Below are 111892 nucleotides of genomic sequence, written 5' to 3'. Positions count from 1 at the left end.
TGAAGCCATTGACGAAGGCGAAGCGCGTTTGCTTGAATTCGGGGTCAGTGATGACGATGCCTTTGCGGTTGGTTTGGCCTGTGGGGGGACCATACGCATTCTTGTCGAACCCATAGGACAAGTCCTGCCCGAACTTATGTTGGCGGAACTGGTTGCCGCTCGGGCCGCTCGAACGCCCGTTGCCTACGAAGTCAACATCGGAACCGGGCGCAGGGCGCTGCGTCGCAACGCTTATGCCGACAGGCTGCGTATGGATCGGTCAGGGTTCGAAGAGGATGGCCAGACCTTTGTCGCAGTACATAACCCACCGCTGAGGTTGCTGGTTGTTGGGGCGGTTCACATCGCGCAGGCTCTGGTACCGATGGCGCGGATTGCGGGCTATGATCCAACCATTATCGACCCGCGTGACGCTTTCGCGTCCAGTGTGCGTTTTCCCGGCGAAACGATCCTGACGGATTGGCCGGATGAAGCCGTTGCGAAGCTGGGACTGGACGCGCGCACCGCTATTGTCCTGCTGACACATGACCCAAAACTCGATGATCCGGCGCTACAAGCCGCGTTGGACGCCGATGTGTTCTATATCGGTGCATTGGGGTCAACACGCACCCATGCCAAGCGCATTGAGCGTATGAAAGCGGCCGGTTTCACCGATGCGCAAATCTCTGGCATTCATGGTCCCATTGGCCTGGATATCGGGGCCGCCGGTCCTTCGGAAATCGCGGTTGCGATACTGGCACAGATAACGGCCGTTCTGCGAGGGAAAGCATGAAATTTGGGCCTGTGCCGGTGTCCCAGGCAGAGGGGGCCATTCTGGCGCATTCGGTTACAGCGGATGGGCGAAAGTTTCGCAAAGGGCTTGAATTGCGCTCGGAACATTTGGCGCAACTGGAAAAGGCTGGTCTAAGCGAGGTCATTGTTGCCCGGCTGGATACCGGTGATTGCCATGAAGATCAGGCGGCACGCAAACTGGCGTCTGCGCTGGCACCTGATCCAGCTTCAGCCAACTTGCGGGTAACCGAGGCATTTACCGGGCGGGTAAATCTTTTGTCCGATGGGCCCGGGGTTGCCGTGCTTGATGTTCGCGCACTTGAAATGTTCAATCTGGTCAATCCGATGATTACCGTTGCGACCGTTCCACAGTACCAGCAAATGGGGGCGAAGGGCATGGTGGCGACCATTAAGGTCATCTCATATGCCGTGCCAGAGGCTGATGTTCAGCGCGCCGCCGGGCTGGCACAAGGAGCTGTGCGTTTGGCGCGGCCAGTTCATCGGACAGCCGGTCTTGTTGTCTCAGAGATACCCGGTGGGCCACCGAACGAAAAGGGGATTGCCGCCATTCGGGGACGGGTCGAGGCATTGGGAATGGAGCTTTCGGAGGTGCAGATTGTTCCGCATCGAACAGATACTTTGACCAGCGCGATTTCTAAGGGGAAGGGCGATCTTCTGATGATATTGACGGGATCGGCCACCTCGGACCCGAACGATGTCGCACCGTCGGCTGTTCGGCAGGCCGGTGGGACGATTGATCGCTTTGGTATGCCGGTTGATCCGGGAAACCTGCTGTTTCTGGGGGACTTGCAGGGCCGACCTGTGATCGGCTTGCCGGGATGCGCCCGCTCTCCGGCGTTGAATGGGGCGGATTGGGTGCTGTCGCGTGTTGCATGCGGCATTGAAACAACAGGTGCAGATATTGCCGGAATGGGTGTTGGCGGATTGCTGAAGGAAATCCCGACCAGACCTCAGCCGCGAGCGAAACGAAACGACTGACCGCCGCCAAGGTCCGCTATATTGCGTATGTACTATTCATATTCTAGGGTTTTCTCATCCTTGGCAACACGCCGGGTCGCCAATACGCGCCGGTGTCCTCCCGCGCTTTCTGAAACTGTTCGACCCTATCCCGGGCAGCTTCGCCCCCTGCATCAAAGAGATGACCGAGCAGGCATTCCAGAACCGCCATCGCGCCAGAAAAGCTTGAAAACGGATGTAATGTGCGGGTGCTGACGCTCAGAACCACATCCGGATTGACGCCGGGGGCAATCACCTCGCTATCCGACAGCAACACAATCTTCATGGCGCGGTCGCGGGCAAAGCGCATCGACTGGATCGTATCTGCGGAATAGGGATGGACCGTGACGGCAAACAAACAATCCTCGGACGTGGCCTCGACCAGGTCGTCGATGGCCGAGCCCATGTGCCGAGGTATCAGCTGTAACCCGGGATGGGCCATGCGGCCGGCGTAGTGAAAATAATAGGCCAGCGCATGGCTGGCCCTTGTGGCGGTCACATAACAGTGACGTGCAGACACCATGTATTCAACGGCACGCTTGGCCAAATTCGGCTCCATCAGACGCAGAGAGCGGGACACAACATTCATCTCATTGCGCGCGAATCTGGCCTGTGCGCCGTGGAAAGGGTCTTGTCCGGGTGATGTGGTTAGCCACCCATGACCTATCCTGTCTTCGCTGTCTGTTGTGAGGGCAAGGCGAAATGGGTGGCGGAAGGCGTCAAAACTGTCGAAACCCATACGCTGTGCCAGTCGAACAAGAACACTGGTGCTGATGCCGATCCGGTCAGCGGTCACCCGGACCGGGTTCAGGCCGAAATCACCGGGATGGTCGATGATATATTTCGCCGCGACTTGCATCTGCGCAGGCATCTCGTCGATCTCGCGCCGAATTTGGCTGGTCAAGGCTGCAAGGGTGGGTGCCATACCAAAAAGAAACATATGTTTTCTTTAGTGTAAATTGAAAACGTCATCCAGCGAATCTAACTGAAGGCAAAGACTTGGGTGGTGCTATGACATCAAAAACAACTGACAGCTTGGACAGGCCCTACATTCTGGTTGCGCCAAACGGCGCCCGGCGGAGCGCGTTGGATCATCCCGCCTTACCGCTCAGGATTGATCAGATCGTCACGTCAGCACGGGATTGTCTTGCTGCGGGTGCGGACGGGTTGCATCTGCATATTCGAGATGCAGACGGACGGCATTCACTGGACGCCGGATTGTACCGGGAAACGCTCGCGGAATTGCAGCGCGAGGTTCCAGAAATGAAGCTACAGATCACGACTGAAGCCGCCGGGCAGTTCGACGTAGCATCGCAACTGGACTGTCTGCGAAAGGTGCGACCTGAATGGGCCTCAATCTCGGTGCGTGAAATCGCCCGCGACCTTAACCTTGCACCCAGGGTCTATGCACAATGCGCGGATCAGGGCACACGGGTTCAGCACATTTTGTATGATGCAGAGGACGCACGATTACTGGACCATTGGCGCGCTCAGGGCATCGTACAGGCGAACCAGACAGACCGTTTGCTTGTTCTGGGGCGATACAGCGATGGACAGCAATCTATGCCAGCCGATCTCGAGGCTTTTCCAAAAAGCCCGGCTCGTTGGATGGTGTGCGCCTTTGGTGCGCAAGAACATGCCTGTCTGGCCGAGGCTGCACGACGCGGTGGTGACGTGCGGGTTGGGTTTGAGAACAGTCTGACGGGGCCGGATGGCAGACCTTGGGCAGATAACGCGGCTTCGGTCGCAGCATTAGTTGAATTGCTTGGAAGGGCAAAGAAATGAGTCATGTTTTCCCACGTCACACGAAATCGGACCTCCCCGTCGCGGTTGGCGGCGATGGCTGTTATCTGATTGATGCAGAGGGCAAGCGATACCTGGATTGCGGTGATGCCGCGGTATCATGTCTGGGTCATTCGAATCAGGCCGTGATCCAAGCGGTACAGCAACAGGTGGAACAGATCGCTTTTGCACATACCGGGTTCATGACATCGGAACCGGCCGAGGCTTTGGCCGAATTGTTGATCCGGCATGCACCGGGGGATCTGGACCGTGTGTATTTTGTTTCGGGCGGGTCGGAGGCGACCGAAGCGGCGATCAAACTGGCGCGCCAATATTTTCTAGAAATCGGACAACCTGAACGCCGTCACGTTATCGCGCGAAAGCAAAGCTATCACGGCAACACTTTGGGGGCTTTGTCCGCAGGGGGTAACGCATGGAGACGGGCACAATTCGCTCCGATGCTGATCGAGATGACCCATATCTCTGCCTGCTACGAATATGCTGAAAAACCGGAAGACGAGAGCAGTTTTGACTACGGCCAGCGTGTGGCGAATGAATTGGAAACTGAAATCCTGCGGCTGGGTCCCGATACGGTCATGGCATTTATGGCCGAACCAGTGGTCGGGGCCACCCTTGGCGCAGTTCCTGCGGTTGAAGGATATTTCAAGCGTATTCGCGAGATTTGCGACCACTATGGTGTGTTGCTGATCTTGGATGAGGTGATGTGCGGTATGGGCCGAACCGGTCACATGTTTGCCTGCGATCATGACGGTATCGAACCGGATATTCTTTGTATTGCCAAGGGGTTGGGGGCTGGATATCAACCAATCGGAGCCATGCTGTGCACCGGTAAAATCTATGACGCGATCCGCGATGGATCAGGGTTTTTCCAGCATGGGCACACCTATGTCGGTCATCCAGTCGCCACAGCCGCCGCATTGGCGGTGGTCCGTGAGTTGACCGAACGGGATTTACCTGCGCGTGCCGGGGTCATGGGCAACAAGCTGCAATCTGCCCTTGAGGCAGCATTCGGACAGCACCCGAACGTGGGAGATATCCGTGGTCGTGGGTTGTTCCGAGGTGTTGAACTGGTCGTTGACCGTGACACCAAGGAACCTTTTGATCCATCACGCGGCATCGCAGGTAAGGTGAAAAAGGCAGCACTGGCTGAAGGGTTGATTTGCTATCCCATGGCAGGCACGCGGGATGGCCGGAACGGCGATCACGTCCTGCTGGCGCCGCCTTTTATCATCGAAGAGGAACAGATAGGCGAACTCGTCAGCAAACTGGAACGCGCCATTTCCGCCGTGCTTTGACATTACCGTGAGCGCACTGTTCGCCCGCAGGTTATTTGTTAGTGTCGCGGGAGAAGTATCTGAAAAGGCGAAATCAATGGCGCTGGATATTTGGCGCAGTTTCCGCGCGCTTCCCCTTTGGGTGCAGATCTGGGTGGCCGTAATATTGGTGCCGGTTAATTTGGTTCCGCTTGCTTTCCTGGATCAGCCGCAGGGGATGCTCATCGCTGTTCTGGCGATTACCGGTATGGCGCTGAACATACCCATCATGGCGGTTGCGCGCGGGATGAGCGGTGCGATGGCTTTGCCGCACATTCTGTGCTGGGTTCCACTGGTTGTCATCGTAACGCTTTTGTTGTTTTCCGATGCGACCCTGAGCATTGCCTTTATCAAGTTTCTTTGGGTGCTTCTGATCGTTGACATAATTTCCTTGCTTTTCGACTTCAGAGATGCGGTCAACTGGTTACGAAGCAGACGCGCGACCTGAACAAAAAAGCCCCTTCGGCAGCGAAGGGGCTTTGATCGTTTCTGTCTTTTAAGCAGATTACTTATGCGGAAGCGGGCCGATCATCATGACCATCTGACGGCCTTCCATCTTCGGCATGTTTTCGATCTTGCCGACCTCTTTGATGTCTTCGGCCACACGTTCCAGCAATTCGCGACCCAGGTTCTGGTGTGCCATTTCACGGCCACGAAAGCGCAGGGTGACTTTGACCTTGTCGCCCTTTTCCAGAAACTTAAAGACGTTCTTCATTTTGACGTCATAGTCATGCGTATCGGTGTTCGGTCGGAACTTGACCTCTTTCACTTCGATGACTTTTTGTTTTTTGCGCGCTTCGTTTTCGCGTTTTTGCGTTTCGTACTTGTACTTGCCGAAATCCATGATCTTGCAGACCGGTGGGTTCGCATTGGGCGAGATTTCGACCAGATCAAGACCTGCATCTGCGGCCATCTGCATGGCTTTGGCGGGATGAACCACCCCGACGTTTTCACCTTCGGCGCCAATCAGGCGAATTTCGGGGGCACGGATCTTATCATTGACGCGCGGGCCGGTGTCTCTCTGTGGCGGCGCGTTGTGAGGTCTGCGAGCTATGGGTTCATTCCTTTGATGATTGCAGAATTTCGAGCCCGGAATTTAAACCGGGCAGAGCCGCACTTCAAGCGGCATAAATACAGGGTAATGCGAAAAAACTTGTTTTCTGCCGGTGTTTTTCGCGTTCAGGGTGGCAAAGCCCTGAACGCAGGGTTGCTTTAGCCGACAAAGGCTTTTTCGATCACGAACTCCTTGGGTTCTGAGTTTGCACCTTCACGCAATCCAAACCCTTCGAGGATTTCCTTGATATCCAGGTTGAAAGCCAACGAACCGCAAACCATTGCACGGTCGGTTTCGGGCTTGATGCCACCGTCAATACCCAAGTCGGAAAACACGGTGCCGTCCTGAAGCAAAGTGGTGATGCGACCCATCTTTGGGCTCTCTTCCCGTGTGGTGGTCGGGTAATAGCGGATCTTGTCGGCAAATCCTTCACCGATCAGTTCGGCCAACAGTTCGTCCTGACGGATGCTGTCGATCAGCTGACGGCCATATTCCAGCTCTGCCACTTCGCGGCAGGTGTGGGTGATGATGACCTCGTCATAGTCCTCATAGGTCTGCGGTTCACGCAGCAGCGAGGCAAAAGGCGCAAAGCCGGTGCCGGTCGCAAAAAACCACAGGCGCTTGCCGGGCAGCAGGGCGTCATGCACCAATGTGCCAACCGGTTTGGGACGCAGGATAATCTGGTCACCCGGTTTGATATGTTGCAATTTCGAGGTCAGCGGGCCGTTCTGAACCTTGATCGAATAAAACTCCAGCTCTTCATCCCACGAGGGCGAGGCGATGGAATAGGCGCGCAGCAACGGCTTGCCGTTGTCACCCAGCAGACCAATCATCACAAACTCGCCCGAACGGAAACGCAGCGAGGCCGGGCGAGACACCTTGAATGAAAACAGGCTGTCGGTCCAGTGTTTGACATCGGTTACAGTTTGCGCGTCCGGCAGGACGGGGATTTTTACGGCGGTTGCTTCGCTCACGGGCTTCATCTCTGTCATCGTTTACCTGCCGGTCTGCTAAACCGACATCTCCGTTTAATCTTTGATCCAAGTCAGGAAAAGGGGACAGATTGCCCCCTTTGCGTCACAGGCTGGCAATCGCGGGATCAGCCGCGCAGGCGGGCCTGATAGTTATTCTCTTTCCAGTTCGCGCGGGCCAGCCACTGATCCTCGGATTGGCGGTCTGCCAGTTCTCCGTCGATCTCGACCTCGTCAAAGCCGCTGCGGCGCGCCATGGCGTATTGATCGGCAAGCACATGCCCTTTGGCGCGCAGCCGGCCTTTGTAGCCCTTCAGGCGCAATGTGCGGGCGATGGTAAATCCGCGACCATCTGCGAAAGACGGGAAGTCTACCCGAACCAGCCTCGTGCCGCCCAACCGGTCAAACAGTTCGTCCGGGTCTGTCTCCGAGCTCACGTCCAGCGCGACCACGTCATTGGCGGCATCATCCAGAGTGACAAAGCCGTCGGTCCAGTCATCGGGCGAAAAGCCCTCATCCGTTACGATTACGTTCATGTTTTCTCTCCGATGCGCATCATCTTGCCATCGACAAAATGGATGCCGCATTCTTCCTTGTTCTGGTCGCGCCACCGTCCGGCGCGGGGGTCTTCGCCCTCTTTGACAGGCGAGGTGCAGGGCGCACAGCCGATCGAAGGGTATCCTTTGGCCACCAGCGGATGCCGGGGCAGGTTGTTTTCTTCCATATAGGCCCGCACATCCTCGGGCGCCCAATGGGCGAGCGGGTTGACCTTGATCCGGCCTGTTCCGTCCTCGACCTCGAAGAATTCCAGCGCAGCGCGCGTGCCTGCCTGAAACCGCTTGCGTCCGGTTATCCAGCCATCGAACCCCACCAGTGCCCTTTGCAGCGGGAAAGTCTTGCGCAGGTTGCAGCACGCGTCCGTGTCGCGCAGGCGCAATGCGCCGTATGGGTCTTCGCGTTCAACCTCTGCATCCTCGGCCCGGATGATGCGAATGTTGGTAAGCCCCAGACGCTCGCTCACCTCCTGCTGGTATTCCAGCGTTTCGGTGAACAGCATTTGCGTGTCCACGAAAAGAACGGGCGTTGCCTTGTTCACCACCGCCGCCATGTGCAACAGAACGACGGATTCCGCACCAAAGCTCGAGACCAGAGCAAGCTCATCGATCTCATCAATTGCTCCATGCATGACATCATGGGCGCTGTGGTGCCGGAACCGGGCATTCAGGTCTTCGACACGTTCAGTCAGTTCGCGTCTGTCCCGGCCCAGTTCCGTCTGGATCAGGTCAAGCGGCATTTGCGCGGGCCTCGGGGTAGAGGGCGTCTTTGAACGGCGCCATGCCCACCCGGCGATATGTTTCCAGGAATGTCTCCTCTGCGCTTGCACGCTGGTTCAGATATGTGTCGACAATGCGCTCTACGGCAGGAACGATTTCGTCATAGGCAAAGCCCGGACCGGTGCGATCACCAATTGCCGCAGTTTCGGTCGCATCGCCACCCAGAGTGATCTGGTAATTTTCCACGCCTGCGCGGTCCAGACCCAGAATGCCGATATGGCCGACATGGTGATGACCACAGGCGTTGATGCAGCCTGAGATCTTGATCTTCAGGTGGCCGATGTCATGCTCGAGCTTCAGGTCCTCGAACCGCGTTGCAATTTCCTGAGCAACCGGGATCGAACGCGCCGTCGCCAGCGCACAATAATCCATGCCGGGGCAGGCGATGATATCGCTGATCAGACCGATATTGGCGGTTGCCAGCTCGTATTCCTTCAGCTTGGCGTGAATTGCAGGCAAGTCCGATTTGTGGACATGCGGCAGGATCACGTTCTGCTCATGGCTGATGCGCAGCTCGTCATAGGCGAACTCTTCGGCCAGATCGGCCATAACGCGCATCTGCTCGGCAGTTGCATCGCCCGGTGTTGCCCCATGCTTCTTGATCGAGATCGTTACAATCGCGTGGTCCGCATTCTTGTGCGGCGCGATGTTGGTGTCGACCCACGAGCGGAAGACCGGATCGTTGGTATAGGCGCTTTCAAACGACGCAACCGAAGCATGGCGGAAGGCAGGCGGTGCAAAGTGGCCCTTGATCTCTTCCAGCAGGTTCATATCCGCGCCTTTGAACTGCGGGCGGACCTTCAGGAAGCGTTCGTTGACCTTGGCGCGGATAGCGTCGATGCCATGCTCGTGCACGGTGATCTTGATACGTGCCTTGTACTTGTTGTCACGGCGACCAATCTGGTTCCAAACTGAAACGGTGGCTTCCAGATAAGCCAGCAGGTCGTCAAAGGCGACAAACTCGGACAATTCCTTGCCGATCATGGGCGTACGGCCAAGGCCACCGCCAACAATGACGCGCGCGCCAAGAACGCCGTCACGCTCAACCAGTTGCAGGCCGATGTCATGCGCCTTGATCACGGCGCGGTCGTTTTCACTGCCAGTGATGGCGATCTTGAATTTGCGCGGCATGAACTGGAATTCCGGGTGGTCGGTCGACCACTGGCGCAGCAATTCGGCGTAAGGGCGGGGATCAGCGACCTCATCCGCGGCGGCACCAGCAAAGTGGTCGGCGGTCACGTTGCGAATGGTGTTGCCCGAAGTCTGGATGGCGTGCATGCCAACCTCGGCCAGCGCGTCCAGCATGTCCGGCACGTCGCTTAGCCTTGGCCAGTTGTACTGGATGTTCTGACGGGTGGTGAAGTGGCCATAGCCTTTGTCCCACTTCTCGGCCAGCAGCGCCAGTTGACGCATCTGTGCACTGTTCAGCGTGCCATAGGGAATGGCGACGCGCAGCATGTAGGCGTGCAGCTGCAGATACAGCCCATTCATCAGGCGCAGCGGCTTGAATTCGTCTTCGGTCAACGAGCCGTCAATGCGGCGTTCCACCTGGGCGCGGAACTGCGCGTTACGTTCTGCCAAAAATGCTGTGTCGAACTCGGAGTAGCGATACATGTCTAGCTGTCCTTGTTTGCAGCCCCGAACCTAGGGGCCTTGAAGGGGAGAGAGATGGCCAGAGGTCAGGCCCGGGGCTGCGGGGAAGTTTCCTGTTTGCCGTGGGCATAGTTGGACGGACCAGTCCGGCGGAAATCTTCCCGAAAATGGGTGGGCTCGGGGCCGTTCTTGCCCGCAACGGCATCGGCCAGATAAGCGCCCACGACTTTATTTGCCTGACGTGCCGCATCCAGCAGGCGCACCTGTGCATGTGCTTCGTCAGTGATCAGTTCCGCTTGCGACAGATCACGCGTCCAACTGTCATCTTCGGTCTGGTAAATGACGTCACCTATCAGCAAATCATTTGCGGTGACGACTTTGGGGGTAAAAGCGCGGGCCATCAGGCAAGCTCCTTGTTGAATTCGGTTACGGCCTGCGTCGCTTCGCGCGGGGCAAGGCCATAGAATGTCAGGGCTGGTCCGTCCATTTCGGCGGTGGCCAGGTCGGCGGGCAGTTGATCCAGTGTGGTGGCCAGAATCCGCTGGTTCGGGCGCGAGGCGTTTTCGACCAGTGTGACTGGAGTAGCGCGATCGGCGCCGTGCATGATCAGGCGACCCTGGATAAAGCGGGCAGATTTCTTGCCCATATAGATCGCAGCAACCGAACCGGCCCGTGCCAGGGCATTCCAGTCATGATCGGCAAAACCTTTCATGTCATGCCCGGTCAGGAACCGCACCGAGGAATTCCGGCCGCGTTGAGTCAGGCTTTGGCCGATACCAGCCACCGCGGCAGAAGCCGCCGTGATACCGGGAACGATCTGCCACGTGATTCCAGCCGCCTCGACGGCCTCGATCTCTTCATCCAGACGGCCAAAGACAGTGGGATCACCGGACTTCAGGCGGACCACGCGGTTACCATTCAGGGCATATTCGACCAAAAGCGCGTCAATATCACTTTGCTTCCAGGAGGGACCGAACCCGGCTTTGCCGACATCAACCAAAGCGGCGCTTTGACCGGCTATGTCCAGAACGGGTTTACTGATAAGGCGGTCATGCAGCACAACATCAGCCTGCTCAAACGCAGTCAGCGCCTTGAGTGTCAGCAACTCGGGGTCGCCCGGACCTGCGCCGACAAAGTCGACATGCCCTTTGGTGCCTGTTGTGCGAACGTCCTGCATCGGATCATCTCGGGTGTGGTTTGACTTGACCCTCAATATAGGAAATATTCCCACCAAAGCGCCATATGGGCGCTCAAATAAGGACAAACGTTCCATCGAAACAAAATTTTGGAACGAAAGCTTCGATGTGGAAGGAATATTGGAATGTCGGTGCGGATAGATGATACGGATCGGAAAATTCTGGCCGAGCTGCAACGTGATGCAGGGCAGTCACTGGACGAAATAGCGGCTCGGGTCGGCAGTTCAAAGACGCCTGTCTGGAATCGTATTCGTAAGCTCAAGAGTGCGGGAATCATTGGTCAGCAAACGGTTTTGCTGGATGCCGAAGCGCTAGGGTTTGAGGCGACTTTCTTTGTTTTGATCCGCACGTCGGAACACGAGGCTGAGTGGCAGCGCAAGTTCCTTAAGGCATTGCGCGAACATCCCGAAGTGCAGGAGGCGCATCGGCTGGCAGGCGACATCGATTATATTCTCAAGGTTCGGGTCAAGAACGCGCGCGCCTATGATCAATTCTACCAGTCTCTGATTTCGGAAGTGCGGGTGCACAACGTGACCGCGCTTTTGTCTATGGAAGAAATCAAGTCCACAACGATGCTTCCCCTCAACGCATTGGTAGAAGGGGCATAGAAGGCAGGTGCTGCCAGCGCCGGATCGATCCGCGCCTTATATAGGTCAGACCTGAACCATTAACCGTTCCAGACCATGGAAGTGATAGCTGTCTGAGTAGGTCGGCGGATCGGCAAGCCGCAGGTTCGGGCAGCTGTTGAACAGAATGGGCAGGGCTATGCGCATTTCCAACCTTGCCAAAGGGGCGCCGACGCAGAAGTGGATGCCTCCACCAAAACTTGTGTTGACCTCAATCGAGCGCGTCGGAACAAACCTTTCGGGTTCATCCCAGACGGTAGGGTCGCGGTTTGCAGCGCCAAGCAAAAGCGCGACCTGATCACCGCGCCTGAACGAATGCCCAAATATGTCAACGTCTTCATACGCATACCGTGTGAACATATGCAAAGGCGGGTCATAGCGCAGGATTTCTTCGATCGTTGCGTCGATCTGGTCCGGTGCCAGAACGTCGGGGCTGGTATGGGTTTGCAACAGGGTTTTCACACCGTTTGCCAGCGAATGCACGGTTGCTTCGTGACCTGCATTCAGCAGCAAGATGCATGTTGCGACCAGCTCGTCGATGGACAGCTTTTCGCCTTCCTCCTCGGCGCTGATAAGCCGGGTGATCAAATCGTCACGCGGATCGTTGCGTCGCTGGTTAATGTATCCCAACAGGAAATCCGTGAACTCCTGAGACGACTTGGCGGCTTTATCCTCGGTCGCCTGTGACCGGTTGGCCTGATACATCGCGACCATGTCATGCGACCACTGCAACAGGTTGGGCGCCATGTCTTCGGGAACGCCCAACAGTCGGCAGATGGTTACCACCGGGACCTGAGTGCAATAAGCACTCAGCAGATCGAAAGGTGTATTCGGAAACGCCTCGACAAGACTGTGGCATAGCGATTCAATGGAAGGCTGCAATGCAGAAATTTCCCGCGACGTGAAAGCGCGCATGACAAGCGCCCTTAGGCGGGTATGCCGCGGGGATTCAGCTTCAAGCAGCGAATGGGCTTCGATAGCCAGCCAGGGGGCCAAATGGGCAGGGCCCTGTGTTGCGCATTCAGGCGGAACTTCCCGCCCAAACCGGCGGTCGCGAAGAAGTGCCCGCACCGCCTGGCAGGACGTCGCAGCAACCATATCGTAGTCGCGCCAATAGAACAGATCACCAGCAGCGCGGGCCTGATCATAGAAAGGGTAGGGGTTCTGAACGAAACCCGGGTCTGTCGGGGATTGCGAGAATGACTTCATGCGACGCACACTTGCCACGAGCCGCGTTGAATGCAAGACCCTGTCTATGCAGAGAGTTTGGATCATTGCCGGTTTTTTGTCCGCTGTCGGGCTGCTGTCAGGTTTTGTTTGGTCTTATGGCTATCGTCAGGCGCTGTCTCAGCTAAGCGACAAGGCCGAAGCCGACCTTGAACTGGCGGCGGATCGGCTCAGCACCCAGATGCAGGTCTACCAGGAACTGGCGGTTCTGATGGCGACACATCCCGCCTTGCACGCGTTGGATACACCGACACAAATACATGACGCGCAAGCGATGTTGCTGGACGTTGCCGACAAGACAGCGGCCGTCAACATGATGTACCTGGATCGCAGCGGTCGGGTTCTGGTCGCCGCACAGCCAGTGGCACAGCGAGACATGTCCGCACATCCAGCGTTCAGGCGCGCCATGCAGGGTGCGGCTGGCACAGCGCATGAGGTAGCTCCGGACAGTGGCGACCGGATATATTCCTATGCCGCTCCGACTTTTGCCGCCTCCGGGCAAGTCGAAGGTGCAGTGATGGTGGTTGCCGATGTCCAGGATATTGAACAAACTTGGCGGGGCAGTACCGAAGCCGTTTTCTTTGTTGATTCTGACGGCGTCGTCTTCATCTCAAACCGGTCGGACTTGCTGTTCTGGAGCCGCGAGGTTGGCCAGTCCGGGCTGACACCGCCAGAGGGTGCCTCGGTGGATTTTGCCGCGACGCGGGTCGGCCAGCATGAATTGTGGCGGCTGAACTGGGGGCGGTATTTGCCACGCGATGCGTTGCACCTAACGCTTGAATTGCCTGTGATCGATATGACCGCCGAGGTTTTGGTGGACGTGGCCCCGGCCCGGCGACTTGCCGGGTTGCAGGCGGCGGCGGTCGCAGCGATCTGCCTGGCGTTTGGCGCGATGCTGTATCTTGCGATGGAACGGCGACGGACGCTGGCGAATGCCAACACGGTTCTGGAAAGCCGGGTGGCGCAGCGTACCCGTGCTTTGACCCAAGCAAACACCGCATTGCGCCGCGAAGTTGCAGAGCGTCAGGAGGCCGAAGCAGCACTGAAAAAAGCGCAGGCAGAGCTGGTGCAGGCAGGTAAGCTCAGCGCGTTGGGGCAGATGTCGGCGGGGATCAGCCACGAACTCAACCAACCGTTGATGGCAATCCAGCAGTTCGCCGACAATGGTACGGCCTTTCTTGAACGCGGCAAAGGCGACAGGGCCAGCGAAAACCTTGGGCGTATTTCGGAAATGGCCGCCCGCATGGCCCGGATCATCAAGAACCTGCGCGCGTTTGCCCGCAACGAAAGCGAACCGATGGGCCGGGTCGATCTGGTGCAGGTTCTGAAAACTGCCGTCGAATTGACCGAAACCCGATTGCGTGACGATGATGTGACGCTGGAATGGGAACCGGGACAGGCTGCGGTTTATGTTTGGGGGGGTGAAGTCCGCTTGGTGCAGGTCTTTGTTAATCTGATCAATAACGCGGCGGATGCGATGCTGGGGAGACCCAAGCGGTACATTTCGATTGTGATGCACGAAGAAGACCGGTTGCGCGTTTCTGTGCAGGATACCGGACCGGGGATCGAAGACCCCGACCGGGTGTTCGAGCCGTTTTATTCGACCAAAAGCGTAGGATCCTCTGAAGGTCTGGGGCTTGGTCTTTCAATATCATATGGTCTTGTTCAAAGCTTTGGGGGTGAAATCCGTGGAGCAAACACGGCTGATGGCGCAGTGTTTACTGTCGAGTTGGAGCCCTATGGAAAAGAAGAGGCAGCATGATGCGCAGGGTTCTCTTGGTCGATGATGACGCGGCTGTTCGCGAGGCATTGGCGCAAACCATTGAACTGGCGGATTATGCACCGACAACAGCCGGTTCTTTTGTGGCGGCCAAGGATCATATTCGGCGGGATTTCCCTGGTGTGATTATTTCGGACATTCGAATGCCTGGGCGGGATGGCTTCCACTTGTTGGCGTATGCTCGGGAAATCGACCCCGAGCTTCCGGTGATCCTTTTGACCGGAGAAGGTGATATCCCAATGGCCGTGGAAGCCATGGGAAAAGGAGCGTTCGATTTTCTCGAGAAACCCTGCGCTGCGTCTGACCTGATGGACGTTCTTGAACGCGCATTCGCAGCCCGCACCCAAGTGTTGGAACAGCGCGCCTTAAAATCCGAACTTGAAAGGGGGGACCCGGCAGCACGTTTGCTTTTTGGTCTGTCTCCGCAAGCCGAAGCGCTGCGGGACCGCGTGCGGACCGTCGCACCGACAGGGGCCGAAGTTCTTGTTACAGGCCCACCGGGCAGCGGCATATCCAAAGTGGCCGAAGTGGTTCACCTGATGTCACCCGCTGGTCAGGGGCCTTTTGTCAAACGTCCGGCTTCAAGTCTAAGCCCCGATGATCTTGCCCGAAGCTGCGGCGATGCCGTGGGTGGTTCCCTGTTTCTGGACGAAGTGTCCGCCATGCCCCAAGCCACGCAGTTTGCGGCGTTGGAGATCATCGAGCGCGGTCCGGGGGGGCGTATTATTGCAGGAACAACCGCCGACCTATCCGCGTTAAGTTCGGAAGGGCGGTTCAACGCTGATCTGTTTTATCGTTTGGATGTAATGCGGGTGCGTGTTCCTTCACTGGCGGAACGCCCCGACGACATTCCGGTCATCTTTCGCCACTATGTGGCGCAAGCGGCCGAGCAGGCAGGCATCGCAATTCCCGAGATTTCGTCTGAACATCTGGCGGCCTTGATGGCCAGCGATTGGCCGGGCAACGCCCGTTCTCTGATGTCAGCAGCAATGCGGTTTGTTCTTGGAATGCCCGAGGAGGTTACGCAGGCAACGGATCTGGGGTTGAGCGAACAGATGGCGCGGGTTGAACGATCCTTGTTGATTGCAGCTTTGGGCCGCCACAATGGAAAAGCGTCAGATGCGGCCAAGGCGCTGAAGCTGCCGCGCAAGACCTTTTACGACAAGCTGGCGCGCTATCAGATTCGTCCCGAGGATTACCGCAGATAAGCAGGAACCGGAATGGCGCATCTGATTCGGATGAACTGATTCGAAATTTGTGCGGAAATCCGCACAAGCCTCTCTGAGAATGTGCGAGTTTTCGCACGGCTCAGAACTGTGAAGTGCAGAACCCGAACCAGCAAAGATGTAACGCCTTGGTATCAAACAGGTAATCAGACATTTCCTGTAATCGCAGTCAAAAGTTGTGTGCTTTACCCTGAGTCGCTTCACTGCACACCATACGGCGCTTACCCAGCGTCGACTGCAAGTTTCAAAGAACTCTGGGAGGATATCAGATGAAGCTTCTGACAACGGCAGCAACTGCGCTTGCTCTGACGGTAACCGCAACGGCTGGTATGGCTGCATGCGATGAAGGCGAAATCGTCGTTAAGTTCGCGCATGTGACGAACACCGACAAACACCCCAAAGGCATCGCGGCCTCGCTGCTGGAACAGCGGGTCAACGATGAAATGAACGGCACGATGTGTGTTGAGGTCTACCCGAACTCGACTCTCTACAACGATGACAAAGTTCTCGAAGCGATGTTGCAGGGCGACGTGCAGCTGGCCGCGCCCTCGCTGTCGAAATTCGAGAAGTTCACCAAACAGTTCCGCCTGTTTGACCTGCCGTTCATGTTCAAGAATGTCGACGCTGTAGACGCGTTCCAGGCCTCGGCCGAGGGGCAGGCGATGAAAGACAGCATGCAGCGTCGTGGCCTGCAAGGTCTGGCGTTCTGGCACAATGGCATGAAGCAGATGTCGGCCAACAAGGCTTTGGTTGATCCGTCGGATGCAAACGGTCTGAAGTTCCGCGTGCAGTCGTCAGATGTGCTGGTGGCACAGATGGAAGCCATCGGTGGTAGCCCGCAGAAAATGGCATTCTCGGAAGTGTATGGCGCGCTGCAACAGGGCGTTGTGGACGGGCAGGAGAACACTTGGTCGAACATCTACGGCAAGAAGTTCTTTGAGGTGCAGGACGGTATCACCGAAACCAACCACGGCATCATCGACTATCTGGTCGTGACATCGGTGGATTGGCTGGACAGTCTTGATCCGGCGGTGCGGGATCAGTTCCTGACTATTCTGGCCGAAGTTACAGAGACCCGGAACAAAGAAGCCTTTGCTGTGAACGAAGCGGCCAAAGCGTCGATCATCGATGCAGGCGGCGTCATCCGTGAACTGACCCCTGAACAGCGTCAGGCCTGGGTCGACGCGATGAAACCGGTTTGGGACAAATTCGCCGGTGACGTGGGTCAGGACAAGATCGACGCGGCACAGGCCATCAACGCCGGGTTCTGATCCGGTCAAAGACCGCGCGTCCGGGGACTGGGGAGTATTCGACGCGCAGGCCGGGCGGGCTGAAATGGCCCGCCCCATTCTCAACTCTCTCTTCAATAAAATGCGGGGACTGAAAGATGTCTGGTGCGAACTCCGGCCAGGGCGGGCTGATCGACCATATCGAAGAAACCCTGATCGCGTTGCTTTTGGGCCTTATGACGGTCGTTACTTTTGCCAACGTGATTGCGCGGTTTGTCTTTAATTCCAATATCCTATGGGCACTTGAGTTGACAGTGTTCACGTTTGGCTGGCTGGTGCTGCTGGGCGCGTCTTACGCAGTCAAGAAACATGCTCATCTGGGCGTGGATGCAATCCTGAACATGCTGGCGCCAGCACCGAGGCGCCTAATGGCGCTGGTCTCGGTTGGATGCTGTCTGGTGTTTTCTCTGCTGATGCTCAAAGGGGCATATGATTATTGGGCCGTCTTTGCAGATCTGCCGCCAACATCGGGCCGCTGGTTCCCTACCGGGTTTGATTTCGGCGCACGCAGCCAGAGTTTCTACGAGGTAGACGACATCCCCATGGTCGCGCCGCTGCGCTTTCTGGAAGACCTGATCAACTATGGCGAGGGGTATGAAAAACTGCCCAAGGTCGTACCTTACCTGGTTCTGCCGGTATCCATGCTGCTGCTCGTGATCCGGTTTACGCAGGTCGCCGTTCAAATTTGGCGTGGTGAGACCGATCGCCTTGTCGCCAGCCACGAAGTCGAGGACGAGATTGAGGAAGTCCGCGCACAACAAGGGGTGCATGACTGATGGACGTTATCCTTCTTTTCTCGATGGTCATCGGCCTGCTGCTGATCGGCGTTCCGATTGCGGTTGCACTTGGCCTCAGCTCGACCCTGTTCCTGCTGATCTATTCCGACAGTTCGCTGGCTTCAGTCGCAGGCACGCTGTTTGAGGCGTTCGAGGGGCATTTCACCCTGTTGGCGATCCCGTTCTTCATTCTCGCCTCGTCCTTCATGACGACGGGCGGTGTGGCGCGCCGGATCATCCGTTTCTCGATTGCTTGCGTAGGGCATCTGCCCGGCGGTCTGGCGATTGCGGGTGTGTTTGCTTGTATGCTGTTTGCCGCGTTGTCAGGATCGTCCCCGGCCACGGTTGTAGCTATCGGGTCGATCGTCATCGCAGGTATGCGCCAGGTTGGGTATTCCAAAGAGTTTGCCGCCGGTGTGATCTGTAACGCGGGTACGCTGGGCATCCTGATCCCACCGTCCATCGTGATGGTTGTGTATGCCGCCGCCGTCGAAGTTTCAGTTGGGCGCATGTTTCTGGCTGGCGTTATTCCCGGTCTGATGGCTGGTTTCATGCTGATGATCACCATTTATGTCATTGCAAAGGTCAAGAACCTGCCCAAGGGTGAATGGAAGGGGTGGGGTGAGGTCTTTACCTCGGCCCGCGAGGCCGGTTGGGGCCTGTTCCTGATCGTTATCATTCTGGGTGGCATTTATGGGGGTATCTTTACCCCGACCGAGGCTGCCGCGGTTGCTGCCGTCTATGCCTTTTTCATCGCCAGTTTCGTCTACAAGGACATGGGGCCGCTGAGTACGGAAGGGGACGCACAGAACCTGCCGCTGCTGAAAAAGCCTTACGCGTTGGTCACGGCGTTCTTTCACCCCGATACCAAGCATACACTGTTCGAGGCGGGCAAGCTGACGGTGACGCTGTTGTTCGTGATCGCCAACGCGCTGATCCTTAAGCATGTTCTGACGGACGAACAGGTGCCGCAGCATATCGCCGAAGCGATGCTGACCGCAGGGCTAGGGCCGGTGGCGTTCCTGATCGTTGTGAACGTGATCCTGCTGATCGGTGGTCAGTTTATGGAGCCGTCGGGCCTGTTGGTGATCGTCGCACCGCTGGTGTTCCCGATTGCCATCGAGTTGGGCATCGATCCGATCCATCTGGGCATCATTATGGTGGTGAACATGGAAATCGGAATGATCACGCCTCCGGTTGGTCTAAACCTGTTCGTAACCTCGGGCGTTGCAGGTATGCCGATGATGAGCGTTGTTAGGGCAGCGCTGCCGTTCCTCGCTGTTCTCTTCGTCTTCCTGATTATGGTGACGTATATACCGTGGATCTCGACATTCCTGCCCAACACTTTCATGGGCCCGGAAATCATAACCAATTAAGTGGTTTGACGATGTACGTAGCCGGGCGGTTTCGACTGCCCGGTTTTTTCGTATCTTGAACCCCGGCATCAAGTGCTTAACTCGGGTTCAGAGGACGACCTCCCCATAATGGGACATCTTTCGGGACGACCCGAACGAATACGAGGTTGTCATATGCCCTGGATCTTTCTTCTTTTTGCTGGCCTGTTGGAAATCGTCTGGGCTGTAGCGATGAAGCAATCGGCTGGTTTCACCCGATTGTGGCCTACGGCCTTGATGGCTCTTTCGATGATCGGGTCTTTCGGCCTGTTGGCGCTGGCGATGCGCGACCTGCCATTAGGCACGGCTTACACCATCTGGACGGGTATCGGGGCAGTGGGGGCGTTCTGTGTCGGCATCCTGTTTCTGGGCGAAGCCCTAAGCCCTGCGCGGATTCTCGCGGCCCTTCTTATCGTGTCAGGTCTTATCTTGATGAAGCTGGCATGAGCCCTTTATTGACCAAGCTATTGCGCTTGGGCAGGGTTCAGGAAACACGGGAAATGGAGACCGGAATGCTGACCGAGACCGACAAGCGCCTGCTACGCGTTGCTTATGACGAGGCCAAAGCCGGGTTTGACGAAGGTGGATGCCCGATCGGGTCAGTTCTGGCGCGGGGTGGCGATATTGTTTCACAAGGGCGTAATCAACGTGTGCAGGGCGGGGATCCGATCGCACATGGCGAAATGGATGCCTTGCGCAAAGCGGGACGTCAGAAAACCTATCGGGATACGGTTCTTTACACGTCGTTGTCACCTTGCATGATGTGCTCGGGCACTATCGTTCAGTTTGGTATCCCGCGTGTGGTGATCGGCGATACCCAGAACTTTGGTGGCAACGAAGACTTCCTGCGCGAACGCGGTGTCGAGGTGGTGATAGCCAACGATCCTGACTGCATCGCACTGATGCAGCGGTTCATCGAAGAAAAGCCAGAGCTTTGGGCCGAAGATATTGCCGAGTAAAGGCGAATCCTAGACGCTCTCCAGCGCCTGAATAATGCCCGTGAAATCCCCGGCCTTCAGGCTGGCGCCACCCACAAGCGCACCATCGACATTTGAAACCGCAAAGATCTCCGCCGCGTTGGAGGGTTTGACCGACCCACCATACAGAAGACGGACAGAGCGGCCCACACCTTCGCCAAAGCGGCGCTCTAGCCGGGCGCGGATGAAGTCGTGAACTTCCCCAATCTCATCAAGCGTCGGAACCTTGCCGGTGCCGATGGCCCAGATCGGCTCATAAGCAATGATCAGGTTCTCGCCGGTTGCCTGATCCGGGATCGACCCCGACATCTGACCGCCGATTATGTCGAGCGTGTTGGCCGCCTCGCGTTGCTCCAGACTTTCGCCTACGCAAATGATCGCTTTTAACCCCGCGTCCATCGCTGCACGGGCCTTGGCGCGTATATCCTCGTCATGCTCTTCATGGTCTACGCGACGTTCGGAATGACCCAGGATGACTGACGTCGCGCCCGCGTCCAGCAGCATCTCGGCGCTGATATCGCCTGTATGCGCGCCCGCGCTTGCCGCGTGACAATCCTGCCCACCAACGGTGACTGCTGACCCGCGTACGGTGTCTGCGGCACGGCTGAGCAATGTTGCCGGAGGGCAGATGAGTATATCGACCGAAGCGTCTGGGTGAGACTTGCACAGTGCTTCAAGCTCGCTCAGCGCAGCACCGGTTCCGTTCATTTTCCAGTTTCCTGCCGCAAGCCTGCGCCGCATACCCGTATCTCCCTGATCATTCGATGATTTAGGATGCGGATAGCATTGTCGACGCGATCTTACAATTCCACGGATCGGGTGGGTTCAAGCGCTATGATCGACAATACGGCGTTCGGTCGGGCCCGTGTCACGGGATTATCCGGCGCAAACTAGGATTGCTGCGTGATGCTTTCATCGAATTTGATGGATTCACCGCAACCGCAGGCGTCGACAACATTCGGATTCTTGAACTTGAAACCTGATTCCAGCAACGACACCTCGTAATCGATTTCAGTCCCGAACAGGAACATCTGCGCCATTGGCGCGATCATGACGCGTGCTCCATCCTGTTCGACAACTTCATCATGCGGATCAGCCTGATCGACATATTCCATGGTGTATTCCATGCCTGCACAGCCGCCTTTCTTGACGCCAATGCGCAAGCCAGCGTGGCCACCCGAGTTCATCAGGCGGGTGATTTGTTCTGCGGCTTTAGGTGTCATGGTCACAGCCTGTTTGCCGGGAATGCCGAACATGTAAGTCTCCGTTGTCGCGCGTTGCGTTTAATTTAGGGCTCAGGAGGTCAAGGCTCAAGACGGTGTGTTATAAAGAGTTTTATCCGGATGAAACAACCCGGCATTCAGAATGGGTTCGCTGAAGATATCCAACTGTGAGACCGTGGAACTGAATGGGTTCAAGTTGGTCAGCCGTTAATTCGGTTTGCTTTGATATACTATCGGAAAGGATATTATTGTGAATGATTTACAGGCGATTGTTAATTCGATCTTGATGCGCGCGGTGCTTACCATTGCAGTTCTTCTGTTTGTTCCGGATGATGCGGCGGCCACCAATGATGGAGAGAGGCATCCGGTAAACTGCGCGACCGCCGAGGGCGATTTGCGCGCCATCGCGGCCGAGAAAAAGCACGCGCAGGACCAACAGTTGGAAAGTGTTGCCGCCATTACTCCTGCCGGGGCACTTTTGGGGTTGGTCACAGGAACGGAACACAAACGGCTGCAAATGCTATCGGGGGACTACATCAATCAACTTGACGCCAGATCTGCGGAGATCAAAAAGACTTGCAATTTGAACTGATTACCCGACGTTTGGTGGTTTGGATAAGAAAAAGGACCGTTCTCGGGCAAGAACGGTCCGTGTTTCGGGGCCGGAACTCGGGGGGGGGGCGGTCAAATCATGTCTGGCCCGAGGCGCGACACTGATTGGTGCCGTCCGCAGGTCTTTTCCCGCATCATTGTGACAGGGACAGCACGAGCAGGTAACAAAAACGCCAATGTTTTGTGACAAATACCCGGGAAACTGTGGCAGGTGCCTACATAAATCCTAGTTCCAGACGCGCTTCGTCTGACATCATTTCCATACCCCAGGGCGGCTCCCAGGTCAGTTCCACGTCAACCTCTTTGACGCCTGCAACAGGCTCGATCGCTTCCATGATCCATCCGGGCATGTCGCCGGCAACAGGGCAACCGGGTGCTGTCAGTGTCATGATCACCTTCACGGCGTTGTCCGTGGAAATGTCGATCGTGTAGATCAGGCCGAGGTCATAGATGTTCACCGGGATTTCCGGATCGTAGACCGTGCGACACGCTTCGACCACGGGCTCGTACAGGGGGTGCTCAATGGTTGACGGCGCAATCAGCGGTGTGCCTTCAAACTGTTCGCTCGGATGAGTCATCTTTGCCTCGGGTCAGTTGCCTGAGCGATTATATAGGGAATAGGAGCAACAGGGTCCAGTAGGGCAGCGGCGCCGATTGGGGCGCCGCGGCAATTTAGTCGTTGATGTCGTGGTTGAAAGTTTTGACCTGACCGTTCGGCAACGCAAACAGTTTCCGCAAAACAAGCCATGCAATCAGTGACATCACTGCAAAGATCAGCGCCAATACATTCAAAGACAGAGCCATTCCGGGTACGGCAAGGATAAGCCCCGTGACTGCGGCTCCGATTGCAAAGCCCAGAAAGATGAAACCGGGCAGGAAAATCTCAAGGATACCCAGCGCCAATGCGGCGGCCAGCCAGATCCACCAGGTCAACCAGAAGGGGTCAGCCATCACTTTCCTCCTTTTAACATTTTGAACGCGTCACCAAAGGCTTCCAGTGCGTTGGCAGGCACAACAATGGTTTGCTTGCCAGTACCGTTTCCAAGCGCGTTCAGGGCTTCAACCTGTTTCAAGGCAACCTGATACTGAGCAGCTTCGATGCCGTTATCCTGAATGGCCTTGGCGACCACACCTGTGGCATAAGCTTCGGCTTCGGCCTGAATGCGCCGCGCCTTGGCGGTTTGTTCCGCCGCATAAAGCTCGGCGTCGGCATGCAGCTCGACTGCGCGCTTCTTGCCCTCGGCTTCTGTCACCTGTGCGCGGCGGGCTCGTTCGGCGTTCAGCTGTTGCAGCATGGCGTCACGGGTGGCCTGATCCAGATTTACGTCCAGAATCTCGGCGCGGGTGACTTCGATACCCCAGTCATCGACAGCTGTTTCAACGCTTTCCTGAATACGCGTGATCAGTTGGGACCGGTTCGACTGAACCTCATCCAGATCCATCTTACCAATCTCGGCGCGAACGATCCCGGCGACAGTGGTGGCAATCGCGCCATCTACGTCGCGAATTCGGTAGACCGTCTTTTCAGGTTCGAGAATACGGTAGAAGACCGATGTATCGATCTGCACCAGAACGTTGTCCTTGGTGATTGCGTCCTGCGTCGCGTTTGGCAGCTGGCGTTCCAGGATCGAGATCTTGTGACGCGCAATGTCCAGTAGCGGGACAATAAAGTTGATGCCGGGGCCAAGCACGGAATGCAGGCGCCCAAACCGTTCAACTACGTATTTTTCGGACTGAGGCACAATCTTGATGCCCTTGAAAATTATAACAATTACCAGCACCGCAGCCAGCAGGTAAATGATGTTTGACGAAAGCAATCCGATGATTTGGTCTTCGGTCATACTGTCCTCTTGTTTTTGTGTACTATAGTATACATGTGGCGATTGAGTCGCCCGATTTCAACTCTGGTATGAGTGGAAAGCAGCCCCATGAAAATGCTCCAATAGTAAAACGCTGTATCGAAAAATAGTGCTGTGACCGCTTTGCATCCCTAATTGTTTGCGGTATCGGGCTTGGATGAAACTGATAATCGATACAGATCCTGGCATCGATGATGCCATGGCAATCGCCTATGCCGCCGCAGCGCCCGAGATCGAGCTGATCGGCCTGACCACCGTGTTCGGAAACACGCATGTTCATCAATCCAGCCGCAATGCCCGGTTCCTGCTTGATAAGCTGGGTCTGGATCTGCCTGTCGCTGAAGGGGCTGCGGTTGCCCTGGGTGCCGATACGCATTCACCCTCCGAACATGTGCATGGTCCCGAAGGATTCGGTGACCTGACTGAAATTCCCGAAATTGGAAGCAACCACGCCCTGCCAGCTGCTGAATTTCTGGTTGATATGGCGCGAACCCACAAGAAAGAGCTGGTGGTGTGCGCCGTGGGCCCCCTGACCAACATCGCCAACGCCATTCGTCTGGATCCGGAATTCGCCGACAATCTGGGGCGTTTGGTGATCATGGGCGGGGCGGTGTACTGCCCTGGTAATATTACAGTACATGCCGAGGCCAACATCTATCATGATGCGATTGCCGCTGAAGAGGTCTTTGCCACACCGCCGGAAACCGTACTGGTCGGCTTGGATGTCACGCTGAAAACGCTCTACGAGACTGCAGATTTCGAAAGCCTGGCAATGCGATCACCTGACATGGGGTCCTTTCTGCGAGATATCTCTCGCTTTTACCTGAAGTTCTACAAGGACGTCGGTGGTCTGGAGGGCTGCGGCCTGCACGATTCGACGGCTGTGATTGCTTGTTCTCATGGTGCTATGTTTGACATGGTCGAAACGGGTCTGCGGGTTGTCACCGAAGGCGACCAGAAGGGTGCGACGCGACCTGATCCGGAACGTCCCGCAGTTCGGGTCTGCCGCGACGTGGATGGGGCAGGGGTTGTTCAACTGTTTACAGACCGTGTTGCCTCGCTACCCTGACGGGTTGCAAAGACCGAACGGATCGGGCAAAGCCTGCCCGGTTCGGCGACCCGAGGCGATGACATGACCCAACAGTTTTCTTTTGATCTGAAAGCCACAGACGGCAAAGCCCGGACCGGTGTGATCAGCACACCGCGCGGCGACGTGCGAACGCCTGCCTTTATGCCGGTTGGCACTGCGGCAACGGTCAAGGCGATGATGCCGGAAAGCGTTCGCGCGACGGGGGCAGACATCCTGCTGGGGAACACCTATCACCTGATGCTGCGTCCGACCGCTGAGCGTATTGATCGACTGGGTGGACTGCACAAGTTCATGAACTGGGATCGGCCCATTCTGACAGATTCCGGCGGATTTCAGGTCATGTCGCTGGCCGGTTTGCGCAAGCTGACTGAAAAGGGCGTAACCTTCAAATCCCATATTGACGGGTCAAAGCACGAATTGACGCCGGAACGGTCGATGGAGATCCAGCGCCTGTTGGGCTCGGATATTGTCATGTGTTTCGATGAATGCCCTGCGCTGCCAGCGGATCGTGACCGCATTGCCGAGTCGATGCGCCTGTCGATGCGTTGGGCCGGACGGTCGCGCGATGCGTTTGGCGATCGTCCGGGGCATGCGCTGTTTGGCATCATGCAGGGTGGGCTGGAAAAAGACCTGCGCGAAGAAAGCGCCGAGGCGTTGAAATCTATCGGTTTCGAAGGCTACGCAGTTGGTGGCCTGGCCGTCGGCGAAGGGCAGGAGGCCATGTTCTCTTGCCTCGATTATGCCCCCGATTTCCTGCCATCGGACAAGCCGCGCTATCTGATGGGCGTTGGCAAACCCGACGATATCGTCGGTGCTGTTGCCCGCGGGATCGACATGATGGACTGTGTGTTGCCCTCGCGGTCCGGGCGTACAGGGCAGGTTTTCACCCGTTACGGTGTGGTGAACATCAAGAATGCCCGTCACGCAGACGATCCGCGGCCGCTGGACGAACGCTGCACTTGCCCGGCTTGTTCGAATTATTCCCGCGCTTACCTGCACCACGTGTTCCGTGCGAATGAGATGATTTCCGGCATGTTGCTGACATGGCATAACCTGCATTATTTTCAGGAGATCATGGCCGGCATGCGCGACGCGATTGCCGCGGGCGCGTTCGAAGTCTGGCAAGCCGATTTCCACGCGCAGCGCGCGCAGGGGGATATCGAACCGCTGTGATGTTTTGCCCCCTCTAAGGCGAAAACGGGCAATTCTGCACAGCAGGGCTGTTTTCTGGCGACTGATCGCGCAAGACCGGGGCGTATTCTACTATTTTGGTGGATATGTTCCCGGCACGCCTTGCAGTCCGCCAAACCTCGGTTCATTCTGATTGGTGATACATGGCGGTAAGGTTGAAAATGGGCGATGAGGCCCCACCTTTATCGTCCAAGACAGGAGACGGACAAATGTTGCCTCGATGAGGGACAAGCGCCGTCTTGCCAATGATAAGGATAGAGCATGCAAGAGCCTCTGAATTCCTCCTACCCCGTCCTGCCGCTGCGCGATATTGTGGTGTTCCCACATATGATCGTGCCGCTTTTCGTAGGCCGTGACAAATCGGTCCGCGCGCTGGAAGAGGTGATGCAGGATGACAAGCAAATTCTATTGTCCAGCCAGATCGATCCCGGCGTTGACGATCCGGATGAAGAAGGCATCTACCGCACCGGCGTTCTGGCAAATGTGCTGCAACTGCTGAAGCTGCCCGATGGCACGGTAAAAGTGCTGGTCGAAGGGCAGGCGCGCGTTCAGATCACCGAGTTTCTGGAGAACGAAGAGTTCTTCGAAGCCCGCGCGGAATACCTGACCGAAATTCCCGGCGACGTCACCACGACCGAAGCACTGTTGCGCACTGTCGCGGACGAGTTCGAGCGTTACGCCAAAGTGCGCAAGAACATCCCCGAAGAGGCACTGACCGCAGTGGGCGATACAACCGAGCCTGCGAAGCTGGCTGACCTTGTGTCGGGGCATCTGGGCATCGAAGTCGAACAAAAGCAGGAGCTTCTGGAAACTCTCAGCGTCAGCGAGCGGCTTGAGAAAGTCTATGGCCTGATGCAGGGCGAGATGTCTGTTCTGCAGGTCGAGAAGAAGATCAAGACCCGCGTCAAATCCCAGATGGAGAAGACGCAGCGTGAATATTATCTGAATGAGCAGATGAAGGCCATTCAGAAGGAACTTGGCGATGGTGAGGACGGCAGCAACGAAGTTGCTGAACTGGAAGCCAAAATCGCCGAGACCAAGCTGTCGAAAGAAGCGCGGGAAAAGGCCGAGGGTGAGCTTAAGAAGCTCAAGAACATGTCGCCCATGTCGGCCGAAGCCACAGTTGTGCGCAACTATCTGGATTGGATTCTTGCTCTGCCTTGGGGCACCAAGTCCCGTGTCAAAAAGGATCTGGGCCGCGCGCAGGAGATTCTGGACGCCGACCATTATGGGCTTGAGAAGGTCAAGGAACGGATCGTTGAATACCTTGCGGTTCAACAGCGCTCGAAAAAGCTGAAAGGGCCGATTCTGTGCCTTGTCGGTCCTCCGGGCGTGGGTAAGACTTCGCTGGGTAAGTCGGTTGCGAAGGCAACCGGGCGCGAGTTCATTCGCATCTCATTGGGTGGTGTTCGCGACGAATCCGAGATCCGGGGCCATCGTCGGACTTATATTGGCTCGATGCCCGGCAAGATCATTCAGGCGTTGAAGAAAGCGAAGACCACGAACCCGCTGATTTTGTTGGATGAAATCGACAAGATGGGACAGGATTTTCGGGGTGACCCTGCATCAGCGATGCTTGAGGTGCTGGACCCCGAACAGAACAACACGTTCATGGACCATTATCTTGAGGTTGAATATGACCTGTCCAACGTGATGTTTCTGACCACGTCGAACAGCTACAACATGCCCGGGCCCCTGCTTGACCGGATGGAGATCATCCCGTTGGCCGGTTACACCGAGGACGAAAAGCGTGAGATCGCCAAGCAGCACCTGATCAGCAAACAGGTCAAGAACCATGGTTTGAAAGCCAAGGAATTCGAACTGACCGATGAGGCGCTGCAAAAGATCATCCGCACCTATACCCGTGAGGCGGGCGTACGGAACCTTGAACGTGAAATCGCCAAGGTTGCGCGCAAGTCGCTGACCAAGATCATCAAGAAGGACGCGGAAACCGTTAAGGTCACACCCGAAAACCTGCAAGATTTCCTGGGTGTGCCGAAATTCCGTTATGGCCTGGCCGAGCAGGACGATCAGGTTGGTGTTGTCACCGGTCTTGCCTGGACGTCAGTGGGTGGCGACCTGTTGCATATCGAAGCGTTGAAACTGCCCGGCAAAGGGCGGATGAAGACGACCGGTAAGCTGGGCGATGTGATGAAGGAATCCATCGACGCCGCTTCGTCCTATGTGCGTTCGATTTCACCTCAGATCGGGGTAAAGCCGCCGCAGTTTGACAAGATCGACATTCACGTTCACGTGCCGGATGGCGCGACACCCAAGGATGGCCCATCGGCTGGTCTGGCCATGGTCACGTCGATTGTCTCGGTTCTGACCGGTATTCCGGTTCGGAAAGACATTGCTATGACCGGCGAAGTCTCACTGCGCGGGAATGCGATGCCGATTGGTGGATTGAAAGAAAAACTGCTGGCCGCGCTGCGTGGTGGGATAAAGACCGTTTTGATCCCGGAAGAGAATGAAAAGGATCTCGCGGATATCCCGGACAACGTCAAAGAAGGGCTGAAGATCATCCCGGTCAAACATGTCTCGGAAGTTCTGGAACATGCTTTGGTGCGTAAACCGGAACCGATCGAATGGGACGAAGCCGCGGAAGAGGCCGCAGCAGCGGCGGCCGCGTCGCCCGGTAATACCGGACCTTCCGCGACCGCGCATTAAGTCTTTGGTAAATCAAAAAAAGGCGAAGCAATAGCTTCGCCTTTTTTGTTGAGGGATGTAGTGAAGACCGCACCATGCAGCGCCAAGACGCTGCATGAAACCAGCGTTTCATTTTGGGCATCGGTGTGATCTGGAAAATGGTGGGTGATAACGGATTTGAACCGCTGACATCTTCGATGTGAACGAAGCGCTCTACCACTGAGCTAATCACCCATGGGACCGGGTGATATCTTTCCCGAAGGTTGGCTGCAAGGGAAATAGAACCCGTGGCATCCGCAAAAAATCGCGCCGTATACAAAATTCTGGAATCTGGCAAAAAACTTGAAAACGCCGCTTGACGCTGCCCGAGCGTAGCCATAATACACCCAAACGTTCAGCAATGAACATGCAGCGGGCGGTTGTAGCTCAGTTGGTTAGAGTACCGGCCTGTCACGCCGGGGGTCGCGGGTTCGAGCCCCGTCAACCGCGCCACCGCTGCCAACCTTGGTCCAGGCAAAAGGCCACGAAAATAGATGCGCGGTTGTAGCTCAGTTGGTTAGAGTACCGGCCTGTCACGCCGGGGGTCGCGGGTTCGAGCCCCGTCAACCGCGCCATTTTCCTCCTCAAACAGATCAACGGTTGCGCCTTTACGGGCACCTTTTCCCAATCCATTGATCATTGAAGGTTCTAATCGGCGAAATTTCGACTGTTCACTAAATGTTCTAACTTTTCTGTTGGAGTCTTGGTCTGGCTCGCCTATCTCTTAACCACTTGTTTGTTGGGGGCCGCATATGGCTGAGCTGAAGAATATCGAGGTGCGCGGCGCGCGCGAACATAACCTCAAAGGTATAGACGTTGATATCCCTCGGGATCAGTTGGTGGTCATCACCGGACTGTCGGGTTCGGGGAAGTCCTCATTAGCGTTTGATACCATCTATGCCGAAGGCCAGCGCCGGTATGTCGAAAGCCTTTCGGCATATGCCCGGCAATTCCTGGATATGATGGAAAAGCCAGATGTCGACCATATAAGCGGCCTGTCTCCGGCGATTTCGATTGAACAAAAGACGACGTCCAAGAACCCGCGTTCAACTGTGGGCACGGTAACTGAAATCTATGACTATCTGCGTCTGCTGTTTGCCCGCGCCGGAACGCCCTACAGCCCAGCCACCGGGCAACCGATTGAGGCGCAGCAAGTGCAGGATATGGTCGACCGGATCATGGCAATGGAAGACGGCACACGCGGCTATCTTCTGGCCCCCATCGTGCGCGACCGGAAGGGTGAGTACAAAAAAGAATTCCTGGAGCTGCGCAAACAGGGTTTCCAACGCGTCAAGGTGGACGGAGAGTTCTACGAACTGGATCAACCGCCTGTATTGGATAAGAAATTCCGTCACGATATCGATGTGGTTGTTGATAGACTGGTTGTACGGGAAGGAATGGAAACGCGCCTGGCCGACAGCCTGCGCACCGCTCTGGACTTGGCGGACGGGATTGCCATTTTGGAAACTGCCCCGCGTGAAGGTGATCCGGAACGCATCACATTCAGCGAGAATTTTGCCTGCCCGGTCAGCGGTTTCACCATTCCCGAAATCGAACCACGCCTGTTTTCGTTCAACGCGCCATTCGGTGCCTGCCCGGATTGTGACGGTCTTGGGGTCGAGTTGTTTTTCGATGAACGCTTGGTGGTGCCGGACCAGACGCTGAAACTCTACGATGGTGCTTTGGCCCCGTGGCGCAAGGGCAAATCACCATATTTCCTGCAAACCATCGAGGCCATCGCGCGCCATTACGAATTTGACAAGAACACGCCCTGGAAAGACCTGCCTAAAAATGTGCAGGAGGTCTTTCTGCGAGGGTCCGGGGATGATGAAATTCTGTTCCGGTACGACGAAGGCGGGCGCGTCTATCAAGTGACCCGCAGTTTTGAAGGCGTGATCCCGAATATGGAACGGCGGTACCGCGAAACTGACAGCGCGTGGATTCGTGAGGAATTTGAACGATATCAAAACAATCGCCCCTGCGGCGCCTGCGAAGGCTACAGGCTGCGGGCCGAAGCGCTGGCGGTAAAGATCGCCGGGCTGCATGTGGGGCAGGTGGTGCAGATGTCGATCCGTGAGGCTCTGGCGTGGATCGAAGATGCGCCCAACCACCTGAGCGCCCAGAAAAACGAAATTGCCCGCGCCATCCTCAAGGAAATTCGCGAGCGACTTGGTTTCCTGAATAACGTTGGTTTGGAATACCTTACGCTGTCCCGTTCAAGCGGAACACTGTCGGGTGGCGAAAGCCAGCGTATTCGTCTGGCCAGTCAGATCGGCTCGGGGCTGACCGGGGTTCTCTATGTGCTGGATGAGCCCTCGATCGGACTGCATCAGCGTGACAATGACAGGCTTCTGGATACGCTCAAGAACCTGAGGGATCAGGGCAATACGGTGATCGTTGTAGAACATGACGAGGAAGCCATCCGTGAAGCTGACTATGTTTTCGACATCGGTCCGGGGGCAGGCGTACATGGCGGGCAGGTGGTCAGTCACGGAACGCCTGCGGAAATCGCGGCAGATGCGGCCTCTATTACCGGGCAGTACCTTGCGGGAACGCGTGAAATCGCGGTTCCGGTGCAGCGCCGTAAAGGCAAAAAGCAGAAAGTCACGGTGGTCAAAGCCACGGGCAACAACTTGAAGAATGTCACAGCCGACTTCCCCTTGGGCAAATTCGTTTGTGTCACCGGTGTGTCGGGCGGGGGTAAATCCACCCTCACGATCGAGACATTGTTCAAAACCGCGTCAATGCGGCTGAACGGGGCGCGTCAGACACCAGCACCCTGTGAAACCATCAAGGGGCTGGAACACCTCGATAAGGTCATCGACATCGACCAGCGCCCCATTGGGCGAACGCCGCGTTCAAACCCGGCGACTTACACCGGGGCCTTCACCCCGATCCGAGATTGGTTTGCCGGCCTGCCTGAGGCTAAGGCACGCGGGTACAAACCCGGTCGCTTCAGCTTTAACGTCAAAGGCGGGCGGTGTGAGGCATGTCAGGGTGACGGTGTCATCAAGATCGAGATGCACTTTCTGCCTGACGTCTACGTGACTTGCGAAACTTGCAAGGGGGCGCGGTATAACCGCGAGACGCTTGAGATCAAGTTCAAGGGCAAATCCATCGCGGATGTGCTTGATATGACAGTGGAAGATGCGCAGGAGTTCTTCAAGGCCGTGCCCTCAATCCGGGACAAGATGGACGCCCTTGCGCGTGTGGGTCTTGGCTATATCAAGGTGGGTCAACAAGCCACGACGTTGTCAGGTGGCGAGGCGCAGCGGGTAAAGCTGTCCAAAGAGCTGTCGAAGCGTTCAACCGGACGAACGCTCTATATTCTCGACGAACCGACAACAGGTCTGCATTTCGAAGATGTGCGCAAGCTGTTGGAAGTGCTGCACGAACTTGTCGATCAAGGAAATACGGTCGTGGTGATTGAACATAATCTGGACGTGGTTAAAACCGCGGATCATATCATCGACATTGGGCCTGAAGGTGGTGATGGCGGTGGCGAAATCGTCGCCACCGGAACACCGGAAGACATAGCCGATGTTGAACGCAGCCACACCGGGCGATACCTGAAGCCGATGCTGAAAGGGGCGCGCGTCGCGGCAGAATAAGTGCCCAGACGCGGCCTCAGTTCAGGATATCTGCGATCGCACCAATCAGGTTCAATACTTTGCGTGTCTCGGGGTCGACCCGGTACACGTAGTCACCTGCACGGACATATGAGTAGTTTCGGTTCAACCCATAGCGATAGGGGTCATTGATCCAGCGGTAATCGTTGGTAATGAAGTCACCATCGCGATAGATTTTCTTTGCCTGACCCGGCGGCACACAGGGAACGGATTTCTTGGCCAGACCCGGAGGGCAATGCCCGGCCTTGTTCTTTGCACCCGCGGCAATCGGGGAAAGGGCCAAAGCCGCCAGAGTTGCCGTCGTCACCAAAAATCTCGTCATGTCGCCTTCCTTTGCGATTTGGCCAGCCGGGGCCTTTTGTTCATGACTGCCTAGATGGTCGCTTGCCCAACATCTGTCAAATCGTTGGGCAAGATGCCGCCAGTTGTCTTAGTCACGTCTGCGCTTTTCGAACCGTGGCAGCATGGCACTGAAATCGCGTCCCTTGCCATCTTCGTTCTCGACAAATTGCTCATAAAGCGCGGTGGCAACCTGACCCATTGGCGTATCTGCATCTGCACTCTCTGCCGCCTGCTGGCTGAGGCGCAGGTCCTTCAGCATCAGCTCGGCCGCGAAACCGGGGGCGTACCCATTGTCCGCAGGGCTTTGCGGGCCGACACCGGGGGCAGGGCAATAGGCGTTCATCGTCCAGCTGTATCCGGACGACGTACTTACCACGTCAAACATCTTTTGCCGGTCCAGACCCAGCTTGTCGGCCAATGCGAAGGCTTCACAGGTTGCAATCATGGTGACACCAAGGATCATGTTATTGCAGATCTTGGCAGCCTGACCGGAACCGGCCTCACCACAGTGAACAGCTTTCTGCCCCATGATGTCGAACAGAGGGGATGCCTTGGCAAACGCGGCTTCTGATCCGCCAGCCATAAAGGTCAGCGTGCCAGCCGCAGCACCACCGATGCCGCCTGAAACCGGCGCGTCTACGGACAACAGTCCGGCGTTGATGGCCTGATCGGCAACTGCACGAGCGCTTTCCACATCAACTGTCGAGCAATCGATCAGCACAGCACCTTGTGCCATTGCGGGAATGATCTGATCGGCAACGGCCCTCAGAATCGCACCGTTTGGCAGCATCGTGATGACAGCATCGGCCGTTGCAACAGCTTCCGAAGCGGTTGCGGCCTGAGTTACCCCTTCAACCGTCACGCCTGCTGTGTCAAAGCCAATAACCTGATGACCGGCTTTTGCAAGATTGGCCGCCATTGGCGCGCCCATGTTTCCCAGTCCGATGAAACCGATTTGCATCTCTTAATCCTCTTCGAAAGTCAGGGCGTCCGCACCCAGTGGCTGCAGCATTTTCGACACGGCCACCAGAGGGACGTTCATGTCAGGAAACTGCCAGTTCGGATTGCGATCCTTGTCGATGATCTGTGCGCGGATGCCTTCCAGAAAATCGCCATGCTCCATCGCGCGGTGGGTGAAACGATACTCCATCTCCAGAGCTCGGCGTATGGTCAGAGAAGGGGAGCGCAGGCGATGAAGAACCTCGATTGTGCAAGCCACGGAAAGCGGTGCGTTTTTCCTCAGCATGCCCAGAGATTTCGCTGAAAACTCACTGTCGTCGCTGCGCAGACTGTTCAGAACGTCGCCAAGGGTTTCACCGGAAAAATGCTGATCGATTTGCGCCTGCAAGTTCGCCAATTCACCATCAGTCGGTGTATCGGCGTGGTCAGCCAACAGTTCAGCGTTTCCAGAGGCTTCGAGCAACTCGATCAGATCGGACCATTGTGATTGCGGGATGAAAAGGTCGGCAAACCCTGCATAGATCGCATCCGCAGGCCCCATCCGATAGCCCGTTGTTCCCAGAAACTCACCCGCGCGTCCAGGTGCAAGGGCCAGCATCAACGAGCCGCCGACATCCGGCACCAGTCCGATGGAGCATTCTGGCATGGCAATCTTTGCGCTTTCTCCCACAACTCGATGGCTGCCATGGCATCCGATGCCAACACCGCCGCCCATCGCGAATCCCTGAAGAAAGCTGATGACCGGTTTTGGATATTCGAAGATCAGGGCATTCAGACGGTATTCGTCACGCCAGAATATCTGACCGTAAGAAAAATCGCCCTTGGTTCCAGTTTCATAAAGTTCAGCAATATCACCGCCCGCGCAGAAGGCCTTTTCCCCTTCGGCGTCCAGGATGATCAGGTCAATCTCATCGTCCTCGCGCCAGTTGCGCAGCGCTGTGTCGATAGCCATGCACATGTCATATGTCATCGCGTTCAGCGCATGAGGACGGGTCAGGGTGATACGCCCGGCACGGCCTGTGGTGCGGATATCGATATCTGACATGGGTGCCTCAGCGATTGGCAAGCAATTGGCGTGATACAATCACACGCATGATCTCGTTCGTGCCTTCCAATATCTGGTGCACACGAAGATCACGCACAAGCTTTTCGATGCCGTAATCCGCAAGATAGCCATAACCGCCATGCAATTGCAGGCACTGGTCCACAACTTTCGATCCAGTCTCGGTAACGAACTTCTTGGCCATGGCGCAGAACTTCGTGGCATCCGGCGCGCCCTGATCCAGCTTCCAGGCTGCCTGCCGAAGGAACGTACGCGCGGCCTGCAATTCGATCTCCATATCCGCTAGACGGAATTGAAGGGCCTGAAACTGGTCGATGGACTGGCCAAAAGCCTTGCGTTCGGACATGTATTGCAGCGTCATATCCAGCCCGGCCTGAGCGGCCCCAAGCGAGCAGGCAGAAATGTTAAGCCGTCCGCCATCCAACCCCATCATCGCATATTTGAATCCGTCACCTTCCGTGCCCACAAGGTTTCCGGCCGGTATCTTGCAATCGTCGAACTGAACTTGCGCGGTGGGTTGGCTTTTCCAGCCCATCTTCTGCTCGAGCGCGCCAAAGCTGAGGCCGGGCGTGCCGTCTTCAACGTAAACGGTCGAAATTCCTTTGGGCCCGTCCTGGCCGGTACGCACCATACAGACGTAAGCGTCGGAATATCCGCCGCCTGAAATGAAGGCCTTTGTTCCGTTCAGCGTATAGCCTTCGTTGGTCCGTTCGGCGCGTGTTTTCAGCGCTGCCGCATCCGATCCAGAACCGGGCTCGGTCAGGCAATAACTCAACACAGTTTTCAAGCTCAGAACATCGGGCATGATGCGCGCCTTGAGGTCATCGTCTGCAAAGTTGTCGAGCATCTTGGCGCACATATTATGGATCGACAGGAACGCCGCGACCGACGGGCAGGCCATCGATAGGGCCTCAAAAACCAGAGTTGCATCCAGACGGGTCAGGTTTGACCCACCGCTGGCCTCGGACACGTAAAGGGCGCCGAAGCCAAGCTCTCCGATTTGGGGCCATAAGGTTTTGGGGATCGTTCCATCAGCCTCCCATTGCCGGGCAAAAGGGGCGATATGTTCCTGACCAAAGGCATGTGCCATGTCGAAAATGGCTGTTTGTTCCTCGCTGAGTGCGAAATCCATGGCGCTCCCTCCCATCGGCAATGAATTGAACAGTTGTTTATTTCTGAATTCTTACAGAAATTTTGCAGGCTCAACAATGGCTCTGGGCAGGGGACTGTTGTCGCCAGTGTCTAAAGATCCGCGTGGAACTCTTCGATCAGGTGGCGCACGACGGCCTTGCCAGGATCTTCCCCGCGCGCGGAAGCCTCGGCATGAACGCGGCGCTGGCGTGTGGCCGAGGTGCCGTTTTCGGCGATCTGCCGCAGGCGGGCCAGTTCCGACATTGTGCCCAGTGCCTCGGCGTCTTCGGCCAGCAATCCCATCAGATCACCGATCAGGTCGGACATGGGTTTGATCGAGCGATCGCCGAAATCGATCAATCCTTCGCCCACACCATATCGCTGCGCGCGCCAGCGGTTTTCACCTATCAGAAAGCGATCATATTGCCGCCAGCGCAAGTTGCGATCTTTCAAGCGGCACAACATTCTGGTCAACGCCTGAACAAGGGCGGCCAGTGAAAGCGTGTGTTCCAACCTTGGCTGGACATCCATAATCCGCGTTTCAAGCGTTGGAAAGCGATGCGAGGGGCGCAGGTCCCACCAGATCTTAGTGGTATCTTCGATGACCCCAAGTTCAATCAAAATACCCGTGGTGCGCTCATATTCGCCCCAGCTTGCAAAGACCGGTGGCAGACCGGTACGTGGCAGATTGTCAAAGACGGTCAGACGGTACGACGACAGGCCCGTATCCTCGCCGTTCCAGAAAGGCGAGGACGTTGACAACGCCAGAAGATGCGGCAGGAAGTAAGACAATTGCGGCATCAGATCAGAACGCAAGGCTCGGTCTTCGACCCCGACATGAACATGCATGCCGCAGATCAACATCCGGCGGGCCACGCCCCCAAGCGCGTGTTGCAGCGCATCATAGCGTTCCTTTCGGGTGTGATGCTGATCCTTCCAGTTCGCAAAAGGGTGGCACGACACGGCTATTGGTGACAGGTTATAATCGGCAGCCCGTTCCGATACACAGGAGCGCAGGCGTTTCAGGTCCTCGCGCGCCGAAGCAACGGTTGCATGCGGGCGGGTGCCGACTTCTATCTGACATTGCAGGAATTCGGGGCTGACCTGTCCTTCGAAATCATTCTGACAGGCTTCCATCAGCGCTTCGGGAGCTTCGGACAATTGGAGGCTGTCGCGGTCTACAAGAAGGTATTCTTCTTCGATCCCGATCGTGAATTCCTGCTGCATGGCGGCCCTCGCGGTAGTTATTTTGATCAGTGAATACGGAAATTTTCTTTTTGCCAAGGGTTTGCCCGGCTTGTCCTTGCAGAGGAACGACTAGCAAAGGTATGGAATAACGCAGCAAAGACCACGGAGCCAGCGACTTGAAACCCAGAAAATTCCCGCAGATCAACGCCGCCCTGGATGAGCTGGGTGTGAAACTGGTCGACAAGGTCGCTGAACAGGATGAGCGCACACGCCTGGAAGCTTTTGAGGCTGCCGGAGGTCTGACGCGCCCCGTCTATGCTTTGTCGCCGGGAATGGATGGGTTTGATATTTCGCAACTGGTCAGTGAATACGCCGCGCATAAGCATGCGCTGGACGCGCTGAAGGATCCTGAGCGCAATCAGACCGGCTATCGTGCTGGAAACGGCTATTACGACAGCCCCGACGCGGATGCCTTGTATCTGATGATCCGACGCTTTCAACCCCGGCGGGTGATTGAGGTTGGATGCGGAAACTCGACCAGAGTAACCCGGCAGGCGGTCATCGATGGCGGGTTTGACACCAACATTACGGCAATTGATCCGTATCCCCGCGCTGACATCGCCCAAGTTGTTGATCGGTTCGAACAAAAACGGCTGGAGGACGCCGACCCGGCGCTGTTTTCAGAGCTGGAAGCCGGCGACATCCTGTTCATCGACTCCAGCCATGTTGTTCGGATGAGCAACGACGTCGCGCACTTGTTCTGCCGCATCATTCCGACACTGAAGCCCGGAGTGGTGATCCATGTGCACGATGTTTTTCTGCCCTACGAATACCCCAAGCGGTTCTTTTATGACTGTCCGGGTTGGGGCGAGCAGTACATGTTGCACGCTTTGCTGCAATCTGGCGCATATTCAATGCTTTGGCCGGGATATTACCTGCAACAGGATCGACCCGATGCCGTCGCCAATTTCCCCTTTTTGGCTGAAGGGCGCGCTCAAAGCATCTGGGTACAGCTAAAAGAAAAATGAATTCAGACTGATCCGGCGTGACGATAGCCCCGTACCCCTTTCCATAACAAGCTGGAGAGGAGAAGACAGCCATGTTTCGTCGTACTTTTATGGGTGCCGCCGCCGCATTTGCATTTGCCATGCCGGTCAAGGCGCAGGCTGCGGATATCGTTGATACCGCTGTAGCGGCCGGATCGTTCAACACGTTGGTTGCCGCAGTTCAAGCTGCAGGTTTGGTAGATACCCTGAAAGGAAAAGGTCCATTCACCGTCTTTGCCCCAACAGACGAAGCGTTTGCCGCTTTACCCGAAGGCACGGTGGAAACGTTGTTGTTGCCGGAGAACAAAGATCAACTCGTGTCAATCCTTACGTACCATGTTGTACCAGCCAAGGTGATGTCCGGCGACATAGCTGGCAAGCGCGCGAAGGTTCTGACTGTACAGGGTGATCGGCTGAGCGTGAATGCCAAAAACGGCGTCAAAGTGAATGACGCCAAGGTCATACAGGCGGATATCGAAGCCAGCAATGGCGTGATCCACGTGGTTGACGCTGTTATCCTGCCGGAATGATGCTCTGCTCCTCAAGAAATCAAAGCCCCGGCGTATGACCGGGGCTTTTGCTTTTCTAAGCTGGTAAATTAGACCAAACGAACCTGTGTGCCGACCTTAACCAGTGGATACAATTCTTCAACGTGTTGGTTATACAGGCCAATGCATCCTGACGAGCTCTGCCGACCGATCTTGCGCGTGTCGTGCGTGCCGTGGACGAGATAAGCAGGCCAGTCCAGATACATGGCGCGCGTTCCCAGCGGGTTGCCTGGATCGCCACCTTCCATCCGAATAGGCAGGTTGGGGTCACGCTCGCGCATCGAGGCGGTCGGTGTCCAGCTTGGAAATTCGGTCTTGCGTACAACTTTTGTGTAGCCGCGTTTTGTAAGCTCTTCGCTCATGGGCACAGAGCTGGGGTACAGCTTATAGGTGCCATCCGGCGCCCAATAGTGAACCGCGCGGCTGGTAATGTCGGCCAACAGGCAGCCAACGCCCAGCTCATCAAAGTGATCCTGCCAGTTTTGTTGCGCGAAGGATGATACATTGCGCCGTACCGGTAACTGTGTGCTGATCGCGTCTTCTGTCTCCGGAAACGCGTCCGTGCTTTGGGCCCGAACAAGGGCGGGGGTCGCCATCAGGGATGCAACGCCCAGCAGGGCGGAACGACGGGTTATTCGGGAGTGGGACAAGGGTGCCTCCGGTAAATTCACTGCTCAATGTGTATTTGGCGGCAAGATATTTCCATTGGTCGCAATTTTCCAGAGTGACGCACCTGAATTTCTTGTGAACGTGGGGAATTTGAACGCTGCTCGGCGGAAAAATGCAAAAACCCGGCCCTGAATAGGGCCGGGTTCCATAGTCATGCAGGCTGAAATCAGTCCATGGCTTTGAAGTTGAACTCGCCACCTTCCTTGATGCCCGACGGCCAGCGTGCGGTTACTGTTTTGGTGCGGGTGTAGAACTTGAAGCTGTCCGGGCCATGCTGGTTCAGATCGCCAAACATGGATTTTTTCCAACCACCAAAAGTGTGATAAGCCAGCGGAACGGGGATCGGAACGTTGATACCCACCATGCCGATATTGATCCGGCTGGCAAAATCGCGCGCTGTGTCACCGTCGCGGGTAAAGATCGCTGTGCCGTTTCCGTATTCGTGGTCCATCGCCAGACCGATCGCCTCTTCGTAGGAACCTGCACGGACAGTCGACAGAACCGGGCCAAAGATCTCCTGTTTGTAGATGTCCATGTCCGGAGTGACGTGGTCAAACAGGTGCGGGCCGACAAAGAAGCCGTCCTCATAACCTTGCAGGCTGAAATCACGGTTATCGACGACCAGCTTTGCGCCTTGCTCGACACCCGAATTGATCAGACCAAGGATACGCTCTTTCGCGGCGGCGGTTACTACAGGGCCCATGTCGACATCGTCACCAGCGGTGTAGGGGCCCACTTTCAGCTTTTCGACGCGCGGTATCAGCTTTTCGATCAGCTTGTCCGCGGTTTCTTCACCAACCGGAACCGCAACAGAGATTGCCATGCAGCGTTCGCCTGCTGCGCCAAACCCGGCACCGACCAGCGCGTCGGCGGCCTGATCCAGATCGGCGTCGGGCATGACGATCATGTGGTTCTTGGCACCACCAAAACACTGGGCGCGTTTGCCGTTTGCGGTGGCACGGCTGTAGATATACTGAGCGATCGGGGTAGACCCTACAAAGCTGACACCCTGAATGATCTCGCTGTCGAGGATCGTATCAACGGCCTCTTTGTCACCATTCACGACCTGGAACACACCCTTGGGCAGACCGGCTTCGATAAACAGTTCGGCCAGCATCAGCGGAACCGAGGGGTCGCGCTCGGACGGTTTCAGAACAACGGCGTTACCGCAGGCCAGTGCAGGACCGACATGCCACAGGGGCATCATCGCAGGGAAGTTAAAGGGCATGATCGAACCCACGACACCCAGCGGCTGGCGCATGGAATACATGTCGATGCCGGGGCCTGCACTGTCGGTAAACTCGCCTTTCAGCATCTGCGGTGCACCGATGCAGTATTCGATCACCTCCAGACCACGCTGCAAGTCGCCCTTGGCATCGGGAATGGTCTTGCCGTGCTCGCGGCTTAGTGCCTCGGCCAGTTTGTCCATGTCGCGGTTCATCAGGCCGACCATTGCCATCATGACACGTGCACGTTTCTGAGGGTTGGTTGCGCCCCATTCCGGCTGGGCAGCGGCTGCGGCCTCAATCGCCGCCGTGGTTTCCGCAGCACTTGCCATCGGGCACTTGTATTGAACCTCGCCCGTTGCCGGGTTGTAGACGTTGTCGAAACGACCGGATGTACCGGCGACCATTTCGCCGTTCAGGAAATGGGTCAGATCTTGCATCAATAACTCCTCCGATAGATTTGTGCGCACAATAGGCTTGCAGAAATCCCGCGAACAGAGGCAATGTCTCAAAAGAGTTTTGCAAAAATGCAAAAGGAAACGGTGTGACTCCAAACTGGGACGATATGCGGATCTTTCTGGCCGTGGCGCGCGAGGAAAGTCTTTCCTCCGCTGGTCGTATCCTGAAAATCGATCCCGCCACCGTGGGGCGACGTGTTGCGCGATTGGAAACGACGCTGGATTCTGCGTTGTTCACCAAGTCGCAGCAGGGCTATGTCCTGACACCGGCAGGGCAGCGCCTGTTGGAGCATGGGTTGCATGCAGAAGAGGCGATGCGCGCAGCGGCCGGAGCCGTGGCGGGATCCACGAAATCACTCAGCGGGCAAATCCGGATCGGCGCGCCAGATGGCAGCGCAAATTACCTGTTGCCCCAGGTCTGCGCCAGGATCAGTGATTCAAACCCGGAACTGGATATTCAGATTCTGGCTCTGCCGAGGGTGATCAACCTGTCCCGTCGCGAGGCCGATATGGCCGTGACTGTCAGCGCGCCAACCGCAGGGCAGCTTTTGGTCAAAAAAGTCAGTGATTACAAATTGCACATGGTCGCGACCGATGAATATCTGAAACGTCACGATCCAATCCACTCGGTCGCTGACCTCAAGGGGCACCGATTGATCGGTTACATTCCCGACATGATCTTTGACCGGGAACTGGATTACCTGAACGATATTGGGGTTGACCGTGTCGCGCTTGCATCGAACTCGGTCTCGGTGCAATTGCGGCAGGTCAGTTTGGGAACTGGCGTTTGCGTGGCACATGACTTTACGTTGCCTTTCCATCAGGGGCTTCGGAAAATCCTGACGGATCAAGTGAGTCTGACGCGCAGTTTCTATCTGGTCCGGCATGAAGGAGATCAGCGCAACGAACGGTTGAACCGCTTTGCCGATGCCCTGACGCGCGGTATTCGCGAGGAAGTGCTTCGATTGGAAGCAGATGCCGGTGCTTGACAGGTCGCCACAATCGCGCAACGCTTTGGAATAAGTGTTATTATTCCGGAGGAATTCTTCATGTTGGTACAGGCTATCCTGACGTCCAAAGCGACAGACGGCGTTGTAACGGTGGCGCCAATGGCGACGGTTTCAGAAGCCTCGAAGATTCTTGCGGAAAAGCGGATCGGGACGGTTGTTGTTTCTGACGATGGCGGAGAAACCGCGATTGGAATTCTGTCTGAACGCGACATCGTCCGCGAGCTTGCCGCCAGCGGTAGTGGCTGTCTCGACCAGCCTGTAAAATCCTACATGACGCAGGACCTGATCACGACGACGCGTCAGGCCTCGGTTCAGGATATCATGGCCCGCATGACAGAAGGGCGCTTTCGCCATATGCCGGTTGTCGAAGACGGTAAACTGATCGGCATCGTCACACTTGGTGACGTGGTAAAGGCCCAGCTGGCCGAACTGGCGATGGAAAAAGATGCCCTGGAAGGCATGATAATGGGGCACTAACAGCAAGGGGTGCCAAAGCAATCACTTGCACCTGCAGCAAAGTTGTGTTTGCTTGCGCAGAAATTTTATTGCGCAGGAGGGCGTGATGCGGGTTGGTTTGTATCCGGGAACCTTTGACCCTATCACCATAGGGCACATCGATATCATTCGCCGGGCGGCTGCATTGGTGGATAAACTTGTCATTGGCGTCGCCATCAACCGGGACAAAGGCCCGTTGTTCTCGCTGGAAGAGCGCGTCGCGATGATCGAGGCCGAATGCGCCGAACTGACCGAACAAACCGGCACTGAAATTATCGCTCATCCCTTCGAAAATCTATTGATCGATTGCGCAAGGGATGTCGGTGCGCAGATCATCGTCCGCGGTTTGCGCGCTGTCGCGGATTTCGAGTATGAATTCCAGATGGTTGGTATGAACCGCGCACTGGACGACTCGATCGAGACTGTTTTTTTGATGGCCGAGGCACGCCATCAGGCGATTGCTTCAAAACTGGTGAAAGAAATTGCCCGTTTGAACGGAGACGTGTCGAAATTCGTCACGCCCCGTGTCAATGCGGCACTGCGTGAGCGGTTAGGCTAGGGCGCCCATCGCGGCGGCCGTATCCAGCATCCGGTTCGAAAAGCCCCATTCGTTGTCATACCAGGCCAACACGCGAACCAGCGTACCGTCGGTGACTTTGGTTTCTGCCAGTGACACCGTCGAGCTGTGCGAGTCGTGGTTGAAATCGACCGAGACCAGAGGACGGCTTTCCGCCGCCAGAACACCGGGAATCTTTGCTGCGGCATCAATGAACAGTTGATTGACCTCATCTTCGGTCGTTGGGCGCGAAACCTCGGCAACCAGATCAACGACTGAAACATTCGGGGTTGGTACCCGGATGGCCTGACCCGTCAATTTGCCCTTGAGTTGCGGCAGTACCAGCCCCACAGCGGCGGCTGCACCGGTTGTGGTAGGGATCATCGACAGGGCTGCGGCGCGCGACAGGTAGGGGTCTTTTCCAACCGTGTCATGCACAGGCTGGCTGGCGGTGTAAGCGTGAACGGTGGTCATGTTGCCATGTTTGATACCAAGACCTGCGTCCAGAGCAGCGGCAACGGGAGAAAGACAATTCGTGGTGCAGGATGCGTTCGAAACGACCAGATCTTCGGCCGTCAACTCGCTGTCGTTGACGCCAAAGACGATGGTTTTCACAACGCCGTCACCCCGTGCAGGGGCTGAGATCAGAACTTTCCGTGAACCGTTTTTGAAGTGACGTTCAGCCGCTTCGCGCGTGCGGAAAACACCGGTGCATTCCAGAACAACGTCGATGTCAGACCAGGGCAGGTCTTCGGGATTACGCTCACTGCTCAGGCGGATCGGGCCGCGCCCCACATCCAGACCGGCGTCTGTAAGCGTGACAGGGGTGGGATAACGGCCATGAACGCTGTCAAATTCGAACAGATGCGCGTTCATGTCGGGCTTGCCCAAGTCGTTGATCGCAACGATCTCAACGTCTGTACGCCCGCTTTCCATCACCGCGCGCAGAACCCCGCGCCCGATCCGTCCAAATCCGTTGATCGCTAGTTTCAGGGTCATGGTTCGCTCCGTACAATATCTCAGCTTTATGAGTTAGCGCTAACAATTACAGATCAAGCGAAATGTCAAGAAAAACCTCTCTCATCGCCAAAAAGCGAGCCAGTCCAGAAAGTCGTACAGCTTCTTACCGAGGAACAACATGTGCTCGGTTCCATACAAGGCTACGTCCAGCATTATGCCCCCAAGCAACAGGACGCCAAGCCAGATAGCGATTTGATTGTTCATGTCGGTTCCGAACGAAAATGCCCGCCCAGATAACCTGAGCGGGCACCAACGTACAAGCGAAGTCCGAAGGGTCAGTTAAGGCGGCCCATGGCGACGGCTACGTCTGCCATGCGAACCGAGAAACCCCACTCGTTGTCATACCAGGCCAGCACGCGCACCATGCGATCATCGACGACACGGGTCTGATCGGGTGCGAAGATCGAGCTTTCTTCGGTGTGGTTGAAATCGGTTGATACCAGCGGTGCGGGCTCATATCCCAGAACGCGCTGCATCGGGCCCTTGGCTGCTTCTTCGACGATTGCGTTGATCTCGGCCACCGAGGTGTCACGCGACGCGCGGAAGGTCAGGTCAACCGCTGAAACGTTCGGGGTAGGGACCCGGATGGCAGACCCGTCCAGACGGCCTTTCAGGTTTGGCAGAACTTCACCCAAAGCTTTGGCAGCACCGGTTGAGGTCGGGATCATCGACATCGCGGCAGCGCGGGCGCGATAGAGGTCACTGTGACGACGGTCCAGCGTGGGCTGGTCGCCGGTATAGGCGTGAATGGTGGTCATGATACCGTGTTCAATGCCGACACCTTCGTCCAGCACCTTGGCCAGCGGGGCTAGGCAGTTGGTGGTGCAAGAGCCGTTCGACACCATGTTGTCGTTCGCGGTCAGGGTGTTGTGGTTCACACCAAAAACGATGGTTTTGTTCACGTTCTTGCCGGGAGCGGACAACAGCACCTTACCTGCACCGCGATCCAGATGTGTTTTGGCCTTGTTGCCGTCATTGAATTTACCGGTGCATTCCAGAACGACGTCACAGCCTTCCCAGTCCAGTTCATTCATATCGTAGGTGGAAAACATCTGCATCGGGCCACGGCCCAGATCCATTGTGTTGCCTTCGATCGAAACTTCGCGCGGGAACCGCCCGTGAACGCTGTCATATTTCAGCAGATGCGCAGAGGTTTCCAATGGGCCGGTTGCGTTGACTTTGATCACTTCGATGTCGTTACGCCCCGACGCGGCGATGTGCGACAGGGTGCAGCGGCCAATACGGCCAAAACCATTGATACCGACCTTGATGGTCATGTGACGTCTCCTGATGCGCTTGCGTTGAGGGCCATATAGCGGCGAAATGGGAATCTCAAAAGGGCAAAAACGGCATATTTTTAAGGTGTTAGCGCAAACCTGCGACGGTTGCGCTAACGCTTGCGCTAGCCGTTGGATCAGGTAGGGTCCAGATGCGGCAGTGATTGGGAAAGGAAACGCAATGAGTGGTCTTTTGGCCTTGTTGGACGATGTGGCCGGGATCGCCAAGGTTGCGGCGACATCGGTGGACGATGTCGTGGCCGCGGCGGGCAAGGCAGGGGCCAAGACGGCCGGTGTGATCATCGACGACGCTGCGGTAACACCAAAATACGTTCAAGGCTTTGCCCCGGCGCGCGAATTGCCGATCATCTGGCGTATCGCGCGCGGTTCGGTTTTCAACAAAATCATACTCCTGTTGCCGGTAGCCTTGCTGCTGGCCAATTTCGCCCCGTGGCTGATCACCCCACTGTTGATGCTGGGTGGATCATATTTGTGTTTTGAAGGTGCCGAGAAGATTTTTCACGTTCTGTTTCCTCATGGAAGTCACGTCATAGAGGAAGACATGAAAAACCGGGATCCGGGCCATCTGGAAGAGCAGAAGGTCAAGGGCGCGATCAAAACTGATTTTATCCTCTCAGCCGAGATTATGACCATTGCACTGGCGGCGATCGAAGCGCCAAACCTTTGGATGCAGGCCGCAACTTTGGCCGTTGTGGGGATTGGCGTGACTGTGGCGGTTTATGGCTCGGTGGCGTTGATCGTGAAGATGGATGATGTTGGGCTTTATCTGGCGAGTAACGCTCCAACGCCTGTTGGTCGTGGCTTGGGTCGCGGTCTGGTCAAGGCAATGCCGGCTGTGATGAAAACCTTGTCGGTCGTCGGAACTGCGGCGATGCTTTGGGTCGGTGGCTCGATTGTCATCCACGGTCTGGAAGTGCTTGGTTTTGGTTGGCTGCAGCATCAGATCTATGACTGGGCCAAAGCGATTGCGTATTCAGCGCCCGAGGACTGGGCCGCTGCGGTGAAATGGCTGGCCAAAGCGACAATGGACGGAGTTCTGGGCCTAGCCTGGGGACTGGTTTTGATCCCAATGGCCACCAAGGTGATCATGCCTTTGTTCGGCAAGTCCAAAGCGCACTGAAAAGAAACGGAAAAGGGCGGCTGAAGCCGCCCTTTGGTTGATTGTTCTGGTATAAGCTTACAGCCCCAACAATTCCTTGACCTTGGCCACGGTTGCTTCGGCGGAGATGCTGAAATGCTTGTATAGCTCACCGGCAGGGGCCGAGGCACCAAAGCTCGACATGCCGATGAACCCGGCTTTGGCTTCGCGGCCACGTTCACCCAGCAACCAACGATCCCAGCCGCCAGCACGAACCGCGGCTTCGATACCAACGCGGACCGGACCTGCCGGAAGGACGCGCTTGCGGTAGGCTTCGTCCTGCTCTGCGAACAGCTCCATGCAGGGCATCGAAACAACACGCGTGCCGATACCTTCGGCCTCGAGCGTCGCTTTGGCTTCCATGGCCAGCGACACTTCGGAACCTGTTGCAATCAGGATCGCCTGACGCTTACCTTCTGCCTCGGCCAGAACGTAAGCACCCTGAGCGGTCAGGTTCTTGGTCTTGTGCTCGGTACGAACCGTTGGAACACCCTGACGGGTCAGCGACAGGACCGAGGGGCTTTCCTTGAAGGTCAGCGCCAGTTCCCATGCCTCGGCCGTTTCAATGGTGTCAGCGGGGCGGAACACAAAAGTGTTGGGGGTTGCACGCGAGATCGCCAGATGTTCAACCGGCTGGTGGGTCGGGCCATCTTCGCCCAGACCGATCGAGTCATGGGTCATCACAAAGACGCTGGGGATCTTCATCAGCGCGGCCAGACGCATGGACGGGCGGGCATAATCTGTGAAGGCCATGAACGTGCCGCCATAGGGACGGATACCACCATGCAGCGCCATACCGTTCATCGCGGCCGCCATGCCGTGTTCACGGATACCGTAATGGATGTAGCGACCCTTGCGGTTTTCCGGTAGGAATACCCCCATATCGGCCGATTTGGTGTTGTTCGATCCGGTCAGGTCCGCCGAACCACCAACGGTTTCGGTCATGATCGGGTTCACAACGTTCAGGACCTTCTCCGACGACGAACGGGTGGCCAGTTTTGGCTGGTCTTCGGACATCTGCTTTTTGAAGGCACGAATGGCGCCAGCCAGTCGCTTGGGGGTCTCGAACGCATAGGCGCGGGTGAACTCAGCCTGCTTACGCTCGGACAGTTGTGCGAAACGCGCTTCCCATTCCGCACGCTCGGCAGCGCCACGCGCACCGATGGCTTCCCATGCGGATTTGACATTGGCAGGCACGTCAAACGCGTCATGCGTCCAGCCATAGGCCTTCTTGGCAGCCTTCAGCTGATCCGGATCGGTCAGCGCACCGTGCCCCTTTGACGTGTCCTGAGCCGCGTGGCCCAAAGCGATGTGGGTTTCGCACGCGATCATGGTCGGCTTGTTCGACTTCTTCGCCTGAACGATGGCCGCGTCGATGGCCTTGGGGTCATGACCGTCGATTTCGATCACATGCCAGCCCGACGCCGCAAAGCGGCGAACCTGATCGGTGCGGTCCGCGATGTCGACGGTGCCGTCGATGGTGATGTTGTTGTTGTCCCAGAAGACGATCAGCTTGCTCAGCTCGTGACGGCCGGCCAGCGTGATTGCCTCCTGGCTTACGCCTTCCATAAGGCAACCGTCGCCCGCGATGACATAGGTATAGTGGTCAACAACCTTCTTGCCATAATGTGCACGCTGGATTTCTTCGGCCATCGCAAAGCCCACGGCGTTCGAGATACCCTGACCCAGCGGGCCGGTCGTGGTCTCAACACCAGCGACCAGAAAGTTTTCGGGGTGGCCTGCGGTTTTTGCGCCCAACTGGCGGAAATTCTTGATCTCCTCCAGCGTCACATCTGCATATCCCGTAAGGTACAGCAGCGAATAGACCAGCATCGAACCATGGCCGGCGGACAGGATGAAGCGGTCGCGATCCGGCCAGTTCGGGGCCGAGGCGTCAAACTTCAGATGCTTTTCGAACAGGACGGTGGCGACATCAGCCATGCCCATGGGCATACCGGAATGTCCGGAGTTTGCAGCGGCGACGGCATCAAGGGTCAATGTGCGGATGGCCGCAGCTTTGTCCCAGTGTTCGGGGTTGGCATTGCGCAGCGCAGTCAGGTCCACGGGCGTTGTTCCTTTGGATAAAAAGCAGATTGCGGGCTCAATACCACTCAGCACTCAAAGTGCAAGCAGAACCGGGGTTTATCCGCTTGGATTGCTTGAAGTGCGCGGCCCAAGTGGTTGAAAGCAAACAGTGGGTATTTTCTGTCGCATTCCGTTAGACTGGCGGCAGGCGGGATTCGATTTTGATTCGGATCGCTTCGCGACAGAATGAACCTTGATAAAGAGGTGACAGGGGCATGAGCCAACTTGAGGAATTACAGCACCGCATTATTGCGGCGATGGACCGTATCGGAGCGGGCGTCGACGCATTGGGCGGTGCGACCGTAGATGCCCGGCCAGATGACGGCCTCCAGGCAGCGCTTGAAGATGAAAAAGTTGCGAACGCGCAGCTTCAGGAACGTCTGAGAACCCTGAAGGAACAGCACGAACAGGAAGTGGACGGGTTGCGTGCCGATCTTGAGGAGTTGCGAACCGCTCCGGCCGATACAGCCGAAACAGACGCTCTGCGATCCGAGCTGGAAGAAGCCCGTGCGAAAATCGCATCGGTCGAAGCCGCGCGCGCTGAATTGGCCGAAGCCAAGGCCGCATTGGACAATAGCACCGAGCTGGAGGCGCTGAAGGCGGAAAACAGCCGTCTAAAGGAAGAACTGTCAGACACTGTCCGCGTCGACGACCTGAGCGCCGAGCTTGAGATGCTGCGCGCTGAACGGACCAGCCACGGCGCTGCAATGTCGCGGCTGGACGACGATCTGCAACGGATGCGCAAGGCAAACGAGCAGTTGCGCACTGCGATAGACGAATTGCGCGCCGCCGCCGCCGAAGGTGTCGCAGATGCCGAGCTGCTGAACCGGGCCACCGTCGCGGAACTGGAAGCAACGCGCGCGGCACAGGCGTCAGACGCCGCCGAAGCGCAGGCCGTTCTTGCAAGGTTGGAACCTCTGCTGTCGCAGGCGAAACTTGTTGAAGGTGAGGTAGAGTAATGCCCGAAGTGACCATTCATATCGGCGGGCGCGGTTTTGACGTATCCTGCCGGGACGGGGAAGAGCCCTTTCTGCACGCTGCTGCCAAAGTGTTGGACGACGAGGCGCAGGTGTTGTCCGATCAGATCGGTCGTATGCCGGAATCCCGCATGTTGCTGATGGCCGGATTGATGCTGGCCGACAAGACTGCGGCGACAGAGGACAAGGTCAAATCGCTCGAAGGGAAACTGGCCGCAGCCGAAGCCGAGCTTCAGGCGCTGCGAAGCGCCCCGGCGCCCGAACCTGAGCGCATCGAAGTGGCCGTGGTTCCGCCATCCGTTACGGATACGCTGGCCGAACTGGCCGCACGGGCCGAAGCACTGGCCGCAGTAGTTGAGGAGAAAAAGGCACGATGAGGTTCCTGCGCAAATTCATCTGTGCGGCGGCGCTGGTTACGCCCGCGACAACAGCATTGGCTGAAATCGATATTCTGTCTGTCACTTTCACCTGCGAGAACGGAATACCGCTGCCTGTCACCTATTTCAACGCGCCGGACAGTACGGGTGCAGCGGCAACCTTGGTGGACAATTCTCTGGTTGTGATGCGTCAGGTCCAAAGCGGGTCTGGTATCCGCTACGAATCCATTGGTGATGGTGGAACCTACATCCTGCGCTCGAAAGGGTGGGACGCGTCCGTAAGCTATTTGGCGGCAGGCGCCGCCGTTGAGCAGGAGATCTACCGGGGTTGTTCCAGCCGTTAGGCTGGATTACGCGTTTGCTTCGCGAATTTTGTCGGCTGCTTCCTTGTTGTAGCCGACGTTGTTTTCGTCGAACAACGCATCCAGTTCGCCCGACAGAGTCATCTCGGTTATGATATCGCAGCCGCCAACAAACTCACCTTTGACGTAAAGCTGGGGCACAGTGGGCCAGTCGGAATAATCCTTGATCCCCTGACGCACCTCTTCATCGGCCAGAACGTTCACATCCGTGTATTCAACGCCCATGTAGTTCAACACGCCAGCCACGCGCGAGGAGAACCCGCATTGCGGCATTTCCTTAGTGCCTTTCATATACAGCACCACATCGTTGGCTTTGACGGTTTGGTCGATCTGGGTCTTAACGTCGGTCATCTTGTTTTTCCTTTTCATCCGCATCTGCGGGGATTGTTCCATCACTGGGCAAACTGGGTGCCCATCCTTCCGTTTCAAGCCGCCGGTGTTCGGCCTGCGCCATTTTCACCGGATCAAGCCCGTATCTCTCAAGGCCGCCCACTTTGCTGAGTTTACCCGGATCTGGACGCATGTCGGCGAGGTTGCGTTTTCTGTTCCGCTTCACATAGGCTTCGATCAGCGCGGCGGCAACTATCAAGGCTGCGATTGCTGATATCCAAACCTGCCATGAACTCATTTTTTGGGAACCATCGCTTTTGCGTAGGCCTGGGGGTCACGTGGGATGACCACGGTGCTTACATGGCCACCCCTGCCTGTACCTGTTGTCGACGTCACCACGCTTGAGTTTTGGCTGGGTGTCGCTCCTTTGGGACGGCGCGTATTGGGTTTTCTCGTCGATCGGCTTCGCAGAAATATTGCCAGCACATAAATTCCGAGAACCGCGACAAAAACGGCGCTCCAAATTGCATATGCCCAAAACGTTGCACTCACTCAGGCACTTTCGTCGTCAACGCCAGTGCGTGCAGCTCTCCATCCGGGCCATCCATCTTGCCCTTCAGGGCCGCATAAACCGCGCGTTGCTGCTGCACCCGGTTTTTGCCGCGAAAGCTTTCGTCCACCACCATGGCGGACATATGAACACCGTCGTTGCCGCCGACCTGAATATCCGCGTCAGGAAAAGCTTCTCGCAGCAGGTGTTCGATTTGATGGGCGCTCATCGGCATGTAGGTAACTCCTGAAGGTCTTTCCAAAGATGTAGAGCGCCTGAACCGGGCGCGCAAGTGCACATGAATGCGCCAAAACGACGAAACCTGCGCTTATTCAGGGCGCAGGTTTCGAGCGAGTTTTATTCAGCCTGATCAGGCGACGGCGTCGGCAAAACTGTTGCGGAAAATGGCCGTCAAGTCTTCCAACGAGGCCTCCGAACCGCCGATCCTGATCGTATCGCCGGTGAAACGGCCAACCGAGACCAGCGGCACACCTGCCTGACCCGCCGCGATCATCAACGCCTCGGCCTGATCAAAGTTGCACGCGACCAGATACCGCGCCTGATCTTCCCCGAACAGGAATTCCGTCGGTGCATCATCCAGGCACACGCCAACCCCGGCGGCCTCGGAAAGTTCGAAGGCCGCCAGCGCAAGGCCGCCATCACTCAGGTCTGTGCAGGCCTTGATCATTCCACGATTGGCGCGAATGAAATCACCGTTGCGTTTTTCAGCGTCCAGATTCACATGCGGCGCGTCGCCATCTTCTCGGTTGAAGACTTCGGCCAGAAGGGCTGACTGACCCAGATGGCCTTTGGTTTCACCGATCACCAAAGCCACGTGACCCTCACGCACCTCGTTGCCGATGATTTCATCGCTGTGGTTCAGCAGCCCGACAGCGCCGATTGTTGGGGTGGGCAGGATCGCCTGACCGTCGGTTTCATTATACAGCGACACGTTGCCGGACACGATCGGCATATCCAGCGCGCCGACTGCGGCGCCGATGCCCTGAATAGCGCCAACAAACTGGCCCATGATTTCGGGCTTTTCCGGGTTGCCGAAGTTCAGGTTGTCGGTGGTAGCCAACGGTTTCGCCCCAACAGCCGTCAGGTTACGGTAGGCTTCGGCCACCGCCTGTTTGCCGCCTTCAACCGGGTTGGCGCGGACGTAGCGCGGGGTCACGTCAGAGGTAAACGCCAGCACCTTGTCGGTGCCGTGCACGCGCACCATACCCGCACCCAGGCCCGGTGTCCGGTTTGTATCCGCCATCACCATCGTGTCGTATTGCTCATAAACCCACTGCTTGCCCGCGTAGTTGGGCGACGATAGCAGGGCGCGCAGGCCGTCAATCGGGTCGATCTGAGGCACTTCAGCCAGTTCTTCGGCTTCGGGCGTCGGCACCCAAGGGCGATCATATTCGGGCGCGGTCGAAGACAGTTTGGACAGGACGAGATCGGCCTTGACCTCACCGTTGTGCATGATCAGGAAGCGGTCTTCGGCAATGGTTTCGCCAACGATTGCGAAATCGAGATCCCATTTTTCGAACACGGCGCGGGCCTCGGCCTCAAGTTCGGGTTTGAGAACCATCAGCATGCGTTCCTGAGATTCGGACAGCATCATTTCATAAGCTGTCATGTTCTCTTCGCGCTGGGGGACGTTTTCCAGATCCAGACGTACGCCCAGACCGCCCTTGTCGCCCATCTCAACCGCGGAACAGGTCAGGCCCGCAGCACCCATGTCTTGAATCGAGATCACGGCACCGGTCTGCATCAGCTCAAGCGTTGCTTCCATCAGGCGTTTCTCGGTGAAGGGATCACCCACCTGAACAGTAGGGCGTTTTTCCTCGATGGTGTCGTCAAATTCGGCCGAGGCCATCGTCGCGCCGCCAACACCGTCGCGTCCGGTCTTGGCACCCAGATAAACCACAGGCATTCCCACGCCCGACGCGGCAGAGTAGAAAATCTTGTCGCTGTCGGCCAAACCGGCGGCAAAGGCGTTCACAAGGCAGTTGCCGTTGTAAGCCGGGTGAAAGCGGACCTCGCCCCCAACGCAAGGCACACCGAAACAGTTGCCATAGCCGCCAATGCCTTCGACCACGCCGTTGACCAGCTGGCGGGTTTTGTGGTGGCCGGGTTCACCGAAGGACAGCGCGTTCATCGAAGCGATCGGGCGGGCACCCATGGTGAACACGTCCCGAAGGATGCCGCCGACACCCGTTGCCGCGCCTTGATAGGGCTCGATGTAAGACGGGTGATTGTGACTTTCCATCTTGAAAACAACGGCCTGACCGTCGCCGATATCCACAACACCGGCATTCTCGCCCGGTCCGCAAATGACCTGAGGCCCTGAGGTCGGAAGAGTGCGCAACCACTTCTTCGACGACTTGTAAGAACAATGTTCGTTCCACATAGCCGAGAAAATGCCAAGCTCGGTAAAGGTCGGTTCACGCCCGATGATCTCGAGGATCATGTCATATTCCTCGGGCTTGAGCCCATGTGCGGCAATCAGATCGGGTGTGATGGCGGGCTCTTGCATCTTCTGTCCTGTGTCCAAGTGGGCCGAGATTGCGCGCCTTGTAGGGCAAGCACGCGCGTGTGGAAAGGGTCAAGTCGGCGCAGGTCGCGTCTTTCAAAGAAAAACGGAACCGGCATCACAGCCGGTTCCGAATAACCGTACAGCAGTCCTGCTGCAAATCGCCGACGTAAACCCCGAAGGTTACGCCGATCCCTGGTCTTTGTTGACCTCGGCAGCAGCTGCGGCGCCAACAGCAGTCTTCTGTTCGGGCGTCAGATGCTCGACCTCTTCCAGCCCGGGAATTGCAACGCGCACCTCGCGGCGGGCAAAGTCGATGCCGTTGGCCTTGAACTCGGCCTTGACCTTGTTGAAGATTTCCTTGCGCAAGGTGAACTGCTTGCCCGGTTTGGCCATGAATTTACCGCGAATGATCATGCCCACATCGTCGAAGTCGAACACACCCTGAGACTTGAAGGGTTGCAGGAAGCCTTCTTTGTGGGTTTCGTCCTCCATCATCTCGGCCCCGATCTTCTTGAAGATTTTCTTGACCTTGTTGGGATCGGTATCGAAGGGCACGGTGAACTTCAGCTTCATAATCACCCAGTCACGGCTGTAATTCGTCAGCTTCTGGATTTCACCATAAGGGATTGTGTGCACAGGCCCCCTGTGATGACGCAGTTGCATTGAACGGATCGAGATTTTTTCGACCGTTCCGGTGGTTCCGCCCACATCGACATATTCGCCGACGCGGAAGGCATCATCGACCAGAAAGAAAACACCACCGACGATATCCGCCACCAGTTTCTGAGCACCAAAGCCGATGGCCAGACCCAGAACACCGGCACCGGCCAGAAGCGGTGTGATGTTGATACCCAGCGCACCCAAGGCCAGCAGGCCAAAGATTACCGAAATTGTGACTTGGGCCGTAATCCGCATCAGCGGCAGAACCGTCGCCAGACGAGAGCCCCCGGCACCGCCGCCTTCACCGCTTGCTTCCTCGTCGACTGCTTCAGCTGCGGTCTGTTCCTTGGCCAGCCTGCGGTTGATCCATAGTGAAACAACCTCGTTCAGGATGTAGCCGACCGCAATGATCAGAAGGAATTCAATGACAGCGCCGCCAACTTCGGCACTGACACCGGCCGAGGCGACATTGCGCAGGTCAAGATGCCACGTGCGGGCGATCATGAAAACCACGACCAAACCCGCAATAACCCGCCCAATCCGGATATAGCTGCGCTTGGCCGCGCGATGAGCGCGTTCGGCCAGCGGGCCTTCTCCTGACATTGGCGGCTGCAAGTGGCGCACCAGCCCGCGGATCAAAGTGTCGAGGGCAGGGGCAATCAGCAACCAGAACATGGTTGTGAAATGCGCACCACCTCCAAGCAATCTGAGCGTCGACGGATCGCGTTGCGCGACCAGGAATTCGACCAGCAGCCAGATTGTCACCGAAACGCCAATGGCGAAGTAGGGATAATAATGCGCAACTTCTTCATCGAATTTTGTGCGGTCCGGGTCTGTTCCCAGCATCATCTGAGACAACCCGTCGCGCGCGGTCCAAGCGATGACGGCGATATAGACATGGATTGCCGCATTCAGCCAGAAGGCGATGCGTGTGTCGTCCCCTGTGATACCATTTAGGGCGTTGAATCGCACAACAAACAGTGTGAACCCGATCAGGATCAACAGCCCGATCAGATTGCGATGCAGATATTTTGCCCAATGGTCGTCAATACTCACCAGCCGATATTTTGGCTTCTCCGGTGCCAGAACAAAACGTGAGGCCGCAGCCCCCAGGCGTGGAATCCAGATCAGATAGAAAACAAACGGAGCGGCATAAGTGAGCTGTTCGGGTGTCAGAAGCCCGCGACCAATCGCGCGAATGACAACATAGAACACGATCAGCCCGGCAATTTCGCGGCAGAACCTGCGGAACAGGTAACTGATGGCGCCCCTGAGATCGGCCTCATCCCCAACTTCGGTCGCTTCATGCCAGCGACGGGTCAGGAAAATGAACAGTTTCTCGGCTATGAAACCCGCAATCAACACAGAAAGAATAAGCCCAAACAGGGTAAGGACGCCGGACGTTCCAAACGTGTCGCTGAAATTGCCAAACGCAGTTATCTGTGCCGTGACAATATTGGGAAGCGTGGTCAGAACATGTGTCCAGGACGAGACCATCTCGGCCCATATCTCACTGATTTCGGTCAGCGGGTCTTCCACGTTCGCCTTCTCGGCAGCCTGCTTTTCGGCGACCGCATCAAGGCGCTCTAACAGAATGGCGCGCACCTGGTCATCTGACATGCGGGCAACCAGACCATCGACCTGCTCAGGTGTTAGATCGTCCGGAATGGTCACTGAAGAAGTTGAGCCGGTATCTTGCGCATAAAGCGGAACCGCCAAAAATAGAGTGCAGACAATCGCCAACATAAGGCGGAATGGGTGGAACATGATTCTCCCTCGAACACGAAATTATCTCGTTTTTTTGGGATCATATGCCTATGCGTGTATTTTTCCCAGAGCTTTCGCTGACTTGATGCAATGCCTAGAGCAAAAAAAAGGCCGAGCAATAAGCTCGGCCGTAGTCCAACAGGGAGGTATGAAGATGATGAGCGTTTCAGCATCACCGCCTTCGAGTGCTCATTTAGGGGTCAGTTTGTAAACGTTCAAGGAAATTAACCCTGAAATGTCCTCATGCCCGCTATGCTATTTGTGCATAGCTAAAGTTTTCCCATCTTTTTCAGTTGTTTGCGCTGTGCGATGATCTCGTCCTGCACAAAGTCGCGGAACGCCCCGACACGTTTGGAGTGTCGGAGTTCTTCAGGATAAGCCAGATAGACCGGCACGTCAGCGGTTTCGACATCCGACAGAACCGGCACAAGATGCGGGAAATCCTGTGTGACGTAATCTGGCAGAACCCCAATGCCGAGATTGTGCAACACTCCCTGAAGGACGCCGAAGTAGTTGTTCACCGTCAACAGGGATGCGGGATTGTAGGTCATAAGATGGCGTACCATGGCCGCGCTGGCGCCCACCTGGGGTGCCGCGGGTGTTTGACAGATCAGCCGGTGATTTTGGATATCCTCCAGAGATTTCAGCATTCCGCCATGGGCTTCGATGTAGTTGTGCGTCGCGTAAAGCGCCATCTGAACCGTCATCAGGCGTTTTCGCACAAGATCTGCCTGGCTGGGTTCCTTCATGCGAATGGCGACATCCGCTTCTCGCATGGGAAGGTCCAGAACACGTTCTTCCAGCATCAGGTCGATGTTCAGATCAGGATATTGTTCATAAAGCTTGGGTAGGCGCGGGGCGAGCCACAGTGTGCCGAACCCAAAGGTCGTCGTGACCCGAAGAACGCCAAAGACCTCTTCTTCACTGTCGCGAATGCGTGCGGCAGCTGCGTCCAGCCGTTTTGACATGGCGGATGTGGCGTCGAACAACAATTCACCCTGTTCGGTGAGAATCAGCCCCCGGGCGTGACGGTGAAAAAGGGTGGCATCCAATGACTCTTCCAGCGCACGGATCTGTCTGCTCACGGCGGATTGAGACAAATTGAGCTTGTCCCCGGCATGTGTGAGGCTGCCCGCATCGGCCACCGCGTGAAATATTCTAAGCTTGTCCCAATCCATCGCCGCAACTTTCGTTATCTTTTCGAACGCCTATATGAAACAGGTAACAAGTTCTACAATCAAAGGCCGAAATCGTTACGGTTCAGTGCATAAAACCTATACAGGTCAGAAATTATGACCTAAAATGCGCTGAGTACATGCACACTGATCTGGCGAGGGGAGACGTCTGATGAGTCAGCCACAGATTACGTTAAACGACCGGTTCGATCTTGAGAAAAGCCCCGTTCTTCTGAACGGAACACAGGCACTTGTCCGGTTGATGCTGATGCAAAAGGCCAGAGACCGGCAGGCGGGACTGAACACTGCGGGGCTGGTGACTGGATATCGTGGCTCGCCACTTGGCGCTGTTGATCAGCAGATGATGCGGGCGCAAAGGCAGTTGTCCCAAAGCGATGTTACGTTTCAATTCGGATTGAACGAAGATCTGGCGGCAACGGCGCTGTGGGGCAGCCAACAGGCCGGCTTGCGCGGCGACGGCAAGTTCGATGGGGTTTTTGGGCTTTGGTACGGCAAGGGGCCGGGCGTAGACCGGTCCGGTGATGTCATGCGCCACGCGAATATGGCCGGAACCGCCAAGCATGGCGGTGTGCTTATGGCGATGGGTGATGACCATACCGGCGAAAGCTCGACCGTGTTGCATCAGTCCGAATGGTCACTGGTAGATATGTATATGCCTGTCGTCAGCCCGGCGGGTGTGCAGGAAATCCTCGACTACGGAATTTACGGCTTTGCGCTCAGCCGTTTTGCTGGGGTTTGGGTTGGGCTAAAGACCATGAAGGACACAATCGAGGTTACCTCGGTTGTGGATGGTCGCCCCGACCGAATGCAGGTCGTCGTACCTGATTTCGATATGCCGGAAGGCGGTTTGAATATCCGCCTTGGGGACACGCCGCACCTGCAAGAAACGCGTGTCATCGACTACAAAAGGTTTGCAGCCGAGACGTTTTCGCATGCCAACAAGCTGGACAGGCGGATATGGGGCAAACCGGGTGCAAAGATCGGGTTTGTTGCGGCGGGCAAGAACTGGCTGGACCTGACCCATGCGCTGTCGCTATTGAATATCAATGAATCCGAAGCCGAACGGCTGGGGATCACGACCTACAAGGTGGGGCAGACCTTCCCGCTGGACATGGTCGGGTTCCACGACTGGGCCGAAGGGCTGGACCTGATCGTGATTGTCGAGGAAAAGCGCAAGCTGATCGAGGTTCAAGTCAAAGAGGCTATCTTTGACGACCGTCGCGGCCGCCGGGTTTATGGGTGGTACAAGGGCGGTGCCGGTACGTTGCACCGCGACGAACTGTTTCCGACCCGTGGCGCGCTCGACCCGATCATGATTGCTGAAAAGCTGGGTGAAATCCTGATCGAAGAAGGGCGTGAAACCGATGGTATTCGGGCCGGGCTGGCCTCTTTGTCCGAGGCGCGCCGGGCCGACAACGCACAGGAAATCGCAACAAGGCTTCCGTATTTCTGCTCGGGCTGTCCGCACAACAGTTCGACCAAAGTCCCGGATGGCAGCCGTGCCTATGCAGGGATCGGTTGTCATTACATGGTTCAGTGGATGGACCGGAATACCACCGGCTTTACCCAGATGGGCGGTGAAGGCGCGAACTGGATCGGTGAGGCCCCGTTTTCGACCACCAAACACGTGTTCCAGAACCTTGGCGATGGCACCTATAACCACTCGGGCGTTCAGGCGATCCGTGCGGCGTTGTCTGCGGGCACGAACATCACCTTTAAGATCCTGTTTAACGATGCCGTCGCCATGACGGGCGGGCAGGAGAATGAAGGCGATCTGACTGCAGAACGGATCGTTGCCGAAGTCAAAGCCATGGGTGTCCGTGAGGTTGCTCTGGTCTATGACGAAAAAGAAGACGTAAACTTCAAGGCTCTGCCGTCGAGTGTTCAGACATTCGAGCGTGCGGAACTGATGCAAGTGCAGGAAAAGTTCCGCGAGATCGAGGGTGTTTCGGTCATCGTTTATGTTCAGACCTGTGCGGCCGAGAAGCGCCGCCGCCGCAAACGCGGCACGTTCCCGGACCCGGACAAGCGTGTGTTTATCAATACCGATGTTTGCGAGGGTTGCGGCGATTGCGGGGTGCAATCGAACTGTGTGTCGATCGTTCCCAAGGAAACAGAACTCGGGCGCAAGCGCGCCATCGATCAGTCAAGCTGCAACAAGGATTATTCCTGCCTGAACGGTTTTTGCCCGTCCTTCGTTACGCTTGAGGGGGCGAAGATCCGCAAAGAGGCAACAACCGAAATCGACTTGCCCGACCTGCCGATGCCGGTGCTGCCCAAGATCAGCGGTACGCATAACGTGGTGATCACGGGTGTCGGGGGAACCGGTGTTGTCACGCTGGGCGCAATTCTTGCACAGGCTGCCCAGATTGACGGCAAAGGCGCGGGCATGATGGAAATGGCGGGCCTGGCGCAGAAAGGCGGCGCGGTACACATCCATTGCCGTCTGGCCAATGCACCCGAAGACATCAGCGCCATCCGTGTCGCAACCGGCGAAGCTCATGCACTGATCGGCGGTGATCTGGTGGTATCCGCTGGAGCCAAAACATTGGGCCTGACGCGCACTGGCCGTACAGGCGCCGTTGTGAACAGCCATGAGACGGTAACAGGCGACTTTACGCGCAATACCGAGTTCCGCATTCCTGCCGACCAGCTGGAACTGGCCCTCCAGGCTCGGTTGAAAGAAGATGTCTCGCTGTTTGACGCGACCGAGTTGGCACGCGCCGTGATGGGCGACTCGATCTATTCCAACATGATGATCTTTGGCGCGGCCTGGCAGCGCGGGTTGTTGCCCGTCAGCCATCAGGCGATCTTTGATGCCATCGAATTGAACGGAACTACGATTGAACGGAACAAGCGTGCGTTTGATATCGGGCGTTGGGCGGTTCTTCATCCGGCAGAGGTACAGTCCATTCTGTCCCCGACCGTGACCGAGATTCCCAAATCGCTGGATCAGAAGATCGATTTCCGCGCAAGCCATCTGACCGACTACCAAGGTGCGCGGCTGGCCAAGCGGTATCGCAAGCTGGTCGACAGTGTTGAGGATGCGGATATCCGCGAAGCGGTGGCAAAAGGCTATCACAAGCTGTTGTCCTACAAGGATGAATACGAAGTCGCGCGCCTTCTTCTGACAAGCCGTGACAAAGCGGCTGCCGAGTTCGATGGCGATTTCAAGATGACATTCCATCTGGCCCCGCCCTTTTTGGGGGGATCGGGCAGCAACGGCAGACCGCGCAAACGTGCTTTCGGGGAGTCGGTCATTGGCCCATTGAAGCTTTTGACCCGGTTGAAGGCGCTGCGCGGTACGCCGCTGGATATATTTGGCTATTCGTCGGAACGCAGGATGGAGCGTGCGTTGATCCGTCAATATGAAAAGGACATGCGCGAAGTTCTGCCGCTTGTGTCGCAGACCACGCGCGATGCGATTGCCGCCCTGGCCCGTTTGCCGCTGGATATCCGTGGATTTGGCCCGGTATTGCGCGAGAACGAGGCCAAAGCAGCCAAGCGGCGCGAGGAGTTGCTGGCCGTCATTCGCGGCGGGGGGGCAGGGTTGCAGACTGCAGCGGAATAAAACGTCACAAGCGTGTCACGATAGCTAGGCAAAATTGTTACTTGCACCTATTTTGCAGGCAACAAACCGGAGACCCATATGCCTTCTCGTCGTCATGCCGTTCGCGACATTTCCTACGCGCATTCCGCCGATACTAAAGGCGGGCGGATGGTTATCAAGCTGATGGAGAACACCACAGGCCGTATGCGCCTGATCAAACGTGCGGACGGGTACGAGAAAGACGTTGCCAATGGGCGCGACTTTTGGGCCGTGATGGTTGAACGTTATGGGCTGACACTGGACGTGGCAGGGGGATCGCTTTCGAATGTTCCGAAAGACGGTCCTCTGATCCTGATTGCCAATCATCCCTACGGAATTCTGGATGGCCTGATGATGGGACATATCCTGTCCGAGACACGGGGTGATTTCCGCATTCTGGCCCATCGGGTGTTTCGCAAGGCCGAAGACCTGAATCGCATCATTCTGCCAATTTCGTTTGATGAAACGAAAGAGGCGATGCAGCTGAACCTTGAGACCCGCAAAACCGCGCTCAGCTATCTGGGCGAAGGCGGGGCGATCGGCATTTTTCCCGGCGGGACGGTCAGCACCGGGGTTAAGCCGTTTTCCCACCCCATGGATCCGGGTTGGCGCGGGTTTACCGCGCGGATGGTGGCCAAATCGAATGCCACAGTTGTCCCGGTTTTCTTTGATGGCCACACGTCTCGTCTGTTTCAGATCGCCAGCCATCTGCACAGTACTTTGCGGATGGGCCTGCTGATCAAAGAGTTCAAGAAACGCGTTGATACACCGGTGAAAGTCGTGATCGGAGAGCCGATACGCCGTGACATTCTGGACCCGCTCAGCAAGGATACGCGCAAGATGATGGATTTCCTGCGCAAAGCCACGTATGAGCTGTCTCCAACGCCGTTGAAGTCTTATGACTACGGCTATGAGTTTGAGGAACGGCATCGCGCCTGAAGGATCTAATGGCAGTAGGTATCTTCGATTCCGGTTTGGGCGGTCTGACCGTCCTGAGTGCCGCGCAGCAACGTCTGCCGGACGTTGATTTCCTGTATTTTGCAGATAGTGCACACGCGCCATACGGTGTGCGTGATGCCGAGGATATCTATCAACTGACCCGCAAGGCGGTTCAGGATCTGTGGTCGCGTGGCTGCAATCTGGTGATTCTGGCCTGCAACACGGCCAGCGCCGCAGCGTTGCGGCGCATGCAGGAAGAGGGCGTGCCCAGCGGCAAACGCGTTCTTGGCGTTTTTGTCCCGTTGATCGAAGCGCTGACCGAACGGCAATGGGGCGACAATTCTCCGCCGCGCGAAGTGGCCGTCAAACATGTGGCGTTGTTTGCAACGCCTGCCACCGTGTCCAGCAGGGCTTTTCAGCGGGAATTGGCATTTCGGGCCATCGGAGTGGATGTCGAGGCACAGGCCTGTGGCGGCGTTGTGGATGCCATAGAAGACGGTGACATGATCCTGGCCGAAGCCTTGGTGCGCAGCCATGTGGATGCGCTGAAACGCAAAATGCCAGAACCTCAGGCTGCTATTCTGGGGTGCACGCATTACCCGTTGATGGCCGAAGCATTCCAGGCGGCGTTGGGTGAAGATGTGCAGGTTTACAGCCAGGGTGCGCTTGTTGCTGACAGTCTGGCGGATTACCTGCAACGTCACCCCAACATGTTGGGCGACGGCCCGAGTGGTTTTCTGACAACTGGCAAACCCAATGTAGTCAGCGACCGGGCGACGCAGTTCCTCCGACGACAAATCACATTCCAGGCTGCCTGACTTAGGTCAAGGACGCAGCCACTTTGCTTCCCTTATTTCAAGGCCGTCACATCGGCGGTCGAAACATGTGACACTCAAGTGAAAGAGGTCTGACATGACCCATAAAATCGCAATTTTGGGCGCTTCGGGCTATACCGGCGCTGAACTGGTGCGGCTGATCGCCGAGCACCCGAACATGGATATCGTCGCGCTGGCCGCCGAACGTAAGGCTGGCATGACCATGGCGCAGGTTTTCCCGCATCTGCGCCACATGGATCTGCCTGATCTGTGCAAAATCTCCGAGATCGACTTTTCGCAGGTTGACCTGTGTTTTTGCGCTTTGCCGCACAAAACCAGTCAGGAAGTGATCCGGGACTTGCCGAAAGATCTGAAAATCATTGACCTGTCTGCCGACTTCCGGCTGGCCGACCCCGACGAGTACGAAAAATGGTACGGCAATCCGCATACCGCGCTAAAACAGCAGGAAGAGGCGATCTATGGTCTGACCGAGTTCTACCGCGAAGACATCAAGGGGGCACGGCTTGTTGCGGGCACCGGGTGCAATGCGGCGACCGGGCAATATGTTCTGCGGCCGCTGATATCTGCCGGGGTCATTGATCTGGACGATATCGTTCTGGACCTGAAATGCGCCGTGTCAGGGGCAGGGCGGTCATTGAAGGAAAACCTGCTGCACGCTGAACTGAGCGAAGGCAGCAACGCCTATTCCGTCGGAGGGACGCACAGGCATCTTGGTGAATTTGATCAGGAGTTTTCGAAACTTGCCGGTCGGGCCGTGCATGTGCAGTTCACGCCCCACCTTATCCCTGCAAACAGGGGTATTCTGGCCACAACCTATGTGAAGGGCGACCCGCACAGCATCTACGAAACGCTTGCCAAAGCCTATGCGGATGAGCCGTTCATCCAGATGCTGCCGATGGGTGAGACCCCTTCGACCCACCATGTGCGGGGGTCGAATTTCTGTCACGTCGGTGTTGTGGCCGATCGGATTGAGCGGCGCGCAATTGTGATTGCGGCGCTGGATAACCTGACAAAAGGTAGCAGTGGGCAAGCCTTGCAGAACGCGAACCTGATGTTAGGTGAAGATGAAACTCTGGGCCTGATGATGGCCCCGCTTTTCCCGTGAGGATGGTATGAAAACGCTCAAGAAACGTCGGCGCGTACAAGTCATTCTGGTGGCAGTTGTTGCCTTGGTGGCGGCAACTGCGTTGATTGGTTGGGCATTGCAGGACGGGATCAACTTTTTCCGCTCGCCCAGCGAGGTGATTGCAGAGCCGCCGAAACCGACCGAAGTGTTTCGGATTGGCGGCTTGGTTGAAGAAGGCTCGATCATTCGCGGACAGGGCGAAACTATTCGTTTTGTTGTAACGGATGGTGGTGAAAGCGTTCCGGTCTCGTTCACAGGTGTCCTGCCTGATCTATTCTCGGAAAATCAGGGGATGATCGGCACAGGCAGTTACGTGAACGGAGTCTTTGAAGCGACTGAAATTCTTGCCAAACACGATGAAACCTACATGCCGAAAGAGGTCATGGACGCTCTGAAAGAGCAAGGTGTCTATAAAGGCGCGGAAGAAAGCTAATAAACCCTCTGGACCTGCTTCGGAGCGTTGCGTGCATGGTGCATGCTGCGCTCCGTTTCGTTTTGAATCGTTAATGTCTGTCGGAAACGGTGTGGCCACCTAACGTTACGAGGGTGGTATGCAAACGGTTCGGCAAATTGCCAAAGAGATTGTGGCCCGTGAAGGGGGCTTTGTTGATGACCCCGACGATCCGGGCGGAGCAACCAAGTTCGGGGTCACGATTCACACCCTGCGCAGGCTGGGTTTGGATCTGACTGGCGACGGTCGGGTTGACGAGGCGGATGTGCGCGCAGTGTCCGCTCGACAAGCGGTCGACATCTTTGTGCAGCACTATTTCGACAAGCCGCACATTGCGGAGCTTCCCGAAACCCTGCATGCTTCGGTTTTCGACATGTATGTGAATGCCGGTGCGCAGGCGGTGAAGATCCTTCAGCGGCTGCTACAGGAAATGGGGTTTAACGTCACCGCCGACGGCGTGATAGGCCCGCAAACCGTGGCGGCCTGCCAAAGCGCGGCGCAGCCAGAGCCCGATGTCCTGCGCGACGCCTACGGGATTGCGCGGCGAAACTACTATTTTCGCCTTGCTGATCAGCGGCCTGCATCCAGAAAATACGCGCGTAGCCGATCAGGCGGCAAAGGTGGCTGGATAAAACGGGCCGAAGAATTTCTTTCGCCGCGTTATCATCTTTCGGACAGCGAATTTACCAGAAGGATCGCGGCATGGGGCTGATTTCAGGTGTGCTGGCGCTTTTGTTTGGTAACGGGCGCAACGTCTTACAGGAAACCGCAGAACTCTATCGTGAAAACACCGAAGCAGGCGCAGTACGCGCCAATGAGATTCAAACTCAGGCCATGGTGCAGTTCGGTAGCGAATTTCAGGCACCTCAGAAGGGTCTTTTTGACCGTGTCATGGACGGCGTGAACAGGTTACCGCGCCCGGCGCTGGCATTGGGAACGCTTGGCTTGTTTGTTGCCGCCATGGTCGACCCAATATGGTTTGCCGCACGGATGCAGGGCATAGCCTTGGTCCCAGAGCCGCTGTGGTGGTTGCTGGGCGTGATCGTATCGTTTTACTTTGGCGCGCGTCACCAAAGTAAAATGCAGGATTTTCAGCGGGATATCCGCTCAACCATGACGCAACTGCCAACGGTCATGAGCAATATCGAGGCCTGGCGCACGATGCAGAGCGACAGCCCGGGAGTTGCTGATCCCGGTCCGGATGCTGTGCTGAACAGCGATGTCATACGTCCCGAGGAAAACCAGGCGCTGAACGATTGGCGAAAGCTTCGCGGTATCTGACCCGCGACACTTTGTGCGTGCAGAACAAGCTAAAGGTCATGGCCCCCGGTTCCGCACCGGCGTATATTCCGGGGCATGATTACAGAGCTTGGCCACTTCACCCTGATCCTCGCGTTCTTTGTCGCAATTGTGCAAAGCGTTGTTCCCCTGATCGGCGCCTCAAAACGCTGGGCCGGCTGGATGGGCTTTGCAGAGCCCGCCGCGATCGTCCAGTTCCTGCTGACAGCGTTTGCATTTGGTGCATTGATCTGGGCGTTTGTAACGTCTGACTTCTCCCTCAGGATTGTGGTCGAGAATAGCCACACAGCAAAGCCGATGCTGTACAAGATCAGCGGAACATGGGGCAACCACGAAGGATCCATGCTGCTGTGGGTGCTGATCGTCACCCTGTTTGGTGCGATGGCAGCCTTCTTTGGCGGCGGCTTGCCACCGACGCTCAAAGCACGTGTTCTGGCCGTTCAATCGGCCATTGCCGTGGCGTTTTTCGGTTTTATCCTGTTAACGTCGAACCCGTTTGACCGGCTGGCCATCGCTCCGTTTGACGGGCGCGACCTGAACCCGCTGCTGCAGGATCCCGGGTTGGCCTTCCATCCGCCGTTTCTGTACCTCGGCTATGTCGGGCTGAGCATGGCATTCAGCTTTGCGATTGCTGCCCTGATTGAAGGGCGTATCGATGCGGCCTGGGGCCGGTGGGTGCGCCCCTGGACGCTGGCGGCCTGGGTTTTCCTGACTATCGGTATCGCGCTGGGGTCCTGGTGGGCCTATTACGAACTCGGCTGGGGCGGTTTCTGGTTCTGGGACCCGGTCGAAAACGCGTCCTTCATGCCCTGGCTGTTGGCGGCGGCGCTGTTGCACTCGGCAATTGTTGTGGAAAAGCGCGAAGCATTGAAAAGTTGGACCATTCTGCTGGCAATCATCGCGTTTGGATTTTCCCTCATCGGTACGTTTATCGTACGATCAGGGCTGCTGACCTCGGTTCACGCCTTTGCCAATGATCCGGAACGCGGTGTGTTCATCCTGATCATTCTGGTCTTCTTCATCGGCGGCGCGCTTACCTTGTTTGCCGCACGCGCGCAAGCGATGGAGGCCAAGGGCGTTTTTGGCATGGTCAGCCGCGAAAGCGCGCTGATCGTGAACAATGTCCTTCTGGCGGTCAGTTGCTTCGTCGTTTTTGTTGGGACGATGTGGCCGATGGTGGCCGAGATGATGCTTGAACGCAGACTTTCGGTTGGGGCACCGTTTTTCAACGCGGCGTTTTCTCCGTTCATGGTTTTGCTGGGGCTTATCCTGCCAATCGGGGCAATGCTGCCGTGGAAACGCGGTCGGCTGGGCAAAACGGCCTGGTCCCTGCGCTATGCCTTTGGTTTGGCGCTGGCGATTGCGCTGTTGGTTTGGGCGATGCAGACCGGTCGCAGCGCGTTAGGACCCGTAGGCTTGTTCCTGGGGGCTTGGATTACATTCGGCGCCGCCATTGATTTGTGGAGCCGGACAGGCCGCAATGGCAGCTTCAAACGTCTGATCCGACTTCCGGGAGCCGATTGGGGTAAGGCAGTTGCCCATACCGGTCTTGGGGTCACGATCTTTGCGATTGCCGGTCTGACCGCGTGGGAGGCGGAAGATATCCGTGTGGCGCAACTGAACCAGCCGTTCGAAGTGGGTCAGTTTACACTGACATTGCAGGACGTGCGACGGGTTCAGGGGCCGAACTATTTTTCAACCACGGCTGATGTTCTGGTCGAAAAGGGCGGTCGCGTCATCGGAACGCTGCATCCCGAGAAACGGGATTATCCCGTTGCACGAATGCCGACGACCGAGGCCGCGATTGACTATCGTTTTCTTGGTGATCTTTACGTCGTCATCGGGGATCAGCAGGCAGATGGCGGCTGGGTCATGCGCACCTATATCAAGCCTTTGGCGAACTGGATCTGGGGTGGATGTATCCTGATGGCGCTCGGTGGTGTCCTTAGCCTGAGCGACAGGCGGTTCCGTGTCGCCGCAGGTGCGCGCAAATCCCCCGCTGGCGGAGTACCCGCAGAATGAAACGCCTTGTATTGATCCTGCTGCTGCTGGCAGCGCCGGTGTTTGCGGTACAACCTGATGAAGTTCTGGACGACCCTGTACTGGAGCAGCGCGCGCGCGACCTGAGTGTTGGGTTGCGATGCCTGGTGTGTCGCAATGAAAGCATTGACGAAAGCAACGCTGAACTGGCACGCGATCTGCGCTTGCTTTTGCGTGAACGCCTGGTTGCGGGTGACAGCGACGAAGAGGCCGTCGCGTTTATCGTTGACCGCTACGGCGAATATGTCTTGCTCAAGCCCACCACCAGCGGCTCGAATCTGCTGTTGTGGCTTGCCGGGCCGATCATGTTGCTGATCGCTGCCGCAGTCGGGTTGAACTTTCTTCGCACACGCGCCAGGGCGCAGGTTTCAGGTGAAACCGAAGCTCTAAGCGCAGAAGAACAGGAACGCCTTCGCCAAATTCTTGAAGACTGACGTTTGGTTCTGCTTTTCCCAACCAGCCCGGACAAGTAAACGTGCTTAAACACGTGGCGCGAAGGAAAAGTCTTCATGAATTACGAAACGGTTCTATTGGACATATCGGACGGTCTGGCGGTTCTGACCCTGAACAGACCGGACAAGATGAACGCGCTGACCACTCGGATGCGGGCAGAGATTACCCACGCGATGAAAGACGCCGCGGTTAAAGCGCGTTGTATCGTTATCACTGGGGCAGGTCCGGCGTTTTGTTCCGGGCAGGATCTGGGCGATGCATCATCGACCGGTAAGATCGATCTGGAACGATCATTGCGCGACGAATACGAGCCGATGCTGGAAACCATCCACAGCTGTCCGGTTCCGACGATCGCTGCTGTAAACGGACCTGCTGCGGGGGCAGGGGCCAACCTTGCGCTGTGTGCGGATGTGGTTATTGCAACGGAGAGTGCGTATTTCCTGCAGGCTTTTGCACGTATCGGCTTGCTGCCCGATGCCGGGGGCACTTGGTTCATGCCGCGTCAGATGGGCTTGGCCAAAGCAATGGGGGCCGCCTTGTTTGCTGACAAGATCAGCGCCCGGCAGGCCGAAGAATGGGGCATGATCTGGGAAGCTGTCCCCGATGATGCGTTTGCCGCACATTGGCACAAAAGGGCAGAATATCTGGCCAAAGGTCCAACCGCCGCCTATGGCGCGATCAAGCGTGCCATCCGCGGGACCTACGAAAACACATTGCAGCAGCAGCTTGCAACCGAGGCGCATCTTCAAGGTGAATGTGGCCGGTCGCGGGATTTTGCAGAAGGTGTGGTGGCGTTCATGGAAAAACGCCCTCCGAAATTCGAAGGGCGTTGATAAGCGTCAGGCGCGGCGACGGCGACGCGTGCGGCGTTCGGGGCCTGCGTCGTCCTCGGTTCCGTCCGAAGCCGACGAGAACGGCCCCAGTGCCTCGGTGATCTGATCCAGTGTCGGGCGCTCGCCGCGCGAAGTGGTATCCAGCGCTTCGCGCATTTTGCGCAGATGATCAGGCATGGTCCCGCAGCACCCGCCGATGATTGTTGCGCCCGAATCCCGTGCCATGGCAGCATACCGACCCATCAGTTCGGGTGTCCCGTCATAATGGATATGGCCATCCACGTATTTCGGGATGCCCGCATTGCCCTTTGAGATCAGCGGACGCTCGGTGCCTTGCGCTGCAAAACCCAGAACCGTGCGCAGGATATCCGACGCGCCGGTTCCACAATTGGCCCCAAAAGCGATCGGTGGGTTTGGCAAGGTTTCGACCAAAAGCGCAAGATCGGCCGAGGTGACACCCATCATCGTGCGCCCGGCCGTGTCAAAGCTCATCGTGCCGCACCAGGGCATGTCGGCCAGCGCAAAGGCCTCGGCTGCCGCGTGGAATTCCTCTGGCGCGCTGATGGTTTCCACCCAAAGAACGTCAACTCCGCCCGCTTTCAAAGCCTCGGCCTGTTCATGGAACATTTCAACCGCGTCGGAATGCGATAGGCTGCCGACCGGTTCCATAATCTCGCCGGTGGGTCCAACCGATCCGGCCACGACAATAGGGCGCCCGGCTTTGTCCGCGATTTCACGTCCAAGTTCTGCGCCGATACGGTTCAGCTCGCCCACGCGGTTCTGCGCATCATGCAGTTTCAGACGCGCCGCAGTGCCTCCAAACGTGTTGGTCAGAAACAGGTCGCTGCCCGCGTCGACGGAACCCTGATACAGCGCCCTGATCTTGTCCGGAGCATCCACATTCCACAGCTCAGGCGCGTCACCTGATTGCAGACCCATGTTAAATAAATTGGTCCCCGTTGCACCGTCCGCAAGGATGGCGTCTTTGGTGTCCAGAAGTTTGCTCAGCGCGTTTGTCATAGGGTTATTCCAGAAAAAGCGTATAAACGCTGCAAAAAAACAGAGACGCCCCGTGTCTCATGACCAGGGCGTCAAATCAATTTCATAAAACTCATGAAGATCATGAATTTTGCATTTCAGGCAATCAGTGCTCGCCTTCCACCATCACCTGTTCTTTGGCTTCAACCAGAAGCTCGGCCATTTTCGAACGGATCGTGGCTTCATCCGCAAGATCACCCAAGTAGGCTTTGACCGCCTCGACAACATCGTCTTCGCCGACATGCTGTAGGTCGGTATGAACCAGTTCCTGGCCGTATTTCCGTGCCTGTTCAACAGTTTCGCCCTTCAGCGCAGACGCCCAGACAGCCATAAAGCGGTTGCGGCGCATCCGAGCGATGAACTGCATCTTTTCGTCATGGGCGAATTTGCTTTCAAACGCGGCTTCACGTTCGTCGAATGTGGTCATTGGTTGGGGACCCCTTGGATTACCGTTTCTCACTGATGATATGACAATAGGACACTCTGGGTGCAAGGTATTTGCGCTGCGTCAAAGGCCCTCGGGGCAGCGAACTTGCGGGAACGCAGGGCTTGCACTATGAGGACGCCAACGTGAAGGGACTCATTCCCTTTCGCCAGTCTGGAAAGGTCGCTTATGGCGCGTCGCAAGAAAATCTACGAAGGCAAGGCCAAAATTCTGTATGAAGGCCCCGAACCGGGCACCATCGTACAGTATTTCAAGGATGACGCCACCGCGTTCAATGCCGAGAAGAAAGACGTGATTGACGGCAAAGGCGTGCTGAACAACCGTTTGTCCGAGTTCTTCATGACCGGGCTGACCCAGATTGGTATTCCGAACCACTTCATCCGGCGCCTGAATATGCGCGAACAGCTGGTGCGCAACTGCGAGATCATTCCACTGGAAGTGATCGTGCGCAATTACGCGGCCGGTTCGATGTCGAAACGTCTTGGCATCGCAGAAGGGACGCAATTGCCACGTCCGATCGTTGAATATTGCTTCAAGGATGATGCTTTGGGCGATCCTCTTGTCACCGAGGAACATATTGCCGCGTTTGGCTGGGCCAGCCAGCAGGACATGGACGACATCCTCAGCCTCGCGCTGCGCGTGAACGATTTCCTGAGCGGCGTGATGCTGGCGGTGGGTATTCGTCTGGTTGACTTCAAGATCGAAATCGGGCGCGTGTTTGAAGGCGACTATCAGCGGCTGGTCGTTGCGGATGAAATCAGCCCGGACAGCTGCCGCCTGTGGGATATCAAGACCGGTCAGAAACTGGACAAGGATGTATTCCGCCGCGATCTGGGCAGTCTGACAGATGCCTATTCCGAGGTCGCCCGAAGACTGGGTGTGCTGCCTGCCAGCAACGTCACCAAGCCGACGCTGATCAACTAAATACCACGCCTTAGAAACGCCGCCCCCTCAGGGCGGCGTTTTGTCTTTGCCAAGTTGTTGGTAGAGCAGGGTGTTTGCGTGTGGCCGGGCCGTTTGATCAGATGACTATTCCGAAGCTTCCAGCTGCCGTGCCAACAAAACTACTCAGGTCCAACTGACGGTGCGGGATCGTCACCTACCTGCGGCAAACTGCGTTTGAAACAGGGTTGTCGAAACCCATCAGGCGCGCTATCCCCCGCGCAACGAAATGGGCCTTGTATGCGGCCCTCAGGTGGAGTTGCCAAAATGAAAGCACGGGTTCATGTGATGCTCAAGAACGGGGTGCTGGACCCGCAGGGCGAAGCAGTACGGCACGCATTGGGTGCAATGGGCTTTGATCAGGTCGAAGGCGTACGTCAGGGCAAAGTCATCGATCTTGAGCTTGCCGATGGCGCAACCGAGGCAGACGTGACCGAGATGTGCGAAAAGCTTTTGGCCAACACCGTCATCGAACGCTACGAGATCGAACTGGTCTGATTGATGCGGGCCGCGCGTCTGATCACCTATCGTCAACCGCTTGAGGTGTCGACGATCCCCGATCCGGTTCCCGCCGAAGACGGTGTTGTGGTGCGAGTGCTGGCCTGCGGTGTGTGCCGGTCCGACTGGCACGCGTGGTCGGGCTCAGACCCGGACGTTGTCCTGCCCATGACACCCGGTCACGAGTTTTGCGGCGAGGTGGTCTCGGTCGGTGCGCGCGTTAAACGGTGGCGTGTTGGGGACCGGGTGATTGCGCCCTTTATCCTTGCCTGTGGGCATTGCCCGGACTGCGCAAAGGGTCATCAGACAATCTGTCCGAACCAGGTCGTGCCCGGCTTTACCTGTGACGGGGCTTTTGCTGAATATGTTGCCGTGGCTCATGCCGATGCCAACCTGACATCCTTGCCCGACAGCATCGCGCCTGAAATCGCCGCCGCATTGGGGTGCCGCGTAACCACGGCGTGGCAGGCGCTTGTTGGCCGGGCGCAGGTGCAGGGTGGTGAGTGGATTGCTGTATTTGGCGGCGGCGGTGTCGGAATATCAACGCTTCTTCTTGGCAAGGCGCTCGGCACGCGTGTTATCGTAGTCGATGTCGCCGAGGACAAGCTGGCCTATGCCAAAACTCTGGGCGCCGACGCGGTGGTCAATGCCGCGACATGTGATGCCCCACAGGCGGTGAAAGACATCACCGGTGGCGGCGCCGATGTTGCGATCGAGGCGCTTGGCGTCGAAGCCACGACCGTTTCCGCCATGCGATCCCTGCGCAAAATGGGGCGCATGGTGCAAATCGGAATGCCCACGGGGGACCATGCACAGATGTCGTTGCCGATGGATGTGCTCTATTCTGGTCAGCTCTCCGTATTTGGCACCCGTGGGATGCCAAGCTGGCGCTATCCGTCGCTGTTGTCGCTGATCGCGGGTCAAGGGGTCGACCTGAGCCCGCTGGTGACCCGGAAAATAACCCTGAACCAGGTAAGCGCCGAGCTTGCCGCTTTTGACCATCCAACGCCTCCGGGTGTTGCGGTTGTCACAGATTTTGTCTCGTAGGAGGGCCCGCCATGCGTGCAGCCGTAATCGTATTCCCCGGATCCAACTGTGACCGAGATCTTGCCGTCGCCTTTGAGCAGGCCGGTTTTCAGGTCGATATGGTCTGGCACAAAGACGCGGCTTTGCCCAAAGGTATTGATATCGTGGGTGTGCCGGGCGGGTTCTCTTACGGAGATTACCTGCGTTGCGGCGCAATCGCGGCGCAATCGCCGATTTGCAAGGCCGTGGTCGAACACACGCAACGTGGCGGTTATGCCGTTGGAATTTGCAACGGTTTTCAGGTTCTGACCGAAACCGGCATTTTGCCGGGCGCCTTGCTGCGTAATGCCGGGCTGAAATACATCTGCAAGACCGTTGGCCTAAGGGTTGAAACCAGCGACAGCGCGTTTACCAGCGGTTACAACGCAGGCGATGTGATCGGTATTCCGATTGCGCACCACGATGGCAACTATTTTGCGGATGACACGACACTGGCCGCTTTGAAAGATCAGGACCGGATCGCGTTCACCTATGCCGAAAACCCGAACGGCTCGGTCGGGGATATCGCCGGGATCCTGTCGGAAAACCGCCGCGTGCTTGGAATGATGCCGCACCCCGAACGCGCAGCAGATCAGGGCCATGGCGGCACAGATGGGGTGGCGTTGTTCCGCGCATTGTCAGGTGTGTTTGAAGCGGCGTGACTTGAGGTCTCGCCCGCCGGGGCGTAACCTTTCGCCATGAACCCCGAAGTTCGATCTGGCTGGTCAAATATGTTGAAACCGTTTCGTGGTGCACCGCTGGGCTGGCGGTTGCGGCTGGCGGTTCTTGTTCTGCTGGTCGCGACAATTGCAACGGTGTGGGTCACGAACCGGCTGTTGACCGACAGGTTCACCGAATCCACGCGCAACCGGGCGGAACTGCGGCTGACGCTGTATTCGGGCAACTTGCTGAGTGAACTGCGCCGCAACTCGATTGTTCCGCAATTGCTTGCCCGCGACCCGACGTTGATTTCGGCATTGCAGTCAGGCGATTACACCCTGTCGACACAGCGCCTTATTTCATTCGTGGAAGAGATTGGCGCGGCCTCACTGGTATTGCTGGACAGCGACGGGCGCACAGTTGCCGCGACCGACCGGAACAGGTTGGGCGAGGGGCACCGGAACACACCCTATTTTGTGGATGCGATCCGCTCGAACGCGACGATATTTTCCGTTATTCCCAAGGATGCAGGCGGATACAGCTTTGTGTATTCGCGCCGGTTGGAGAACGGGGCGGAGTTTCTGGGGGTGATCGTCGTCGAGGTTGACCTGCAGAAGTTCGAACGCGCCTGGGCCGGTATCTCGGATGCAGTGATGGTTACCGACAGCACCGGCAACATCATTCTGTCTACTGAACCCCGGTGGCGCGGGCTGGATGAGAACACGGCGATGCTGCGCCAACCTCCACAAGGTGCGATCCAGCGCGCCATCCGAGCAACAACCGATTGGACCGCGCTGCCGCCTGATGCCTATCTTCAGGGCGAAGCTGTGATGCGGATCGAGACGCGCATTCCGTTCCGCGGCTGGCAGATGACCTCGTTCACGACCTATGCCTCGATCCGGGAAAAGGTGAACAGCGTTCTGGCGCTGGAAATCATGGGGTTTGCGATTCTTCTGGCGCTTGCGTTCTATGCGTTGAGCCGCCGTGCCACGTTGCGCATGACCCTGTTCCAGCGCGAGTCGGCAGAGCTTCGCGCATTGAACGCGCGGCTGCAGCGGGAAATCGCTGAACGTGAACGGGTTGAAAAGACGCTGGATTTGGCAGAACAGACTCTTGCGCAAAGCTCGAAACTGGCTGCCCTGGGCGAGATGTCGGCGGCGGTCAGTCACGAGCTGAACCAGCCACTGGCGGCGATGAAAACCTATCTGGCCGGGGCCCGCCTGTTGCTGCGCCGCAACCGCCCGGAAGAGGCCCTTGCCAGCTTTGGCCGCATCGATGGTCTGATCGAACGGATGGGGGCAATTACCCGGCAGCTCAAGTCTTATGCGCGCAAGGGTGCGGATGCGTTTTCACCAGTAAATCTTGGTGAAGCGCTGGCCTCGTCCCTGTCGATGATGGAGCCGCAATTGCGTCAGCGACACGTGAAGATCACACAGATCGTACCAGAGGAACCCGTGATCGTGATGGGGGACCGAATGCGCATCGAGCAGGTCATGGTCAACCTCTTGCGAAACGCGCTGGACGCCACCAAATCAGTGGCGGAGCCAGATGTGGAAATCATCCTGGCAGCTGGTGACACGGCTGTGCTGACCGTACGCGACAACGGGCACGGAATCGAGGATATCGAAAACCTGTTCGAGCCGTTCTACACAACCAAACAGCCCGGAGACGGTGTTGGTCTGGGGCTTGCCATCTCGTCGGGGATCGTGAACGACCATGGGGGACGGCTGACTGCACGCAACGGCCAATATGGCGGTGCGGTGTTTGAAATGCAGTTGCCTGCACTGGGAAGCGACGGCCTTGAAGCCGCGGAATAACGAGGAATGACTATGGCACAAGCCATGAAAATTGCCATTGTTGACGATGAACAGGACATGCGCCAATCGATCAGCCAGTGGCTCGCTTTGTCCGGCTATGACACGGAAACCTTCGCCAGCGCGGAAGATGCGCTCAAGGTGTTGGGTCCGGATTATCCGGGGATAGTGATTTCGGACATCAAGATGCCCGGAATGGACGGCATTCAGCTTCTCAAAAAGCTGATGGGCGCTGACAGCACCTTGCCCGTGATCATGATCACCGGTCACGGCGATGTTCCGATGGCTGTCGAGGCGATGCGTGTCGGTGCATTCGATTTCCTTGAAAAACCCTTCAACCCCGACCGCATGTCTGAACTGGCCAAACGGGCCAGCAATGCGCGGCGTCTGACGCTGGACAACCGCGCGCTGCGCCGGGAATTGTCCGGCGGCACCCAGATCATGAACAAACTGATCGGTGCCAGCCCGGTTATGGAACGCCTGCGCGAGGATATCCTCGATCTAGGTCAGGCGGATGGCCATGTGCTGATCGACGGAGAGACAGGGACCGGAAAGACGCTTGTCGCACACGCCCTGCATGCGGTTGGAAGCCGTGCCGGCAAGAAATTCGTGCTGGTGTCCTGCGCGGCGCACGAGGAAGACGCGTTGGCCAAACGTCTGTTTGGGCCGATGATGCCTGAAGACGCCCAATTGCCCGCCATCGAAGAGGCGCGGGGCGGAACGCTGGTTCTGGAAGATGTCGAAGCGCTCAACGATTCCCTGCAAGCCAAGCTGCTCAGCGTGATGAACGAGCAGGGCACGCCGGCCGAGACACGCATCGTAGCGATCTCGAACCTGCAAGAGGCGGGAAAAACCTCCGAAGATGTCTTACGGCCGGACCTGTTCTACCGACTGGCCGCCTTGCGCATCACCATGCCGCCCCTGCGCCAGAGGGGCGAGGATATTCTGACCCTGTTTACCCGTCTGAGCGAGCAGTTCGCCGAAGAATACGGCTGCGATGCGCCTCAGGTAAGCGCTCAGGAAGCCGCGCAACTGTTGCAGGCACCCTGGCCGGGGAACGTGCGCCAGTTGATCAACATTGCCGAACGCGCGGTGCTGCAATCGCGCCGTGGGTCCGGAACGATCGCCTCGCTGTTGATGTCGGATCACGAGGAAATGCAGCCGGTCATGACCACTGAAGGCAAGCCGCTGAAGGAATATGTCGAAGCCTTTGAACGGATGCTGATCGATAACACTATGCGGCGGCACAAAGGCTCAATCGCGTCTGTGATGGATGAGCTGTGCCTGCCGCGCCGGACGCTGAATGAAAAGATGGCCAAATACGGCCTCCAGCGGTCGGACTATCTGTAAACTTTGTGGCGGGGGCTCTGCCCCCGTCGCCTTTGGCGACTCCCCCGGGATATTTTTGGCCAGATGAAGGCGATCCCGCACGCCGTCGCAGGGGCGGTGCAGTTTGCCCATTGTCTTTTCCACAGGACTGCTTTTATTGTGTCCGGACGGGCCGGGCCAGTTTTGTGTCCATAAGCCCCGAATCATTGAGTTTCGCTGCTTTGCTGATGGTGATGACGGATTGTTCGCCGCAAAGCAGACCGATTGTGCCTCATTTGGGGCAATGTAGTACCTGAGTCCGACATGTCGGGCGAAAGGAATAATGGGCAGGCTGCGGCTAACGCGCCTGTCGGAGAAGAACCGCGATGACGCGCGCGCAACGATTGAGTGACCGGGCAGGGGGCCACAGCGCCAGACCCTGCCGCGCGCCGTCCAATATCGCCCTGACAAGACACCTCCCCAAATGTGCCTGTCCACCTGGACGGGTCAGGACAACGCGTTTGGCGCGGTGCACCAAGGACACATGGCTAAGAAAATGCTTATCGATGCCACCCACGCGGAGGAAACCCGCGTCGTGGTGGTCGACGGAAACAAGGTCGAGGAGTTCGATTTTGAATCCGAAAACAAGCGCCAGCTTGCTGGCAACATCTATCTTGCAAAAGTAACACGGGTTGAGCCGTCGCTTCAGGCGGCCTTTGTGGATTATGGCGGGAACCGGCACGGCTTCCTGGCGTTCTCGGAAATTCACCCGGACTATTACCAGATCCCCATCGCCGACCGCGAGGCGTTGATGGAGGAAGAGCGCGCTTATGCCGAGGCCATGAAGGCGCGGGATGAGGCCGACGAGGGCAAGCCGAAAAAGCGACGTTCGCGGTCCCGATCGAAGGCCGCGGATCTGAAGTCGGACGATTTGGTCGAAACGATGGAAGTTTCGACCGAGCCGACCGGTATGGAAACCATCGATTTTGACGACAGTGACGAAGCGGACATGGAGGTGCCCGAGGGGACATCGCCAATGGAAGTCGTCGCTGAAACACCTGTTGAGGAGCCTGAGGACAACGAAGCGCCGGAAGCTGTGTCAGATGACACTGCAGAGGAAGCGGCTTCGGAAGACGAGGCTGAGGTTGAAACAGTTGAGTCTTCACAAGACGACGCAGCAGGGGATTCTGATGACGCGGCGGATGCTTCAAGCGCTGACGATGGCGATGAAGCGTCTGAATTGTCTGAAGATGACCAGGACGCAGATGATGGCGACGCGGATGAAGAACACGCTGACGCTGCCGCGAAAGATGACACGATTGAATCCGTGGCCGAGGAAGACGACAGCGAAGACATCCGCCCTCCGCGCAAGCCACGCCCGCGCCGGTACAAGATTCAGGAAGTGATCAAAGTGCGCCAGGTGTTGCTGGTGCAAGTCGTCAAGGAAGAGCGCGGCAACAAAGGGGCGGCCCTGACGACATATCTGTCGCTGGCCGGTCGCTATTGTGTTCTGATGCCAAACACCGCCCGTGGCGGTGGGATCAGCCGCAAGATCACCAACGCGGTTGACCGCAAGAAACTGAAAGAAATCGCCGCGGATATTGATGTGCCCACAGGGGCGGGTTTGATTATCCGGACTGCGGGCGCCAAGCGCACCAAATCGGAAATCAAGCGCGACTATGAATACCTGCAACGCCTGTGGGAGCAGATCCGGGCATTGACCCTGGAATCCATCGCACCTGCGAAGATCTATGAAGAAGGCGATCTGATCAAACGGTCGATCCGGGACCTTTATAACCGCGATATCGATGAGGTTTTGGTCGAGGGCGAAGGCGGATACCGCATCGCCAAAGACTTCATGAAGATGATCATGCCGTCGCACGCCAAGAATGTGAAACGGTACGAGGACGCGCTGCCGCTGTTTGCACGCTATCAGGTGGAAAGCTACCTGGCGGGGATGTTCAACCCGACTGTTCAGCTGAAATCTGGCGGGTATATCGTGATCGGCGTGACCGAAGCGCTGGTGGCAATCGACGTGAACTCGGGCCGGGCCACGAAAGAAGGCTCGATCGAGGAAACGGCGCTGAAAACCAACCTTGAGGCTGCGGAAGAAGTGGCCCGCCAGTTGCGTCTGCGTGACCTTGCCGGTCTGATTGTCATCGATTTCATCGATATGGACGAGCGCAAGAACAATGCGTCCGTTGAAAAGCGTCTGAAGGACAAACTGAAAACCGACCGTGCCCGCATTCAGGTCGGTCGGATTTCAGGTTTTGGCCTGCTCGAGATGAGCCGTCAGAGGCTGCGCCCCGGTATGATCGAGGCGACCACGCAGCCATGCCCGGCATGCCACGGCACCGGCCTGATCCGTTCGGACGACAACATGGCACTGTCGATCCTGCGTCAGATCGAAGAGGAAGGCACCCGCCGCCGCTCACGCGAGGTTCTGGTGCGCTGCCCGGTCAGTATCGCGAACTTCCTGATGAACCAGAAGCGCGAGCATATTGCACAGATCGAATCGCGCTATGGCCTGTCTGTACGGATCGAAGGCGATGTGCATCTGGTCAGCCCGGATTTCTCGATGGAGAAATTCAAGACCGCCAGCCGCATCGTTCCCGAAGCGACAGCACCTGTTGTGTCGGTCGATGCCTCGCTGATGGATCTGGTCGATTCTTCGGAAGATGACGAAACCGAAGAGGATATCGCGCCGACCGAAGATGACACCAAACCCAAGCGCAAGCGCCGCCGTCGTCGTCGCAAGAAGGGCGGGGGCAATGGTGACGCGCCGGAACAGGGCGCGGATGACGGTGAAGGGGCAGAGCAGGAGGATGCCGCAGGCGAATCCGCTGAAACCGAGACCGCCGTCGAGGCAACCGAAGCCGAAGCGACGGAAGAGGAAAAACCCGCCAAACCCAAACGCAAGCGCGCTCCGCGCCGTCGTAAGAAAGATGCGGTGGCAGAAGAGGCTTCGGAACAGACAGAAGCAACTGATGCCGATGCCGGGGCTGATGCACCGACGGTTGAAGAGGCGGCCTCAGACGCTGAATCCGAACCTGCCGAGGCGACTGTCGCCGAGCAAAGCGAAGCCGCTGAGGCCGCTGATGCTGCGCCTGAAGCAACAGAGGTTGCCGAGCAGACTGAGGAAGTCGCCCAAGCTGAAGCGATCGTTGCGGTGGAAGAACCTGAAGTTCAATCTGCCGATGAGCCGGTCGAAGACGCGCCCGTGGAAGAAACACCCGTGGCAGCAGAACCTGAACCGGTGCTTGAAACTGTGGCAGATGAACCTGAGCCAGAATCCGACAGGCCCAAACGGCGCGGATGGTGGTCGTTGGGCAACTGATGAAAGGGCGGGCAGATTTGCCCGCCTTTTTCATATCATTAAGTCAGTCGGATTTTTGGATCAGATAGACCTGATGTTCGCCATCCAAATCCTGAGACAGCAATGTGTGGCCAGCTTCGGCGCAAAAATGCGGGACATCGATGATGGCTGCCGGGTCATCAGCCAGTACACGCAGCACAGAACCTTGCGGCATGGATTTTAGCCGTTTGCGGGCCTTGAGGACGGGCAGGGGGCACAGAAGGCCCAGCGCATCCAGCGTATCTGTAATCTCTGACATGATTTTCGGGATAGGGCGAAGTTGTAATATTGTCCAGATTCTAAGCACGAGGATGTGACTCATTGGCCCCGTGACGGACCGCCATTCATCACTTATGTGCTAAAACATGTTCGGAATAGAAATCATAGACGCGGGGCTGCTGCCCGCCATGTTTGTTGCCCTGCTGGGTGGCCTGATCAGCTTTCTGTCGCCTTGTGTGCTGCCCATCGTGCCGCCCTATCTGGCATATATGAGCGGTGTCACGATCAACGAGATGCAGGATGAGGCCCGCGCCCGGCGCAAGGCAACCATGTCAGCGCTGTTCTTTGTGTTGGGCCTGTCGACGGTTTTCCTGCTGTTGGGTTTCACTGCATCTGCCTTCGGGGCGTTTGTGCTGCAAAATCAGGTACTTTTCGCCAAACTGTCCGGTGCCGTTGTCATTGTCTTTGGTCTGCATTTCCTGAACGTCTTCCGCATCCCCTTTCTGGACCGCGAAGCGCGGATCGAAACCGGTGATTCCGGTGGCTCGGTCTTTGGTGCTTATATTCTTGGATTGGCCTTTGCATTCGGCTGGACGCCCTGTATCGGGCCCCAACTGGGCGCGATCCTGTCCCTTGCGGCATCCGAGGCCTCGGTGGCGCGTGGAACGCTGTTGCTGGGTGTTTATGCGGCTGGATTGGGTATTCCGTTTCTGCTGGCTGCCATGTTCCTCAACCGCTCTATGACGGTGATGAACCGGATCAAGCCCTATATGGGTGTGATCGAAAAGGTCATGGGCGGGCTGCTGCTGTTCGTGGGCATCATGCTGGTGACAGGCCTGTTCACACGCTTTAGCTGGTGGTTGCTGGAAACCTTCCCGGCACTTGCGAATTTCGGCTGAGCGTCTGCCCCCCTTACCTTGACCTAAAGCCTGCGTTAACCTGCGCGGCAGAAGGTAAAGGCATGAGCAGTCAGAGAAATCAGTCACAGGTGCGCAAACGCCGGGTGTTCTACATCCCCGGTTATGACCCGATGCCGCCGCGACGATATCGCGAGCTTTACCGAACCGAGTCGCAAGCGCAGGCCCGGATTTCAGGATATGAGATCACGATTGCCCCTAAGTCCGCAAAAGGTCTGTTCGGCTGGTCCGTGACATCAATGCAGGACGGTGCGTCTGTTGAGACAGAGATCGAAGTACTGGTCTGGTCAGACATCGTGCGCGACAGCATGTCCGCATCGATCCCAGCAACCTATGCGAAGTTGGCGCACACGGCGTGGATATACATTTCGACCGGTGCTTTGTGGCGCCTCATGCGGTTGCGCAAAGGCCCGGTGATTGCGGCGCTCTATCCGGTGGCGATGTTGGTGTCTCAGTTGCTGGTTGCGCTTGCGGTCGTGTGGGCATCTGTGGTTGTGGCCGGCTGGTGGGGCCTGTTTCCGGGTATCGCCGTTGCGGTTGCGCTGATGCTGTGGTTCCGCAAGATCGACAACCGGTTGTTTGCCTACTACCTGATGCATGATTACGCCTATTCCGCACAGTTAAAGGGGGAAACTCCGCTAAAACTGAAGGACAGGCTGGCCGCATTCCGCAAAGCGATTGAAGCCGCGCTGATATCCGGTGTGGATGAGGTTCTGGTGGTGGGCCACAGTTCGGGTGCGCATCTGGGGGTGTCTGTTCTGGCCGACCTGATCCGCGACAGGGCCGTGCCGCAACAGGGGGCAGAGTTGTCGTTCCTCAGCCTGGGGCAGGTGATGCCTATGGTGTCCTTTCTGCCAAATGCGCATGGCCTTCGGTCCGACCTTCAACTCCTGTCTTCCAGTCCGGACATCACGTGGGTCGATGTCTCGGCCCCCGGGGATGGCTGCGCATTTGCGCTGTGTGATCCGGTGGCCGTTACAGGGGTGGCCGGGCCGGACAAACGCTGGCCCCTTGTCCTGTCGGCGGCCTTTACGCAAACTCTGGCGCCTGAACGTTGGAAAGCCCTGCGCTGGCGGTTCTTCCGGCTGCATTTTCAGTACCTTTGCGTATTCGATACGCCGGGTGTTTACGACTATTTCCGAATTACGGCAGGCCCTTTGACGCTGAAACAGCGGTTCCTTGGGCGCACACCTTCGCGCAGCCGGATTGAGACGCCTGTGTCCAAATACACGTCGGTTCGCCCATGAACCCGCCCAAGCCCCAGCCGCGCGCAGACAAGGTTTCCCTATTGCGTTACCTGAAACTGTTTCGTCAGGATCTGCTGTCTGCACAGCCAGCGCGCCTTTATCGCGCGTGGATGGCCGAATTCAGGACACCCTTCTTCCGGTCCTTCCTGGTCAATGAACCGGACCTGATTGACATCGTCCTCAGGAAAAGCCCCGAAGATTTTCCTAAATCGGGCCGGATCAGCGAAGGCCTGCGCCCCTTGCTTGGAAATTCGGTGTTTCTAACCAATGGAGAGACGTGGAAACGTCAGCGACGCATCATTGACCCGGCATTTGAGGGCGGGCGGCTGAAAGACACGTTTCCCGCCATGCTGGCCGCAGCAGACGCTTGTGTTGAGCGGTTGCGCCCCCATGTCGGCAAACAGATCGAAGTCGAAGAACAGACAAGCCACGCCGCAGCAGATGTGATTTTTCGCACCTTGTTTTCGGTGCCGATCGACCACGCCATAGCCAGCAAGGTGTTTGAAAAGTTCCGCAACTACCAGCGCGAACAACCTCTGCTGAACCTTGCAGCTTTCGTTCCGCTGCCCAAATGGATGCCTCGGTTCCACTCCCGGACGACACGGAAAAACGCCGAAGACATTCGTAACCTGATCACTGACCTGACCCATGAGCGGGCAGAGGCGATCAAGGCCGGAACCGCCCCCGATGATCTGGCAACCAAGATCATGACAACCGCTGACCCTGAAACCGGTCAGTTTTTCGGGCCCAAAGAAATGGTTGATCAGGTCGCGATCTTCTTTCTGGCAGGCCATGAAACCAGCGCATCGGCCCTGGCGTGGACATTGTATCTGCTGGCGCTTTATCCCGAATGGCAGGAAAGGATTACTGACGAAGCTGCCGCTCTGGACGACCCGACCTTTGCCTCGGTTTCCAAACTCAAGATCAGCCGCGACGTGTTTCGCGAGGCACTGCGCCTGTACCCACCGGTTCCCATGATGGTGCGAGAGGCCAAGTGCCCACACCAGTTCCGAAACAGAGACGTTCCCAACGGGTCACAAATCGTAATCAGCCCCTGGCACCTGCACCGTCACGAACGGTTATGGGACAATCCCGATGGCTTTGACCCGACCCGCTGGAACAGTGAAAACGGCAAAACATGCCAGCGTAAGGCATATATCCCGTTTTCCGCAGGTCCCCGCGTCTGTACCGGGGCCGGGTTTGCCATGGTCGAAGGGCCGCTGATCCTGTCGATGCTGGTGCGGAATTTCAAATTCGAAACAATCAGCGGCAAAACGCCGGTTCCGGTGGCCCATCTGACCGTTCGATCCAGGGATGGCATATGGTTGCGGCTGGTTGAGCGCTAACAAACTACCATCGGTCCTGACTGTGATGTATGCGGGGGAAGACATCGGAATCATCATTGAACGGGAAAACATTATGGCCAAAGCAGAACAGCGCGCGCAGATGATCAACGGCGCAGGCTTTATCGCGGCATTGGATCAAAGCGGCGGCTCGACCCCGAAAGCTCTGGCGTTGTACGGCGTTGACGCGTCGACCTACGGCTCGGACGCTGAGATGTTCGGCGAAATTCAAAAGATGCGCGCGCGGATCATTCTGGCAAATGACTTCACCAAAGACAAAGTCATCGGTGCGATCCTGTTCGAACGCACCCTTGGTGAAGAGATCGAGGGCCGCAAAGTCGCTGATTACCTCTGGTCGGTCAAAGGAATCGTGCCATTCCTGAAAATCGACAAGGGCCTTGAGGATCAGGCCAACGGTGTTCAGTTGATGAAACCGATCCCCGGTCTGGCCGACACGCTGGCTAAGGCAGAAGGCGTGTTCGGTACCAAAGAACGTTCGGTCATCCACGAGGCCAATGCCGAAGGCATCGCGGCCGTGGTTGCCCAGCAATTCGACGTTGCCCGTGAAGTGACTGACGCCGGAATGGTTCCGATCGTCGAGCCTGAGGTCAACATTCATTCAGAAACCAAGGCTGAGGCCGAGGAGATTCTGAAAGCTGAAATCCTGAAGAACCTCGACCAGCTGGGTGAGGGGCAGGAGGTCATGCTGAAGCTGACGATCCCGACACAGGCAAACCTGTATGACGAACTGGCCGACCATCCGCGTGTTCTGCGCGTTGTCGCGCTGTCAGGCGGGTATTCGACCGAAGAGGCCTGCAACCTGTTGGAACAGAACGGCAAAATGATCGCGTCTTTCTCGCGCGCACTGACCGAAGGTCTGTCGAAACAGCAATCGGACGCCGAATTCAACACCGCTTTGGGCGGCAATATCGACAAGATATTCAAAGCCTCTGTCTGATCCTCAGACAGGTTTCGTGAAAGAGCGGCGCAACTGTGCCGCTTTTTTTCTGCTGATACAGCCTTCGGCATGGTCATTGACCAGCCCCATGGCCTGCATGAACGCAAACACCGTCGTGGGACCAACAAATTTCCAGCCCCGTTTCTTGAGGTCCTTCGACATTGCCACCGACTCGGGCGATGTGGATGTCGATTGTGGCGGCGGCGGGGTTTCCGCCTCATACCGCCAGACAAAAGCCGCCAGCGATCCTTCCGATGCCACCAGTTCCTGCACGCGGCGGGCGTTGTTGATCACCGCCTCGATCTTGCCCCGGTGGCGAATGATCCCATCATTTTGCAGCAGACGTTCAACATCGGCTTCAGAGAACTCGGCCATCTTGTTGAAATCAAACCCGTAAAACGCTTCTCGGAAATTCTCGCGCTTGTTCAGGATCGTGCGCCAGCTAAGACCCGACTGAAAGCTTTCCAGGCACAGTTTCTCGAACAGTCGCTGGTCATCCGAGACCGGAAAGCCCCATTCGGTGTCATGATAGTCAAAAAATTCCGGCGCCGCCTGGCACCAGGAACACCGAGGTTGACCGTCAGGTCCCAATACCGTGTTTCCCATGAGTGTACCCCTTTTGTTCCTTGGGGACGTTACACCCAACAGCCAAGATCTGACAAGCGTTAAACCTTGTCTCGGTACCAGTTCAGAATAAACACGCGAATAGCCGAGGCCAATCCGGTTTCCGGGTCGCGGTCAACATCAATTTGCGCGGCCAGTGCATTGATTGGCTGATCTTTTTCTTTCGCAATGTCGCGAAATGCCCGCCAAAACTCATCTTCAAGCGAGACAGATGTCCGGTGTCCTTTGAGGGTCAATGAACGTTTTATCGGTCGACCGCTCATTCATCCAGCTCGTGATTGTCAAGGTCACGCCTCTGCTTGTCCTGCTGAAGCCTGACGATTGTTTTCTCGGACTTGGTGCGCCCAAAGGCGACGGCATTCTGGTCTGCGCGGGCCTTCTTTTCGGCCCGCGCCTTTTCTTTTCGATACCGGTTCAGGTTGACCGGCTTGCCCATCAGTCTTTCGGGCCGATCATCTGTTCGGGGCGCACAACGGCATCAAAGGTTGCCTCGTCCACAAACCCCAGCGCAATGGCTTCTTCCTTGAGGGTTGTGCCGTTCTTATGCGCGGTCTTGGCGACCGTGGTGGCGTTGTCATAGCCGATGGTCGGGGCCAGCGCCGTCACCAGCATCAGCGATTCCTTCATCAGCTTGTCGATGCGCGGCTCATTGGCCTTGATGCCCAGCAACATCCGCTCGGTAAAGCTGTCGGCAGCGTCGCCCAACAACTGGATGGATTGCAACAGGTTGTAGGACATCATCGGATTATAGACGTTCAGCTCGAAATGGCCCTGACTGCCTGCAAAATTCATCGCGGCGTTGTTGCCCATCACATGCGCCGCAACCTGTGTCAGCGCCTCGGCCTGGGTCGGGTTCACCTTGCCGGGCATGATGGACGAGCCGGGCTCGTTCTCGGGCAGGATCAGTTCGCCAAGCCCCGAACGTGGGCCAGAGCCCAGGAAACGGATGTCGTTGGCGATTTTATAGCAGCTGCCCGCGATGGTCGCCAAAGCCCCGGACATAAAGACCATGGCGTCATGGGCGGCCAGCGCTTCGAACTTGTTCGGCGCAGTCACGAAGGGCAAGCCGGTGATCTGCGCCATATGGCCTGCAACCGCTTCGCCCCAACCGTTTTGGGTGTTCAGGCCGGTGCCGACGGCGGTGCCGCCCTGCGCCAGTTCGTAGATGCCGGGCAGCGCTGCGTGAACGCGTGCAATCCCCTGACGGATCTGGTGGGCATAACCGCTGAATTCCTGCCCCAGTGTCAGAGGCGTTGCATCCTGCGTATGAGTCCGGCCGATCTTGATGATGTCCTTGAACTCATCAGCTTTCTGCTCAAGACCAGAGGCCAGCTTTTCAAGCCCGGGCAGAAGGACGTCACGAACACTCATCGCTGTGGCGATGTGCATCGCGGTGGGAAAGGTGTCATTCGACGACTGACCCATGTTGCAGTGATCGTTCGGATGCACGGGGTCTTTTGAACCGATGACACCGCCCAGAATTTCGATGGCGCGGTTCGCGATGACCTCGTTCGAGTTCATGTTCGACTGGGTGCCGGAACCCGTCTGCCAGACGACCAGCGGAAAGTTGTCGTCAAACTTGCCTTCGATCACCTCACCCGCGGCCTGAATGATGGCATCGGCAATCCTGGCATCCAGTTTTCCGGTCGCCTTGTTCTCCATCGCGCAGGCTTGCTTGATCACGCCCAGCGCACGCACAATGGCAATGGGTTGTTTCTCCCAACCGATCGGGAAGTTCATGATCGAACGCTGCGTTTGCGCGCCCCAATACTTGTCGACAGGAACCTCGAGCGGGCCAAAGCTGTCGGATTCGGTGCGGGTCTGAGACATCTGTCACTCCGTCTGGTATGCTGTTGTATGCCGTTTAGCCGCAGCCAAGCTGTGACGCAATCGGCCAGTTGCGCGCACCTTAAACCCAAGGGCGTCAAAGGTATAGGCGCGGGGTGCGTCACTTTTATTGTTATCGTCGGGGAATGTGCCATTGTGCGCGGCCCCCTCTCAGCTACAATAGGTTCGTAGCCGCCTTGGAGGACAAGATGTCGAATTTCCATCGCATTACGCTTGAAAAAGCGATCGTGTTATTTGCTGTCTGTGCTTTGTGGCTGTCTGTTCTGGGCGCATCTGCGCGCGCCGCGGACATTACCCCGTTCCTGGGGGATTATGTGGGCTCGGCAAATGTCGTGGATGCGGACGGAACCTCAACCCCGCGGGATATGAGCGTTTCCATTTTCGAGACCAAAAACGGGTTCAACGTCAGCTGGCAAACCACGACCTACAAGCTGGACGGGCGGGTAAAAGAACAGCAGTTTTCCATCGACTTCGTGCCCTCGGACCGCCCGGATGTATTTTCGGCCGCAATGAAACGCAACGTGTTCGGTCATGAGGTTCCGCTGGATCCGATGAAAGGTGAACCCTTCGTCTGGGGGCGTATCGAAGGCGAAACGCTGACGGTGTTTTCGTTGTTCATTGACGTTGACGGCGGATATGAATTGCAGCAGTTCGACCGAACCCTGGCCGAAGACGGGCTGAACCTGTCATTCTCGCGCTTCATAGACGGTCAGAAATCCCGATCTGTCGAAACATTTCTGATGAAACGCTGAACCCCGCGCAGGGCGGGGCTCAAAGGCTTATTTGCGGAAGCTGTCCAGCGACACGACATCGGCGTCGTGATGCGCCTGTTCTTCCTCTTCGACTTCGATCAAGTCCTCTGCAACATAATCGTCCTCATCTTCGTCGTCCGGGCTTTCGAACCGCAGTCCAAATTCCACCGATGGATCGACAAAGGTCTTGATCGCGCCATAGGGGATGTAAAGCGGTTCCGGCGCGTCTCCGAAATTAAGGGTAATGGCGAATCCGTTCTCTCCGACCTCGAGGTTTTCAAACCAGTGTTGCATGACGATTGTCATTTCTTCCGGATACCGGTCGCGCAGCCAATCGGCGATATCCACGCCATCTTCGCGTGTGTCGAAGGTAATGAAAAAGTGATGCGCTCCGGGCAGACCGGATTTCGATACATCCGTCAGCACAGTCTTGATAAGCCCGCGCATGGCGGTGTGCATCAGATTGCCATAGTCGATGCCTTGCGACATGTGTCATCCTCAAAAGTGGTTAAGCTCAGCATAGGGGTTTTGTTCGGAAACGAAAGGGCAGGTATGATCGGATTGATCAGATATTATGCGCAACCAGCCCTGCCAGTGACATCAGAACCAACACTGTTCCGATCCCCAATTTTAGTCGAAATATCAATATGCCAGCGATAAAGGTTAATGCAAGAGCCGGAATGTTCAGCGAAGACACTTGGGGCACGGGTATTGCCGCCGGACCCAAATTCATGTCTGGCACCGATTCGAAAAGAACATTCAGGGCAAACCACACGGAAAGGTTGAGAATCACTCCGACAACAGCGGCGGTGATACCGTGAAGGGCGGCAGACAGGCGGGGACGTGTGGCCAGACGGTCAAGGTAAGGGGCCGTCAGGAAAATCCACAAAAAGCAGGGCACAAACGTTGCCCATAGCGCAACAGCGCCCGCAGCAAGCGCCAGTGAGAACCCACCGTTGATCTGTCCCGCCAGCATGGCGACAAACTGTGTAACCAGTATCAATGGCCCGGGGGTGGTTTCTGCGAGACCCAATCCGTCAATCATCTGGTCTGCACTGATCCAGTGATACTGATCCACAACCGTTTGCGACATATAGGCCAGAACGGCATAGGCGCCGCCAAAGGTCACAACAGCCAGACGGGCAAAGAACCACCCCAGATCGCTGAGCAATTGATGGCCGCTGAGTGTTAACGCAACAAGCGGCCCCAGCCAAAGCGGCAACCAGACCGCTATCGTCCGGGCCGAACGGGCAAAGTTCGGCGTGTCCTGAACATCGGTTGCCCCAATGGATCCATTATAACGCAAATACCCCCACAGGGCCGCGATCAGAATGATCAGCGGGAAGGGCAGGTTGAACAGAAAGATTGACAGAAACGACAGGCCTGCGATGACACGATGTTCCATATCCGTCAGCGCCTTACCTGACAGCTTGCGCAGGGCTTGCAGGACGATCACGATGACGGTCGCCTTGATGCCGGTAAATGCGGATTGCACCAGTGGAATGTCGCCGTATGCTGAATAAAGCGCGACCAGAACAGTAATGACAAACGCCCCTGGCAAAACGAACAGGCTGCCCGCAATCAACCCGCCCGCGACACCGCGCAAGCGCCAGCCTGCGTAGGTAGCCAATTGCATTGCCTCGGGACCGGGCAGCAACATGCACAAGGAAAGCGCGCGCAGATAGGTCTGTTCATCCAGCCAGGGCCTGCGCTCGACCAGCTCCTGATGCATCAACGAGATCTGGGCAGCCGGGCCCCCAAATGACAACAGGCCGATCCGTCCGAATACCTTGAAAAGGTCCAGTGCCGTAGGTCTCATGCGCCATGACCCGATGGCCAGTCATGCTTTTCATCAAACCCGTCGCGTGCCCAGCGGAACAGGGCATCATAAAGGTGCAACCCGGCTTCAAGCTGAGCATGATCATCGCGATACTGGCGGGACAAACCGACCGAGAACGCCAGCAACCCAGCGGCTTCCGGGGCCAGATCATGCTGGTCGGTATCTGCAGCGCGAATGATCCGGGCCATACGCTCAAGCGCCTCGGTTCGCAGGTCAAATGCCCGGATCATCGTGTCAAATGTGCAGCCGCTGTCCTGATGCGTCCAAAATGTATCCGGAACGTCAAAGGGGGTGGCACCAAAGTGATCAACGACTCCCTGAACTTCTTCCGACGCGACGAAAAGGAACCGTGCATTGCGATCGACAAACCGGCGGATCAGCCAGGGGCAGGCGATGCGGTCAATTTTGGGTCTTTGGCGCGTAACCCACAATGTGCTGCCATTAACGCGCGCCGGTAATACCGACTGGGGGATCAACGGCGCCTCACGCTGTTCGTGCCACCCTTCAAACCCACCTTCCAGATGTTCGGCGTTTTTGCCCGCCCCTCGTAGCCAGGACGCTACCCCCTGACTGAGCTTTTTGCCCTTGTGGCAGATTATTACACAAGGGTCGTTACCAATCAGACGACTCATCGCGTCGATTTCCGTGTGCGGACAGCGAATTGATCCCGGAATCAGCCGCGGATCCTTACTGAAATCCGCATCAGTGCGTATATCGATCAGAACAGGCGCCTGAGGCGTTCCGATTAACCGGCTCAATTGGGTCGGTGTAATGGCGTTAAGAGCAGCCATAGCATGTCTCCTTTAGTCATTCGGATCCATGCGAAGCTTGGGCTGACGCCTCACGGGGTGTTCGCAAGCTGACCCCCTGAGTCAGTGCTACCGCGCAAGAACATAGGGGGTCAAGATTGCGGTTTGAACCGTCAGGACCAGTCGAGCCGCTGACCGGTCATGCACACGGGAAGGGTATCGGCGGGAAACTGACCCATCTCTTCAAAAAACGAGATGAAATCGAAATGATTATACGCTTCGACCATCTTATTGTCTTTGAACCGGGCCATGACCTGACCGGTCACCTCCAAAGGGGCACCGTTATCGGCCCGGCACGTCTGCACATGCAGGATTGCGGATACCCAATCGCCATTCTCGATGATCTTGGGCAAATCCACCTTGATATCCCCCAGGACATGGCGAAATGCCGTGACGAGATCCCGAAAATCGTCTGCACCCACCTGCATTTCGGGGATCAGCCCCTCGGCCATGGTTTCGGGCGCAAAGAACTGATCGATCGCCTCGGTGTTTCCGTTTTCCCAAACCTCAGAATACCAGGATCTGAGTATCTCTGAATTCGTCATCCCAACGCTCCTGTCCAACTGCGAACACGATGGCAAAAAGGAATGAACAAACTCTGAATCTGCGCAAAGGCGGCATAAATCTCAGACATATTGGGGGGAAGTGCAGGTTTCTGTTGCCAGGTACCTGCGAACCCCGCCTTACGCGGCTAGGCGCAAGGACTTAAGTTTCGGTCTTGTTACTGCTTACGCAGCAACTGCAACCGGAGCACGATTGTCGTTTGCAATTGTACTGTTTTCGCCGGTAACGGTGGCAGACAGCCGAGACAAAGCTTACCCCTTTAGACGTTCGTCGATCCTGTTTCGGCCCCGTGATCCTCAAACGAAGGATTTTGGTGGAGCCGCCGGGTACCGCCCCCGGGTCCGATCCGCTTATTACGAGCGCGTTTATGTCCATAGTCCCGAAGGACACCTCATATATAGGTGAGGTCAGCGACGGATGCAAACCTGGATTGCACATCTTTGTTAGCTTTAATTACAGATCGTTACGCGGCCCTATTGAAGTTGGCGGCGATCAACCATGTCGCCAGAACCAGTTCGATTCCTCCAAAAGTCGCTGCCTTCAAAAAAGGCGGGTTATCTAGCGCCAGTGACAGGAAGCGGCCCAGTGCGGCACCCGCATAGACTATGCCCAGCATTGTGTAGGCCATCGGAGCATTCAGCCAGATGACAGCAATGCCCGAGACCACAAACAGCCCTCCGACCGAAGCGCGCAGCTCGCTCAGACCCATGGTGCTGTTGGTAGGTGCAAGATCCAGCGCGTTGGCGGTATGAACTGGCGCCAGAAAGCCGAACAGGCCAAAACCGATTGTCAGCAACGCGGCAATGACATTCAGGGTCGTGATCATCCGGGCCTCATTGAATTGTAATATCAGCACCTGAGGATAGTGTGTTGCGGCCCAAAGGAAAGCGATTAAACCGCCGACCACAGCCCCAAAAGACCAACTAAAACAAGGCTGAGCGCCCAGATGAGTTCAAGGTTGAACCAGCTGCGGGACAGGAAACGCAGCCCCAGCCAACGATAAACAGCGAAGGCCAGAAACCCTCCGCCCAGAACCATGGCGGCGGTATGCAAGGCCGCGACCCCCAGAACCAGCAGACCGTTTGTTGTCATGATTTTGGAGATCGCCTGATGACCGGCATCCAGTTCATCCAGCTGGCACAGACCAAGATAGATCGGAACCAGCATAAGGGCGGCCCCGTGGGCAAGCGCCACGAGAAACGACCACAGCGCCAGTTTGCTGGGCGGTATGCGCGACAGAAAACGGGGATGACGGCGGGTGATCGCAATGTATAGCCCCATCGCGATGACAATCAACGCAGCCCCGATGCGGATTTCCCGTTGATAGTCGACCAGAACGGCCATCAACGCAAAAGGCAGAAGGACACCCAGCATGGCAATGAAATGTCCACCTGCCAAAGCTGCCAGCGCGCGCCAGAGGGCGGATTGGCGCTGCTCCATCAGGGCCGAGGAAACCGCCAGCGGCCATCCCATCCCGGGGTTCAGCCCGTGATACGCGCCGCTCAGAACAACGGCCAGCCAAAGGCCAGCCGTTGATGTCATCAGAATCTCCAATTCAGACCGAGGGGTAACAGAAACTGTCGGTTGAACAATCTCCACCCTCCAGCCGGATTTGGTGGCTGCGATATCCTTTGGGGAAATCAACCCAGAATTTCGGGTCCAAAACCAGCCCGCCATTCTCACCGACATCCGCCTTGACCATGGCCGCGCCGCCTTCTTCGGGATAGAACTGATCGTCCCACGTGGAATAAAGTGAATTGGTCCAATAAACGCGTTTACCATCGCGGCTGATCTCGACCATTTGTGGCCCATAGCCAAAGGTCTGTCCGTTCGGATGTTTGGTCTTTTTGACAATACCTCCGATTTCAACTTTCCCGGCAAGGGTCGGGTTCATCGGATCGGATACATCATATTGATGCATGTCGCCGGTGCCCCAGCAAGCGACATAAAGGTATTTGTCATCCAGGCTCAGGTCGATATCGGTGACCAGTGGCGGTACAGCGGCAAACCCCTTCAGAAGTTCAGGAAGATCATCTGGATCAGCGGGTTGTGGGTCGATGGTGATCGTTTTCTTGGCTTCGAACGTGCCATCTTCATTGCGCCACCACGTAAAGATTGCGCCTTGCAGGTTGGTGGTATCGACGACAACACCACAGAACCCGTATTGTTTGACCGGGTCATGCGCGGGCCGGATTTCCAGCGCCATCTGGTGGTTTTCGCCCAGATCGATGGTTTGGATATTGGTCCGGTTGCGCAGGTTCCAGAAATGGATGCGGTGACCGTATTTGTTCGAAAGCAGATCCTCGGCCACCAGCCCGTTTTCAAATTGCGGGGGAAGGCCCCATTCGGAACTGACCATGTAATCGCGCGGCAGATTCCACCAGAAATCATAGTGCTTGTCCTGCACGCCGCGCTCGATCTCATAGCGCCCGATGATCTCGAAGGTTTCACAATCCATGATGAAAATACCCGGAGGGCCATCCGTGCCGTCCTCACCGCCGCCGCCCAGCGTGCTCACATAGATGCCTTCCGGCCCGCAATGGATCGTGTGTGGTCGTGAATACCCTGTTTTGTCAAAGACTTCCTCGGGTTCGATGATCTTGTGAATCTTCGCCTCAAGCGGGTTCTTTACATCGATGATGTATATCCGGCTGGAACGGATACCGGGGATGATCAGATAGCGACGTTCCAGAAACGCATGACCGCTGAGCGGTGACAGTGACGACGAACAGGCATTCCAACCAAAATGGTGAAACTCGTCGCCTTTTTCGGGCATGATCACCTGATGCACGATTTTCCCGAAATCGGCCGAGGTTGGATCGACATTCACTACTGCCAGCCCGTCGGGTTGCGAAAAATCGGGGCTGAGCATCAGCGTAAAAGCAAGCGTTTCTGCGGGGCCCTCCATCGCCAGCTTGGCCGAAGGATAAAAGGTTGGGTCCGGTCTTTTGTTCATAACGTCCTCCCGTAAATCATTGTCATTCAATTCTTATTGAGAGTTCCGGTCTTGATGCCGGATGACATTCTGCCTGCTCGACCTCTGCCTTTAAAGTATGTTTCCGTTTAAGCCTTCAGGCCGGTTTACGTTTGCGTTCAGCCACATCGTGGGCCAGCTGCTGTGTGTAATGTTCCAGATCGACCAGCGTGGCGTCGACGGTATCTGCGTCTCTGGCCTCAAGCGCGTCTGCAATTCTGGTGTGCAATGCGATGATTTCTTCGCGCGAACGTGCCGTGAAGGTAATCATGTTCATCAAAGGCTGCATCGCCTCGACCGCGCCAGCCAGTTGATAGGACAGGACCGGGTTGTCGGCCCCGTCCACCAAGGCCCTGTGGAAGGTGACGTCTGATGCACAAAACGCCTCATCCGTCAGACCGGGCTGGGACTGGCGAAAGATTTCCGCCCGCATCGTGGCAAGCTGATCCGCTGTTCGTCTCTGGGCAGACAGGGGGGCACAGGCCCGCTCCAGCGCATAGCGGGCCTCGCAGGCCGTATCAAAGCTGACAGCGTTCATCGACAGCAGCAGGGTCGAGGTCGTGATCTGCTGCGAATAGGCATCTTCGAAACTCAGACGGTTTACGAACGCACCTCCGGTTGCGCCACGCTGTGTGCGGATCAGGGATTGCGCCGCCAGTCGTTTCAAAGCCTCACGCACCGTTGGGCGCGAAACTTGAAATTGCTCGGAAAGTTCCGCTTCCGAGGGCAGGCGTGCATCCACGATCAACTCGCCTGAGACAATCGCGTCCCGGATGGCATGTGCAATCTGGGCAGACAGGTCGGCGGTTTTCCGAGGCGCGGTTTTCATGTTCAGAAGACCCTGAGCAAATTTTTATTTGTCTGACATTTAAAAGTCTGACATTTGAAAAGCAAGAGAGTTGAGTCGGGAGGCCGAAGTGAGTCGTACTTGGCTGCGCAGCGGAATGTGGCTGGGCTTTTATGTCCTGATCCTGTGGGCATGGTGGGTCATGTTCGCGATGGGCCGCGACATGGATCTTGACCTGATCGGTCGTCCGGGGCCCATGGGGCAGGCGATGGCCGCGATGGACCCGCGCATGGACATGTACATGCCCATGGCCGAGTTTGGCACGCTGTTCTGGATGTGGGCGATCATGATGGCCGCCATGATGCTGCCGACGCTTGTGCCAACCCTGCGCAGTTATGACGACCTGATCCGCAGCGCCAATGGCACCCGTGCCGGGTGGCTGGGTGTGCTTGCAGGGTATTCCTTGGTTTGGGTCGGGTTTGCGGCTGTGATCGCGGGAACGCAACTGGCTTTGCTGTTTGGTGGCGTGATCGACATGCTAGGCATTGCCAGATCCGGCTGGGTTGCGGGCGGGTTGATGATAGCGGTTGGCGCGTTTCAGTTCTCGCGCGCCAAAGAGGTCTGCCATGGCGTGTGCCACGCCCCGATGACCTATTTCCTGGGCCATTGGAAAACCGGATTTGCGGGCGGTGTTCGCATGGGGCTGGGCCTTGGTGCCTTCTGCGTCGGATGCTGCTGGGGTTTCATGGCGCTGGGTTTTGTGGGCGGCGTCATGAGCCTGTTGTGGATGGGTCTTGCGACCCTGTTCATGGTTTTGGAAAAACTTCCCCAGATCGGGCATGCTGTAACCCGACCGGTGGGAGTTGCATTGATTGCGGGCGGTCTTTTCCTGCTCGTCTACCCTATTAGCTACGGAGGATAAGCCAATGGCTAAGAACAGAAAACCAGATGCCGACCGGTTGCCCGTCAGCCAGCGTATCGACAGCCGTATGCCTAATCCCAAACGGCGCGAGATGAGCCCGACGGACTGGGCCATCAAGGGGGAGTTGATCCTGAACTGCTCGTGCGATGTGTTCTGTCCCTGCGTCGTTTCACTGGGCGCGCACCCTCCGACCGAAGGGCATTGTCATGCCTGGATGGGTATTATCGTTGATGAGGGCCATTACGAGGGCGAGGACCTGTCGGGTCTGAATGTCGGCCTGCTGGTCGATATTCCCGGCCGGATGGGTGAAGGCCAGTGGAAAGTGGCGGCTTACGTAGATGAACGCGCCAGCGGCAAAGCCTATAACGGGCTGCTGCAAATCTTCAGCGGGCAGGCGGGCGGCACCACCGGTCTGTTCACCATGCTCGTCAGTGAAATCATCGGGGCCGAACGGGCGCCGGTTCAGATCGAGCGTGACGGCACCAAACGTCGCATCATGATAGGTCGCAAGATTCAGGGTGAGATCGAGATGCTGGCAGGCAAAGACCCCGAGCATCCCGTGATGGTTTCAAACTCAAAATACTGGATGGGTCCTGACATCATCGTGGCGCGTGGCACCAAGTCGAAAGTGCGCGACTACGGGCGCGTTTGGGATTTTGGCGGCAAGTCGGCTGAAATCTGTCCGATTGATTGGCACGGGCCCAAGTGATGATCACAGGCGCGTTTGCGCAAGATGTGGCGCGCTAGAAACACTGGCAAAACTCGCAGTTGGCCGCGTTTCTGCAATAGTTGTCGCATCAGGAACTGACCTGTTTATCGGGCCAATCACCTGTTGCTTAATCGTAAAAGAGATCGATGTCACAATGCCTTACAAAAACTATGTGATCCATTTCTTCAACCATCAGACCCACCACCGGGGTCAAATGCGCAAGATGCTGACCGAAGTTGGGTCGCAAGCGCCCGTCAGCGATATCGTCTTTATGCCCAAGGAGGTTTGAATGCCGCAGATTTCCGCCTCTCGCCGCTTGCGGCGCACACCGTTTTCAGATGGGGTCGAGGCCGCAGGGGTCAAGGGGTACACGGTTTATAATCGTATGCTGTTGCCCACGGTCTTCGAAAGCGTCGAAGCCGATTACCGGCATCTGAAATCCCATGTGCAGGTCTGGGATGTCGCGTGCGAGCGGCAGATCGAGCTGCGCGGACCGGACGCCGCGCGCCTGATGCAGATGCTGACCCCGCGCGATTTGCGGGGAATGCTGCCGGGGCAATGTTTCTATGTCCCCATCGTGGATGAAACCGGCGGTATGCTGAATGACCCGGTTGCGGTAAAACTGTCCGAAGACCGCTGGTGGATTTCAATCGCTGACAGCGATCTGTTGTTGTGGGTCAAGGGAATCGCCGTTGGATATCGTCTGGATGTGCTGGTGGACGAACCGGATGTGTCACCTCTTGCTGTTCAGGGTCCCAAAGCTGACGATCTGATGGCGCGTGTCTTTGGCGACCGGGTGCGCGACATCCGGTTCTTCAAATTCGATATGTTCCAGTTTGAAGGTCGCGATCTGGCTGTGGCGCGATCCGGTTATTCCAAACAGGGCGGGTTCGAGATTTATGTGGAAGGCAGCGATATCGGCATGCCCCTGTGGAACGCTCTGTTTGCGGCAGGGGAAGATTTGCAGGTGCGCGCCGGATGCCCGAACCTGATCGAACGGATTGAAGGCGGTCTGCTGTCCTATGGCAATGACATGACCGACGACAACACCCCGCATGAGTGCGGTCTGGGCAAGTTCTGCAACACACATACCGCGATTGGCTGTATCGGCAGGGACGCGTTGCTGCGTGTGGCCAAGGAGGGGCCCGTTCAGCAAATCCGCCCCATCGCCATTGCGGGCGATCCGGTGCCTGGCTGCGACCGTCCATGGGACCTTTACGGCGACGGCAAGCGTGTGGGGCAGGTGACCTCGGCCGCGTGGTCACCCGATTTCAACACCAACGTAGCCATTGGCATGGTACGCCTGAGCCATTGGGATGCGGGAACGGAGCTGGACGTGGAAACGCCAGATGGGATGCGCCGCGCGACCGTGCAGTCGCATTTCTGGATTTAAAGGGGGGTTTTGGGGGCGCTGCCCCCGTCGCTGCGCGACTCCCCCGGGATATTTGGGGCCAGGTGAAGCAGCGGGCCGGTTACAGAAACACGAAAGGAATTGAGAGATGTTCAATGCACTTGTGATGGACAAGGACGAAGAAAGCGGTTTGGCGAGCGCGTCGGTCAGGCAGCTTACGCTGGATGATTTGCCGCATGGCGACGTCACGGTCGCGGTTGAATATTCCACAGTGAACTACAAGGATGGTTTGTGTCTGTCCCCCAAAGGGGGCGGTTTGGTGCGGGCGTATCCGCATGTTCCCGGAATTGATTATGCCGGTACCGTCGAGGCATCGACCGATGCGCGTTACAAGCCGGGTGACAAGGTTGTTCTGACCGGGTGGCGGGTAGGCGAGGCGCATTGGGGTGGATATTCGCAGAAAGCCAGTGCCAAGGCGGACTGGCTTGTGCCTCTGCCGGATGGGCTCGATGCCCGGCAGGCGATGGCCGTAGGCACCGCCGGGTTTACCGCGATGCTGGCCGTGATGGCGCTGGAGGATCACGGGCTGACCCCCGATCGCGGCCCGGTTCTGGTAACCGGGGCGGCCGGTGGTGTTGGGTCGGTGGCGACTGCCATTCTGGGCCATCTCGGGTATGAAGTGGCGGCCGTGACCGGGCGACCTGAAACCGGGGATTATCTGGAATCGCTGGGCGCAACGACAATAGTGCCCCGCGATGAGCTGAATGAGACAACCAAGCGCCCGCTGGAAAGTGAAACCTGGGCGGGCTGCGTGGATGCCGTGGGCGGTGCGATGCTGGCGCGTGTGCTTGGGCAAATGAAATACGGCTGTTCGGTCGCGGCCGTGGGTCTGGCGGGTGGCGCGGCGCTGCCTGCAACGGTGATTCCCTTCCTGTTGCGCGGTGTGAACCTTCTTGGCATCGACAGTGTGATGCAGCCTTATGAAAACCGGGTTCGTGCCTGGAAAAGGATTGCCACCGACCTGCCGATGGACAAGCTTGAGTCGATGGTTCAACCAGCGGCCTTGTCCGACCTTCCGCAACTGGGTGCCGATATCCTGAAAGGGCAGGTCAAAGGGCGCGTTGTTGTCGATGTGAATGCCTGAGCGCAGTTGACAGCCTAAACCCGATACGACGCCGTGTCGGGTTTTGCGCAGGCGCGTTTGGTACAAAATGATCGCAACACCTCTGGCCATTGGTACAAAACCGCCTCATGATTGCTATACATCCCAAATGTGATGGCGTAAGACCCATCCAAAGAGTACCTGAATACGGGGAGTGAGCAGCATGTCTGACGACTTCGAACTGGACACCGATGACCTGAAACGCCGTATGGATGGCGCAATGGCCAATCTGAGAACCGAATTTGCCTCGCTGAGAACCGGGCGCGCCTCGGCCTCGATGCTGGAACCTGTCATGGTCGACGCGTATGGCTCGATGACACCGATCAACCAGGTGGGCACCGTCAACGTGCCAGAGCCGCGCATGGTCACTATAAATGTGTGGGATAAGTCATTGGTAGGAAAGGTTGAAAAGGCCATTCGCGAAAGCGGATTGGGCATCAACCCACAGCTGAACGGCACAATCATAATGCTGCCGATTCCCGAGTTGAACGAAGAGCGTCGCCGTGAACTGGGCAAGGTCGCTGGCCAATATGCGGAAAGCGCCCGGATCGCGATCCGCAATGTGCGCCGGGACGGCATGGATCAGATCAAGAAGGCAAAAGCGGATGGTATGTCTGAAGACGACCAGAAGCTTTGGGAAAGCGAAGTGCAGGATCTCACGGATGCGATGATCAAGGCGGTCGATGCGGCGCTTGAAACCAAGCAAACTGAAATCATGCAGGTCTGATCTGGTCTGATGCCGAAAGATCCCCAAACCGATCCGGTCTGCGGCCCGCGCCATGTCGCTATCATCATGGATGGCAATGGCCGTTGGGCGCAGGCGCGTGGTCGCCCCAGGTTGTTTGGGCACCATGCCGGTGCGCGGCGTGTTCGCGAGGTTGTCGAGGCCTGCCCGCATCTGGGGATCAAGTATCTGACAGTGTTTGCATTCTCGACCGAGAACTGGAAACGAACGCAGGTTGAGGTAGCCGGGTTGATGAGCCTGTTTCGGCGCTACATCATCAAGGAGACACGGACCCTGGCGGACAATGGCATCCGGGTTCGGTTCATAGGTGATCGGGTACGGTTGGATTCGAAACTGATCGAATTGATGGATTCACTGGAAGAGGAAACCAAGGACAACGACCTTGTTCATCTGACGGTCGCCCTGAACTATGGCGGTCGGGACGAGGTGGCGCGCGCCACCAAACGTCTCGCGCGGGATGTGGCCGACGGGCGGCTTAAACCCGAGGATGTGGATGAAGAAACGTTACCTAAGTACCTGGACACGCGCGTTCTTCCGGATCCTGACCTTGTCATTCGCACCAGTGGAGAAGCACGGATTTCGAACTTTCTGCTGTGGCAGTCCGCCTATTCCGAGTACGAATTCATAGATACCTTGTGGCCGGATTTCACTGCCGCAGAACTCGAAAGGCTTTGTCGCAACTATGGGGCCAGAGAGCGTCGGTACGGGGCGGTTCTGGCATGAGTGATGGCCGGTGGTCTGATCTGACGAGCCGGGTCCTTTCTGCCGCCGTTCTGGTTGCAATAGGGGCCATCGAAGTCTGGCTTGGCGGTCTCTGGTTCGAGGTCTTCATTGCGGCTGCTTGTGGCCTGATGACCTGGGAACTGGTTCGGATGATTGACCCTGAAAGCCAGGGTGTGGCCGTCCAGTTGGGCGTTCTCACTGCGTTTGCCGTTATCCTCAGCTACCACCTGCCAGCGCTGTACACGCTCCCGGTCGTGCTTGCGCCGGCTTTGGTGGGTATGGGACAGATCAGCCGCTCGAAACCCCTGTACGGAATGTTCGCGGTCTGGATTGTTGCGGCTGGTCTGGGTTTCATTTCCATTCGCGAAAACTCGGGTTTTGGCTGGATGGTCTGGCTGATCGCGGTGGTGGTTGCCACCGATGTGGCGGGCTATTTTGTGGGTAAAATGGTCGGTGGACCCAAGTTCTGGCCAAAGGTCAGCCCCAAGAAAACATGGTCGGGAACGGCAGGCGGATGGGCTGCCGCGGCCTGTGTCGGTATCGTCTTCGCAAGCCACGCGGGTTTCGGGTTTGCCTTTGTTGTTGTTTCCGTTCTCGCATCAATGGCCAGTCAGGCGGGTGACATAATCGAAAGCGCGATCAAACGTAAATTCGGGGTCAAGGACAGTTCAAATCTGATCCCCGGCCATGGCGGCTTTCTGGATCGGTTCGACGGCATGATGGGGGCTGCGGTGTTTGTTCTGATCGCAGGGCTTTTGTACACGCCGGGTGAGATGTAATGCGACGGATTTCCGTTCTTGGGGCCACGGGTTCGATCGGGCAAAACACGCTTGATCTGATTTCGCGTAAACCCGAAGACTATGATGTGGTGGCCCTTACAGGCGGCGTAAATATTCGACAACTTGCCGATGACGCTCGTCGGTTGCGCGCCGATCTAGCTGTCACGGCACACGAAGACAGGTTGGAGGATTTGCGTGCCGCACTGGCCGGAAGTGGGGTCGAAGCGGCGGCCGGGCCGCGTGCGATCGCCGAGGCCGCAGCGCGCCCGGCGGACTGGGTCATGTCAGCCATCGTCGGAGCAGCGGGCCTTGCGCCTGGGATCGAAGCCCTGAAACAAGGAACAACACTGGCCTTGGCCAACAAGGAAACATTGGTCTGCGCAGGATCATTGGTTCTGGACACTGCAAAAAACCATGGCGCGCGTTTGCTTCCTGTCGACAGTGAACATTCGGCGGTGTTTCAGGCATTGGTTGGTGAAGATATCGACGCTGTCGAGAGGGTGATTATCACCGCAAGTGGCGGAGCGTTCCGCGATTGGCCGCTGAAAGATCTGGCAAACGCCACCGTCGAACAAGCGTCCAGCCATCCGAATTGGGATATGGGCCAGCGGATCACGATCGACAGTGCCTCGATGTTCAACAAGGCGCTGGAAGTCATAGAAACAAAAGAATATTTCGGAGTTTCCCCGGATCAGATCGAAGTTTTGGTTCATCCCGAATCCATTGTCCATGCAATGGTCGGGTTTCGGGATGGCGCGATGATGGCACATATGGGCGCCCCCGATATGCGCCACGCCATTGGGTATGCGTTGCACTGGCCCGACAGGCAGGAGCTGCCGGTTCAGCGGCTGGACCTCGCAAAGCTGGGACAGCTGCGCTTTAACGAACCGGATCTGACACGCTATCCAGCCCTGAAACTCGCCTGGGACGTGATGCAGCGTGGTGGGCTGGCTGGCGCAGTATTCAATGCCGCCAAGGAACGCGCGCTGGATCACTTCATTGCGGGCCGGATCGGCTTTCTTGATATGGCGGATACCGTTTCTGCCGTATTGGACAGGTTTGACGCAACGGGTGGCCTTATTGATGCCCCGATGACACTTGATAACGTGCAGCAAACCGACCATCTGGCACGTCAGTGGGTCGATAACACTGTGATGGAACGAGCAGGATAGAAATTTGGACGTACTTTCGCTGATCCCGCAATTCGGCAATCTGCTGTGGACGATTGTTGCCTTTGTTATTGCGCTGTCGGTCATTGTGGCCGTGCATGAATATGGCCATTACATTGTGGGCCGGTGGTCTGGTATCCATGCCGAAGTCTTTTCGCTCGGGTTTGGGCCGGTGCTCTGGAGCCGCAAGGATAAACGCGGAACCAAGTGGCAGATCGCAGTGTTGCCTTTTGGTGGATACGTGAAATTTCTGGGCGATGCCAATGCGGCCTCGGGCAAGGATGAAGAGGCGATGGAAGACATCGCGACCCAAAATCCTGAGGAGTTGCGCCGCACCATGCACGGCGCCCCGCTATGGGCACGGGCAGCAACTGTCGCGGCTGGCCCGGTCTTTAATTTCGCCATGTCCATTCTGGTTTTTGGCCTGATCTTCTGGTCACAGGGCGTGTCGCGCGAACCCCTGACCGTTGGCGCGTTGCAGCCTTTGCCAGGCACCGTGCAGGAATTGCGCGAAGGCGATGTGATTACGGCTATCGCCGGTCGTCCGACACCGGACTATGACGAAGAAGTCGCATGGAAGGAATTCATCGATCAGCTGCCTGTTCAACCGGTTCTGGATTATTCCGTGATCCGCGATGGCCAACCCCTTGAGGTTCAGGCCCCCTGGATGCTTCCGCCGCTGATCCGTCAGGTTGCTCCGCGTAGCGCGGCTATGGATATCCAACTGAAGCAAGGGGATGTCATCACCTCGGTCAATGGTGAACCGATCTTTGCCTTCGAACAGCTAAAGGATCATGTCGAAGGATCGGACGGCCGCGTCTTGCTGCTTGAAGTCTGGCGGGATGGGTCCGAGTTGGAATTTGCCCTGGCGCCCCGGCGCACGGATGAACCGCAGCCTGATGGTGGTTTTGTCACCCATTGGCGCATCGGAATCGTCGGCGGCATGATGCTTGAGCCTGCAACCGTACCGGCTGGTCTTTTCGATTCCCTAAAGGGCGGTGTCATCCAGACTGGACGCATCATCGAAGGGTCCTTATCCGGCATGTGGCACATGGTGACGGGTGCAATCAGCACCTGCAACATCTCGGGGCCAATCGGAATTGCCGAAACCTCGGGGGCGATGGCCAGCCAGGGGGCACAGAATTTTATCTTCTTCATTGCTGTCCTGTCGACGGCGGTCGGGTTGTTGAACCTGTTTCCCATTCCGGCGCTGGATGGCGGACATCTCGTCTTCTACGCCTACGAGGCCATTGCCGGGAAACCGCCCAGCGACCGAGCGATGCGCATACTCATGGGCATTGGAATTTCGATCATTCTGACCCTGATGCTGTTTTCGGTCAGCAACGACCTGTTCTGCTGAATGTGGCGGCTGGAGCAGATTCCAGCCGCATTACCGCCATATTTCAGCGCTACAATATTCCCGTCTAAAGGGAACAGTCATGTCCAAAACGCTGAAAAAATCGTATCAAAGCTTTAGCTTCCTCTTCATGTTGAATTGGGATGTTATGCTGAGTTTTGCCGTTACAGCGTTGGCGATGGCTGGAGCCGCCTATCTGGCGGGAATGTGATTCTCGGGAAAATCGTAGGTCTGTTGTCGCGTGGTCGTCTGCCTGACTGCTTCGATATCGCCTTTTGACAAGCTCATTCAATCCCGTTACTCAGCATTAAAGTCTCAAAATTCTGGGTAGAGCATAAAATGACTGACAGGCGAGACGCAGGCACATCCTGCGGGGGGCATATGCCGACAAACAATATTTTGTGGCAGGCGCTAACGGTTTTTTTCCTTTTTGTTGCGGTAAGTTTACTGGCGTTTCCGCATGCGGCATCGGCGCAAAACTACACAATCAACTCGTTCGATGTTGAAGGGAACCGCCGGATCGAAACCGGAACAATTATCGCTCGGACCGGAATCGAACCGGGCCAGACTGTAACTGCCGGGCAGCTTAACGATGCCTATCAGCGTTTGCTTGACAGTGGTGTATTTGAGACAGTTGAACTGACGCCGCGCGGCACGACTCTGGTCATTCAGGTCCAGGAATATCCAACGATCAACCAGATCAGCATCGAAGGGAACGCTCGCGTCAAAGACGACGTTCTTCTGGACGTGATCTCGTCGCAACCCCGCCGGGTCTTTACGCCACAGGCGGCCGAAGCAGACGCCGACACCATTGCCGAAGTGTATTCCGCCCAGGGTCGCGTCGCGGCAACCGTTATTCCTCGCATTATCCGTCGCAGCGACAACCGGGTTGATCTGGTCTTTGAAGTGGCAGAAGGCACGACCATTGAGGTTGAGCGCGTCAGCTTTGTCGGCAACCGCGCCTATTCGGACCGGAGGCTGCGCCGGGTTCTGGAAACCAAGCAGGCAACCTTCCTGCGGACGTTCTTCCGTAACGACACGTTTATCGGCGACCGCATTGAATTCGACAAACAGGTCATTCGCGATTTCTACCTGTCGCGGGGCTATATCGATTTCCGTGTGAACAGCGCCAACGTTGAATTCACCCGCGAACGGGATGCGTTCTTTCTGGTGATGAACGTCACCGAAGGCCAAAAGTTCTCGTTTGGAAAGATCACGACGGTTAGTGAAATTCCCGGCGTTGATGCAGCGCCTTATCAGGATGTGCTGAAAATAAAACCGGGCGTGACGTATACGCCGACGCTGGTGGAAAACTCGATCGCGCGGCAGGAACGCCTTGGGTTGAAACAGGGTGTAGATTTCCTGCGGGTTGAACCGCGTGTGACGCGCAATGACCGTGATCTTACCCTGGACATTGAATTTGTTCTGACGAAAGGTCCGCGGATTTTTGTTGAACGGATCGATATCGAAGGCAACACCACCACGCTGGACCGTGTGATCCGCCGCCAGTTTGACACTGTAGAAGGTGACCCGTTCAACCCACGTGAAATCCGTCAGGCCGCGGAACGCATCAATGCGCTTGGGTTCTTTGCAGTTGCGGAGGTCGAGCCTCGGGAAGGGTCGTCACCCAGCCAGGTCATTCTGGATGTGGATGTCGAGGAACAGCCTACAGGTTCGCTGAGCCTTGGCGGCAGCTATTCGGTCACAGACGGCTTCGGGATTGCAATCGGCCTGAACGAGGCAAACTTCCTTGGACGTGGTCAGAATCTTGGTGTTTCGATCTCGACGGCACAGGATTCAGAACAGTACACGATTAACTTTACCGAACCCTATTTGCTGGGCCGAAAGCTGCGTTTCGATCTTGGACTGGGACTGTCGGCAACCAATTCCGGCTTTGCCAGCTACGACACGAGCTCGTTGTTCTTCACACCTCAGCTGACCTATGCAATCGGTGAACTGTCCGCTCTTCGTCTGCGCTATGGCTGGGACCGCAGCGAGATGACGCAACAAAGCAATCAGACCAATGGCGCAGTGATCGCATCCGAGATCGCACAAGGCAAACGGACGTCCAGTTCACTGGGACTGTCCTACATTTATGACAGCCGGATTGGTGGTCTGGACCCGAATTCTGGTGTTCTGTTCGAGGTAGGCGTCGACGCGGCAGGCCTTGGCGGTGATAACAAGTATTTCAAAACCACTGCGCGCGGTATCGCTCAAACGCGGGTCTGGAATGAAGAAGTGGTACTACGGGCCACATTGGAGCTGGGTGCGTTGAATTGGAGCGGAAATGACTTCAGCCGCACCGTCGACCGTTTTGTATTGGGGCCTCGTACTTTCCGCGGTTTTGAGCCTGCGGGTCTTGGCCCGCGTGATTTGTCCAATGGTCAGGACGATGCCATCGGCGGCAACTATTACTGGGTCGCGCGTTTTGAAACCGATTTCCCCTTGGGTCTGCCCGAGGAACTGGGCCTGCGGGGCGGTCTGTTCTATGACGTTGGAAACCTTTACAACATCAACGATGTGAACACCGCTGGCGCAAATATCGTTGGTGCAGACGGGTCCATTCGTCACGTAATCGGCATCTCGGTCTTGTGGGAAACGCCGTTTGGACCTTTGCAGTTCAACTTCTCGAAGGCTCTGAAAAAGGAGACGTTCGACAAGGAACAGAACTTTGACCTGACCATTCAGGCCCGGTTCTGATCTGCGATGACGAACAGGTTCTTTACCTTGATACAGGGCCCGCTTTGGGCCCTGTGTGCATTTATGATGCTGTTTCAGGCCCCTTCGGCTGATGCGCAGCAGCTGGGTGTTCCGCAAGCCAGTGTGGTTACATTGTCCGGTGAGCAGCTGTTCAAGAATTCGGCATTCGGGCAACGTGTATTGCGCGAGATCGAAAAAGAAAGCGCAATGCTTGCGGAAGAAAATGAACGGATTGTCGCGGAACTCAGCCGAGAAGAAAAAGACCTGACCGAAAAGCGCGCGACCATGCCAGCAGAGGAGTTTCGCCCGCTGGCCGAAGCGTTCGATGTCAAGGTTCAGTCCCATCGAGACGGACAAAGGGCAAAGCTGGACGCGCTGGCACGTCGTAGCGAGGAAGCGCAGCAAACGTTTTTTGAAATTGTTCGCCCGATCCTTGTTGATTTGCTACGCGAATTCGGGGCCAGCGTGATCATCGAACGCTCCAATGTCGTTGTAAGCACGTCAGATATCACCGAGGCCGCGATAATCCGTGTGAACACGGCAATTGGCGATGGCAGCGGTTTGCAGAAGGACACAAGCGAATAGGTTCGCTTGCCCTTGCGAGGCTGTATTGCTAACCACGCTGAAAAAGAAACATTCAGAACGGGATACCTGAATCATGACAACGGAACCCAAAAGCGCCGATATTCAGTTGATCCAAAGGATCCTGCCGCATCGTTATCCTTTTTTGCTGGTCGACAAGGTGGTGGACATCTCTGGCTATCAATCAGCCCGAGGTATCAAGAACGTCACCATGAACGAGCCGCATTTCCAGGGCCACTTCCCGGGAACACCGATCATGCCGGGTGTTACCATCGTCGAGGCGATGGCGCAGACAGCAGGCGTAATGCTGGGCGTTGGGATGGATGTCATCGACACCGAGTTGCTGATCTATTTCATGAGCATAGACAAGTGCAAATTCCGCAGGAAAGTTGTTCCTGGCGACGTGCTGGAGATGCATGTCGAAACGGTTCGCGGCAAGAAGGGTGGCAAGCTTTTCAAGTTCAGTGGCCGGGCCACTGTTGATGGTGAAGTGGCAGCGGAAGCAGAATTCTCGGCCTATGTCGATTGGGATATGGAAAAAACAACATGAGCGGTATCCACCCCAGCGCGATTATCGAAGACGGGGCGCAGATCGGGCAGGATTGCGTCATCGGTCCTTTCAGCTATGTGGGCGCCAATGTAAAACTGGCTGATCGGGTCGAACTGAAGTCTCATGTCGTTGTGACCGGTGACACATCGATTGGCGAAGACACCGTGATCTTTAATTTTTCGGTGATCGGTGAGATTCCGCAGGACCTGAAATTCGGCGGTGAAAACACGCGCCTTGAAATCGGTCAGCGCAACCGCATTCGCGAGCACGTGACGATCAATACCGGGACCGATGGTGGCGGCGGTGTAACCCGGATCGGGGATGATTGCCTGCTGATGGCAGGCGTTCATGTGGCCCATGACGTGCAGATCGGCAACCGGGTTATCATGGTGAACCACGCAGGGGCAGCTGGTCACTGCATCGTCGAGGATGATGTGATCGTCGGTGGCATTTCGGGCCTGCACCAGTGGGTGCGTGTTGGTCGCGGGGCGATCATCGGTGCGCTCACCATGGTGCCAAAGGACGTCATTCCCTACGGTTTGGTACAAGCCTCCCGGGGTGAGCTTGAAGGTCTGAACCTCGTGGGTCTCAAGCGTAAAGGTGTTTCGCGCGAAGACATCTCGGCATTGCGTGCCGCGTTCATGGAGCTGTCTGAAGGCGATGGAACGTTCATGGATCGCGCCAACCGTCTTGGTCAGGGTAACGACAGCGACTATGTGCAGCGGATCGTTGATTTTGTCACCGGACACAGCGATCGGTCGTTCCTGACACCGAGGAAATAGGAACATGCTTGCGGTGATTGCGGGAACCGGGGCACTGCCGACCGAATTGGTTGCCCAACTGGCGGAACGTCCGCTGATCTGCGCGATGGAAGGGTTCCTGCCGGATGATCTGGTCGCAGATATCGTGTTTCCGCTTGAACAGCTTGGAAGTTTTATCGCCGGGCTTCAGGCAAGGGGCGTGACTGAGATCTGCATGGCCGGCGCAGTTCGGCGCCCGAAGGTTGATCCTAAACGTATTGACGCGGCGACGATGCCATTGGTTCCGGTGATCCAGCAGGCCATGCTGTCGGGTGATGACGGAGCATTGCGGGCTGTCATTGGCCTGTTGGAAGGCGCAGGATTGCGGGTGTGCGCCGCGCATGAAATCGCCCCTGGCCTGTTGCCGCCTTTGGGCTGTCTGACTGATGTGCACCCATCCGAGAGTGATATGGCAGATGCAGACCGCGCTGCCGGAATTCTGCGGGCCATGGGGGCTGTGGATATTGGTCAGGCCTGTGCAGTCTCAAAAGGGCAGGTGTTGGCAATCGAAGGCATCTTTGGAACCGCCTGGATGCTTCAGTCCCTGACACAACGCCCGGATGCGGGGGGCGGCATACTGTTCAAAGGTCCAAAACCCGATCAGGACCGTCGTGCCGACCTGCCCGTCATAGGACCGGATACCATCACGGATGCGGTCGCGGCAGGCTTGTCTGGCATCGTTCTGGAAAAGGGCGGTGTGCTGGTTTTGGAAAAAGAACAGGTCATCGCCGAATGTAACCGTCTTGGGCTGTTCCTGTATATTCGCGAGCGAGCGGTCTGATGCGTGTTTTTCTGGTCGCCGGTGAACCTTCGGGCGACCGGCTGGGCGCCGCGTTGATGGAGGGGCTGAAAACACTGATCCCCGATATTGAATTCGACGGGGTGGGCGGACCTTTGATGGCGGTTCAGGGGCTGACCAGCCGGTTTCCGATGTCGGAACTTTCGGTGATGGGTTTGATCGAGGTTCTGCCGAAGTTTTTCCACCTCAAGCGTCGAATCTCGGAGACCGCGCAAGCAGTGTTGGACACGCGGCCGGACGTTCTGATAACCATCGACAGCCCCGATTTCAGCCTGCGTGTCGCCAAAATCGTCAAAGCCGCCAGTGATATCCGCACCGTGCATTACGTCGCGCCCAGTGTCTGGGCCTGGCGTCCGGGGCGAGCGGATAAAATGGCAAAGGTCATCGACCATGTGCTGGCACTGCTTCCGTTCGAGCCGCCATACATGGAGCGGGCAGGGATGGAGTGTGACTTTGTTGGCCATCCAGTTGCCAGCGAACCGACGGCAACACAGGCTGAGATTGCAGCAATCCGGAGCAGGTACGACCTAGGGGATGCACCAGTCCTGCTGGCTCTGCCCGGATCGCGCCGGGGTGAGATCGAGCGTCTGGCAGACACGTTTGGTGAGGCATTGCGGCTGTTTTTGACGGATCATCCCAGTTATCGCGTCGTAGTTCCAACCGTAGGTGCAACAACTGATCTGGTCAACGATATGACGCAAAACTGGCCGGGCGCACCAATAGTGCTCGACCCGCGCCAAATCGGGGCCGGGCAAGCCACCATCGAAAAACGCGCGGCCTTTGGCACAGCACGTATTGCGCTGGCCGCTTCGGGTACGGTATCTTTGGAACTGGCCGCGCAGAATACACCCATGGTGATCGCCTACAAGCTCAATTGGCTGACCCAGAAAATGGCTGAACGCATGGTCAAGCTGGACACTGTTACATTGGTCAACCTGGTATCTGAAACACGCGCCGTGCCTGAATGCCTGCTGAACGATTGCCAGCCGGACAAGATCGCCAAAGCCCTGCATGATGTGACCAATGCCCCTGACGCTCAGCAACTCGCGATGAACCTGACAATGGAACGGTTGGGGCGCGGAGGAGAAGCACCGGGGTTGAGGGCGGCACGAGCTGTGCTGGACAGAATGCAGATTGAGCATGCTTGATCACACGCTGTTCGCCGCTTCAGCCGGGGTTGCCATGATATCCACCAATCTGGACAATCTGGCCGTCCTACTGGGTTTGATATTGGTGATCGAGCAACGCCGCGCCATCATTGGCTTTGCCGTCGCGCAGACAATTGTTCTGACATTGGCCATGACCGTCGCATTGGGTGTTGACCAGAGCGGCGCACCGTTTTGGATCGGGTTTCTGGGTCTTGTACCACTGGCCTTTGGTTTGCGCGGAATCTGGCGGCAGTTTTTCGGGGCCAATTCTGAAGGAACCGAGGCAAAAGGGGCCGTAACATCGGTGGTTACCCTGTTCCTGAGCCTGTCGATTGACAGTTTCGCGGTCATGACACCGCTATTGGCGGATTCTGCCCCTTCATACCGTGTTGCCGCTTTGATCGGCGCAGCATTGGCTGCTTCAGTTCTGGTCTTTACCGCGGCTTGGGGCGCCCCTCGGGCCAAAAGCCTGGGGCCACGCGTTGCCCGTATGGATCGGATCGCCCCATACATCATGGTCTGCGTCGGGCTCTATATCCTCTTCAATTCGCCCACGGATACCCTGTAACAGGCTTGTTCCGGCGTTCCGTCTCGGGTTTGTGATCCGCGAGCGTCTGTTGCTGCGGAGCGGACTTAAGATATCCTCGCGGAAAAGGAGCTTTCATCATGACCCGCATCCCCCCTTTGGCAGATGCCGAGATGGCAGACGAGACACGCGCGTCACATGCGGCTTTGGGTGCTTATGGCCCGTTCGACAATTGGGCCCGGGTTGCCGCACATTGCCCACCGGTTCTGGAACATGTCGCAGGGATGTTGACGGCGTTGCGGGAACAGCAAACCTTGCCGCGTCGTGCGCTGGAACTGGCCATGGTAACGGTTTCCAAATTGAACGCCTGTGACTACTGCGTCTCGCATCATACTCCGCTGTTGACGGTTGCAGGTCTCAGCCCCGAAGGCGCGGCGCGCCTGCCAGATGTCGAAAACCACCCTGAATTGGACGCGTGCGACAAGGCTGTCGTGCGATACGCCGAGGCGGTAACGACACGTTCAGGTCGCATGCGCGACGCCGAAGTTTTCAACCTGCGGGACTGGTTCAGCGATGCCCAGATTGTCGAGTTAACCTGGCACATCGCATTGTGCGGTGCATTCAACCGGTTCAACGATGCGCTTCAGATCCAGATCGAACCAGAGGTTGAACCGGTTTC

General features: G+C 56.9%; 112 protein-coding genes, 3 tRNA genes, 1 other RNA gene and 1 pseudogene (2 of these 117 cut by a window edge). 70 read left to right on the top strand and 47 right to left on the bottom strand.

What is annotated here, in order from left to right; genetic code table 11:
* A protein-coding gene (locus ACR0DY_RS02560; RefSeq protein WP_480545619.1) for an XdhC family protein crosses the window boundary here: on the top strand, positions 1-769 show its 3' portion. 200 nt of this gene lie to the left of the window's left edge; the window shows 769 of its 969 coding nt (coding positions 201-969); the start codon falls outside the window, past its left edge; its stop codon occupies positions 767-769.
* Positions 766-1767: a molybdopterin-binding protein gene (locus ACR0DY_RS02555; RefSeq protein WP_480545618.1), complete on the top strand. Its 1002-nt coding sequence runs from the start codon at positions 766-768 to the stop codon at positions 1765-1767. Before ACR0DY_RS02560 ends, ACR0DY_RS02555 begins: the two co-directional genes overlap by 4 nt.
* Positions 1768-1810: 43 nt before the next feature.
* Here ACR0DY_RS02555 and ACR0DY_RS02550 read toward each other — a convergent pair whose 3' ends face one another.
* The gene (locus ACR0DY_RS02550; RefSeq protein ID WP_480826335.1) at positions 1811-2725 is read right to left on the bottom strand and encodes a MurR/RpiR family transcriptional regulator; all 915 of its coding nucleotides are present in this window, start codon (positions 2723-2725) and stop codon (positions 1811-1813) included.
* A gap of 71 nt (positions 2726-2796) precedes the next feature.
* On the opposite strand from ACR0DY_RS02550, the gene ACR0DY_RS02545 reads away from it, so the two are divergent.
* From ACR0DY_RS02545 to ACR0DY_RS02535, 3 genes are all read left to right on the top strand, one after another.
* A complete protein-coding gene (locus ACR0DY_RS02545; protein WP_480537750.1) occupies positions 2797-3570 on the top strand; it encodes a beta-keto acid cleavage family enzyme in 774 nt (257 codons plus the stop codon).
* On the top strand, positions 3567-4883 hold the full coding sequence (locus tag ACR0DY_RS02540) for an aspartate aminotransferase family protein (protein WP_480481149.1): 1317 nt from the start codon (positions 3567-3569) through the stop codon (positions 4881-4883). Before ACR0DY_RS02545 ends, ACR0DY_RS02540 begins: the two co-directional genes overlap by 4 nt.
* Positions 4884-4959: 76 nt before the next feature.
* The gene (locus ACR0DY_RS02535; protein ID WP_480481147.1) at positions 4960-5349 is read left to right on the top strand and encodes a hypothetical protein; all 390 of its coding nucleotides are present in this window, start codon (positions 4960-4962) and stop codon (positions 5347-5349) included.
* A gap of 57 nt (positions 5350-5406) precedes the next feature.
* Here the strand turns inward: ACR0DY_RS02535 and infC are convergent, their stop codons facing one another.
* The 7 genes and pseudogenes from infC to cobA all read right to left on the bottom strand — a co-directional run.
* Positions 5407-5868 carry a translation initiation factor IF-3 gene (infC, locus tag ACR0DY_RS02530; RefSeq protein ID WP_480481680.1) on the bottom strand — a complete coding sequence of 154 codons (462 nt, stop codon included), beginning with the start codon at positions 5866-5868 and terminating at the stop codon, positions 5407-5409.
* Between the two features lie 245 nt (positions 5869-6113).
* Positions 6114-6947 carry a ferredoxin--NADP reductase gene (locus ACR0DY_RS02525; protein ID WP_480481146.1) on the bottom strand — a complete coding sequence of 278 codons (834 nt, stop codon included), beginning with the start codon at positions 6945-6947 and terminating at the stop codon, positions 6114-6116.
* Between the two features lie 107 nt (positions 6948-7054).
* Positions 7055-7462, bottom strand: a complete 408-nt coding sequence (locus ACR0DY_RS02520) for a DUF934 domain-containing protein (protein WP_480481144.1) — start codon at positions 7460-7462, stop codon at positions 7055-7057.
* Entirely contained in the window at positions 7459-8220 is a 762-nt protein-coding gene (locus ACR0DY_RS02515; protein WP_267365586.1) for a phosphoadenylyl-sulfate reductase, read from the bottom strand. The genes ACR0DY_RS02520 and ACR0DY_RS02515 overlap by 4 nt, the downstream gene beginning before the upstream one ends.
* Positions 8210-9874 (bottom strand): nitrite/sulfite reductase, encoded by a 1665-nt coding sequence (locus ACR0DY_RS02510; protein ID WP_480897766.1) that lies wholly within the window; start codon positions 9872-9874, stop codon positions 8210-8212. The genes ACR0DY_RS02515 and ACR0DY_RS02510 overlap by 11 nt, the downstream gene beginning before the upstream one ends.
* Positions 9875-9939: 65 nt before the next feature.
* Positions 9940-10254 carry a DUF2849 domain-containing protein gene (locus tag ACR0DY_RS02505; RefSeq protein WP_480485783.1) on the bottom strand — a complete coding sequence of 105 codons (315 nt, stop codon included), beginning with the start codon at positions 10252-10254 and terminating at the stop codon, positions 9940-9942.
* Positions 10254-11000, bottom strand: a pseudogene (gene cobA, locus ACR0DY_RS02500) (uroporphyrinogen-III C-methyltransferase); the annotation flags it as partial. The pseudogene cobA and the gene ACR0DY_RS02505, both read right to left, overlap by 1 nt.
* A 174-nt stretch (positions 11001-11174) precedes the next feature.
* Between cobA and ACR0DY_RS02495 the strand changes: the two are divergent.
* Positions 11175-11657, top strand: coding sequence for an Lrp/AsnC family transcriptional regulator (locus ACR0DY_RS02495; RefSeq protein WP_267365581.1), 483 nt, complete (start codon positions 11175-11177; stop codon positions 11655-11657).
* A 45-nt stretch (positions 11658-11702) separates the two neighbouring features.
* Here ACR0DY_RS02495 and ACR0DY_RS02490 read toward each other — a convergent pair whose 3' ends face one another.
* Positions 11703-12884, bottom strand: coding sequence for a cytochrome P450 (locus tag ACR0DY_RS02490; protein ID WP_480897764.1), 1182 nt, complete (start codon positions 12882-12884; stop codon positions 11703-11705).
* A gap of 46 nt (positions 12885-12930) precedes the next feature.
* Here ACR0DY_RS02490 and ACR0DY_RS02485 point away from each other — a divergent pair, with 46 nt between their 5' ends.
* The 7 genes from ACR0DY_RS02485 to ACR0DY_RS02455 all read left to right on the top strand — a co-directional run bounded on the left by ACR0DY_RS02485 (position 12931) and on the right by ACR0DY_RS02455 (position 20326).
* Positions 12931-14664 (top strand): sensor histidine kinase, encoded by a 1734-nt coding sequence (locus tag ACR0DY_RS02485; RefSeq protein ID WP_480897762.1) that lies wholly within the window; start codon positions 12931-12933, stop codon positions 14662-14664.
* Positions 14661-15890: a sigma-54-dependent transcriptional regulator gene (locus tag ACR0DY_RS02480; RefSeq protein ID WP_480897760.1), complete on the top strand. Its 1230-nt coding sequence runs from the start codon at positions 14661-14663 to the stop codon at positions 15888-15890. Before ACR0DY_RS02485 ends, ACR0DY_RS02480 begins: the two co-directional genes overlap by 4 nt.
* A gap of 287 nt (positions 15891-16177) precedes the next feature.
* Positions 16178-17179, top strand: coding sequence for a DctP family TRAP transporter solute-binding subunit (locus ACR0DY_RS02475; protein WP_209504066.1), 1002 nt, complete (start codon positions 16178-16180; stop codon positions 17177-17179).
* Between the two features lie 116 nt (positions 17180-17295).
* The gene (locus tag ACR0DY_RS02470) at positions 17296-17973 is read left to right on the top strand and encodes a TRAP transporter small permease (protein ID WP_209504065.1); all 678 of its coding nucleotides are present in this window, start codon (positions 17296-17298) and stop codon (positions 17971-17973) included.
* The gene (locus ACR0DY_RS02465; RefSeq protein ID WP_480485777.1) at positions 17973-19349 is read left to right on the top strand and encodes a TRAP transporter large permease; all 1377 of its coding nucleotides are present in this window, start codon (positions 17973-17975) and stop codon (positions 19347-19349) included. Before ACR0DY_RS02470 ends, ACR0DY_RS02465 begins: the two co-directional genes overlap by 1 nt.
* Before the next feature lie 153 nt (positions 19350-19502).
* Positions 19503-19814, top strand: coding sequence for a DMT family transporter (locus ACR0DY_RS02460; RefSeq protein WP_480481130.1), 312 nt, complete (start codon positions 19503-19505; stop codon positions 19812-19814).
* Positions 19811-20326, top strand: a complete 516-nt coding sequence (locus tag ACR0DY_RS02455) for a nucleoside deaminase (RefSeq protein ID WP_267364504.1) — start codon at positions 19811-19813, stop codon at positions 20324-20326. The genes ACR0DY_RS02460 and ACR0DY_RS02455 overlap by 4 nt, the downstream gene beginning before the upstream one ends.
* 9 nt (positions 20327-20335) lie before the next feature.
* Here the strand turns inward: ACR0DY_RS02455 and tpiA are convergent, their stop codons facing one another.
* Both tpiA and ACR0DY_RS02445 read right to left on the bottom strand, forming a co-directional pair.
* Positions 20336-21085: a triose-phosphate isomerase gene (gene tpiA, locus ACR0DY_RS02450; RefSeq protein ID WP_480537770.1), complete on the bottom strand. Its 750-nt coding sequence runs from the start codon at positions 21083-21085 to the stop codon at positions 20336-20338.
* A gap of 149 nt (positions 21086-21234) precedes the next feature.
* Complete coding sequence (locus ACR0DY_RS02445; RefSeq protein WP_480485772.1) at positions 21235-21600, bottom strand: HesB/IscA family protein; 366 nt, start codon at positions 21598-21600, stop codon at positions 21235-21237.
* Positions 21601-21817: 217 nt separating this feature from the next.
* Here ACR0DY_RS02445 and ACR0DY_RS02440 point away from each other — a divergent pair, with 217 nt between their 5' ends.
* On the top strand, positions 21818-22159 hold the full coding sequence (locus tag ACR0DY_RS02440; RefSeq protein ID WP_480537771.1) for a hypothetical protein: 342 nt from the start codon (positions 21818-21820) through the stop codon (positions 22157-22159).
* 235 nt (positions 22160-22394) lie between these two features.
* Here the strand turns inward: ACR0DY_RS02440 and ACR0DY_RS02435 are convergent, their stop codons facing one another.
* The 3 genes from ACR0DY_RS02435 to ACR0DY_RS02425 form a co-directional block, all read right to left on the bottom strand.
* Positions 22395-22757, bottom strand: a complete 363-nt coding sequence (locus ACR0DY_RS02435; protein WP_209504059.1) for an SUF system Fe-S cluster assembly protein — start codon at positions 22755-22757, stop codon at positions 22395-22397.
* Positions 22758-22851: 94 nt separating this feature from the next.
* On the bottom strand, positions 22852-23130 hold the full coding sequence (locus ACR0DY_RS02430; protein WP_267364499.1) for an NfeD family protein: 279 nt from the start codon (positions 23128-23130) through the stop codon (positions 22852-22854).
* A complete protein-coding gene (locus ACR0DY_RS02425) occupies positions 23130-24020 on the bottom strand; it encodes an SPFH domain-containing protein (protein ID WP_480472533.1) in 891 nt (296 codons plus the stop codon). Before ACR0DY_RS02425 ends, ACR0DY_RS02430 begins: the two co-directional genes overlap by 1 nt.
* A gap of 175 nt (positions 24021-24195) precedes the next feature.
* Here ACR0DY_RS02425 and ACR0DY_RS02420 point away from each other — a divergent pair, with 175 nt between their 5' ends.
* The 3 genes from ACR0DY_RS02420 (at position 24196) to lon (ending at position 28989) form a co-directional block, all read left to right on the top strand.
* On the top strand, positions 24196-25107 hold the full coding sequence (locus tag ACR0DY_RS02420; protein ID WP_480537774.1) for a nucleoside hydrolase: 912 nt from the start codon (positions 24196-24198) through the stop codon (positions 25105-25107).
* Between the two features lie 63 nt (positions 25108-25170).
* Positions 25171-26301: a tRNA guanosine(34) transglycosylase Tgt gene (tgt, locus tag ACR0DY_RS02415; protein ID WP_480545616.1), complete on the top strand. Its 1131-nt coding sequence runs from the start codon at positions 25171-25173 to the stop codon at positions 26299-26301.
* Positions 26302-26580: 279 nt separating this feature from the next.
* Positions 26581-28989 carry an endopeptidase La gene (gene lon, locus ACR0DY_RS02410; RefSeq protein WP_480537778.1) on the top strand — a complete coding sequence of 803 codons (2409 nt, stop codon included), beginning with the start codon at positions 26581-26583 and terminating at the stop codon, positions 28987-28989.
* Between the two features lie 138 nt (positions 28990-29127).
* On the opposite strand, the gene ACR0DY_RS02405 is transcribed toward lon, so the two are convergent.
* Positions 29128-29202: transfer RNA gene (locus ACR0DY_RS02405), tRNA-Val, on the bottom strand.
* Between the two features lie 181 nt (positions 29203-29383).
* On the opposite strand from ACR0DY_RS02405, the gene ACR0DY_RS02400 reads away from it, so the two are divergent.
* The 3 genes from ACR0DY_RS02400 to uvrA all read left to right on the top strand — a co-directional run bounded on the left by ACR0DY_RS02400 (position 29384) and on the right by uvrA (position 32618).
* A tRNA-Asp gene (locus tag ACR0DY_RS02400) sits at positions 29384-29460 on the top strand.
* Positions 29461-29505: 45 nt separating this feature from the next.
* A tRNA-Asp gene (locus ACR0DY_RS02395) sits at positions 29506-29582 on the top strand.
* A gap of 177 nt (positions 29583-29759) precedes the next feature.
* Positions 29760-32618 carry an excinuclease ABC subunit UvrA gene (gene uvrA, locus ACR0DY_RS02390; RefSeq protein ID WP_480481120.1) on the top strand — a complete coding sequence of 953 codons (2859 nt, stop codon included), beginning with the start codon at positions 29760-29762 and terminating at the stop codon, positions 32616-32618.
* A gap of 16 nt (positions 32619-32634) precedes the next feature.
* On the opposite strand, the gene ACR0DY_RS02385 is transcribed toward uvrA, so the two are convergent.
* From ACR0DY_RS02385 to ACR0DY_RS02365, 5 genes are all read right to left on the bottom strand, one after another.
* Complete coding sequence (locus ACR0DY_RS02385) at positions 32635-32958, bottom strand: hypothetical protein (RefSeq protein WP_480481119.1); 324 nt, start codon at positions 32956-32958, stop codon at positions 32635-32637.
* 108 nt (positions 32959-33066) lie between these two features.
* A complete protein-coding gene (gene mmsB / locus ACR0DY_RS02380; protein ID WP_480485760.1) occupies positions 33067-33939 on the bottom strand; it encodes a 3-hydroxyisobutyrate dehydrogenase in 873 nt (290 codons plus the stop codon).
* Between the two features lie 3 nt (positions 33940-33942).
* On the bottom strand, positions 33943-34983 hold the full coding sequence (locus ACR0DY_RS02375; RefSeq protein ID WP_480481117.1) for a 3-hydroxyisobutyryl-CoA hydrolase: 1041 nt from the start codon (positions 34981-34983) through the stop codon (positions 33943-33945).
* Between the two features lie 7 nt (positions 34984-34990).
* The gene (locus ACR0DY_RS02370) at positions 34991-36133 is read right to left on the bottom strand and encodes an acyl-CoA dehydrogenase family protein (protein WP_209596109.1); all 1143 of its coding nucleotides are present in this window, start codon (positions 36131-36133) and stop codon (positions 34991-34993) included.
* 110 nt (positions 36134-36243) lie between these two features.
* Positions 36244-37359: a carboxylate-amine ligase gene (locus ACR0DY_RS02365; protein WP_480545614.1), complete on the bottom strand. Its 1116-nt coding sequence runs from the start codon at positions 37357-37359 to the stop codon at positions 36244-36246.
* A 137-nt stretch (positions 37360-37496) separates the two neighbouring features.
* Between ACR0DY_RS02365 and ACR0DY_RS02360 the strand changes: the two genes are divergently transcribed.
* Together ACR0DY_RS02360 and ACR0DY_RS02355 are read left to right on the top strand one after the other, a co-directional pair.
* A complete protein-coding gene (locus tag ACR0DY_RS02360) occupies positions 37497-38348 on the top strand; it encodes a class I SAM-dependent methyltransferase (protein ID WP_480545613.1) in 852 nt (283 codons plus the stop codon).
* A 71-nt stretch (positions 38349-38419) separates the two neighbouring features.
* The gene (locus ACR0DY_RS02355) at positions 38420-38896 is read left to right on the top strand and encodes a fasciclin domain-containing protein (RefSeq protein WP_480485754.1); all 477 of its coding nucleotides are present in this window, start codon (positions 38420-38422) and stop codon (positions 38894-38896) included.
* 68 nt (positions 38897-38964) lie between these two features.
* Here ACR0DY_RS02355 and ACR0DY_RS02350 read toward each other — a convergent pair whose 3' ends face one another.
* Together ACR0DY_RS02350 and ACR0DY_RS02345 are read right to left on the bottom strand one after the other, a co-directional pair.
* Positions 38965-39510 carry a L,D-transpeptidase gene (locus tag ACR0DY_RS02350; RefSeq protein WP_480486475.1) on the bottom strand — a complete coding sequence of 182 codons (546 nt, stop codon included), beginning with the start codon at positions 39508-39510 and terminating at the stop codon, positions 38965-38967.
* 239 nt (positions 39511-39749) lie between these two features.
* Positions 39750-41249 (bottom strand): CoA-acylating methylmalonate-semialdehyde dehydrogenase, encoded by a 1500-nt coding sequence (locus ACR0DY_RS02345; protein ID WP_480481114.1) that lies wholly within the window; start codon positions 41247-41249, stop codon positions 39750-39752.
* A 125-nt stretch (positions 41250-41374) separates the two neighbouring features.
* Between ACR0DY_RS02345 and ACR0DY_RS02340 the strand changes: the two genes are divergently transcribed.
* The 3 genes from ACR0DY_RS02340 (at position 41375) to coaD (ending at position 43331) form a co-directional block, all read left to right on the top strand.
* The gene (locus ACR0DY_RS02340) at positions 41375-42256 is read left to right on the top strand and encodes a LysR family transcriptional regulator (RefSeq protein ID WP_480481676.1); all 882 of its coding nucleotides are present in this window, start codon (positions 41375-41377) and stop codon (positions 42254-42256) included.
* Between the two features lie 60 nt (positions 42257-42316).
* Complete coding sequence (locus ACR0DY_RS02335; RefSeq protein WP_267363439.1) at positions 42317-42754, top strand: CBS domain-containing protein; 438 nt, start codon at positions 42317-42319, stop codon at positions 42752-42754.
* A gap of 85 nt (positions 42755-42839) precedes the next feature.
* Positions 42840-43331: a pantetheine-phosphate adenylyltransferase gene (coaD, locus tag ACR0DY_RS02330; RefSeq protein ID WP_209596116.1), complete on the top strand. Its 492-nt coding sequence runs from the start codon at positions 42840-42842 to the stop codon at positions 43329-43331.
* Here coaD and gap (ACR0DY_RS02325) read toward each other — a convergent pair.
* Together gap (ACR0DY_RS02325) and gap (ACR0DY_RS02320) are read right to left on the bottom strand one after the other, a co-directional pair.
* Positions 43323-44327, bottom strand: coding sequence for a type I glyceraldehyde-3-phosphate dehydrogenase (gene gap, locus ACR0DY_RS02325; RefSeq protein ID WP_480481113.1), 1005 nt, complete (start codon positions 44325-44327; stop codon positions 43323-43325). The genes coaD and gap (ACR0DY_RS02325) overlap by 9 nt on opposite strands.
* 296 nt (positions 44328-44623) lie before the next feature.
* Complete coding sequence (gap, locus tag ACR0DY_RS02320) at positions 44624-45625, bottom strand: type I glyceraldehyde-3-phosphate dehydrogenase (RefSeq protein ID WP_267363431.1); 1002 nt, start codon at positions 45623-45625, stop codon at positions 44624-44626.
* Between the two features lie 181 nt (positions 45626-45806).
* Here gap (ACR0DY_RS02320) and ACR0DY_RS02315 point away from each other — a divergent pair, with 181 nt between their 5' ends.
* Positions 45807-46766, top strand: a complete 960-nt coding sequence (locus tag ACR0DY_RS02315) for a DUF808 domain-containing protein (protein WP_480537784.1) — start codon at positions 45807-45809, stop codon at positions 46764-46766.
* Between the two features lie 57 nt (positions 46767-46823).
* Here the strand turns inward: ACR0DY_RS02315 and tkt are convergent, their stop codons facing one another.
* The gene (gene tkt, locus ACR0DY_RS02310; RefSeq protein WP_480485748.1) at positions 46824-48848 is read right to left on the bottom strand and encodes a transketolase; all 2025 of its coding nucleotides are present in this window, start codon (positions 48846-48848) and stop codon (positions 46824-46826) included.
* A 236-nt stretch (positions 48849-49084) separates the two neighbouring features.
* Here tkt and ACR0DY_RS02305 point away from each other — a divergent pair, with 236 nt between their 5' ends.
* The 3 genes from ACR0DY_RS02305 to ACR0DY_RS02295 are packed head-to-tail and all read left to right on the top strand — an operon-like array spanning position 49085 to position 50567.
* Complete coding sequence (locus ACR0DY_RS02305) at positions 49085-49828, top strand: hypothetical protein (protein ID WP_480481109.1); 744 nt, start codon at positions 49085-49087, stop codon at positions 49826-49828.
* Complete coding sequence (locus tag ACR0DY_RS02300) at positions 49828-50223, top strand: cell division protein ZapA (RefSeq protein WP_480481107.1); 396 nt, start codon at positions 49828-49830, stop codon at positions 50221-50223. The genes ACR0DY_RS02305 and ACR0DY_RS02300 overlap by 1 nt, the downstream gene beginning before the upstream one ends.
* On the top strand, positions 50220-50567 hold the full coding sequence (locus tag ACR0DY_RS02295; RefSeq protein ID WP_480481105.1) for an MliC family protein: 348 nt from the start codon (positions 50220-50222) through the stop codon (positions 50565-50567). The genes ACR0DY_RS02300 and ACR0DY_RS02295 overlap by 4 nt, the downstream gene beginning before the upstream one ends.
* A 6-nt stretch (positions 50568-50573) precedes the next feature.
* On the opposite strand, the gene grxD is transcribed toward ACR0DY_RS02295, so the two are convergent.
* From grxD to ACR0DY_RS02265, 6 genes are all read right to left on the bottom strand, one after another.
* The gene (grxD, locus tag ACR0DY_RS02290; RefSeq protein WP_480481103.1) at positions 50574-50936 is read right to left on the bottom strand and encodes a Grx4 family monothiol glutaredoxin; all 363 of its coding nucleotides are present in this window, start codon (positions 50934-50936) and stop codon (positions 50574-50576) included.
* Entirely contained in the window at positions 50923-51213 is a 291-nt protein-coding gene (locus tag ACR0DY_RS02285) for a hypothetical protein (protein ID WP_480481101.1), read from the bottom strand. Before ACR0DY_RS02285 ends, grxD begins: the two co-directional genes overlap by 14 nt.
* Positions 51214-51463: 250 nt before the next feature.
* Complete coding sequence (locus ACR0DY_RS02280; protein WP_267363417.1) at positions 51464-51700, bottom strand: BolA/IbaG family iron-sulfur metabolism protein; 237 nt, start codon at positions 51698-51700, stop codon at positions 51464-51466.
* Between the two features lie 135 nt (positions 51701-51835).
* The gene (purL, locus tag ACR0DY_RS02275) at positions 51836-53995 is read right to left on the bottom strand and encodes a phosphoribosylformylglycinamidine synthase subunit PurL (RefSeq protein WP_480481099.1); all 2160 of its coding nucleotides are present in this window, start codon (positions 53993-53995) and stop codon (positions 51836-51838) included.
* Positions 53996-54175: 180 nt separating this feature from the next.
* Positions 54176-56422, bottom strand: coding sequence for a mechanosensitive ion channel family protein (locus tag ACR0DY_RS02270; RefSeq protein ID WP_480897757.1), 2247 nt, complete (start codon positions 56420-56422; stop codon positions 54176-54178).
* 269 nt (positions 56423-56691) lie between these two features.
* Complete coding sequence (locus ACR0DY_RS02265) at positions 56692-57600, bottom strand: LysR family transcriptional regulator (protein ID WP_480481095.1); 909 nt, start codon at positions 57598-57600, stop codon at positions 56692-56694.
* A gap of 169 nt (positions 57601-57769) precedes the next feature.
* Here ACR0DY_RS02265 and ACR0DY_RS02260 point away from each other — a divergent pair, with 169 nt between their 5' ends.
* From ACR0DY_RS02260 to ACR0DY_RS02215, 10 genes are all read left to right on the top strand, one after another.
* Entirely contained in the window at positions 57770-61189 is a 3420-nt protein-coding gene (locus tag ACR0DY_RS02260) for an indolepyruvate ferredoxin oxidoreductase family protein (RefSeq protein ID WP_480897755.1), read from the top strand.
* A gap of 78 nt (positions 61190-61267) precedes the next feature.
* Positions 61268-62146: a lysophospholipid acyltransferase family protein gene (locus ACR0DY_RS02255; protein WP_480481091.1), complete on the top strand. Its 879-nt coding sequence runs from the start codon at positions 61268-61270 to the stop codon at positions 62144-62146.
* An 8-nt stretch (positions 62147-62154) separates the two neighbouring features.
* Positions 62155-62964, top strand: a complete 810-nt coding sequence (murI, locus tag ACR0DY_RS02250) for a glutamate racemase (RefSeq protein WP_480897753.1) — start codon at positions 62155-62157, stop codon at positions 62962-62964.
* 94 nt (positions 62965-63058) lie between these two features.
* Entirely contained in the window at positions 63059-64087 is a 1029-nt protein-coding gene (gene argC / locus ACR0DY_RS02245) for an N-acetyl-gamma-glutamyl-phosphate reductase (RefSeq protein ID WP_480545609.1), read from the top strand.
* Between the two features lie 7 nt (positions 64088-64094).
* Positions 64095-64541, top strand: a complete 447-nt coding sequence (ccmE, locus tag ACR0DY_RS02240) for a cytochrome c maturation protein CcmE (RefSeq protein WP_209504023.1) — start codon at positions 64095-64097, stop codon at positions 64539-64541.
* A gap of 118 nt (positions 64542-64659) precedes the next feature.
* Positions 64660-65271, top strand: coding sequence for a holin-associated N-acetylmuramidase (locus tag ACR0DY_RS02235; protein ID WP_480472597.1), 612 nt, complete (start codon positions 64660-64662; stop codon positions 65269-65271).
* Positions 65262-65840: a holin family protein gene (locus ACR0DY_RS02230; RefSeq protein WP_480537800.1), complete on the top strand. Its 579-nt coding sequence runs from the start codon at positions 65262-65264 to the stop codon at positions 65838-65840. The genes ACR0DY_RS02235 and ACR0DY_RS02230 overlap by 10 nt, the downstream gene beginning before the upstream one ends.
* A 75-nt stretch (positions 65841-65915) precedes the next feature.
* Positions 65916-67880, top strand: coding sequence for a heme lyase CcmF/NrfE family subunit (locus tag ACR0DY_RS02225; RefSeq protein ID WP_480897751.1), 1965 nt, complete (start codon positions 65916-65918; stop codon positions 67878-67880).
* Positions 67877-68332, top strand: a complete 456-nt coding sequence (locus tag ACR0DY_RS02220; protein ID WP_480481083.1) for a cytochrome c-type biogenesis protein — start codon at positions 67877-67879, stop codon at positions 68330-68332. Before ACR0DY_RS02225 ends, ACR0DY_RS02220 begins: the two co-directional genes overlap by 4 nt.
* A 75-nt stretch (positions 68333-68407) precedes the next feature.
* Positions 68408-69184, top strand: a complete 777-nt coding sequence (locus ACR0DY_RS02215) for an enoyl-CoA hydratase-related protein (protein WP_209504018.1) — start codon at positions 68408-68410, stop codon at positions 69182-69184.
* Positions 69185-69190: 6 nt separating this feature from the next.
* Here ACR0DY_RS02215 and bmt read toward each other — a convergent pair whose 3' ends face one another.
* Both bmt and ACR0DY_RS02205 read right to left on the bottom strand, forming a co-directional pair.
* A complete protein-coding gene (gene bmt / locus ACR0DY_RS02210; RefSeq protein WP_480545607.1) occupies positions 69191-70204 on the bottom strand; it encodes a betaine--homocysteine S-methyltransferase in 1014 nt (337 codons plus the stop codon).
* Between the two features lie 124 nt (positions 70205-70328).
* On the bottom strand, positions 70329-70649 hold the full coding sequence (locus ACR0DY_RS02205; protein WP_480472609.1) for a DUF1476 domain-containing protein: 321 nt from the start codon (positions 70647-70649) through the stop codon (positions 70329-70331).
* 186 nt (positions 70650-70835) lie between these two features.
* On the opposite strand from ACR0DY_RS02205, the gene purC reads away from it, so the two are divergent.
* The 7 genes from purC to ACR0DY_RS02170 all read left to right on the top strand — a co-directional run bounded on the left by purC (position 70836) and on the right by ACR0DY_RS02170 (position 80291).
* A complete protein-coding gene (gene purC / locus ACR0DY_RS02200; RefSeq protein WP_209504015.1) occupies positions 70836-71591 on the top strand; it encodes a phosphoribosylaminoimidazolesuccinocarboxamide synthase in 756 nt (251 codons plus the stop codon).
* A gap of 285 nt (positions 71592-71876) precedes the next feature.
* Positions 71877-72107: a phosphoribosylformylglycinamidine synthase subunit PurS gene (gene purS / locus ACR0DY_RS02195; protein ID WP_117872765.1), complete on the top strand. Its 231-nt coding sequence runs from the start codon at positions 71877-71879 to the stop codon at positions 72105-72107.
* 3 nt (positions 72108-72110) lie between these two features.
* Positions 72111-73154 (top strand): zinc-dependent alcohol dehydrogenase family protein, encoded by a 1044-nt coding sequence (locus ACR0DY_RS02190; protein WP_480623073.1) that lies wholly within the window; start codon positions 72111-72113, stop codon positions 73152-73154.
* An 11-nt stretch (positions 73155-73165) separates the two neighbouring features.
* Positions 73166-73834, top strand: coding sequence for a phosphoribosylformylglycinamidine synthase subunit PurQ (gene purQ, locus ACR0DY_RS02185; protein ID WP_267364602.1), 669 nt, complete (start codon positions 73166-73168; stop codon positions 73832-73834).
* Between the two features lie 69 nt (positions 73835-73903).
* On the top strand, positions 73904-75649 hold the full coding sequence (locus ACR0DY_RS02180; RefSeq protein ID WP_480481076.1) for a sensor histidine kinase: 1746 nt from the start codon (positions 73904-73906) through the stop codon (positions 75647-75649).
* Positions 75650-75661: 12 nt separating this feature from the next.
* The gene (locus ACR0DY_RS02175) at positions 75662-76996 is read left to right on the top strand and encodes a sigma-54-dependent transcriptional regulator (protein WP_480476731.1); all 1335 of its coding nucleotides are present in this window, start codon (positions 75662-75664) and stop codon (positions 76994-76996) included.
* 502 nt (positions 76997-77498) lie between these two features.
* The gene (locus tag ACR0DY_RS02170; RefSeq protein WP_480545605.1) at positions 77499-80291 is read left to right on the top strand and encodes an Rne/Rng family ribonuclease; all 2793 of its coding nucleotides are present in this window, start codon (positions 77499-77501) and stop codon (positions 80289-80291) included.
* 43 nt (positions 80292-80334) lie between these two features.
* Here the strand turns inward: ACR0DY_RS02170 and ACR0DY_RS02165 are convergent, their stop codons facing one another.
* Positions 80335-80568 carry a sulfurtransferase TusA family protein gene (locus tag ACR0DY_RS02165; protein ID WP_480481072.1) on the bottom strand — a complete coding sequence of 78 codons (234 nt, stop codon included), beginning with the start codon at positions 80566-80568 and terminating at the stop codon, positions 80335-80337.
* Between the two features lie 106 nt (positions 80569-80674).
* On the opposite strand from ACR0DY_RS02165, the gene ACR0DY_RS02160 reads away from it, so the two are divergent.
* The 4 genes from ACR0DY_RS02160 (at position 80675) to ACR0DY_RS02145 (ending at position 84993) form a co-directional block, all read left to right on the top strand.
* Positions 80675-81427 carry a cytochrome c biogenesis CcdA family protein gene (locus tag ACR0DY_RS02160; RefSeq protein WP_480481070.1) on the top strand — a complete coding sequence of 251 codons (753 nt, stop codon included), beginning with the start codon at positions 80675-80677 and terminating at the stop codon, positions 81425-81427.
* Between the two features lie 62 nt (positions 81428-81489).
* Complete coding sequence (locus ACR0DY_RS02155) at positions 81490-82692, top strand: hypothetical protein (RefSeq protein WP_480545604.1); 1203 nt, start codon at positions 81490-81492, stop codon at positions 82690-82692.
* Positions 82689-84038: a cytochrome P450 gene (locus ACR0DY_RS02150; RefSeq protein ID WP_480545603.1), complete on the top strand. Its 1350-nt coding sequence runs from the start codon at positions 82689-82691 to the stop codon at positions 84036-84038. The genes ACR0DY_RS02155 and ACR0DY_RS02150 overlap by 4 nt, the downstream gene beginning before the upstream one ends.
* Positions 84039-84111: 73 nt before the next feature.
* The gene (locus tag ACR0DY_RS02145; protein ID WP_480545602.1) at positions 84112-84993 is read left to right on the top strand and encodes a fructose bisphosphate aldolase; all 882 of its coding nucleotides are present in this window, start codon (positions 84112-84114) and stop codon (positions 84991-84993) included.
* A 3-nt stretch (positions 84994-84996) separates the two neighbouring features.
* Here ACR0DY_RS02145 and ACR0DY_RS02140 read toward each other — a convergent pair whose 3' ends face one another.
* From ACR0DY_RS02140 to fumC, 4 genes are read right to left on the bottom strand one after another with little or no spacing between them, the layout of a single operon-like run.
* On the bottom strand, positions 84997-85599 hold the full coding sequence (locus tag ACR0DY_RS02140; RefSeq protein ID WP_480545601.1) for a DNA-3-methyladenine glycosylase I: 603 nt from the start codon (positions 85597-85599) through the stop codon (positions 84997-84999).
* 59 nt (positions 85600-85658) lie between these two features.
* Positions 85659-85880 (bottom strand): ribbon-helix-helix domain-containing protein, encoded by a 222-nt coding sequence (locus ACR0DY_RS02135; protein ID WP_267364385.1) that lies wholly within the window; start codon positions 85878-85880, stop codon positions 85659-85661.
* Positions 85877-86053: a DUF4169 family protein gene (locus ACR0DY_RS02130; RefSeq protein WP_480481060.1), complete on the bottom strand. Its 177-nt coding sequence runs from the start codon at positions 86051-86053 to the stop codon at positions 85877-85879. The genes ACR0DY_RS02135 and ACR0DY_RS02130 overlap by 4 nt, the downstream gene beginning before the upstream one ends.
* Entirely contained in the window at positions 86053-87447 is a 1395-nt protein-coding gene (fumC, locus tag ACR0DY_RS02125; protein WP_480481058.1) for a class II fumarate hydratase, read from the bottom strand. The genes ACR0DY_RS02130 and fumC overlap by 1 nt, the downstream gene beginning before the upstream one ends.
* A 206-nt stretch (positions 87448-87653) precedes the next feature.
* On the opposite strand from fumC, the gene ACR0DY_RS02120 reads away from it, so the two are divergent.
* Positions 87654-88217, top strand: a complete 564-nt coding sequence (locus ACR0DY_RS02120) for a hypothetical protein (protein WP_480481056.1) — start codon at positions 87654-87656, stop codon at positions 88215-88217.
* Between the two features lie 27 nt (positions 88218-88244).
* On the opposite strand, the gene ACR0DY_RS02115 is transcribed toward ACR0DY_RS02120, so the two are convergent.
* The 9 genes from ACR0DY_RS02115 to ACR0DY_RS02075 all read right to left on the bottom strand — a co-directional run bounded on the left by ACR0DY_RS02115 (position 88245) and on the right by ACR0DY_RS02075 (position 95233).
* A complete protein-coding gene (locus ACR0DY_RS02115; protein WP_480481054.1) occupies positions 88245-88706 on the bottom strand; it encodes an SspB family protein in 462 nt (153 codons plus the stop codon).
* 76 nt (positions 88707-88782) lie between these two features.
* Positions 88783-90036, bottom strand: a complete 1254-nt coding sequence (chrA, locus tag ACR0DY_RS02110) for a chromate efflux transporter (RefSeq protein ID WP_480545600.1) — start codon at positions 90034-90036, stop codon at positions 88783-88785.
* The gene (locus ACR0DY_RS02105) at positions 90033-90848 is read right to left on the bottom strand and encodes a chromate resistance protein ChrB domain-containing protein (RefSeq protein WP_480481050.1); all 816 of its coding nucleotides are present in this window, start codon (positions 90846-90848) and stop codon (positions 90033-90035) included. The genes chrA and ACR0DY_RS02105 overlap by 4 nt, the downstream gene beginning before the upstream one ends.
* Positions 90849-90979: 131 nt before the next feature.
* Positions 90980-91411: an ester cyclase gene (locus tag ACR0DY_RS02100; protein WP_480472641.1), complete on the bottom strand. Its 432-nt coding sequence runs from the start codon at positions 91409-91411 to the stop codon at positions 90980-90982.
* 99 nt (positions 91412-91510) lie between these two features.
* Positions 91511-91857: a transfer-messenger RNA gene (gene ssrA / locus ACR0DY_RS02095) on the bottom strand.
* Positions 91858-91893: 36 nt separating this feature from the next.
* On the bottom strand, positions 91894-92256 hold the full coding sequence (locus ACR0DY_RS02090; RefSeq protein ID WP_480897748.1) for a DUF4345 family protein: 363 nt from the start codon (positions 92254-92256) through the stop codon (positions 91894-91896).
* A gap of 65 nt (positions 92257-92321) precedes the next feature.
* The gene (locus ACR0DY_RS02085; protein WP_267364371.1) at positions 92322-92972 is read right to left on the bottom strand and encodes a hypothetical protein; all 651 of its coding nucleotides are present in this window, start codon (positions 92970-92972) and stop codon (positions 92322-92324) included.
* A 13-nt stretch (positions 92973-92985) separates the two neighbouring features.
* A complete protein-coding gene (locus ACR0DY_RS02080) occupies positions 92986-94386 on the bottom strand; it encodes a selenium-binding protein SBP56-related protein (RefSeq protein WP_480897746.1) in 1401 nt (466 codons plus the stop codon).
* Positions 94387-94501: 115 nt separating this feature from the next.
* Positions 94502-95233, bottom strand: a complete 732-nt coding sequence (locus ACR0DY_RS02075; RefSeq protein WP_480564863.1) for a FadR/GntR family transcriptional regulator — start codon at positions 95231-95233, stop codon at positions 94502-94504.
* A 115-nt stretch (positions 95234-95348) separates the two neighbouring features.
* Between ACR0DY_RS02075 and ACR0DY_RS02070 the strand changes: the two genes are divergently transcribed.
* The 19 genes from ACR0DY_RS02070 to ACR0DY_RS01980 all read left to right on the top strand — a co-directional run.
* Positions 95349-96113, top strand: coding sequence for a DUF2182 domain-containing protein (locus tag ACR0DY_RS02070; RefSeq protein ID WP_480545815.1), 765 nt, complete (start codon positions 95349-95351; stop codon positions 96111-96113).
* 4 nt (positions 96114-96117) lie between these two features.
* Positions 96118-96822 carry a DUF1326 domain-containing protein gene (locus tag ACR0DY_RS02065; protein ID WP_209596177.1) on the top strand — a complete coding sequence of 235 codons (705 nt, stop codon included), beginning with the start codon at positions 96118-96120 and terminating at the stop codon, positions 96820-96822.
* A 154-nt stretch (positions 96823-96976) separates the two neighbouring features.
* Complete coding sequence (locus ACR0DY_RS02060) at positions 96977-97111, top strand: DinB family protein (RefSeq protein WP_480481040.1); 135 nt, start codon at positions 96977-96979, stop codon at positions 97109-97111.
* Positions 97112-98215, top strand: a complete 1104-nt coding sequence (locus ACR0DY_RS02055; RefSeq protein ID WP_480481038.1) for a dimethylsulfoniopropionate demethylase — start codon at positions 97112-97114, stop codon at positions 98213-98215. It abuts the gene before it with no gap.
* A 106-nt stretch (positions 98216-98321) separates the two neighbouring features.
* On the top strand, positions 98322-99317 hold the full coding sequence (gene acuI / locus ACR0DY_RS02050) for an acryloyl-CoA reductase (RefSeq protein ID WP_480481036.1): 996 nt from the start codon (positions 98322-98324) through the stop codon (positions 99315-99317).
* 181 nt (positions 99318-99498) lie between these two features.
* Positions 99499-100062, top strand: a complete 564-nt coding sequence (frr, locus tag ACR0DY_RS02045; RefSeq protein WP_480481034.1) for a ribosome recycling factor — start codon at positions 99499-99501, stop codon at positions 100060-100062.
* Between the two features lie 9 nt (positions 100063-100071).
* Complete coding sequence (locus tag ACR0DY_RS02040; RefSeq protein ID WP_480472659.1) at positions 100072-100803, top strand: isoprenyl transferase; 732 nt, start codon at positions 100072-100074, stop codon at positions 100801-100803.
* On the top strand, positions 100800-101582 hold the full coding sequence (locus tag ACR0DY_RS02035; protein WP_480481032.1) for a phosphatidate cytidylyltransferase: 783 nt from the start codon (positions 100800-100802) through the stop codon (positions 101580-101582). Before ACR0DY_RS02040 ends, ACR0DY_RS02035 begins: the two co-directional genes overlap by 4 nt.
* A complete protein-coding gene (gene dxr / locus ACR0DY_RS02030) occupies positions 101582-102754 on the top strand; it encodes a 1-deoxy-D-xylulose-5-phosphate reductoisomerase (RefSeq protein WP_480897744.1) in 1173 nt (390 codons plus the stop codon). Before ACR0DY_RS02035 ends, dxr begins: the two co-directional genes overlap by 1 nt.
* A gap of 4 nt (positions 102755-102758) precedes the next feature.
* Positions 102759-104111 (top strand): RIP metalloprotease RseP, encoded by a 1353-nt coding sequence (rseP, locus tag ACR0DY_RS02025; RefSeq protein WP_480481028.1) that lies wholly within the window; start codon positions 102759-102761, stop codon positions 104109-104111.
* A 79-nt stretch (positions 104112-104190) separates the two neighbouring features.
* Positions 104191-104319, top strand: coding sequence for a hypothetical protein (locus tag ACR0DY_RS02020; protein ID WP_267364732.1), 129 nt, complete (start codon positions 104191-104193; stop codon positions 104317-104319).
* A gap of 128 nt (positions 104320-104447) precedes the next feature.
* Positions 104448-106808 carry an outer membrane protein assembly factor BamA gene (gene bamA / locus ACR0DY_RS02015; RefSeq protein WP_480545594.1) on the top strand — a complete coding sequence of 787 codons (2361 nt, stop codon included), beginning with the start codon at positions 104448-104450 and terminating at the stop codon, positions 106806-106808.
* Positions 106809-106871: 63 nt separating this feature from the next.
* Entirely contained in the window at positions 106872-107393 is a 522-nt protein-coding gene (locus ACR0DY_RS02010; RefSeq protein ID WP_480545593.1) for an OmpH/Skp family outer membrane protein, read from the top strand.
* A gap of 73 nt (positions 107394-107466) precedes the next feature.
* Positions 107467-107940, top strand: a complete 474-nt coding sequence (gene fabZ / locus ACR0DY_RS02005; RefSeq protein ID WP_480481024.1) for a 3-hydroxyacyl-ACP dehydratase FabZ — start codon at positions 107467-107469, stop codon at positions 107938-107940.
* Entirely contained in the window at positions 107937-108722 is a 786-nt protein-coding gene (lpxA, locus tag ACR0DY_RS02000; RefSeq protein ID WP_480897742.1) for an acyl-ACP--UDP-N-acetylglucosamine O-acyltransferase, read from the top strand. The genes fabZ and lpxA overlap by 4 nt, the downstream gene beginning before the upstream one ends.
* Positions 108723-108726: 4 nt before the next feature.
* Positions 108727-109521 carry an LpxI family protein gene (locus ACR0DY_RS01995; protein ID WP_480897740.1) on the top strand — a complete coding sequence of 265 codons (795 nt, stop codon included), beginning with the start codon at positions 108727-108729 and terminating at the stop codon, positions 109519-109521.
* The gene (gene lpxB / locus ACR0DY_RS01990; RefSeq protein ID WP_480897739.1) at positions 109521-110687 is read left to right on the top strand and encodes a lipid-A-disaccharide synthase; all 1167 of its coding nucleotides are present in this window, start codon (positions 109521-109523) and stop codon (positions 110685-110687) included. Before ACR0DY_RS01995 ends, lpxB begins: the two co-directional genes overlap by 1 nt.
* Positions 110680-111255, top strand: coding sequence for a hypothetical protein (locus ACR0DY_RS01985; protein ID WP_480481018.1), 576 nt, complete (start codon positions 110680-110682; stop codon positions 111253-111255). The genes lpxB and ACR0DY_RS01985 overlap by 8 nt, the downstream gene beginning before the upstream one ends.
* Before the next feature lie 98 nt (positions 111256-111353).
* Positions 111354-111892, top strand: the 5' portion of a protein-coding gene (locus ACR0DY_RS01980; RefSeq protein WP_480897737.1) for a carboxymuconolactone decarboxylase family protein. The gene runs 7 nt beyond the window's last position; the window shows 539 of its 546 coding nt (coding positions 1-539); its start codon is at positions 111354-111356; the stop codon falls past the right edge of the window.

This window comes from Ruegeria sp. O6 (assembly GCF_056535045.1).
Note: the sequence above shows the minus strand (reverse complement) of the source record. Positions and strands in the feature narration are given on the sequence as shown.

Bases quoted from the DNA above. Each gene is read 5' to 3' on its own strand.
- ACR0DY_RS02555 (WP_480545618.1), top strand. From the start codon at position 766: ATGAAATTTGGGCCTGTGCCGGTGTCCCAGGCAGAGGGGGCCATTCTG.
- ACR0DY_RS02550 (WP_480826335.1), bottom strand. From the start codon at position 2,725: ATGTTTCTTTTTGGTATGGCACCCACCCTTGCAGCCTTGACCAGCCAA.
- ACR0DY_RS02545 (WP_480537750.1), top strand. From the start codon at position 2,797: ATGACATCAAAAACAACTGACAGCTTGGACAGGCCCTACATTCTGGTT.
- ACR0DY_RS02540 (WP_480481149.1), top strand. From the start codon at position 3,567: ATGAGTCATGTTTTCCCACGTCACACGAAATCGGACCTCCCCGTCGCG.
- ACR0DY_RS02535 (WP_480481147.1), top strand. From the start codon at position 4,960: ATGGCGCTGGATATTTGGCGCAGTTTCCGCGCGCTTCCCCTTTGGGTG.
- ACR0DY_RS02525 (WP_480481146.1), bottom strand. From the start codon at position 6,947: ATGACAGAGATGAAGCCCGTGAGCGAAGCAACCGCCGTAAAAATCCCC.
- ACR0DY_RS02520 (WP_480481144.1), bottom strand. From the start codon at position 7,462: ATGAACGTAATCGTAACGGATGAGGGCTTTTCGCCCGATGACTGGACC.
- ACR0DY_RS02515 (WP_267365586.1), bottom strand. From the start codon at position 8,220: ATGCCGCTTGACCTGATCCAGACGGAACTGGGCCGGGACAGACGCGAA.
- ACR0DY_RS02510 (WP_480897766.1), bottom strand. From the start codon at position 9,874: ATGTATCGCTACTCCGAGTTCGACACAGCATTTTTGGCAGAACGTAAC.
- ACR0DY_RS02505 (WP_480485783.1), bottom strand. From the start codon at position 10,254: ATGGCCCGCGCTTTTACCCCCAAAGTCGTCACCGCAAATGATTTGCTG.
- ACR0DY_RS02495 (WP_267365581.1), top strand. From the start codon at position 11,175: ATGTCGGTGCGGATAGATGATACGGATCGGAAAATTCTGGCCGAGCTG.
- ACR0DY_RS02490 (WP_480897764.1), bottom strand. From the start codon at position 12,884: ATGAAGTCATTCTCGCAATCCCCGACAGACCCGGGTTTCGTTCAGAAC.
- ACR0DY_RS02485 (WP_480897762.1), top strand. From the start codon at position 12,931: ATGCAGAGAGTTTGGATCATTGCCGGTTTTTTGTCCGCTGTCGGGCTG.
- ACR0DY_RS02480 (WP_480897760.1), top strand. From the start codon at position 14,661: ATGATGCGCAGGGTTCTCTTGGTCGATGATGACGCGGCTGTTCGCGAG.
- ACR0DY_RS02475 (WP_209504066.1), top strand. From the start codon at position 16,178: ATGAAGCTTCTGACAACGGCAGCAACTGCGCTTGCTCTGACGGTAACC.
- ACR0DY_RS02470 (WP_209504065.1), top strand. From the start codon at position 17,296: ATGTCTGGTGCGAACTCCGGCCAGGGCGGGCTGATCGACCATATCGAA.
- ACR0DY_RS02465 (WP_480485777.1), top strand. From the start codon at position 17,973: ATGGACGTTATCCTTCTTTTCTCGATGGTCATCGGCCTGCTGCTGATC.
- ACR0DY_RS02460 (WP_480481130.1), top strand. From the start codon at position 19,503: ATGCCCTGGATCTTTCTTCTTTTTGCTGGCCTGTTGGAAATCGTCTGG.
- ACR0DY_RS02455 (WP_267364504.1), top strand. From the start codon at position 19,811: ATGAGCCCTTTATTGACCAAGCTATTGCGCTTGGGCAGGGTTCAGGAA.
- tpiA (WP_480537770.1), bottom strand. From the start codon at position 21,085: ATGCGGCGCAGGCTTGCGGCAGGAAACTGGAAAATGAACGGAACCGGT.
- ACR0DY_RS02445 (WP_480485772.1), bottom strand. From the start codon at position 21,600: ATGTTCGGCATTCCCGGCAAACAGGCTGTGACCATGACACCTAAAGCC.
- ACR0DY_RS02435 (WP_209504059.1), bottom strand. From the start codon at position 22,757: ATGACTCATCCGAGCGAACAGTTTGAAGGCACACCGCTGATTGCGCCG.
- ACR0DY_RS02430 (WP_267364499.1), bottom strand. From the start codon at position 23,130: ATGGCTGACCCCTTCTGGTTGACCTGGTGGATCTGGCTGGCCGCCGCA.
- ACR0DY_RS02425 (WP_480472533.1), bottom strand. From the start codon at position 24,020: ATGACCGAAGACCAAATCATCGGATTGCTTTCGTCAAACATCATTTAC.
- ACR0DY_RS02420 (WP_480537774.1), top strand. From the start codon at position 24,196: ATGAAACTGATAATCGATACAGATCCTGGCATCGATGATGCCATGGCA.
- tgt (WP_480545616.1), top strand. From the start codon at position 25,171: ATGACCCAACAGTTTTCTTTTGATCTGAAAGCCACAGACGGCAAAGCC.
- lon (WP_480537778.1), top strand. From the start codon at position 26,581: ATGCAAGAGCCTCTGAATTCCTCCTACCCCGTCCTGCCGCTGCGCGAT.
- uvrA (WP_480481120.1), top strand. From the start codon at position 29,760: ATGGCTGAGCTGAAGAATATCGAGGTGCGCGGCGCGCGCGAACATAAC.
- ACR0DY_RS02385 (WP_480481119.1), bottom strand. From the start codon at position 32,958: ATGACGAGATTTTTGGTGACGACGGCAACTCTGGCGGCTTTGGCCCTT.
- mmsB (WP_480485760.1), bottom strand. From the start codon at position 33,939: ATGCAAATCGGTTTCATCGGACTGGGAAACATGGGCGCGCCAATGGCG.
- ACR0DY_RS02375 (WP_480481117.1), bottom strand. From the start codon at position 34,983: ATGTCAGATATCGATATCCGCACCACAGGCCGTGCCGGGCGTATCACC.
- ACR0DY_RS02370 (WP_209596109.1), bottom strand. From the start codon at position 36,133: ATGGATTTCGCACTCAGCGAGGAACAAACAGCCATTTTCGACATGGCA.
- ACR0DY_RS02365 (WP_480545614.1), bottom strand. From the start codon at position 37,359: ATGCAGCAGGAATTCACGATCGGGATCGAAGAAGAATACCTTCTTGTA.
- ACR0DY_RS02355 (WP_480485754.1), top strand. From the start codon at position 38,420: ATGTTTCGTCGTACTTTTATGGGTGCCGCCGCCGCATTTGCATTTGCC.
- ACR0DY_RS02350 (WP_480486475.1), bottom strand. From the start codon at position 39,510: ATGGCGACCCCCGCCCTTGTTCGGGCCCAAAGCACGGACGCGTTTCCG.
- ACR0DY_RS02345 (WP_480481114.1), bottom strand. From the start codon at position 41,249: ATGCAAGATCTGACCCATTTCCTGAACGGCGAAATGGTCGCCGGTACA.
- ACR0DY_RS02340 (WP_480481676.1), top strand. From the start codon at position 41,375: ATGCGGATCTTTCTGGCCGTGGCGCGCGAGGAAAGTCTTTCCTCCGCT.
- ACR0DY_RS02335 (WP_267363439.1), top strand. From the start codon at position 42,317: ATGTTGGTACAGGCTATCCTGACGTCCAAAGCGACAGACGGCGTTGTA.
- coaD (WP_209596116.1), top strand. From the start codon at position 42,840: ATGCGGGTTGGTTTGTATCCGGGAACCTTTGACCCTATCACCATAGGG.
- gap (WP_480481113.1), bottom strand. From the start codon at position 44,327: ATGACCCTGAAACTAGCGATCAACGGATTTGGACGGATCGGGCGCGGG.
- gap (WP_267363431.1), bottom strand. From the start codon at position 45,625: ATGACCATCAAGGTCGGTATCAATGGTTTTGGCCGTATTGGCCGCTGC.
- ACR0DY_RS02315 (WP_480537784.1), top strand. From the start codon at position 45,807: ATGAGTGGTCTTTTGGCCTTGTTGGACGATGTGGCCGGGATCGCCAAG.
- ACR0DY_RS02305 (WP_480481109.1), top strand. From the start codon at position 49,085: ATGAGCCAACTTGAGGAATTACAGCACCGCATTATTGCGGCGATGGAC.
- ACR0DY_RS02300 (WP_480481107.1), top strand. From the start codon at position 49,828: ATGCCCGAAGTGACCATTCATATCGGCGGGCGCGGTTTTGACGTATCC.
- ACR0DY_RS02295 (WP_480481105.1), top strand. From the start codon at position 50,220: ATGAGGTTCCTGCGCAAATTCATCTGTGCGGCGGCGCTGGTTACGCCC.
- grxD (WP_480481103.1), bottom strand. From the start codon at position 50,936: ATGACCGACGTTAAGACCCAGATCGACCAAACCGTCAAAGCCAACGAT.
- ACR0DY_RS02285 (WP_480481101.1), bottom strand. From the start codon at position 51,213: ATGAGTTCATGGCAGGTTTGGATATCAGCAATCGCAGCCTTGATAGTT.
- ACR0DY_RS02280 (WP_267363417.1), bottom strand. From the start codon at position 51,700: ATGCCGATGAGCGCCCATCAAATCGAACACCTGCTGCGAGAAGCTTTT.
- purL (WP_480481099.1), bottom strand. From the start codon at position 53,995: ATGCAAGAGCCCGCCATCACACCCGATCTGATTGCCGCACATGGGCTC.
- ACR0DY_RS02270 (WP_480897757.1), bottom strand. From the start codon at position 56,422: ATGTTCCACCCATTCCGCCTTATGTTGGCGATTGTCTGCACTCTATTT.
- ACR0DY_RS02265 (WP_480481095.1), bottom strand. From the start codon at position 57,600: ATGGATTGGGACAAGCTTAGAATATTTCACGCGGTGGCCGATGCGGGC.
- ACR0DY_RS02260 (WP_480897755.1), top strand. From the start codon at position 57,770: ATGAGTCAGCCACAGATTACGTTAAACGACCGGTTCGATCTTGAGAAA.
- ACR0DY_RS02255 (WP_480481091.1), top strand. From the start codon at position 61,268: ATGCCTTCTCGTCGTCATGCCGTTCGCGACATTTCCTACGCGCATTCC.
- murI (WP_480897753.1), top strand. From the start codon at position 62,155: ATGGCAGTAGGTATCTTCGATTCCGGTTTGGGCGGTCTGACCGTCCTG.
- argC (WP_480545609.1), top strand. From the start codon at position 63,059: ATGACCCATAAAATCGCAATTTTGGGCGCTTCGGGCTATACCGGCGCT.
- ccmE (WP_209504023.1), top strand. From the start codon at position 64,095: ATGAAAACGCTCAAGAAACGTCGGCGCGTACAAGTCATTCTGGTGGCA.
- ACR0DY_RS02235 (WP_480472597.1), top strand. From the start codon at position 64,660: ATGCAAACGGTTCGGCAAATTGCCAAAGAGATTGTGGCCCGTGAAGGG.
- ACR0DY_RS02230 (WP_480537800.1), top strand. From the start codon at position 65,262: ATGGGGCTGATTTCAGGTGTGCTGGCGCTTTTGTTTGGTAACGGGCGC.
- ACR0DY_RS02225 (WP_480897751.1), top strand. From the start codon at position 65,916: ATGATTACAGAGCTTGGCCACTTCACCCTGATCCTCGCGTTCTTTGTC.
- ACR0DY_RS02220 (WP_480481083.1), top strand. From the start codon at position 67,877: ATGAAACGCCTTGTATTGATCCTGCTGCTGCTGGCAGCGCCGGTGTTT.
- ACR0DY_RS02215 (WP_209504018.1), top strand. From the start codon at position 68,408: ATGAATTACGAAACGGTTCTATTGGACATATCGGACGGTCTGGCGGTT.
- bmt (WP_480545607.1), bottom strand. From the start codon at position 70,204: ATGACAAACGCGCTGAGCAAACTTCTGGACACCAAAGACGCCATCCTT.
- ACR0DY_RS02205 (WP_480472609.1), bottom strand. From the start codon at position 70,649: ATGACCACATTCGACGAACGTGAAGCCGCGTTTGAAAGCAAATTCGCC.
- purC (WP_209504015.1), top strand. From the start codon at position 70,836: ATGGCGCGTCGCAAGAAAATCTACGAAGGCAAGGCCAAAATTCTGTAT.
- purS (WP_117872765.1), top strand. From the start codon at position 71,877: ATGAAAGCACGGGTTCATGTGATGCTCAAGAACGGGGTGCTGGACCCG.
- ACR0DY_RS02190 (WP_480623073.1), top strand. From the start codon at position 72,111: ATGCGGGCCGCGCGTCTGATCACCTATCGTCAACCGCTTGAGGTGTCG.
- purQ (WP_267364602.1), top strand. From the start codon at position 73,166: ATGCGTGCAGCCGTAATCGTATTCCCCGGATCCAACTGTGACCGAGAT.
- ACR0DY_RS02180 (WP_480481076.1), top strand. From the start codon at position 73,904: ATGTTGAAACCGTTTCGTGGTGCACCGCTGGGCTGGCGGTTGCGGCTG.
- ACR0DY_RS02175 (WP_480476731.1), top strand. From the start codon at position 75,662: ATGGCACAAGCCATGAAAATTGCCATTGTTGACGATGAACAGGACATG.
- ACR0DY_RS02170 (WP_480545605.1), top strand. From the start codon at position 77,499: ATGGCTAAGAAAATGCTTATCGATGCCACCCACGCGGAGGAAACCCGC.
- ACR0DY_RS02165 (WP_480481072.1), bottom strand. From the start codon at position 80,568: ATGTCAGAGATTACAGATACGCTGGATGCGCTGGGCCTTCTGTGCCCC.
- ACR0DY_RS02160 (WP_480481070.1), top strand. From the start codon at position 80,675: ATGTTCGGAATAGAAATCATAGACGCGGGGCTGCTGCCCGCCATGTTT.
- ACR0DY_RS02155 (WP_480545604.1), top strand. From the start codon at position 81,490: ATGAGCAGTCAGAGAAATCAGTCACAGGTGCGCAAACGCCGGGTGTTC.
- ACR0DY_RS02150 (WP_480545603.1), top strand. From the start codon at position 82,689: ATGAACCCGCCCAAGCCCCAGCCGCGCGCAGACAAGGTTTCCCTATTG.
- ACR0DY_RS02145 (WP_480545602.1), top strand. From the start codon at position 84,112: ATGGCCAAAGCAGAACAGCGCGCGCAGATGATCAACGGCGCAGGCTTT.
- ACR0DY_RS02140 (WP_480545601.1), bottom strand. From the start codon at position 85,599: ATGGGAAACACGGTATTGGGACCTGACGGTCAACCTCGGTGTTCCTGG.
- ACR0DY_RS02135 (WP_267364385.1), bottom strand. From the start codon at position 85,880: ATGAGCGGTCGACCGATAAAACGTTCATTGACCCTCAAAGGACACCGG.
- ACR0DY_RS02130 (WP_480481060.1), bottom strand. From the start codon at position 86,053: ATGGGCAAGCCGGTCAACCTGAACCGGTATCGAAAAGAAAAGGCGCGG.
- fumC (WP_480481058.1), bottom strand. From the start codon at position 87,447: ATGTCTCAGACCCGCACCGAATCCGACAGCTTTGGCCCGCTCGAGGTT.
- ACR0DY_RS02120 (WP_480481056.1), top strand. From the start codon at position 87,654: ATGTCGAATTTCCATCGCATTACGCTTGAAAAAGCGATCGTGTTATTT.
- ACR0DY_RS02115 (WP_480481054.1), bottom strand. From the start codon at position 88,706: ATGTCGCAAGGCATCGACTATGGCAATCTGATGCACACCGCCATGCGC.
- chrA (WP_480545600.1), bottom strand. From the start codon at position 90,036: ATGAGACCTACGGCACTGGACCTTTTCAAGGTATTCGGACGGATCGGC.
- ACR0DY_RS02105 (WP_480481050.1), bottom strand. From the start codon at position 90,848: ATGGCTGCTCTTAACGCCATTACACCGACCCAATTGAGCCGGTTAATC.
- ACR0DY_RS02100 (WP_480472641.1), bottom strand. From the start codon at position 91,411: ATGACGAATTCAGAGATACTCAGATCCTGGTATTCTGAGGTTTGGGAA.
- ACR0DY_RS02090 (WP_480897748.1), bottom strand. From the start codon at position 92,256: ATGATCACGACCCTGAATGTCATTGCCGCGTTGCTGACAATCGGTTTT.
- ACR0DY_RS02085 (WP_267364371.1), bottom strand. From the start codon at position 92,972: ATGACATCAACGGCTGGCCTTTGGCTGGCCGTTGTTCTGAGCGGCGCG.
- ACR0DY_RS02080 (WP_480897746.1), bottom strand. From the start codon at position 94,386: ATGAACAAAAGACCGGACCCAACCTTTTATCCTTCGGCCAAGCTGGCG.
- ACR0DY_RS02075 (WP_480564863.1), bottom strand. From the start codon at position 95,233: ATGAAAACCGCGCCTCGGAAAACCGCCGACCTGTCTGCCCAGATTGCA.
- ACR0DY_RS02070 (WP_480545815.1), top strand. From the start codon at position 95,349: ATGTGGCTGGGCTTTTATGTCCTGATCCTGTGGGCATGGTGGGTCATG.
- ACR0DY_RS02065 (WP_209596177.1), top strand. From the start codon at position 96,118: ATGGCTAAGAACAGAAAACCAGATGCCGACCGGTTGCCCGTCAGCCAG.
- ACR0DY_RS02060 (WP_480481040.1), top strand. From the start codon at position 96,977: ATGCCTTACAAAAACTATGTGATCCATTTCTTCAACCATCAGACCCAC.
- ACR0DY_RS02055 (WP_480481038.1), top strand. From the start codon at position 97,112: ATGCCGCAGATTTCCGCCTCTCGCCGCTTGCGGCGCACACCGTTTTCA.
- acuI (WP_480481036.1), top strand. From the start codon at position 98,322: ATGTTCAATGCACTTGTGATGGACAAGGACGAAGAAAGCGGTTTGGCG.
- frr (WP_480481034.1), top strand. From the start codon at position 99,499: ATGTCTGACGACTTCGAACTGGACACCGATGACCTGAAACGCCGTATG.
- ACR0DY_RS02040 (WP_480472659.1), top strand. From the start codon at position 100,072: ATGCCGAAAGATCCCCAAACCGATCCGGTCTGCGGCCCGCGCCATGTC.
- ACR0DY_RS02035 (WP_480481032.1), top strand. From the start codon at position 100,800: ATGAGTGATGGCCGGTGGTCTGATCTGACGAGCCGGGTCCTTTCTGCC.
- dxr (WP_480897744.1), top strand. From the start codon at position 101,582: ATGCGACGGATTTCCGTTCTTGGGGCCACGGGTTCGATCGGGCAAAAC.
- ACR0DY_RS02020 (WP_267364732.1), top strand. From the start codon at position 104,191: ATGTCCAAAACGCTGAAAAAATCGTATCAAAGCTTTAGCTTCCTCTTC.
- bamA (WP_480545594.1), top strand. From the start codon at position 104,448: ATGACTGACAGGCGAGACGCAGGCACATCCTGCGGGGGGCATATGCCG.
- ACR0DY_RS02010 (WP_480545593.1), top strand. From the start codon at position 106,872: ATGATGCTGTTTCAGGCCCCTTCGGCTGATGCGCAGCAGCTGGGTGTT.
- fabZ (WP_480481024.1), top strand. From the start codon at position 107,467: ATGACAACGGAACCCAAAAGCGCCGATATTCAGTTGATCCAAAGGATC.
- lpxA (WP_480897742.1), top strand. From the start codon at position 107,937: ATGAGCGGTATCCACCCCAGCGCGATTATCGAAGACGGGGCGCAGATC.
- ACR0DY_RS01995 (WP_480897740.1), top strand. From the start codon at position 108,727: ATGCTTGCGGTGATTGCGGGAACCGGGGCACTGCCGACCGAATTGGTT.
- lpxB (WP_480897739.1), top strand. From the start codon at position 109,521: ATGCGTGTTTTTCTGGTCGCCGGTGAACCTTCGGGCGACCGGCTGGGC.
- ACR0DY_RS01985 (WP_480481018.1), top strand. From the start codon at position 110,680: ATGCTTGATCACACGCTGTTCGCCGCTTCAGCCGGGGTTGCCATGATA.